This window comes from Acinetobacter guillouiae CIP 63.46, assembly GCF_000368145.1.
In the GTDB taxonomy this organism is placed as follows: domain Bacteria; phylum Pseudomonadota; class Gammaproteobacteria; order Pseudomonadales; family Moraxellaceae; genus Acinetobacter; species Acinetobacter guillouiae.
The window spans coordinates 519,043-634,385 of record NZ_KB849283.1; the positions used below are offsets into that span (position 1 = coordinate 519,043).

A 115,343-nucleotide genomic window follows, 5' to 3' on the forward strand; every position below is an offset into this window, starting at 1 on the left:
GGTGGCTATTATGCAACGCATAAGTAATTTAACCAAACAATCTGTCACTCAACAGATTTCCGTACTTAGCTTAGGTGTTGTGGTTGTTTTATATTTGGCCCATGCCTTGCCTTTGTATTTTTATAATGTGGCATTGCCTGCGATTTTAAGGCACCAAGGGGTAGATCTACGCTGGATTGGGCTATTGTCACTGCTTTATATTCCATGGGCATTCAAATTCTTTTGGGCACCGCTTATTGACCGTTTTTATATTAAAAGATTAGGTAAACGTAAAACGTGGCTACTGTTCACTCAAATTGCTTTGGTTTTAGGGATTATTGCACTTGCTTTGACTCAGTTTTCTTATGGGCTGCTGGTCTTTGTCATCATTGGTTTATGGATATCCAGTTTTGCAGCAACCCAAGATATTGCCATTGATGGATATACCGTTGAAGCATTTTCACAACAAGATTATCGCTTTGGTAGCATGGCGCAAAGCATTGGTGTTGCACTTGGCAGTATGCTCGGTGGTGCTGCAACACTTTGGCTATATCAATATTATGGATGGCAAACAGCACTTATCTGTTTAGCAAGCTTAACCGCTTTGACGATGTTTGCAGTTTTTCAAATACAAGAAAAAACCACAGAACACATGATGAAGAGCCCGCCGAGTTTAATTCGAGCATTTAAACGTCCTGAAATTCGTTGGGCATTACTTTTAATTGTTTGTTATCGCTTTGTAGAAGCCCCCGCAATGGCAATGCTCAATCCAATGCTGATTGATCAAAAATGGTCACTTTCACAAATTGGTGTGTTGATGTCTGTGGTGGGTGCAGCTGTTGGATTGCTTGCAGCCGTTTCTGCTGCATTGCTGCTTAAAAAGCGAAAGGCGACCCAATTACTGCTATGGGCTGGCTGGGTGAGAACTCTGATATATGGACTCTTGGGAATCTCTATTCTGTTCGGCTTGTTAAATCAGTGGCAGCTTTTGCTGGGTATTTTTGTGATTGCATTCCTTGCAATTCGTTATATCGCAATGACTTCTTTATATGCATATTTCATGCAGAGTAGCTCAAAAACGCAAGCAGGGACAGACTTTACAATTTTGGTGTGTTTTGAATTGCTGGTCTATTTTATTGGCGGGGCTGGGTCTGGTTTTCTGGCCAAATCATTAGGTTATGGAAATTTTTATATTGTTTTAGCTATTGCATCTGTAGTGAGTTTGATTCTCTCACAACTCATTATTTCCAAATCACAAAAAACTCTAAGATCAGAGATGTTGTAAGGGATAAATCATGAAAAGAACATCAATTCAAATACAACTGACGTGTTTAAGTTTGGCTATTGCGACACAGATCTATGCACAAGAGCCTACGACTCAAAAAGTTGAAAATACTGGGGCAGAGGTAAAAAGCCTAGCGCCTATCGTGGTCACGGCAACTCGTTCTGCAAAAAGTATTTCAGACATCGCAGGGACTGTCTATCGCATTGAGCGTAGCGAAATTGAAAAACAAGCCAATGCGGGTAAAAACATAGCAGATATTTTAGGGCTATTGGTTCCTTCACTCACGCCAAATACCGGTACAACCTCTAACTATGGTATGAGCATGCGCGGCCGTGTGGTGCAATATATGATTGACGGGATACCACAAACAGGTTCACGGGACGGATCGCGTCAGCTCAATAGCATTCTACCTTCAATGATTGACAGAATAGAAGTTGTGTCTGGGGCAACGAGTATTTATGGCTCAGGTGCAACTGGCGGTATTATCAATATCATTACCAAAAAAGGCGGTGACGAAGCTTTAAGTTTTGAAACTAAACTGGGACTAACGTCTGGGAATAATTTTAAAGGCGATGCACTGGCTTATGAAGCTTCACAAAATGTCTCGTTTAATCAAGATCGCATCAAAGGTAATTTGGGTGTTGGTTATGCCAAACGTGGTGAAATTCAAGACAGTCGTGGTGATCGTATTGGACCTGAAGTTGCGCAAACAGATCGTCAAGATACCCAAACCCTTGATGTCAATGGACAACTCACTTGGGACATTTCAGGTCAACAGCACTTAACTGTTGGCGCACAATATTATAATGATGAACAAGACAGTGATTATGGGCCTGATTATGGTCAGGGTTTAGCTGTTTTATTTAGAGGGGCTACACCCAGTTTAAAAGCATTAAAAGGCTTACAACTTGAAGACCAACCTAGAACAAAACGCTGGTCAACGCATGCTCAATATAACCATAATGATATATTGGGGCAAAGTTTAACCTTGGAAGCTTATTACCGTAAAGAGCAGGCAAGATGGTTTCCAACCGCAGTAAATTTACTACATCCGGAATTACCTAGCGGACGTATTCCTGTTGTGATGCAGTCCAATACCGATATTAATATTTGGGGATCACGTTTAGCTTTGCAGAAAGATTTTAAAGTTGCAGATCGGGCTTTAGGGCTAAGTTACGGTTTAGATTTTGAAAATGAGAAAAATGGTCAAGAAGGGCAAATGTATGATACCAATAGCTTTATTGCGAGTAATGGTTTAAATCATAAAGCGACAAAAATCTATGCAATGGGACCAGATGTTCAAGTGGCAAAACTTGGTGCATTTGTTCAAGCGAATTATGCAGTTACGGATCGTATAAATATACAGGCAGGCGTGCGTCACGAACGAATTAACAGTGATGTCAGTGATTCTACCCCGTACCCTGAAAGTATTGTCGTGGACTTAATTCCTAGCTATACGGCGAAGAGTTTAAAAGGTGGTGAAGTAAAACATAATGCAACTTTATTTAATTTGGGTGGGGTTTATCACTTAAGCGATACGCAACAAGTTTTTGCTAATTTTTCTCAAGGCTTTAGTATTCCAGACGTACAACGGATGCTGCGTGATGTTCCAGCAAGTTTTGTAGTCACCAGTAATAATATTGATCCAGTTAAAGTGAATAACTATGAACTCGGCTGGCGTTTACAAGAGCAAAATGGACTCAATCTAGGGCTGACTGCTTTTTATAATGATTCTGATAAATCTGTGAGGTTTAATGCTGCCCCAAATTTTAATATAGGAGTGATTGATACCGATGAACGCATTTATGGTTTGGAAGCCAATGTAAAATATACAATTTCAGATATGTGGAATATGGGAGGAACCATTGCTTATACACGAGGTCAATTTAAAAATATTTTAGGTGATTGGCAAGAGTTAGATGCTGTACGGGTTGCCCCACTGAAAGGCACACTATTTTCAGAATGGCAATTTGCAGATGATATCAATTTACGCGTACAGACTTTAGCGATTGGAGGTACAGATAAAGCCGCTAAAGACTATGTCAATCCATTAAATGACCGCAGTAGCCGAAAACCCGCAGAGATTAAGGGGTTTGCGATTATGGATGTGATCACCAGTGCAAAAGCAGGCCCAGGCAGATTAGGCTTTGGCGTTTATAATGTATGGAATACAGATTATAAATCAGTATTTAGCCAAGCAGTTGCGCCAACCTATGGTGCTATTTCAAGTTTGGCTGCACAAGGTCGTACCTATGGTTTAACTTATACACTGAAGTATTAATCAATGATAAGTCTCTTTTACATGATGAAAGAGGCTTTTTTATTTAGCAATATCTAGATGAGATATAAGGAGTAGCGCTTAATAAGATTCAATAAATTTTCGTGATCAGGCTAAGACTGATATTCTAAGAGATTAAAATGAATAAAAATAATTATATTTGGATGATGGCAACGCTGCTCAATGGGATCAGCTTATCCATGATTTTACCTTTACTTGCACCTCTTATTCGTCTATTAAAAATCTCAGAGCTTCAAGCTGGTTTGATGGTCTCTGCCAGCGCATTGCTAATGAGTCTGACTGCAATGTGGATTTCTAAAAAAACCAAATTTCAAAATCATTATTATTTATTGAGTATCGGTTTTATTGGAATGAGCATAACTTGGGGACTATTTTCAGGGGTAATAAGTTATGGGCTAATGTATAGCATGCCAATTGGGCTACTTTTCACTTTATTATTGCTTACACGAAGCAGTATTGGCTTTTTTATGGCAATGCCGCAAATCGCATTACAAAGTTATGTGATGACGCGATATTTAGATGAAACGATACGTAGTAAGAAGATGGCAACCTTTGGTGCCTTAAACAGTGGAGGATTAATTTTAGGGCCATTTTTAACCACATTACTTATTATTTGGGGAATATTGATTCCTTTGTGGCTCGCCGTATTGCTTTTGGCTGTCATGAGTATGCTGATTGTAGGTTTATATCAACACAAAGTGGAAAATGCTCAGCAGCAACAAACAACAAGTCATGATCCAAATCATAGGGATTTAATCCATCAGTTAGCTGTAGAAGAAAATATTCAACAAGCGCTTTTACAACAAGACTTTTCACAGCAAGATCCTAAAAATCTGCCATTAGACAATCTGAGGAATGGTGATTTAAAAAAATCAATGATTTGGTTGATCCTTGGATTTAGTTTGTATATCGCGATTATTACTCTGAATTTAACTGCTGGTTTTTATATTCAAGATAAATTTCAATTTAACATTCAGCAAAGCGCCCTCTATTTTTCCCAATGTTTGTTGATTGTGGGGATTGTATCGGTTTTGATGCAAATTGCGATTTCTAAATGGCTAAACTGGTCGTTAACACAGCTTTTAATGGTTGGATTAAGCTCAATGCTGATTGGGTTGATCTTGTCAATTTATACCCAGCAGATCGTGATTTTTCAGTTGGCTTATGTGTTTTATGGTATCGCTGTGGCATGTCTAATGCCTGCATTTACCACAGGTGCATCACAATCAGTTTCGATAAATTTGCAAACTAAAATTGCTGCTTTATGTACCATGGCACAAGCGCTCAGTTTAGTTGTTGCACCATTAATGAGCACAGGGCTGTACCAACTTAACATTATTTTCCCATATTATTTACTGCTTAGTATTTTCTTATTGCTGTCTTTTTATTTTGTTGTTTTTAAATGGAATAAATAGAGGATGGTCATACCAGTGTCATGTTCTTTGATTAGTTTGCCTGCATTAAATCAAATATGACATTTCAATGATGAAACCATTTAAAATTAAACATTCGCTAATCATTTGTTTTGCTTCAGGACTATTTTTAACAGCCTGCAATAATGATCAGGATGATAATTCAGCTGTTGTCGTCCCACCTAAAGCTGATGCATCCCTATATTTACAGACCAAACAACCCTATCAACCCCAGCAGAAACTAAGCAGTTATGAAGCAACGCCAGCAGGTTATCGTGTAGTTTTTACAGAGTTAGTCGCGCGTCATGGTTCGCGAGGTTTGTCGAGTATTAAATATGATTTAGCTCTATACAACATGTGGTTAAAAGCAAAACAGGAAAATGCCTTAACGCCATTGGGTGAACAATTGGGTGCTGATTTAGAAGCTATGATGAAAGCCAATATTCTATTGGGTTATGGAGTGGAAGGTATACGCCAGTATGGCTATGGCAACGAAACTTCTGTAGGTATTAAAGAACATCAGGGTATTGCAGATCGCTTATTACAACGCTTACCACAATTGTTTAATCAAGCCAGTCAACAAGGTAAATCTGTACAGATCGTCAGTTCGGGTGTGGATCGTGCGGTGGACAGTGCTAAATTTTTTACCAATGAATTGTTGAAACAGCAACCAAGTTTAAAGACTGCAATTACACCAGCAAGCTATCAAAGCCTCAACAGTACCTCTATACCAAGTATTGTCGATGGCGGGGTAAATCGCTTTCATCTGTATTTTCATAGTTTAAATGCACAAGACGATTTGGCCAATGTCAAAACGGATTTAGACAAAACAGTCTATGCGGCTAGTTTAAAATATCAAGATTTTGAAGAGAATGACGTTAACTTAAAACAAAAAATAAAAGAGTTAAGTGCAGATCCTAATGCGCAAAAAATCGCAACAGAAGTATTAAGCCCAATTTTTAAAACAGCGTTTATTCAAAAAATTGGTCAAACTGGCTATAGCTTTAGTAATTCAGGATCATTCACTGTAACAAGCCCTAAAGGTGAACAGATTACTGAAAAAGGAAAGGGGAAAAATACCATTGCCAGTGCAGTAGATGCTGCTGCTTATGTGTACGAGTTGTATTCAATCACTGGCGGAATGCAAGACGAGCTTGGAGCGACAAATTTTAAAAAATATATGCCAATTGAAGCGGCTAAGTTTTATGCGCAATATAACGATGCCAATGATTTTTATAGTAAGGGCCCAAGCTTTGATACAGGCAAAGCTGTAACAACAGATATTGCCAAATCACTCAAACAGGATTTATTTAAACAAGTTGATGATGTTATGAGCAATACACAAAAGAATGTTGCTGTATTAAGATTTGCTCATGCTGAAATCATAATCCCTTTAGCCACCAGCTTAGAGTTAAAGGGGATGATGCAATCTGTGCCCTTGACGCAGACGTTTAATTATTCAAATAGTGCGTGGCGTGGTGAAGATATCTCACCGATGGCAGCAAACTTACAGTGGGATATTTATCAGAATTCGCAAGGGCAGACTTTGTTAAAAATGCTCTATAACGAAAAAGAGATTGCTTTTAAAAAAGATTGTGATTATGCCCGCTATAAAGCAAACAGCTATTATTATGATTATTTAAAGTTGAAACAATGTTATAGTATTCAATAGATTGCTATAAAATTTGAGGGAGAACTGGTTTCTCCCTTTTAATCTGTTTATAAAAGGAACACTGTGAAATTCCAGCAACATACGATTCAAGCTGCTATTTTTGATATGGACGGTACGATGCTGGACACTGAACGGCTTAGATTTGATGTGTTAAAACAAGCGTCTTTGGAAATCACTGGTGTAGAATTTAGCTTAGATTATTTGATGCAATGTTTAGGGCTTAATGCGTTAAGCTCAGAACACTTAGCACAAAAGTTTTATGGTCAAGATATCCCTTACCAGCACATTCGGCAACGTGCTGAACAAATTGAACTTGAGATGATTTTGTCGCAAGGCGTACCAGTGAAAGCTGGGCTTTTAGAAATATTAGCTTATTTGCAATCTCAAAATATCCGATTGGCTGTCGCTACATCTAGTACCCGAAAAATTGCTGAAAAATATTTAAAACTTGCAAAAATTGATCATTATTTTACCTTGTTGGTCTGTGGCGATGAGGTGATACAAGGTAAACCACACCCAGAAATTTTTAACAAAGCCTGCACCTTATTAAATCTAAATCCGCAACACAGCTTGATGATTGAAGATTCTGAAAATGGGATTATTTCGGCAGATTTGGCTGGGGGAGTAACGATTTTGATTGAGGATATTAAAGAACCAAATCAGACCATGCTGGCGAGAGCAGATTACTACTTTGAATCTATGTTGGATTTTTATCAGGCAATCATAAAATCTGACTGAATAAAATTCATTTTCAATTGAACAACACTCAGTCAATTCAAGATTTAAACATGATGATTACGTGCTTTAATAGAAGCATTAAAATTAATGTGAATTTGATGTGTTTTTAGATTCTCAAAGTTTAACAACGCCAACTGAGACACATGATTATCCCGAGTGGCACAAAGGGAGAAAACACTACGCCTTATGGTATATCGAAATTCATCATCCTGAATTATTGGCTTATTTAAGCGATTTAACAGAAAAATTCTCAAACTATTTATTGCACCCCAATACACGCCAATTTCATATCACATTGTATATTTGTGGTTTTCTAACAGAAGATAAAAAGCAATTTGATGATGATTTTATCCAAAGTAAATTTCAACAACAGCTTAAAATTTTGAGCCAAAACCAGTTAAATAGTTTTAAATTAACAACAGGAAAAATAAATAGTTTTAGCAGTGCTTTATTTATAGAAATTCAAGATCATGAAAATAGCCTAAGCAATATTCGACAATTATTATCCCATTCGAGCCAAGAAATTGCTGCTTTAGAATATTGCCCGCATATCACCTTGGGTTTGTATTCAGCAGAATTTAAAGCCCAACAAATATTTAAAGCTATTGAAAAGATTGATCAAAAAAGTTTTGAAATTAGTATTGAGCAGCTTAATTTTGGTATATATCAGGCACAAGTCTTACAGGGGCCTTTAACCGCGTTACATCAGCTTATACTCAATCCGAAAAAAACAGATGGATCTTGGGAGTCAAATTTATGTTGCAATTAATCCTAGGTGGCGCGCGTTCAGGCAAAAGTAAATTAGCTGAACAAATCGCAAAAGACTCAAATCTAGAGGTCATTTATATTGCTACCGCCCAAGCGTGGGATGATGAAATGCGACAACGTATTTCACACCATCAGACACAACGACCTGATGGATGGCGGCTGATTGAAGAACCACTTTACCTAGCAGATTGTTTAAAACAAATAGATCAAGAAAAGCAGGTGATTTTGGTGGATTGCTTAACCTTATGGATAAGTAATTTATTGATGCATGAGAACTCAAATCTGCAGTGCATCGAATGTGAAAAATTGCTGAAAATTCTACCTACATTAAAGTCTAAAATTATTTTAGTCAGCAATGAAACAGGACTAGGTGTTATACCAATGGGTGAAATAACCCGAAAATTTGTTGATGAATCAGGACGTTTACATCAACTATTAGGTCAAATTGCTGATAAAGTAGTGTTTTGCGTCGCTGGTTTTCCGATGTTATTAAAAGGATAAATATTGTGATTTTTATCATATAAACTTGAGCATTTTAACGATTAACAATGAATTTTTAAAATACGAGATGGAGAGCAACAATGAATTGGTGGTTAGAAGCATGTAAAGTGCCAAACGCAGAAACAAAACAACAGGCTGAAGAACGTCAATTACAATTGACTAAGCCAACAGGCTCGCTGTCTGTTTTGGAAAATGTCGCCGTGCAATTGGCAGCTTTGCAAAGTAATTCAAAACCGAATGTAGATAAACCTTGGATCACGATTTTTGCAGGTGATCATGGGGTAATGGCTGAAAATATTTCAGCATATCCGCAAGCTGTAACGCGCCAAATGTTGCAAAACTTTGCAACGGGTGGGGCTTGTATCAGTGTGATTGCTAAAGAATATGCTGCGACTTTACAAGTCATTGATTGCGGCACAGTGGGTGAGGTTTACCAATATCAAGGCGTTGAACGTCATAGTATCGCTCAAGGGACTGCCAATTTTGCTCAACAAGTGGCAATGACTGAACAACAATGTCAGCAAGCCATGGCGCTAGGGCGTGAGAGTGTAGAAAGAGCCATTGCACAGGGTGCTTCAATTTACATTGCTGGAGAAATGGGAATTGGAAATACCTGTTCAGCTTCTGCGATTGCATGTTTCTTATTAAATGAACCTGCTGAGCAACTGACAGGTGTAGGAACAGGGATTCGTGCTGATCAGTTGATTCATAAAAAAAATATCATCCAGCATTCACTTGAGTTACATAAAAATTATGTTGAAAATGATGCGTTTAAAGCTTTGTGTGCTGTAGGTGGCTTAGAAATTGCTGCAATGACAGGAGCTTATATTCGCTGTGCTCAACTTGGGATGCCTGTAATTGTCGATGGCTTTATTAGTTCTGTGGCGGCATTAGTCGCGGTACGACTCAATCCTGAAGTTCGACAATGGATGTTGTTCGGTCATCAGTCTGCTGAATATGGGCATCAACGCCTATTACAAGAATTGAATGCTGATCCATTATTAAAGCTTAATTTACGTTTGGGGGAAGGCAGTGGTGCGGGTGCTGCCCTTGGTGTGATCAAGTTGGCATGCAGTTTACATAACAACATGGCCACTTTTGCAGAAGCTGCGGTAATTGGCGAGAAAGTTTAAACTTATTCATAATTTAAAAAGAGCATATGCATGAAACTGAGGATTGATCTATTACGTCATGGGGAAACTACGCTGAATCATACTTTGCGTGGTTCGACTGATGATGAATTGACAGAATTGGGCTGGCAACAAATGCACCAGACCATTTCCTATGATCAATCCTCTGTGCAAACGCAATGGGATTTTATGTTTAGCTCGCCTTTAAAGCGCTGTTTCTCATTTGCACAGAAACTTTCTGAACAAGTTCAAATACCACTGATGCAAGATCACAGACTACAAGAAATTCATTTTGGTGATTGGGAAGGTATTTCAACACAGCAGATCTATGCAAAAACGCCTGAGTTATTAGAAAATTTTTGGCAATCTCCGACACACTTTACCCCGCCAAATGCTGAAAGATATTTAGATTTTCAGTATCGAATTAAGCAAGCATTACAAGCGATCAAAGAGCAGATGCTGGTTACACAAAGCCAAACAGCTTTGATTGTGACGCATGGCGGTGTGATCAAACTTTTAAAATGTATGGCGCTACAACAATCTCTTGATGATATTTTAAAAATGTCAGCAGAACTTGGGCAATTAAACCGCTTTATGTTGGACAGTGAAACCATGCAGTTAGAGTTATTGGAGGACAATAGATGACTCCATTTTTTATTGCATTGCAATTTTTAACGATTTTCCCTGTTCATTTAAAAAATATGCCTTCGCCAAAACAAAATGGTCGATCACTGCTATTTTATCCAGTGATTGGGCTTTTGATTGGTTTGGTTCTGTTTGCTGTCGCCAGTTTTTTACATGTTCTCCCCGTTGTTTTACTCAGTACCATTATTCTGGTCATCTGGATTTTACTCACGGGTGGCTTACATTTAGATGGTTTAGCGGATACTGCGGATGCTTGGGTCGGTGGCTTTGGTGATAAAGAAAATACCTTAAGAATTATGAAAGACCCAGCATGTGGACCGTTTGGTGTGCTGAGTTTAATTGTTATCTGTTTGATTAAATGGTCTGCACTGTATGTGTTATTACAGGAGCAACACTATACTGCTTTGATTCTATTTCCTATTTTAGGGCGTTTAACACCATTATTTTTATTTCTGACCACTGAATATGTCCGTGAAAAGGGCTTAGGCTGGTCTATTGCTCAATATATCCCTAAAACTTGGGCAATGATCATTTTTGGTATCAGTTTATTGGGTGCAGGTTATTTTGTCTGGGTTGGTTTAGTGACCGCGACGATTTTTATTTTGACCTTAATTTATCTTCGCTATAAGTTTATTCAACGAATCGATGGCATTACGGGTGATACCATTGGTGCCAGTATAGAAATCGCGGAAACAGTTTGTTTACTCTGTTTTATCATTTGTGGTTTTTATATTTAGGACTGTTGATCATTTGACGATTTTGCAACGGTGAGTATTTTTGGGTCGATATAAAGTACGAAATAAGAGATTTAGTCATACTAAACAATAAGAAATACTTTTTCGCAAACTAATGACGTAGCAGTAAAAAATACTTCAGTTCTTTGCCTTGTACTGTGAATAAAGCGATGCTTTATTCTTACTCATATTGTGGTTGAAATTGCTTCAAGCTGCATTATGACGTTTAAAATAATCTTAATATTTTTATTGAATTTTATTCTGAGTTTTAATTACCAACAATTCATTGCATTTCACTTTTACCGAAGTTGATGTTCATTTAAGGACACACTGTTAATAATTTCTAAATTTAGTAGCTTCTGACTTTTGGCATTTTTTTTGCTAAGTAAAAAATCGATTATTTAAGTAAAAGATGAGAATGAGATGAAAAAAAGCTCCAAATTAATACTAATATCTATTTCAAGTTTTCTTCTATTTGGCTGCGGTTCAGATAAGGATAATTATACAGGTCCTGTAGAGGGTTCAGCACAAATAGTTTCTGAAAATAAAGAGAGTTCTTCACTAGGTACCTCAACTAAGTCGGATACACCATCTGAGGCTAAGGTTAATGGTATATTTGGAGACGATAAGCGCTTTATGGCACGAGTGCCTGATGTTATAGGAGAGGCAAAATATATTTCTTCTCCCGCTATTGAATACAATTTTGGCAACTTAATCGTTAATGGAAAAGGCGATTGGCGTGATAATGGCCAGCCTCTCCAGACCAAAGCAAGTGATGTACGAATTGTGCCTTTTCATGGATGGGTTCGATATCCGCAGATAAATATAAATAACAGTACAAAAAAGTTTCCGATTATTATTTTTTTGCATGGGCAGCATTCCACGCGTGATCCAAGCTATAAAGGATATGATTATCTGGCAAAAAATTTGGCAGAGCAGGGATATGTTGTACTATCTATCGATGCCAATGATATCAATGGAACAGGTGGTGACCCATCCTCTCAGAGTCGTGGTCAGCTTGTTTTAGGTACCTTAGATAAACTGGAACAACTGGATCGTTTTGGTGGTGCAGGCTTATTAACCGAACTCAAAGGAAAGTTGGATTTTAACAGTATTGGTATAATGGGGCATTCACGTGGAGGGCAAGGAATATATCTCGCCATTAAGTTTAATACAGCTCGTTTTGGCAATGATATCACTATATTTAAGCAAGCTTTATTGAACAATCCTAATAATTTTAAAAATTTTCCAGATTTAATTGAAGAGGCAAAATCGGGCAATGAAAATAAGTTGCTTGAATTAATGCTTGCTAAAAATATTAGTTTTTCAAAAACAACAGATTCAGTAAAACCCTATAACTTTAAAGCGGCTTTTGCTTTGGCACCTACGGATTTCGAAGAAATTAAAGGAATTACCAATGTGCCCGTTGCAACACTATTGCCATCTTGTGATGGAGATGTCTCTGACCTTCAAGGCGTAAATAATTATGATAATAATCGATTCAGTATGAAATATGATACTGCGCCTAAATTTCAGGTGCTGGTACGAGGAGCAAACCATAATTTCTACAATACGACATGGTTAAATGATGATTATTCCACCCAAGAAGCTGCGTATAGTGACTCATCATATTGTAATGCAAGCCGCCCAGATTCAGTGCGTTTAAATCCAATTGATCAACGTAATATGGGGCAATTTATTATTAATAGTTTCATGCGTTACTTTGTTGGCGATGAAAATCAATTTAAATCTTACTGGAATGCTGTAGGCCAATTGCCACAATCCGCTTGTCCGAAAGGTGATGAAACATGTGATGAAAGAGCAATTGTCACAATACAGCAAAATGGCAGTAAATTAATTCAACGCTTTGAGGATGATAATGTTTTAACAACAAATTTGTTGGGCGGCTTAAATAAATTCTCTGGTTTCTTACAGAATGGCATTATTTCATGTAAATCTTATCTTGGTGGAAAGGACACAGATAAAAATCTGAAATGTTCTAATCCTTCTATTCCAGAATTCTATAAGTCGGCTTCTGCCTACAATGGTGGATTGGTTTCATCTCCTGATCAACTACAATTGTCATGGGAGAAAGCCAATCCTGTATATAGTTTGCCATTAAATAATCTCTCAACTCAGGGCTATGACAGTTTGACCTTCCGGGTTGCGTTGCCTGTAGATGTAGGTCAGGATATTAATATCGAATTGACAGATTCAAATGGTAAAACATCTACAGTGACTGCAAGTGATTATAGTGATGCTCTTTATACTATTCCAAGAAAAAAAGTGAATGGAATTCCTCTTCTGAGTGCAGAAGGCGATGAGTTTTATAAAGGTAAAACTGCTGAAGCGTTAAATATGGTCAGTATCCCACTTAAAGCTTTTCAGGGAATTGATCCCTTGTTTTTAAATAAACTGACTTTCACTTTTCCTAAATCAAGTGGAACAGTGGTAATGAATGATATTCAACTACAGAAATTAAGAAATTGATGCATATCATTGGACAATGAAATAATAAAAAGCCAATGTTAATCATTGGCTTTTTATATTTTTGCTGTTGTCTTGTCCTAAATAAAGAGTACTAATTAATATTAGAATTTTTTCTCTACACTGAACAAGAAACTTGGAATAGCATCATTGACCCGAGCTTCATATAAAGCACCATCACTTTGATTATTTAAGCGCTCTTTATAATCTGTACTCAAAATATTACGAGCACTCAGTGTTGTTGTCCAGCCTTTAGGGAAGCGTTTTGTCGCACTAATATCAACATTTACACGTTTGTTGCTTGTGCGATCATAGGGAAGATTGTCTAAAGCGCGGGTAAATTCTGGCGTGTAGCTTAGATTAATACTGCTTGCCAATTGCCAAGGCTGGTAATTGTATGAAACCCCAGTACTTGCTGTATAAGGGGCAACATCGCTGGCTAAACGTGTATTGTGGTCTGAGTCTTCGATTTTGGCGCGTACTGTCGATAATTGTCCATTCAGCATAAATGAATGACCATTATCAGTTTGTTTTAAGGCATAGCGACCAGAAACTTCGACACCATAGGTTGTTGCTTGGTCTTGGTTATACGGACGTTCAACAAAACGTGAGCCTTCTTGACGAATCACTTTTTCGATATAGTCATCAATATCTCGATGAAAAGCCGTAATATTTAAGCCACCTGCAGTAGTGTTATAGCCCAAAGTCGTTTCCAGTGCGGTGATCTTTTCAGGTCGAAGATTGGGATTACCACCACGGTCTGGGTTATTGATAGAGCCTGCATCAGCATCTGTTGAAATGGAAACAGTCGGCATGAGATTGTTACTATTTGGACTTTTAAAGGCGCGGCTAATATTGGTTTGCAAAGACCATTGATCGTTAAAGTCAAAACGGTGTGCAAGTACAGGGCTTAGGTTTTGATCACTATATTCAACCAAGCCTGAACGTTCTAACCATTCCTGACGTGCACCCAAGGTAAGCGTTTGACGTTTTGAAAACTTCCAACTGCCTTCCAAATAAAGTGCATAACGTTGCTCGTCTAATGTGTCAGCAATATTGCTTTCTAGCGCATTGGCACGCGCATCAAGTCCAAATTTTACTTGTTTGCTTTCATCAAACTTGCGTACCCCATCATAAGCTAAGCCGTATTCATTCACAGTTTCATCAATATAAGAACTGTATTGATTGGAACGAGTGGATTCAGTTTCATTTTGTTTTTCAATAGATAAGCGGACTTTGTCTGAGTCTCCTTTATCTTTACGCTCATAACGGGTATTTAAACGAACACTGTCATTCTTATCATTTTGAACTTGATTACTGCTAGAGCCATCACTTTCATTCTTACGATAAAAAATTTCTGAAACCAGTTTTTGTTGATCATCAATTTGATATTCAATACGTGGTGCAAACATGGTATTTGTACGATTGGTAGTGCGTATTTGTTGGCGTGTACCATTTATATTTTCAATTTCTGTGCTTGATTTACTGTCATTCCACATTTGATTGGCTGAAACACTATAAATCCATGCACCATCACGCCCATCAGCTTGTACACTGATATTTTTACGTTGTTCTTCTTTTTGATCCGATTGGGTGATGCCATATCCTAATTTAACATTACCACTGATTCGAGCATCGTCTAAGGGTTCTTTTAAAATGATATTGATCACTGCAGAAGATGCAACTGAGGCTTGAGCTACACTAGGTTGTTTGGTGATTTCAATTCGTTCAATCATTTCAGGCGTAATCGAGTCAACAATAGACATACCACCACGTGGTCCACCTTGTACAGCTTCACCATTAATCAAAAATACTGGTGCGCCACCACCACGAAAACGCATGCTGCCAGAACCGCTTGATCCACGTGGTCCTTGTCCTGGTGTCGGCATTTGGAAGCCTGCTGCACGCCTTAAAGCATCATTGACCGATTGATCGCCGAATTGCAGCATTTCTTCACGTGTCACAATGGTTTTAGCGACCGCACTGATATCAGGATCTTTAGTAGGTGTTTGTTCAGCGGCAAAAACCAAGGTTTTTAATTGTTTTGGTGATTCATTTTCTTTAAGTTGAGTCGCTTCAGTGGTTTTATTTGTAGCTGTCGTTTCATCATTTGCAAGGCTTGCAGAGGTGATGGCGAATATAGCAAGGCTTAAAGTACTCAATGTACCCCAGTAAAGTTTTGTACGGTGCATGTTGCATCGTTCCATTTATGTAATTTCGCGTAAGATTAGCGCACAATTATGTAGAAATTTTGAGGAAAAGGGCATGGATAAAAAAAAATTAATGCTGAATTTATTTTATTTAAATTAAAAAAAAAGCCTAATGATTGAAGCATTAGGCTGATGAAATTTCTAAAAATATAATAGGGGATTACCACATCAAGTCATCTGGAATAACATAAGCAGCATAAGGATCTTCTTCATCTGTCACTTGTTCATTCTTCTCAGAATTATTGACAATAATAAATCCAGTCATTTTTTCATTGATACGTTCACCCAAAGCTTTAGGCAAAATTGCATAGGCATCATTATTGTCATGTGCGATCACCAAACTGCCTGAAACTAGGGCATTATAAACTTGCTGATTGATATAGATTTTCTTAACCGAACCATCAATAAACTGATAGACCGCATCGCCATCTGTATCTTTGATTTTATGTTGACCAATCATTTGGATAATTGAAGCTTTTAAGGCTTTTTCATCTAAAATGCGTTGTTTCTCTTGATTCAGCGCTTGGTCTTTACTGATTTTCTCTTGTTTGTCTTGTTCAATTTTAGCTTTAAGCTCAGCTTCATTACTCTGACCTGTACGTTGCTCATGCTGTGCCTGCTTTGACAATTTCTTTGCTTTTTTATTATCCACTAAGCCAGCTTTGAGTAACTGTGCTTGCAATGCGTTTTTGACCATAACAATAACCAACCATTAAATGTGTTTCGAACCATGCCGAAAATAAATAAACCAATACGTTAAGCTGAGTATTAAACTTAATCCAGCAGGGATAAGGAATGAATTTAATTGTAAATAAGGATACACGATACTGGCAATCAGCCCACCCAGAATAAATCCGCAAAGAATCAAAAAATGCAATGTGACACGGCGCTTTTCAATACCGAGTCCCCGAAAAAGATAGCCTAAAGCCAAACCAAGATCGGTTAAAACCCCTGAAAGATGTGTAGTGCGGATAATTGTGCCTTTATAGTGGCTGACCATGGCATTTTGCATTCCCATTGCGGTACTTGCCCAGAGTAAAGCATATTTTGGATAATAAGGAATAAATAACCAGCAAAGCAAAATAAACACACTCACAAGGCTGAGTGGAACACCATATCTACGACCCAGTTTAAAATTGCTATTGCCTAAAATAAAGCCACTATAACTTGATCCAATCACATAGCTGAGCATGACCAAGAAAAGGTAAAGTACATGATCATATTGTTGATGAATCAATGCTTGCGCAAATAAACTGGCATTGCCCGTCATATGAGAGATGGATTGATGAAGGACGGTAATCAAACCAAGCACATTAATTATGCCTGCATTGACTGCAAGCATAAACGCACCTAGTTGAATCCAAACGGGCAAATACTGTAGAGGCATAATTCCTTCTTTTTATTCATATACCTTGTATATTACTTTTTAGAAAGATCAACTGCTGCTGTAAATAAGACATCAGTCGAGGAATTCAATGCTGTTTCTGTTGAGTCTTGAAGCACACTAATCACCATACCAATTGCAATCACTTGCATTGAGATTTCTGAAGGAATACCAAATAAACCACAAGCCACAGGAATTAACAACAAAGAACCACCAGCAACACCAGACGCACCACAAGCTGTTACCACAGAAACCACAGATAAGATCACCATAGTGACGATATCAACTTGAATACCAAGTGTATGCACAGCAGCAAGGGTAAGCACGGTAATTGTTACCGCTGCACCTGCCATGTTAATTGTTGCACCTAATGGGATCGCAACGTTAGCAGTGGTATCATTTACCCCTAAGCGTTTTGCCAAGTCAAGGTTTACCGGAATATTTGCTGCAGAACTACGGGTAAAGAATGCAGTGATTCCACTTTCTCTTAAGCATTTTAAAACCAAAGGATATGGGTTTTTACGCATCACAAAACCAACAATCAATGGATTGATGACGAGAGCTACAAAAAGCATAGTACCAATAAGTACAGCAATTAACTGGGCGTAGTTTTTTAAGGTTTCTAAACCTGCTTGTGCAAATGTAGCAACAACTAAGCCAAAGATTCCTACAGGAGCAAATGCAATCACTACACGAATGATGGCATTAATTGCATCCGCAACATCTGTAATCACTTGTTGAGTGGTTTCTGAACCGTGACGAAGTGCTGCACCTAAGCCTACAGCCCAAGCTAAAATGCCAATGAAATTTGCTTCATGCAAAGCTGTTATTGGATTGCTAATAAAGCTGAGGAGTAGGTTTTTTAATACTTCTGCTACGCTACCCGGTGGCTGTAAAGTCACTTCGCTTGCATGTGCAAAAACCAAAGTACTTGGAAACATTGTGCTTATTGTAATGGCACTAATCGCAGCCAGTAACATTCCAATTGCATATAATCCAAGAATTGGTTTTAAGTTACTCGCACCTTCGCCGACTTTAAAGTTAGCGATAGAAGAGAGAACCAAGACAAATACAAGAATTGGTGCAATGGATTTTAATGCTTTAATAAAAAGCTCGCCTAAAATAATGAAATATTGGGCTGAATTGGGGAATAGATACGCAACTATAAAACCAAGAATAATGGCAATAAGAATACGAGTAACTAAACTTAAACGTGCTAGGACAGCAAACATGTTGAACCTTTATGCCTAAACTGGTCTAAAATCGATGAACAAGCCGCGTATTCTATACCTAAAAGCGAAAACTTAAATAATACAATTTCGCCATAAAAATTAAGATATTAAAAAATATATAGCTTTTTCAGCAATCATAATAAAAAATGTTGATAATTTAAACGATTATTTAACTAAAAGTTTGGGCATCCAATTGATGCATGGCTTGGTAATGCGTTAAATAAATATTTCCACTGAGCTGCCGAATTAAATTGGACTGTTTTAAACGATCCATGACTGGACCTTTGACTTCCGTGAGATGCATTTGAATTTTTAATTTATTTAAATCGCTGTTGATTTCTTCCAAAGTTTCTAAAGCACTTGCATCTATATTACTAATACTTGAGCAATTGATCACTACATGATGTAGCTCTGGATGTTTGCTGACTTCTAAAATGATAAATTCTTTTAAAGTATTGGCATTTAAAAAACTTAGATTTTCATCAATACGAATAGACACAATATTGGTACTGGTCAAAACATCATGTCTTGAAATATTACGAAAATGTTGAGTGCCTTCAACTAAGCCAATGACGGCAATATGCGGACGGCTAATACGCCATAACAGCAATAAAAATGTAGAAACAATACCAATAATCAAACCTGTTGAAATATCGATACACAACACCCCAAAGAATGTAACCCACATCGCAATCCCATCCGCTTTGGAATAACGCCATGTTTCGATGAAGGGTTTAAAATCAACCAATTTCCAAATTGAGACCATAATGGTGACAGCGAGAATCGCCAAAGGAAGCTCTTTAAATAAACCAGTAAAATATAAACTCACAATCACGATAAAAATTGAAGATAAAACACCAGCCATAGGCGTTTTTGCGCCTGCATCTGCATTAACCACTGTACGTGATAAACTGCCAGTCACAGGAAATGCTGACGTGACACCTGCGCTAAAGTTGGCTAAACCCAGTGCAATCAGCTCTTGATTACTATTAAGCTCACTACGTTGCTGAAACGCTGTGGTCTGTGCAATAGAAATAGATTCGACAAAACTCACCATGGTAATCATGGCTGCACCGGGTAAAAGTTGGATCACCAAATCCCAACGCCAGTAAGGCATGGCAATTGGTGGAAATCCCGAAGGAATCTCGCCTACGGTTTTGATACCAAATTGGTCTATATGCAGGAAATGTATTAACCCAATCGAAATAAACACAAGAACCAAGGGCAGTGCTTTCACCCAGAATTGAAGAGAATGTGCAAAAGATTGGCATAACTTAGATTTAAAAAAAACTGGGATGTAAATCAAAAACAGAATGGCACAGACACCAAAAATCAAAGTCTCAATACTGGTAAAGCTAATGTATAGCCATAGGCTTTGAATAAACTCGATAATATTGCCAGATTTTAAGGGTACATCGAGCATAAATTTAACTTGGCTGAGTGCAATCAATACTGCGGATGCGATGATAAAACTTTTAATCACAGGATGGCTGATTAAACGGATTAAAAAGCCAAATCTAAAAATTCCCAGTAAGCTTGAAAGTATGCCGACAAGAAGTGCCAATAAACATGCTGCTTGAATATATACAGGTGAACCCACCTCATAGAGAGGCTCAAGTGTAGCAAAGGTCATCATGGAAATCAGCGCAACAGGACCAATAGAAAGCGTTGGACTGCCACCAATAATGGCATAGATGATCATGGGTAAAATACTGGCATATAAGCCTGTCACTGGAGGTAACCCAGCAACCATGGCATAAGCCATACCTTGTGGTACAAGCATTGCAATGACGATTAAAGCAGCAAGTAGATCAGCCCTAAATTTAGGGACATTATAGTCTTGCAGCCATTGCCATGCAGGGAGTATTTTACTGAGTTGAACTTTAGGAGCAGCCATTGGAACTTCATTAGCATATTTTCATATATATTATGCAGAAAAAATGCTAAGAAAAATAGCGACAGCTAACTTATATAATGAATTGTTTGTTTTTATTTTAAATTTATCTAGATGCTAAGATGTGTATTAAACCTGCGGGCAATACAAATCATATAAGGTTGTTAATACCACCGTCAGTTTTTGATCTTTAATAGAATAATAAATTTGCTTCCCATCACGACGTGTTGAAACAACATCACTTTTACGTAACATCATCAATTGTTGAGAAAGCGTTGGTTGATTAATCTGAGTTTTTTCTTCTATTTGCGAAACATTTAACTCTTCTTGAGCAAGATGGCATAAAATTAGTAAGCGATCTGTATTGGCTAAAGATTTTAAAATAGTCACGACTGATGCAGCTGATTCACGCATTACATCAATTTCAAGATCACTAGACATCTGTAGATTCCATCCATTATTTAGCACAGTATAACTGTGTCAGGGCTTGTCGTATGGCTTTTAGCATATGTTTTTTGATGAATTTCTAAATCAATTTTGTGAATATATCTTCACATTCTATTTTAACTTTCTACAGAAATAGATTTCCTCTGCTTACAGTTGAATAAATAGACAAAAATAAGTGATATGTTAAGATGTAACTACAGCTAAAAATCAAGCTGAGGATATTTGACATGACGACATTTACAGCAATGAAGACGACATTACGTGAGGAAGCAACAATTCCAGTGCTTGCTATAAATGCGTTTAGTGCGGCATTTAATCATGCAAGTCAGTCAAACGCTACAATCACTTATGTAAAAGATCAACAGCTGGTACAACAACGCAATGGTGTGATCAAAGTTGTTGAAGATTTATCTTCTGCCTATGTGGTTCCCAAGCTTAAACACAGTGTGTTAAAACGTAAAAAGAAACAAGAGGTGATGGCATAACTTTATATGCGACAGCCGAGAATAAGAATGTTTGCTGGTCCAAATGGATCAGGTAAAAGCACAATTAAAGACTATTTAGCGCCCCATCAGATTGGGGCATATTTAAATGCAGATGAGCTTGAGAAACAATTATCTGCGACTCAAAGTTTGTGCTTAGATGATTATCATCATGATTTATCAAACGTTGCGCTACTCAAATTTTTAAAACAAAAAAAGCGTAAAAAGAATGAGCAAGTTGTTCCGCTATTATCGTTAAAACCACAAATTGTGGATGGACTCATTGTATTTGACCGGGATGAAATCGACTCCTACCTTTGCGCACGCATTATCGATTTTATTCGGATGGAATTTTTAAGGTTAAAAATAAGTTTCACTTTTGAAACTGTTATGTCGCATATCAGCAAAGTTAAGTTTCTACGTGAAGCACAGAAACAAGGCTTTAAAACGTATCTGTACTATGTGGCAACTGTTGACCCAAAAATTAATATTGGACGTGTGCAATATCGGGTCGCTACAGGTGGCCATGCTGTACCTGTGCAGAAAATCTGTGAGCGCTATTATCGCAGTTTAGATTTATTGATGTTGGCAATTGAAGCCTCAGATCGTGCATATATTTTTGATAATTCAAGTCACGGTGAAAAAGCAGCTTTTATTGCAGAGATCGAAAAGGCTGAAGTGCTAAAACTAAATCCTGTTGTAGAGTATTTCCCTAAATGGTTTGTAGACAAAGTATTGAGTGAATTTAATTAATCTGATGATTAGATCTGTTTTATAAAGCAAAAAAAGATCATGTTGAGTGAAACATATTGGTATTGAAAGTTCCTTCTTACTTTGGAATAAGGCTAGCATGAAGGGGATTTTATGTTGATTTATCGTTTTAAAAAGGACTGATGAAAGAAGTCTATTGGCAAAATATTAAAAATTAAAATAAATTATAAGTTTTTGATTATTATTCATAAATATGATTAAAGCCATTCAGTGATTTAAATCAAAACTAAAAAATAAGCTGTGCAATTCTCTAGCAAAGCATATAGGGATTATATTTGCAGTTATGCCTTTGATTTGCATATTTCTATATATCATTATCTGAAGATGAGGTTGATTAATTTAAATAAGTATATATTATAAAAACATATATTGTATGGATTTAAAGCAATGCATGATTTTATATTGGCCTTTTTGGGTGGAGTCCTACTTGGTCTGGCTGTAGTTGGCTACTTATTTGTAAATGGTCGTGTTGCTGGGATAAGTGGTCTAATTGCACAAGTCCTCAATCCACACAGAATTTTTAAAACACCTGCTTTGTGGTTTTTATTGGGGTTATTCAGCACACCATTTATCTATGGACAGATTTTTAATCCTGAAATTGTGATGCTAACGACAAGCCCAATTTTACTTGTCAGCGCAGGTCTATTGGTAGGCTTTGGCACACGATTAGGATCAGGCTGCACCAGTGGTCATGGAATTTGTGGGATAAGTCGTTTGTCTAAACGCTCAATTGTCGCAACCTGTACCTTTATGCTGGCTGGATTTATCACTGTGTATGTGATGCGCCATGTGATTGGAGCTTAATCATGAAAAATATCTTTGCATTTATCTTTGGCGGGCTATTTTCTGTAGGTTTAATGCTTTCAGGTATGTCGAATCCAGCAAAAGTCATCGGTTTCTTAGATATATTCGGCCGGTGGGATCCAAGTCTAGCTTTTGTGATGATTGGTGCAATAGTCGTTGCATTTATTCCTTTTCAAAAAGCGATACGCAATCCTGTGACTGTGTTTAATGAAGTGATCGAATTACCAAAAAATACCCAACTCGATACAAAGTTAGTTGCAGGCGCTTTCATTTTTGGTATAGGTTGGGGAATTGCTGGAATCTGTCCAGCACCAGCATTTACATTGATTGGTTTAGGTCATTATCAAGCCTTATATTTTATTGTTGCCATGCTGTTTGGCATATTGATTCATCGCAAAGTGACAGGAGCATAATTGTTTATGAATCCATTTGTACAAGATTTTTTTGATGAAGCCAGTAATAGCTTTAGTTATGTGGTGGTTGATCCTGCTACTCAATATTGTGCCATTATTGACAGTGTATTGGATTATGATGCGGCATCTGCAACAACATCGACAACACATGCAGACCATATTATTGAGTATATTCAAAAACATCATCTTACAGTGCAGTGGATTCTTGAAACACATGTACATGCTGATCATTTAACAGCATCGCAATATTTAAAAGCACAGTTAGGTGGTCAAATCGCCATGAGTGAAAAAATTGTGACTGTTCAAGATACTTTTAGTCAAATTTATAATATTGATTATGAGGCTTTAAAAGCACAGCATTCCTTTGATTATTTATTTAAAGATCATGAAATTTTTAAAATTGGCGAGTTAGAGGCATATAATCTCCCTACACCTGGTCATACTCCAGCTTGTTTGACCTATGTGATTGGTGATGCAGCCTTTGTTGGTGATACTTTGTTTATGCCTGATTATGGCACAGCGCGTTGTGATTTTCCAAAGGGTAGTGCGGCACAACTTTATGATTCTGTAATGAAAATTTTTAACTTACCCGAGCATACTCGGTTGTATTTATGCCATGATTACTTGTCAGAATCACGCCAAGATTTTCATTGTCAAACAGACATCAATACCCAACGTGAAGAAAACATCCACATCCATACAGGAGTGACTAAACAAGCCTTTATTGCTATGCGAGAACAACGTGATGCTACATTGTCTATGCCAAAACTAATCCTTCCAGCCATTCAAATCAATATGAATGCTGGTAAATTTCCTGAGCCTGAAATGAATGGTGTTCGTTATTTAAAATTACCTTTAAATTATTTTAGGTAAATTGCTTAAATTAAAATATATTTATTAAATGATAATGATTTGAATTTTTATTCAATAATTTTTAGATTTAATAATCTTGATTGTTTATTTAGTTTTTTAAAATAATTTTCTTTAATATGCTTGAAAATTACGCAATGATTGATTTTTTTATGAATATTGTTAAGATTATTATAAATAAGTGCAGAACTCGATGAGGGAATTGAGTTTCTCTAAAAAAACCAAAAGAGGGAGCAGGGTTGCTGATATTACAAAAGATAAAATTTATTTATCAAGTTGATATTTAAGGATAATTTAAACAAACATAGGTTTGTCATAAATTTGAAACATACTTGAGAACTTAAAAGAATAGATTTTATAAACGTTATTGTATACAATTTAAACTTACTGGTTAAAGTGTGACTTATATCACATAGTTTTTTTAAAAAAATAACGACTCGACACTTGGGTTAAACAAGAATCTGTGGTTATTTAAAATACATATAAGTTTGAACGATGGTTTATCTTAATTTTTGTGTTGATAGATAGGATTAATTTATGGCAGGCATTTATTTACCTTTGCATTCGAGTTTGAATCAGGTGGGTTCATTTCCAAAGCCTATAACTTCTCGATCTGCACAAATTTTGAATGAAGTCAAAGAAGCTTTAGATCTAATACCACACCTTATTTGGGTGACAAAATTGGGGATTGGCTATTGTAATACCCCATTAAAAGAATTTATTGGTGTAGATACACATAATATTTGCGATTCCGATTGGATTAAATGCTTACATCCTGATGATGCAGAACATATCTATAATATTTGGATAACCGCGCAAAAAACTGGTCAAAGTTTTGAAAAAGAATGTCGTATTCGCCATGTGAACGGCGATTATCAATGGTTTTTACTGATTGCTCAAAGTACGGTTTATAAACAACAGTTTTATGATTGGACCATAACCTGTACCAATATCCATGATCGTGCAACGTTATTACGCGAAACCAGCGAGTCGTTAAAAGCCAATACAGACATGCTTGATGTAAGTGTCGACTGTATCAAAATTATTACACCAGATGGTTATGTGTCACATATGAATAAATCTGGCTGTATTGCACTGCTTGGACAAGAAAAAGTAAAAACTTTTGGTATGGAATGGCTCGGACTATTGCCACCAGAAGTTCGTGAGCAGGGTAAAAAAGCCATTAAAGAAGCGGCAAAAGGGAAAAATGCTAGATTTGCAGGTAAAAGTGTCTTTGGCAATCTAACCATGTATTGGGACAATATCTTAACCCCAGTTGTCAATGAAAATGGTCAAACCACCAGTATTTTATGTGTTTCACGAGATATAACCAAACAACGTATTGCCGAAGAAAAACTCAGAGTGATCTGTGAATTTGATGAAATGACGAGTTTGATGAATCGTCGTGCATTTAAAAGAAGATTAAAGGCATCAATCTCTAAAGCCAGAGAGAACCGAAGCAAAATTGGATTATTACTGATTGACTTAGATCATTTTAAGCATATCAATGACACATTAGGTCATTCTGCTGGTGATCATTTGCTTAAGGTCTTGTCTAAACGTCTCGCGCATTGTTTAGATGAGAATGCCTATATCTCAAGACTTGGTGGTGATGAGTTTGCAGTGGTGATTGACCATGTTGAAAGTCATGAACAGATCGAGGCTGTTTCCAAAAAATTATTACAACAACTTGATGCGCCTATTACTTATAGCGGTAAATTGTTGAATGGTGGCATGAGTATCGGTGGTTCAATTTATCCGCATGATGCCAAAGATGGTTCAGGATTGTTGAAATGTGCAGATGCTGCTTTAAATGACCTTAAAGAACGGGGTCGTGGCGGTATTCGTATGTTTGGTGTAGACATGTTTGAAATTGCCCAAAGTAAAGCCAAACAATTAAATACAGCACGTCAAATTATCCGTAACAATCAAGTTGAACCATTTTACCAACCTAAAGTGAAACTGGATGATTGCTCAATTATTGGTTTTGAAGCATTACTCAGATGGCGTGATGTAGAGGGCAATGTTTATTTACCCGCAACAGTTGCTGAAGCATTTAATGATTTTGAGTTAGCGACCAAAATCAGCGAAACCATGCACGATAAAATATTTACAGATATTTCTCATTGGATCAAGCAAGGTTTTAACGTTGTACCGATTTCAATCAACGCTTCACCTGTAGAGTTTATGCGGGATAATTATGCGGAAATTTTATTAAAGCGCTTAACCCAGTATGCCATTCCACATCATCTTGTTGAAGTCGAGATTACTGAACATGTCTTGGCTGATCGTGGCTATGAATATGTTATCCGTGCATTGAAAAAACTTAAACAAGAAGGTGTCCGAATTGCCTTAGATGATTTTGGAACAGGGCATTCGTCGATGACGCATATTCGTGATTACCCTGTAGATAGTTTAAAAATTGACTATAACTTTGTAAATCGTATGCATGAAGAAAAGTCAATTAAAGCGATCGTGGAAGGTATTGCAAAATTAGGCCCAATTCTCTCTTTAGATATTATTGCAGAAGGGATTGAAACGATTCAGCAGCTGGAAAATTTAAGAGCCGTGGGCTGTAAATTTGGTCAAGGTTTCTTATTTAGCCAAGCAATTTGTGCAGAACAAGTACAAGAAATGTTGCAGTAAGGGGCTTTGGATTAACCACAATGATTGGCTTAAATTGTACCTTAACTCAATCATTTGTATTCCATACATAAAATATAGAAAAACTTTAAAAAAGGGCTTGAAAAGTCTACAGACTACAGGTATTGTAAATTCAATATAGATTTTTATGAACGACATAAAGATGAAAAAGCAACCTGTAATCGCTACTTCTTATTATTTCTGGCAATTCTTTAGATAGTTGCCTGAAGTCGTTCGGGCAATGAATTGGTTGCCCATCAAAGTTAATACCTGATCGGCAACACCGATCAGGTTTTTTTATATCTGAATGTTAAAAATATTTTGAATCAATTAAGTGTAAAGATTTTGGAGAATGTCATGATGAAATTTAACTACGTATACTTTAGCAACTTTTATTGGACTTACTTTGGTCAAGTGAAAAACCTGATCGCCCATTTGAATAGATCCCATACGCTCAAATAAAAGTTCGGACTTTAGATAGTCCAAAGGAATACATCATGAATGCACTAAATATTGCTTTACAACAAAATCAAATCATAGAAACTCAACTCAGTTTGCCTTATGAGTTAAAAGAAAAATTTGTATTAAAACATAAGCTCGCTTTACAGATCGCCGAGCAACGCCAAACAATTGAAAATATTCTCGATGGTACAGATGATCGTCTGTTGGTGATTACTGGCCCATGTTCTATTCATGATGAAAAATCCGCATTGGAATACGCAGATCGCTTAATACAATTACAAGAAAAAGTGTCAGATCAGATCTTTCTAGTGATGCGTGCATATATTGAAAAGCCACGTACAACAGTAGGCTGGAAAGGATTTTTATACGATCCAAATTTAGATGGGTCTGCCAATATGCAATTGGGCTTAGAAAAATCACGCCAATTGTATTTACAAATTATTGAAAAAGGCTTGCCAATCGCCAGCGAAATTCTAAGCCCTATGGCAACCGCATATTTTGATGATTTATTGGCTTGGGGGGCAATTGGTGCACGTACCAGCGAATCACAAATTCATCGTGAAATTTCAAGTCATATGCCTTTCAGTATTGGCTTTAAAAATGGTACAGATGGCTCGATTCAAATCGCTTTAGATGCAATTCAATCTGCAAGTCATCCTCATCAATTTCTAGCCATGGGTCAAAAGGGATTGCCTTGTATTGTACATAGTCATGGTAATCCTTTAGCACACATCATTTTACGTGGTTCAAATAAGGGCACAAATTATGATGCAGAATCGATCCAACAGATCCGCCAGCAGCATCAAGGGAAATTACCCGCTTTGCTGATTGATTGTAGTCACGGTAACAGCAGTAAAGATCCTTTAAAACAACCGTTGGTTTTACAGCAAATCATTGAAGAAAGGTATGTAACCCATGTACGTGGTGTAATGCTAGAAAGTCATTTGGTGGATGGTAACCAAAAAATCTCTTGTGATATGACTTATGGTCAATCTGTTACAGATGGTTGTTTGGGGTGGAATAAGACGGAGCAATTGTTGTTGGATGTTGCAGAGCAACTTTCAAAACAGGATTTGTTGCAGACAGCGTAAAACACAATATCAAATTGTGTCTTTATAATTTTGAAATAGTCCTTTATAAAAAATCCCATCATATTTTTATATGATGGGATAAAGGTTAAAGTTTGTTATTTTGGTTGTACTTGATTCACTCTACAGTATCCACTGCCAGAATATGGTTCAACATACACTTCTACAGCTCTCTTTTTTTGATACCACTGTGCCAAAGTTACAGTAAGAATAACCTTACTTGTTTGGGGAATAAGCATTCACCCATAAGGAGTGCCATTACAAACAGTTGGAAGGTTTCCTGATTCAAGCCGAATGAGTAATCCTTCCGAAATACTCGTGATAGATGTCATATTTCCTGATACATATGTCTCAGCTGCAAAAACTTGCTGAGTTAATAATACTGAAAGTAATAGAATTTTTTCATTTTCAGTACCTTATTTTAAAAACTAACTTTTGAATTTAGCAATTTATAGATAGTCAATTAATCATTTAAAATATAATGATAAAACCCTTGAGCTAAAGTCCATGGTTGGAAATCTGAACAACTTTGTGCACCAGAAAAATATAAAGTTACAGATTTCTTTGTAACCTGAGCAGTAAGTAATACAGAAAATAATTTACTGCAATTCGCTGGAGAGATTTCATTCCAAGTTGCTGATGTACTACATAGTAAAGGGCTGCTTAAACCACCAACACTGTTAGCAAATAACCCACCTGAACGTGGATTTATTGACACACCACTTACTTTTCCTGTACACATAATATCAGCAGCGAAAACAGATTGATTAATTAAAATGAGTAGCAATAAAATAAATTTTTTCATTAGCATCACCTCTGAATTAAATTCAATAAAATTAGTTTATAAGAAGAAACCCTTGGCGCTGTGACAAATGATGTCAAAGTATGAAAATTTCTTGAATTACCACATTCTTACCATCCATGGTACGGTTACATAATCAGTTTCATCACAATTATAATTGTCCTGCCAATAACGCAAAGTTATATTCTTTTTCATTGCATAAGCTTGCATTAAGATACCTAAGTATGGCTTTGTGGATGGTTTTGACCACGAACCAATTTGTTTCCAGGATACTCGGCCACTTGGAGACTTAAGCAGTGCTAACAAATCAGTTTCTTGTGCTTGAATTTGCATTACTTTATATGGTCCACAATCTACCTGAGCAAAAGAGATATCGCAGAAAAATAAACTAACTATTAAAACAATAATTTTTTTCATTATCAGCCTCTACTTTTCAATGGATATGAAAATATGCAAGAGTTGGCCATCCACCTGGGCCACAACCACTTATATAAATATCAACAGTTTTTTTTGCAAGAAAAGCAGAAAGTAAAGATGCATACGTCCTTTTTCCATTTGTAGTCGAGCTTGGAAATCTAAGTTCATTAATAGGTCTATCCGTGCAATTTTCATTAGATCCAAATGGAGGTCCAGATAAGGTGATAAAACAGGTGTCATCCCATGTATGGCAACCAATATCAATAATTTTTCTATTAGATACATTCTCACCAGCAAATAAAGGCGTACTTCCCAACATTAAGATAAGAGTCAGCATAATTTTCTTTATCATTTTAGTCTTCCTAATTAATTTATGGATTAATTGTGTTGAACTTGTATTTTTTCTTAAAAATATGTATTTTTTATATACAACTTATTAGAAAAAGTAAATAGGGTTAAAAATGAAAAAAGTAGTGTTCTTTGTTTTGTTGGTGTCTCAACTAGTGTTTGCTGGAAATGTTTTAGCCAGTACATACATTGGAAAAGTGAAGGCAATCAATGTTCGAGATGAGACTGGGTTGATATGGGTGTATATATCAGGAGAGCGTACAGGGAATCGTCCAAATTGCGCAACAAATTGGTATATGGTGATTAAAAATGAAAATAGTCCAACAGGGAAAAGGCAACTGGCAATGCTGATGATGGCAATAGCAACTAATAAAACAGTAGCTATCCCTGGAGCAGAGACTTGTACTCGTTGGGCAGATGGCGAAGATATAAGTATAGTAGGTGTGGAAAGATAAGCTTACGAATTATTAATTATAAAAATAAGGCCGCTACTGATGAAAATAATACTAAGTTTTGTTTTAAGTCTATTGAGTTCAATGCTTTATGCAGGTCCTATAGACTGGTCTGTTGCTATGACATCTTTTCCATCAGATCAAAGTGTCGGTGATACAGGACAAGAAAAAACACCCAATGGTTATGTCGATTTAATGAGTGGTAACCTTGTTTATGATGTACCTGAAGTCACATTAAAAGGAGAGCGGGGACTAAATTTCACGTTGTCTCGTTCTTATGGAAAAGTAAATAATGGTTTTCGCTCTATGGGGAACTGGGAGCTAGAGTCACCAAGATTAGTGATGATGACGGGACCGTCAACTAAACTTCAAGGTGATAGTGGCGCTGGCATATGTGAAGCAAATGGTGATGCAACTAATAATAGTTCAGGAAGGCCTGCTTTTACAGCTTCGCTTACCAATTCAAGTTTCAGAAGTAAAATTGAGCAAACATATGTAAATCAAGCGAATGCAACATTAGCTAACCAAACATTAAATACAATTATAAATTTAGTACAATATTTTGGAAGCTTAACGGGTGATGCAAATGCGCAATACAATAAACAACAAGCACAAAACGCTACATTTAATTTACAATTCCAGTTATTTAGTGCTTTTAAAAATAACGTGAATGCTATATCCGTTACTTCAAGCCAAGCAACCACTGAAAAAGCGAAATACAGACAAAGTATAACAAATGTATTGCAGACAGGACAGGTAACAATTTCTGTTAATGGCACTAGGCTAACTAATGGAAACTTAACCATAGTTTTAGATAGTTTGGCAGTAAATTCCTCATTTACTGTTCAAACAAATAATGTACTAATGGATGCCGCTATTAGACAAGTAATCATAGGCTATCTTTACTATCATAATATTGAAAAGATTAAATCTCCAATGTTGCTAAATGGAATTACTCAAACTTCAACACTTAATACCTCATCCAATGTTGATCCAAGACAAAGACCAATAAGCTTATATCTTCCTAGTCAAAAAAACATAACTTTTTATCCTATTAAAACAGGTGTTGCGGGATACCCTCAATCTGCAAAATATATTTCTCAAGACAACTGGTATATTAGCTGTACAAATTCAGGAAAAGATTTTGTAGTAAGATCAAATAATGGTGTTACTTATTATTTTCCTGGTGAAAATCGAGAAAACCAGACAGGTTTTACTTCATTCTTTGGAAGCGAATATATTCCTGGGCGTGTATCAATCTATGCTTCAAAAATAGAAAATCAATTTAATGAAGCTTATCAGCTTAATTATTTTAATAAAAAAACCAATACCCTGATTTATAATGGGTTTAATTATACAAATAAATTTTTTCTAAAGTCAGTACAACATCTGCTGGATGGAAAAATTGTTAATGAAAATACGCCTGAACTTGTACTCAATTATGTAAAGAGCCAAAGTGGAATTGAGAATACTGATGAAAGCCAATTTGATAATATTTCGGGGGATATAACCCTTAAGAAAATTCTTAGATATATCAATGGTTCATATAAAGAATGGACTTCTTATAATTACACGAGCCAAAAAAATCTTTCAAATTATAAATTGACAGACACAATACCAACAGGTGGGACGATAGGAGCTTTTCAAGACAACAGTTCTGCGTTTATTTATTTACAAGCAGCAGGTTATATTACAGGTGATGCTATAAATTATGGTTATGGTGGTCCTTATCGAATTGTTGGTAATGCCACACCAGCATCGACGAGTATGACTGCGCAAGACTTTCTCTGGTTCTACAGTGATTTAACAAATATTCATTACTATAAGAGTTCTTCAAATGGCTTAGTCAATACTAAATCTGTTTATTGGACATATTCACTCATCAATGAATCCCGCCCAGGATTTGCTGAAACTAAATCCTATAAAGTGACAAGTTCTTATTATACTGGTGCTGATGTCAATCCATTGCAAATTACCTATGCATATAGCCGTAATAAAGAAGCTAAAGAACAAACTACAACAGTAACAACCAAGGATGTAACTACAGGTCTGACAAAGGCATATGCTTATGTGATGAATGCTTTCGAAGGTGGGATTGCAGAAAGCTTCTTACATGGATTACTTAAAAAAGTAACGATTGATGCTCGTACAGAAGTTTATGAATGGGTGACATTAAATCTTATTGGTCAAAAACCAAAAACCACCAATGATAATTATACTGATAATGAAGATGTATTACTGGTTCGAATGTCTAAAAAAACAGTTAATCATCATGGTGCTTATGGCACAACTTATCGAGATTTTGACCAATATGGTAATGCTCAAACGATTGAATCTACAGGTCTAAAAGGTACAAGTTCAACATCATTGCCAAGTGTTAGTATTGCTTATTTTAATGCTGACCCTGCAAATGCTTCAGTGAATGATGGTAGCTTGCCTTGGATTACAGGTTTACCTCGCCAAAAGACATCAGCTGGGTATACAACACAATCTATTGAATATGATGTTCAAGGTGCGATCAAAACAGAAAGTAAAGAAGGACGTATCGCCAAGTTTAAATATGAAACCGTTTCATTTAGTTCATGTCTAGGTAACCTTACTGATTTTGCTTGGTCAAAATTTGCTAGTTGTTTTTCAAGCTATGTTGCAGGAGATAAACATACAGGCTTACCAATGGAAGTTGATGTGGGTAATGGTCAACAAATTACTCAATACTCTGCCTATAAAAAAGGTGTACCCGCCAATATCCGTTTAGCCAATGGTGGCCTAGAAACCAATGTGATCGATGACTTTGGTAATATTATTTTCCATACAGATGCAGATGGTGTTCGTTCACAAAACCAATATGACGATGCAGGTCGTTTAAAAATTGAAACACCAGTTATTGGTTTAAGCTATACAACTATTGATTACAATGGTTTAAACATTGTAAGAACAATGCAAAATGGCGCAAGTTATAACAAAACTGAAAAATATAATGGTGATGGTTTACTGATCTATTCTGCTGCAAATACATCAAATAAGACGGTGGTAAATTCAAGTAAATATGATGCTTTTGGAAATGTAATCTTTAGTTCAAATCCATCTACTGGAAGTACAAGTGAGGGGATCTCTACAAGTTATGATGTCTTTGACCGACCAAAAACTGTAATTGATAATGGCGTAACCGTAAACTACTGCTATCAATCATGTGGTGGGCGTAACGGTGCTATTGCATTAACAACAGATGCTTATGGTGTCACTGAAACTGATTATTTGGCTGCTGGCGATTTTAGTGCAAATCTAAAAACACTGGTCAGTCGTAAAGGCGGTGATGGTTCTGTATTTACAACCTCAACTGAATATAATTTAGGTTTATTAAAACCAACAATTGCAACTTCAGGTGCTTCAACACAAAGCTATAGTTATAACAGTAATGGCTCATTAGCAACTGAAAGAGACAATAGTATCAATGGTCAAAAGATTTATGGCTATGATGCGACTGGGCGAATTAAAACCATTAGCCATCAAGATGGTTCAGTCGAAACAATTGAATATTATGTGTATTAGTTCAGATCTGATCAGACATTGATCTTGAAAAAGAGAAAGTTACCCGTTTTGATAAAGGTGTCGAATCTTAATCAAACAAAGGTAACTTTCTTATGTTGCATACTAACAATCAAATCATCAAACACAAAGTAGGCTTACTCAATTTAGCTGAAGAACTTCAAAATGTATCCAGAGCTTGTAAAGTCATGGGTGTCTCTAGAGATACCTTTTACCGTTATCAGGAACTCGTTGAATCAGGTGATGTTGATTCACTCATCAATAAATCCCGAAGAGTACCGAATCTTAAGAATCGTGTAGACGATGCGACAGAACAAGCCGTTATTGATTTCGCAATCCAATATCCAGCTTATGGTCAACACCGCAGTAGTAATGAATTGCGTAAAAATGGTGTATTCATTTCAGGTAGCGGGGTTCGATCTATTTGGCTTCGCCACAATTTAGAGAATTTTAAAAAGCGATTGAAAGCCTTAGAAGCCAAAGTGGCACAAGATGGCTTTGAGTTAAATGATCATCAGATTGCTGCACTTGAGCGTAAACATGAAGATGATGTTGCTTGTGGCGAAATAGAAACACACCATCCAGGATATCTTGGAGCCCAAGATACATTTTACGTTGGCAATCTGAAAGGTGTCGGTCGAATCTATCAACAAACTTTCATCGATACCTACAGCAAAGTCGTTCATTGCAAGCTCTATACAACGAAAACACCGATTACAGCGGCAGATCTGTTAAATGATCGTGTACTACCATTTTATCAGTCGCAGGATCTACCAATGCTGCGTATCCTGACAGATAGAGGTACTGAATATTGCGGTAAGGTTGAACAACATGATTATGAGCTATATTTAGCCATCAATGATATTGATCACACCAAAACAAAAGCAGCATCCCCACAAACGAATGGAATATGCGAGCGTTTCCATAAGACGATCTTGCAGGAGTTTTATCAAATTACATTTAGGAAGAAGCTATATAGTACATTAGAGGAATTACAAGCTGATCTAGACGTTTGGCAAAAATTCTATAATACTGAACGAACTCATCAGGGAAAAATGTGCTGTGGTCGCACACCACTGGAAACATTACTTGATGGGAAGCGAATTTGGGCTGAGAAGAATTTAGCTCAAATTTAACCTGACAGGCACACTAAAAAATGGGTAACTGTCAGATCTGGTTTGAGCTAGTACATATTATGCAATTAATGATTTGATTCGTTCTCGTGCTTGGCGTGGTATAACCACCAATTATGGTTATAGCTTAGCAGGGCGTTTAAATTCAACCAATAATGCCAATACTTCACAAGGCTATGGTCGTGATGGTTTTGGTCGTGTTGTAACACTGACACAAAATATAAATTCCAATAATGCTAATTATGGTTATACCACTACATTTGGTTATAACAACTTGAACCAAGTGGTTTCAATTATTTATCCAAATGGCAAATCTGTTAATTTGTCAGATCAAAATGCTTTGGGTGAGGTTTATTCAATACCTAGTGTGATTCAAGGGCTTAACTACAATATATTGAGTCAACTTACATCTGTACAAGCAAATGCTGATGTAGCTTGGACGTATTCGTACTCAAACAATGGCTTGCCTACAGGTGTAAGTTCTACCAGTTTGAATAAATGTGTACTCAATATTGGATATGGTTATGATGCATTAAACCGTATCAATAGAATGAGTGATCATTGTGGTGCGACCTATAACGCCACAATTGACCGTTTTGGTACAGGCTTGATGAAACAGGTTGAACTTGATCAGGCACGTTATCAGTATTTATATAACAATGATGATATTAGTTCAGTCAATATTACCTCTAAGAGTCAAATCGTTGCACCTGCTTCCTACACTTATAACTATGTGAATGGCACATCACGTTTAGCGAATGTTAGTGGTTCAGCATATAACTTTAGCTATGATGCAATGGGGAATGTCACCAATGATGGTATTCGTGCCTTAGATTATGATGCTTACTATCGTATCAGTAAAAATGGTAATGAAAGCTATATCTATAATACAGATGGTTTGCGTGTTCGCGCAGTTCGTGATGATGGTATTACTGACTATGTTTATGATTCAGCAGGTAATCTGGTCTATGACATCAACCATCAATCAGGTTATAGCAAAGCCTATGTTTATGTTGCTGGAAAATTAGTTGCAACTTTAGAACGTTATCCAGATGCCAACAGTAAAGGCTTTGATTTGATGAATGATTTCGAAGGGGCCGAGTTTGGTATTAATAACTTGTTAGAGAGTTATGTGGATAGCGATGATGATGGTTTACCTGATTATATTGAACGCTTTATCGGTTCTGATCCAAATAATCCTGACTCAGATGGTGATGGTCATAAAGATGGTTATGAATATAAATTACTGGGTGCGAAAGGTGTTTTAGACCCGCTGATTCAACCAAGTGAGCCTGATCCTGATGAAGATATGGCAGCATGGTTGCCTGCAATCTTAGATATGATCTTGGAAGATGACTAAGGGGATAAATCATGAAAACAAAAATGAAAAACCTAATGAAAAATAACAATATGCAGTCAAATAAGATCTGGTTGATAACAATTCAATTGATTGTATTAAGTCTCCTCCTAGTCCTTAGCCAGCTCACGCTGGCTAAGGATCGGATTCAATATCATGTCCAGAACTTTGATGGTTCAACCTTAAAAGTGATCAATGAACAGGGCGTGGTCAGCCAGTCTTATCAATACGCACCTTTTGGTCAACAACTACAGTACAAGAAACCAAGCAACTTAAAGAACCCGAATGCTTTTGTTGGAGGGGTTCAAGATGCAGGTGATTTGGTTTACTTAAAGGCACGACACTATAACCCTGTGTTGGGGAGGTTTTATCAGCCTGATCCAGTGACTTATATTATGAAAGGTCATGGGCAGACTAATCGTTATCAGTATGGTTGGAATGATAGTTATAGTTTTAGAGATCCTGATGGAAAGTTGACAGTTTATTTTGGAGGGGCTGGATTGAATGGTAACTATATTAAGGACCAAGTAGAAGCCTTTATGCTGTCAAATATTAAGAACGTATTTGCTGGACCAATTGAATATTCTATTGGAGGGCTTGGTGAATGGATGATTGATGGACCAATGACTATAAGAATGCGTTATGGTTATAATAACAATTTAAATATGAATATTTCTTTGCCAGAATATATGGTAAAAAATTCACAAAATGAACAGTTTAATTTAATTGGCTATTCCTATGGTTCTATAGTAGCTGCTGATTTAGCTTCCTATTATTCTAAAATTAATACAAAAATTGATAATTTAGTGCTAATAGGCTCACCTATATCTAGTTCTTATTTGGAGCGTCTTTCTAATGATAGTAACATTAAAAATATTATTATTGTTAATTTAACTAAACATGGAGATCCAATCTATGCTGGAATGGGAGTCATAGAACTTATAGCGAATGTTGGTAAATTGGCGGAGCAAAAAAATTGGTGGTATAGGGCACTTTTATTATGAGCCTAATACCCCAGAAGTTGCACAACGTAGAAGAGATTTAGCAAATTACTTATATCAACAAGGGTTAAGATAATATGATCTTTTTCTTAACTGAAAATTTCAGATTTATTTTTTAGTTCTATGGTTATCTAACAGAGTACTTTAATAGGAAAAATTTAGATGAAGAAGAAGATAGTATTTGCTAGTGTAGATTTTTTTAAATCTACACTAGCTTTTATCTTAATAACATATCCTTTATATTGCTACATTAAAAGTCAGCTTATTTTAAAACTTGAAAATGATTGGTTTTTAGGAGTGATTATTTGGATTTTCTTAATTTTAACTGGTTTTGTTTATTTATTTTCATTTATTATAAAAATAATATTTTTTAGAAATGAAATATTTATTTCAAAGAGGTATGTTAAATTTGTTAATTATTATGTTTTTTTGTTTTTATTTTTTTTACCAATTATAAATGTAATCTTGAAGAAGATAAAGTAAATGGTATTCGATATGTATCACATATTAATACTTTTATCTATTATATTAAGTGGATGTGGATTAATGAAAAATAATAATAATTTTTATATGGCAGCCTGGAGTATAAGAATGTAAAAGATATATTATTAATTTTAAATGATGGAAAAGTTTATTTTATTGGTGAACCACCATGTACATTGTCAAAAATAAGAATATTATCTGAGAAGAAAATGGTGTTGGTTAGTTTGAGAATTAGTGAATTACCAATTGATTTGAGGGAAAGGTTGGAAACATGTAACTGGGAAATTGAAGAGTTTTATAATTAAATACCTACTGAAATAAAAATTGACAAGATAGACCAAGAATATATAAGAAGGAGTAAAATACATCCATGATTTAAATTTTAATTATTTAATAAGGAATATATAGATAAAGTAACTTTATATTTTATTCTAAACTATGTAGGTGGAATGAGGTTCCTTTAAAATTGATTAATTATTAATTTACACTTATTGATAGGGTGGTATATGATTAATTTAAAAAATTCAAGAAAATTTCATTAGTGATTATAGAGGATTATTACAGTATTTTTCTGATATATACATAGCCTTTATTAGTATGGAGTATGCGAATATAAAAGCATATTGTAAATTAATTAATAAATTGTTACCATGTATAGATTTTTTATCTATTCTATACAAAAATAATGGTTTACCTTCATTGAGGACAGTACTACCACAAATGAAATAATGCATACTGCTTTTGTTATGAATCTAAGAATCAAAGAGGGTCATCAACAGAGGCTAAAATTAGTCGGATACCTTTACAAACAAGGTTTAAGATAAAAATGAATCGAATTTTAAGTATATTAAATATGCTAATATCAATAACCATTTTTTTAATATTATTATTTCCAGCTTCTATCTATGTATATAGTCAATATCTTATAAAGGTTGAGAATGATTGGGTAACAGGAATTTTAATTTGGACTAGCATATTTTTTTCTATTTTTTAAAAATATTATGGGTGGTTGTGTGTGATTATTTTTCTTACGTTGAAGACAGGGTGGTAGTTAAAAAAATTAATTATTCTTCTGTTTTTATTTTATTTTTTTTAGTGCTTTTACCGTTTATTGAGTCAATATTAAAAAAATAATTTAAGAAGACTAAATAAAAGTGGCTAGAAACTGAATTCCTGTATTTGTTAATTCGTGGGTTAAGTAATAATATGGATTACAATCAATTAATTGATAAAATTGAAAAGTTTGTTAACAAAGATGATATCTCACTTAAAAACACTCAAGAGATTGAAGTTCTTTTGGAAAATTTAATTATTAAAGATGAATTAATTACTGAAACAATTTTATTTTTAGCATCATATAGACCTGGAGGTGGTGAATATATGAATGATGAAAGCCAAATTACTCAACAATTAAACAAAGTTTTAGTAATTTTAAAAAAGTGAATATGGAACACGTGGTTAATATAATTTTTAAGAATAGGATTAGGGTGATTATTATGGAATATAATGTTTTTTCTTACACAAACAATTCCAAGAGTAATGTTGTCTTGGTAATTGAGCCATGGATATTGATTTACGATATACCTTCTAAATCTACGATAAAATTTTATTATTCCAGTTCAAGTAAGTTGGTTGAGATATCAGGTTTTAAAGACAATTATCTCAATGTATATTTTGATTTTTATAGAATAAAAGTCGAATTAGATGAAGTTGATATTACAAATTTGTACCCCTTGGATAAATTATAAAAACATCAATATTTAATACTTGATTTATAAGTATAAATTAATTTAACTAAGTATTTGTAGATTCATTTTATCAAAATATTATAAGATTCAGAGAAGTTCCAAGATAATTTTAGGAGTTGTGTTATGAGTTTAAGTGTAGAGCAAAAAACTGCGATCGAAAATTATGCTTTTGGGAGAATTAGTGAATATAGGTTTAAAAAAATACTTGATTTAGATATTGAGAATAATCAAACATTTGGGGCTGATTTATTCAAATTAGCTAATGACAATAAAGAAGAGTTTGCATTGGCGATAGGAATGGGCTATTTATTTAGAGATGGTAGAAAACTGGAATCAGAATTATTTTCTTTTATTAAAAAAATATACTTTAGTGAATGGCACCATGAGCATGAAAACATTATTGATACATTTTCTAGGCAAGAGAGTTGTGAATATATTGATTTTTTATATGAAGCTATAATATTTGTACCCCAATATTTAGTAGGTTTTGAGGAGAGATCAATTGCAAGAAGGGCTTTCTTTGGATTCGGAAGAAATATTTCTTGTCCCAAAGCTTTGGAATATCTGAATCAATTTCTTAATGATCCAGACCCAACACTAAGAGGATTTGCCGATGAACAATTTAAGATCTTAGGAATTAAAGTTTAGCCACATCAATAGTTTGATCTGGAATATAAATACTTTCATTAGGAAGTAATAAGCTTGCTTCCTTAAATTTATGCTCTACTACTAAATTAGAGATTTCTTTTGCTTCTTCTGTTATATCAATGATATCAGTTACCCATTTATTGATGTAATGTTCAACTGCAATTCCACTTAGACCGATCTGAATAGCTCTGTATTTTAAAGGTTCTAATAATAAATTTCGTTCAGGATCCCATTGTATTCTTACAGGAGTTTTGGATTTAACTATATTCCATTCATCTTCTTTAATTGCTATAGGCTTATGGCTTGAACAACTATGACTTAATGCCCAGTCGAAGCCATCTTTTGATATATCTATTGCTAAAATTTTTTGTTGCTTATTATCTTTATGTCCCCAACCAGCGCGATACATCATCCAAAGAAATGAAGGCTTTATCCATGTCATTCTAGTCATTTTGAAATGAGGATTATCCTTAAGTGATTTATTTCTAATTGCTAATGAGGCTAATTTATTAGAAAAAGCTTGATATACTCTAATGGTAGATTCTGTTTGAAAAGCCCGAATAACTTTTTCATCATATTTATTCATTTTTTAACTCAGATAAAAATATGATTATATTTTATAGTATAAATTGATAATTGGATCATTCTTGTTATAATAATTTAAAATATAAAAATTGGTCAACACATGAAAAATATACTTATAGCATTATGCTTTAATCTACTATTTTGCAATTCTGTATTTGCAAATAGCCCATTCTCACCCACAAAAATAAGTGGATTAGTCGTACATGATTACGGAACAGATATAATTATTGAATTGAAAGCTAATGTAGCGACAGGTGAGGGATGTCAAATAGCAAATCAAGTAGTATTAAGAAAAACTCATCCATTATTCAAAGAAGTGTATGCTGCACTTTTATCTGCTTTTCATAGCCAAACTGTAATTCAAGGTTGGATTAATGGTTGCCATACTATAGGAGAAAGTAGACCTATTCTTACTCGCCTTGATTTAAAAAAATAATTTTAATCAAATTTTAAAAACAAAAAAGATCAGACTCATCTGATCTTTTTGTGTTTAAGCATTAGGATTTTAAAAATTAAAGCCCAGCTTCATATTCGCTATTGCTGAGTAACTTTTCAACATCTGCAATATTGTCTGGTTTAATTTTATAAATCCAGCCTTTGCCATACGGGTCGTCATTCACAAAATCTGGATCATCTTCGAGTGCAGTATTCACTTCTACAACTTCACCCGAAACAGGCGCATGAATATCAGATGCTGTTTTAACGGATTCAACTACACCTGCCTGAGCGCCAGCAACCACATGGCTACCTACTTCAGGCGCTTCAACGTAGACTAAGTCGCCTAAAGCATCTTGAGCATGGTCAGAAATACCAGTAATCACAAGATCACCTTCAATTTTTACCCATTCATGTGTAGCTGCATATTTCAAATCTGAAGGATGATTCATAATGACTCCATTAATCAATTTATTTTTGGCACGAGTTATACAGGTTTTTTAATCAAAACAGAAAGCAGAGATACTGATAAACTTATTCATCGAAACAAATAATTGTGATAAATCACATTATAAGTATGGGTCTTTGCGCCAACTACTTGGGCTACGACCACTCCAGCGTTTAAATGCACGACTAAAGTTTGCAACATCACTATATCCGAGTTCATCTGCAATTTGTTCCAGTGTATAGTCAGTACGTGACAGTAACGATGTGGCATGGCGATAACGTACTTCATCTACCAGTGTAGAGAAAGAAGTACCTTCTGCAGCCAACTGACGCTTTAATGTACGGTCTGACATATGCAGACGATCTGCGACATTTTCAATACTTAAATAATGCTGTTCCGAATGAGTCAAGATATCACGTACACGCATCGCCAAGCGGCGTCTTTCACCCAAAGCTGAAAGTTCTGCTTCACATTGATTAATCGCAATTTGACTGGCAATCGGGTCAGCATTGACCATTTTTAAGCCCAAGTAGGATTTGTCAAAACTTGCAATGAGATGTGGCTGTTCAAAACGCATATTGTATTGCTTTGCCAGTTTCTCGATGTATTTGTCAAAACCATCAGGCTTGGGAAAATCAAAGTCGATATCGCCATGCAAATAATCAATACCAGTCAAAGCTTTTGCCATGGTCATAATACCAAAGGTTAGCCCCATCACAATTTCTGTGCGCAAAGGTTCGATTTCGATATCACATTGCAATTGAAGTGTGGCTTTTTCACCAAAAGTAGAAAAATACAATTGTAGAAAGGGCATACGCAACTGGATAAAGCGGTTGGCTAAGACAAGCGCATCGGTAATATCGTGTGCTGTCATGATGGCATAACCAATAAAGCCATGGATTGAAATACGCATTTGTGTACCGAGATGAAAGCCTAAGGTGCTTTCACCTGTAAGTTTTAATGCGTGTTTAATCAATTCATTGGCAAGTGGTGTCGGAATCCGACACTCAGGATCTGCTAACTGTTCGCTGGTAAAATTAAAGGGTGCGAACAGTGTTTCAGCGCTATATCCCCAACGAGAAACAATATCTAATAATAATAGTCCATAAACACCAGGAATTCCCTGATCTTGGCGAGCTGAGACTGTTTTCATGTGCTTTCCATTGCTCTGAACATTGTTTTTACTTGTTTAATCATATTGTCATGATATGGAAAAACCCTTAAATATTGTAAGACAAATTTAGGATTAATGTGCATCAAAATTGCGTTTAAATACCACAATTTTAGTGGTTGAAATCAGCAATACATCATCATCTTGATTTTTTGCTTGTGTTACATAGGTCACAATTGCACGATCATTTTTGGTTTTAGAGGGCTGGATAGATACAATTTCGACATCAACATGTATTTTATCGCCCACACGCGTGGGTTTTGGCCATCTTAAACTTGATTCTGAACCAATTAAGCCATAAGCAACAGGGAAGCATTCTGTCCAAAGACGCATGGTGACTGCAGAGGTATGCCATCCACTTGCAGCAAGTCCTTTAAAAATCGGGTGATCTTTGGCTTTTTCAGCATCAGTATGGAAAACTTGCGGATCATACTTATGTGCAAACTCTAAAACCTCATCCAAAGTCATTTCGTACTCACGACTTTTAAAATGATCACCAATATTTAAATCTTCCAAATACAACATTGTTTATACATTCCCTTAATTTCACACAATACTCATAAATGATGATGTTCTACGCATAAAAATTAAATTATCTAAACTTTTTCATTGTAAATCACCATTAAGCAATTTCAATGACTGTTTTGCCAATCATCCATTTTTTTAATTCGCATTGAAATATCACTCAAAATTTCGAGTGATTTAGACCATAATAACATTGTGTTATGTCCTGAAAGTAATGAAAATACGACCAAAGTGAATTGAACAAACTTATGACGCATTAAAGCAATGTTTTAAGCATCCAAACTTCACAAACATGACTATGACCAGTATTACCTTTAGGTTGTGATAAATGCTCAAAGCCTAACTTTTCATAGAGTTTAATGGCTTGCCATAAATCTTGAGTGGTTTCTAAATAACAAGACTGAAAGCCTTGTTGTTGAGCAAATTCAAAACACTTTTCCAAAATTTTCTTAGCAAATCCTAAACCACGAAGTTCAGGCAAAAAATACATCTTTTGAATCTCTAAAACAGTTGCATCACCTTGTAATGGTGAAAGACCTCCGCCACCAACAACGTGACCATTTGCATCCTCAATAACCCAATATTGGGCATTGGGTTGAGCATATACCTGATATAAATCATCCAGGATCGGGTCGGCTACAGCAAAGCCTGATTCAGGTGCTAAGCCAAATTCTTTAGATACTTCACGAATGACTTGTGCGATCGACGGATTATCTTGTATTTGTATCGTTCTAATTTGGTACATAAGTAAATGAAATAAAAAAGGTAGAATTTTTATAACAAAAATTCTACCTTTTGTGATCAGTTAAAAATTCAACTGATCAAAACTTTAGCAATTGAATAGTGATAAATAAGTAAATTTACAAGTTTTACTGCAACACTATTTTAATTCACTCGAAGATTTACCCAATTCTCGACGGGCAATAATCAGCTGTTGAATCTGTTGCGTTCCCTCAAAAATATCTAGTATTTTTGAATCACGGGCCCATTTTTCTAACAATTCATCTTCGTTATAACCCACACTGGCAGCCAGCTCTACACATTTTAACGTGATTTCATTACAAATACGCCCAGCTTTAGCTTTAGCGATAGAAGCTTCGCGAGAGTTTGGTTTTTTGTTATCTGCCATCCATGTGGCTTTTATGGTGAGTAAGCGTGCAGCTTCCCATTCTGCTTCCATCCGATAGATTTGTGCAGCCAAATTGGATGTTTGCAAATATGGAGTTGCATAGTCGGGATCTAGTTCATCTTTAAAGATGTCTTTAATACGTTCTAAAGATGCTTTGGCACAGCCCACTGCCATGGCAGCAACAAGTGGGCGGGTATTATCAAAGGTTTCCATCACGCCCGCAAAACCTTTGGCTACATCAATTTCTGCATTACCCAGTAAATTTGCTCCTGGGACACGGCAGTCAATAAAACTGATTGCCGCTGTATCCGATGCCTTAATACCAAGTTTATGTTCAAGGCGTTCAACTTTCATTCCAGGTGTACCTTTAGGCACAACAAAAGATTTAATTGCAGCACGGCCCAATTTCTTATCTAAAGTTGCCCAAACCACAACTGAGTCAGCACGTTCCCCAGAGGTGACAAATATTTTTTCACCGTTCAGAATGTAGTCATCACCATCTTTGGTTGCGGTTGTGCGAATCGCAGCAGAGTCAGAACCACAACCAGGTTCAGTAATGGCCATCGCAGCCCATGTCCCCTTAAAACGCTCAAGCTGTTCATCATTGGCGACTGCCGCAATCGCAGAATTGCCCAGCCCTTGACGAGGCATGGTCAGCAATAGGCCGGTATCGCCATAACACATTTCGATTACACCCAAGGCAGTCGACATATTGGTGCCATTTTTATTATTACTGTCGATATCGCCACGTTTATTAATTGCAGCGCCAGCATTGAGCCCATCACCACCGTCATTCATACCATCCAGTAAAGAAGCCAGCATATCGAGTTCTTTAGGATAGGCATGTTCCGCTTTGTCGTATTTACGAGAAATTGGGCGTAAAACATTTAATGCAGTTTCGTGTGCTTGATCTAAAAGCATTTGGAATTTTTTTGGATTTTGTAAATTCATGATTTTTATCCTTTATCTTCTAAGTTAAGCGTGTAAGCCAGAATGTAGAACAGCTGTTGCACGTAAGTCGCGGTACCAACGCTCAGCGGGATGTTCCTTAGTAAAACCATGTCCACCTAAAATTTGCACACCATCTGTACCAATTTTCATGGATTTTTCTGCACAAAGTAGACGGGCTAAATACGCTTCTCTATGGAAGGGTTGTCCTGCTTCTGCAAGACTGGCAGCATTTAAAATCAACATACGCATTGCATCAATTTCAATCGCCATATCTGCGATCATAAATGCCACACTTTGACGGTGTGAGATAGGTTCACCAAATGCAGTACGTTCATTGGCATATTTGATACTGTAATCTTTAACCGCTTCACAGCTACCAACAGCCATTGCACACCACATTAGATTGCCTAAATCTAAAAATGCAGGGTAATTAAAATCGTCGTCACCTAGACGTTGGGCAGGGGTATTGTCAAACTTCAAAGTTACCGTTTCAGTTGCTTTTAAACCCATTGCCGGTGATTTTTTCACTGTAATACTTGGATCTCGCTTTACAACGAAAACGTCCGCTTGACCCTTAAAGTCAGCACTAACAAGGAATAAATCCGCTGTTGCACCCAATAGCACTAAAGTTTTTTCTCCAGTAATGCTGAATTGTTCATTGTTGGCAGTTGCTTTAGTTTTTAAACGTAATGGATTAAATGCAGGGGTTGCTTCTTGTACTGCAAAAGTGGCTTGAATATCAGTATCATTGGCAAAATTTGCTAAATAAACAGATTGAACTTTTTCAGAACCCCATTGCGTGATTGCATTGATGACACTAAAAGTAGAGAGCAGACCTGCAGCAAGTGAGAAATCACCTTTAGCCAAGCGTTCAGCAATTAAAATATTACTCACAATATTTTTTTCAGATGCGACACCACCTAAAGCTTCAGGTAGTGCATAGTAATTTAGACCTAAATCGGTACTGTGTTGCCAAAGCTCAGCTGGAAACTTTTCGTCGTGATCCGCTTGATGAGCCAATTGATAAAGTACTTCGGAAGCAAATTGATCCATGGCATCCACCGTCATTTGCTGCTCTTCAGTCAAACTCAGATCAAATAGGGACTTTTGCTGATTGGGTAGACGTTGTTTAGTTACATTTGAATCTGATTTAAATGCTTTTTGAGTTGCGCTTAAGGTTTTAAAACCTGCTTTAGAACCTTGATAAAGAGATCTTTCAATAAATTTACGCAACTTAAACTGATCAAGTAAGTCACTACCTGCAATTTTAGTAATTAGATTTAAACCCAAACCTTGAGCTTTATTTACCATATTGGTCATGCCGAAGTCCCTGTATTTTAGTGTCGGTATACAATAATCCTGACATGCATAAAAATAAAAAACTATGTCAAAGCTGACAAAGTGATTGACCTTAGATGAATGGTTGAGTAGATGATATATTTGTTATTAATATTCTGATTTTTATTGTTTATTTTTAAATAAAAAAACCCAACATTTGTTGGGTATTGGTAAAAGTGACATTTTTAAAACTTTTACAATCTCGTTTAGTCAGTATGAAAACTAAAAAGATTAAACAAAAGGTACAATCATTTTACGAACATTGGTCTTTGCTTCAATCACCGTCATAAATGTATAAGCACCAATAAATTTACGACTGATAAACATAAATTCTTTTGGTGGAATACTGAAATAACGTGAAGCCATTGATTTTGAAGCACGTTGCATCACACGGCTATGTAGCTGGCTTTTTTTCCAGTCATAACGGTTATGTTGATCCATCACCCCAGCAGGTAAATCTGGATTATTTAAAGGTGTACTAAATGCTTCTGTTGCCAATAAAAATACTTTTGCCATATCGGGTTTAATGCTTAAAGGCATTGCATCAAAGAACTCATAGCCCGACATCGCATTGACCATTGCTTCAGCATCGTGGTTATAACCCGCTTTGATTAAATTACAAGCTACGCGAAGTAATTGGTCATCGAACTGACGTATAGCGCCAAAATCTAACAAAATAATTTTATCTTTTATCTCTTCACCATTGCCCAAGCGAACAAGGTAATTGCCAAAGTTCGGGTCGGTTTGCATTTCGCCCCACTCAAACAATTCACGAACTGCGATTTCAAGTGATGCTTCACCTAAAAGATTACGTCGCTCTTGTGGTAAAGACAGCATGACAGGGCTGTTGATGGGTACACCACGTTCAAAGGTCATACAAAGGACTTGATTGGTACAATAGTCATCAATAATTTGTGGCACACCATAACGTGGATCTTCTTTAAGTCGCTGGCCAAAACGACGGGTTGTTGCCGCTTCAACTTTATAATCAACTTCACGATGCATCATTTCACGCACTTCATCAAACCACTGATCGAACTCACGGGTTTGTGGCACCATACGTGTCAATTTAAGCATATTTCGAAATAGGCTCATATCTGAGTCTATGGCATCAGCTACACCTGGATATTGGATTTTAAGAACCAGCTCTAATCCATCTGACTTACGTGTTGCGCGGTGAACCTGAGCCAGCGAAGCCGTACCAATCGGTTCATGATCAATGGTGAGATCGTTAAGTTTTGAACCCAATTGGCTGACCAATTGCTCTTTAATCGCAGGCCATGCAAGGGCAACTGTTTGATTATTGAGGGTGTTTAATGCTTGAGTAATTTCTTCAGGTAAAAAATGCTCGCCATAAAGCGCCATCATTTGACCGATTTTAACAATTGAGCCTTTTAGCTTGCCAATTTCTTGAACAAGGTAATTGGCTTGTTCTTTCATAGCTTGTTTACGTTTTTTTTCTTTTTCTTCTTCACTTGAAAAGATTGAACTCGCACTTGAAGCTGCCCAGCGTGTACCTGCCAATAATGATGCTTTTGCAATTGATAAGCGACGATCCATTGATGAGGTTTTTAACTGTTTGAGCTTTTCGTTCTGATCTGACATGAAGATAAAATCCTTTATAAGAGATTCGAAAAGATAAAAAGATGACTAATTGTAAGGAATATTACATGGAATGACTGTATTTAAACAGTTCAATTCGCTGAATGGGAGAATTAAAATTAATTCCATCAAAATAGCCTAAGCAATATTAAAATTTACATTCTAAATTGGATTTTAAGCTCTTTCCGGAGTATTAAACCTTGCTTATTTGAAGCAATGTAATTGATGATCAGATCTTTAACACTTTGATTGGTAAAGCCAAGCGCATAGCCCTTAACAATGATAATGCTGGGCAAGCTAAAGAAAAAATATTTTACATCGTCTAGAGAAGGCGCTTCGTAAACACCTTGTTCAGTGAGTGTTTGTTGAAAAAATTGCTTTTCAATTTTAACATTTGGAGTGGATTCATCATCCCACCATGACTGACGCATTGCCATGAGGTTATTATGTTTGTAGCTCATAAATTGACTAAATTCATAAATATTTAAAAACTTGTTGTATATATAAAGGTGAAATGACCCAATTTCAAGTTAAGCGCTCAATCTCAGCAATTTTGCCACAAATAAGTTTATATTTTATAACCAAGCGCATTGATTTGTTTTAAAAATATACAATAATAGGCTTGAAAATAAATCTAAAAAATTAGGTGCATTGTGAAACAAATTTTAGGACTTTGGCTGTTATTTTATATCCCTACAACTTTAGCTGAAGTTTATACCTGTGTATATAAAGGAAATACCGTATATCAAAGTAAACCTTGTGCTGGTACAGTGGCTAAAAATAATATCAATTACTCTCAAAAATCGTTAACTGATCGTCAAAAATATGAACAATGGAAATCCACACGTGAGCCGAAAGTCGGAATGTCTGGAGATCAAGTGATTAAAACGACCGTTGGGGAGCTCCTGAAAAGAAACGTTCGTTTAGCTCAAATAGAGGTAAAGACGAGCTTTTGTATTATCCAGAACTAGGCTTAATTTCATTAAAAAATGGTGTAGTCACATCAATCAGTCAATAGCCGGCGAGATTTTTCACAGTGGTGATTGTTTTAAATCAAGTTTTAACAATAATTTATCTGCAATGATTGTATTTAGTTTCAAATCTTTTACACTCTTTTGCATAGGCGATTGTTGACAATCAGTGCCTGAGTTCTTTGGATTAAAATAATGATTTTGGGATAGGGGAATTGGATGTATTTAAAGTATTGGGGTATCAGTTTAGTTGTATTATTGCCGATGCACACGCAGGCGATCGGTTATAGCTCAGACTATTTAAGCTGTATGAATTCGGCAGGTTCAAGCTCGGCAACACTTGCCAGCTGTATGAAAACTGAGTTGAGTAAGCAAGATGATCGTTTGAAATCATTATTTAAACAGACGCTGGATCTGTATACAGACAAGCAACAGAAAGCTCAAAAGAAATATCAGAAACAATGGTTTAAACTTCGAGATCAGCAGTGTGATGAGTCAAATAAATCAGTTTCTGATGATTATAAAATGAAGTATTACAATTGTGCCCTCAAACAAACAGTCAATAGAGCCAATATGTTAGAGAAACAAAGCTATCGTTTATAATGCTTTATTGCGCCATAAAATAATTGCTAAGTAAATTGTCGTAAAGCATTATAAATGTCATGCAAAACAAGGTATCATAAGGCGTTTAAAAATATGACCTTGGAGAAACCTTAAGTGGATCGACCGACTATTAGCCCTGAACATTTACAGGAAGCTGCTGAAAACCTATCAACAATTCGTGATTTTATTCGTTTTGGGGTTACAGCTTTACGTCAATACGATGCACATTTGGGTCAAGGTACAGAAGATTATTTCGCAGAAAGTTCTGCCTTGGTTTTACAAACGCTTTCTTTAGAATGGAAGGCGGATGCTGAAATTTTAGATTCAAAATTATTGCCAAGTGAAAAAGCTGAGTTTTTAAATTTACTCGAACGTCGTGTAAATGAAAGAATTCCAACCTCTTATTTACTTAACCTCTCTTATTTCTTTGGTAAGCCATTCTATGTTGATGAGCGTGTGTTAATTCCTCGTTCACCGATTGCTGAATTGATCGAAAACCGTTTTGCACCTTATTGTTTAGATGAAAATGGGCAAACTCGTGCAGGCGTGAATAATTTACCTGAAAACCCAAATCCAAAAACACCACAGCGTATCTTAGATATGTGTACGGGTTCAGGTTGTATTGCGATCGCGTTGGCATATGCATTCCCTGATTCAGAAGTAGATGCAACTGATATTTCTAAAGAAGCATTAGAAGTGGCTTCTATTAATGCGGAGCATCACAATAAGCAATATCAGGTGGCTTTGCTTGAGTCTGATTTGTTTGCCAAAATTCCAGCTGAAAATCAATATGATTTGATCGTTTCAAATCCACCCTATGTGGATGCCGAAGATATGGCTGATCTTCCAGATGAATTCCATCATGAACCTGAACTTGCTTTAGCAGCAGGCCAAGATGGTTTGGATTTAGTTCGAAAAATGTTGGCTCAAGCTGCTGATTATTTAACTGAAGACGGTTTAATCGTAATTGAAGTGGGTAACTCAGAATGGGCAATGAAACAGAATTTTAATACGATTGATTTTTACTGGTTACAGTTCCAAAAAGGCGGTACAGGTATTTTTGCTTTGACTGCTGAACAATGTCGTACATTCCGTGATTTATTTATTCAATCTATTCAAGCTTAAGGAGTCGTAAGCATGGCAGGTAACAGTATTGGACAACTCTTCCGTGTAACGACTTGTGGTGAATCTCACGGCGTAGGCTTGATGGCAATTGTTGACGGTGTGCCACCGGGTCTTGAATTATCTGCTGAAGATTTACAAATTGATTTAGATCGTCGTAAACCGGGAACGTCTAAGTTTGCCACTCAACGTAAAGAGCCAGATGAGGTTGAAATCATTTCTGGAGTTTTTGAAGGTAAAACGACAGGAACTTCAATTGGTTTATTGATCCGTAATACAGATCAAAAATCTAAAGATTATGGCAATATTGCGCAAACTTTCCGGCCAGGCCATGCGGATTATACTTATACGCAAAAGTATGGTTTCCGTGATTATCGTGGTGGCGGTCGTTCAAGTGCACGTGAAACGGCGATGCGTGTGGCAGCGGGTGCGATTGCAAAGAAATTTCTTTTTGAAAAATTTGCGATAGTGATTCGTGGTCATGTGACGCAAATTGGTACAGAAAAAGCACAAGCTTTAGATTGGAATGAAGTCCCGAATAATCCGTTTTTCTGTGGTGATGTCAATGCAGTTCCACGTTTTGAAGCGCTGGTGACATCATTACGTGAACAGGGTACCAGTTGTGGTGCAAAGCTTGAGATTCTTGCAGAAAAAGTACCTGTAGGTTGGGGTGAACCCGTATTTGATCGTTTAGATGCTGATATTGCTCATGCCATGATGTCAATCAATGCGGTGAAAGGTGTTGAAATTGGAGATGGTTTTGCAGTTGCAGAACAATTTGGTCATGAAACCCGTGATGAACTTAGCACAGATGGGTTTTTAGCCAATCATGCAGGTGGTATTCTCGGTGGTATTTCTTCAGGCCAAACCATCCGTGTAGCGATTGCGTTAAAACCAACCGCAAGTATTACTACACCAGGAAAAACCATCAATCTTGATCGTGAAGATACAGATGTACTCACCAAAGGTCGTCATGATCCTTGTGTAGGCGTGCGTGCGACACCTATTGCTGAAGCCATGCTTGCCATTGTATTGATGGATCATTTTATGCGTCACCGTGCACAAAATGCTGATGTGGTTGCACCATTTGCACCAATTGAACCTAAATAGCAAATATATTTCAGATAAGAGAAGGTATTTTAGTTTTGAAATACCTTTAATTATTAGAGTAAATTTCATAAGTTAAAGATTTTGAGTTAAAAAAACCAGACATTTTGTCTGGTTTTTTATATCTATGCTGCTCAGTCTTATTGAGTAACAATTTGGCCTGTATAACCTTTTAAGAACGTCAGATACGCAGAAGACTGTTGACCATCTGCCTTTAAGATTGAACGTTCAACATCACCCTGATTGGTTACCAATTTAAGTGAAATTTCTTTACCATTACGGAATGAGTTAAGAAAGCTGACAGGAACATTAATCGAGTTTGATGAAACTGTACCCGCATATTGTGTCGTGTTAATGGTTGAATATGTATATGGCTGACCATCCACTAAGAAGACAAATTGGGTAATATCATATTTTGTTGGATTGTTAATTTCTGCTGTGATTTTAAAGCCATCACGGATTTCATCTTTCCAACGCATAGAAAGTTCAGGGCAAACTTCATTTGCTTCACAGATTAAAGGGCCTTTTGTAACAACTCTTTCTGGATAAGAGCCAGCACAACCTGCCAAAGTTAAACATGCTAAAGAAGAAATTACCGCAAATTGAAGTTTCATACCGCTTCCTAATAAGTTCATTTGTGTTATTGATATGTTGATAATCTATGTAAAATTTACCGCTTTTTAGTTAAAAAGTGAATTAAATATTTCAGTAATTTGTATTTCAGTTAAGGCATAGCATAAATCTTAAACAAAATTTAAGATTTTTAATATTTCTTTTGCTACATTTTCAGTTAATTGATTTAAACGAGTCAACGGCTCACCTTCAATAAAATATTTAAAATTCGACAATGTGTTTTGATAATGGATTGAGATAAAAAAAGTACCTTCTGGTTTTTCAATACTAGCACTACCACCAGGTTTAAGTAAGCCTGTACAACTGACAACGATATCTGCAGCGCTAAAGAGCTTTTTCCCTTGAATTGCCATCACTTTAGTGACTTCAACTGATTCAGCGCTATATTTTTCGATGAGGGATGGATCTATCTGTAAAATTGAAATTTTAATAGAAGGGTCGTAACTGACTAAGCCACCTAATAAAATATCTGCACCACTATTTTTATAGATCGAAAATTGGCTGGATAAATAACCAGAACTTGCACTTTCAATAAATGCGACTGTTAAATTCTTTCTTTCAAGCAGATCACAACATTGTTTTAAAAGCATTGGTATGACTCTAAATTAATTATTTATATTCAATAATTTAACTATAAGTGAATTGAGAAAATTTGCAAGAAAACCAAATAAAAAATAAGCATATCGAGTCGTGAAGTTAATTATTATTTTAATATTTTTAAATATAAATCATGATGTTAGCTCTACATAGTTTATCAGAGACAAAATTAATCAAAAGAACGCTGAGTTGAAATAAGCTTGTCATATTTATTTGCCATAATGACGGCACAAACAACAAAAACCAAGAATAAGCATCAAATAACAACCACAGAAAGTTAAAAGAATAATCAGCGTAAAGTCTGTAAATATGCAGTCAACCCACTTCTCAACAGGTGGGTTTTCCTTTTTTAGGCCAATTGTAGAATTACTATGCAATATGATGAATTTTTATATTTCAAATGCGTCAAAAAGTGATATAAATAAAAATAAAGTGCATATGAAAATGGAGTGCGAATGATGAAAACGACTGTTAAGTATGTTGTCTTAAAAAGTAGAGAATATCAGCTTGGCACAGCCTTATTTGAAGAAAGTATTGAAGCCGAAGGAAATTATTTTGATCAAATACCTGAGATCATTCACTATCAAAATCATAATTTTAAAGTAAAGTCCAAAGAACTTAGCCGTAAGCAAATTTTTGATGATTTTGAAGAATCTCAAACCATTTTAGTCAAAGTTATCGCAGTTTAATAGTTTCCCAAGTTATCTCTGATATGGACATTGCATAAATAAAACCCAGCTAAACTGGGTTTTATTTATTTGGTAATTTAATCAATCACTGTTTGACAATCAATACAGGGAGTTTGGTTTGACCCAGTACATCTTGCGCAAAGCTGCCTAAGAAAAACTTTTGGAAGCCTTTACGCCCATGTGATCCCATGATAATTAAATCTGTATGTAATGATTCAGCAGTTTTAATGATGGTTTCAGCTGCAACCGAGTCTCTCACGACTTGTGTATCAATTTGAACACCTTGCTGTTCAGCCAATTGTTTGGCTTTGCTCAAACCTTCTTCCGCATTTTTAATTGCTTCTTGAATGTAATCTTTTAACATATCTGGCGAATAGTAAAAATCAGCAGCAGCAAAAGGGTCTTCAGCAACGACACTGATCGCAGTGACTTTACTTCCAAAGGCTTTTGCAATCGCAGCAGCATGTTTTAATGCAGAAAAAGAAATGTCAGAACCGTCAACTGGGACAAGAATATTTTGATAAGTCATAATCACACCTTTTTAATTAACATTTCAAATAAAAATTAAGCTTCTTCTTGGGTAGATTTAATAATCAACACAGGCAGTGGAGAAATAGACAACACTTCTTGTGCAACACTCCCTAAGAAGAATTTCTTCAGACCAGTACGTCCATGGGAACCCATCACAATAAGGTCCACATTGAGTTCATCTGCAACATCTAAAATTCCAGTAGCAGGAGGAACTTCACGCACCACTTTGGTATCTACTGTCGTTACACCATGGTGAACTAAAGTTTCTTGAATATCTTTTAAACGTGCTAAAGCATTTTTTTCAGCTTCAAATAAATATTGAGTTACAGCAGGCGCTATTTTATAAAAATCGACGCCTTTAAAAGGATCAACTGCGATCACACTCATCACAGTAATTTTACAGTTAAAAGCAAGTGCAAGTTTTTCTGCATGTTCAAGTGCAGCATAAGAAATAGGAGAGTCATCTACAGCAAGAAGGATGTGTTGATAAGCCATTATAAGTTTCTCCCTTTTTTGTCTGATTATTTATTCATTGATAACACATTGCGCTGTTAGTCGCAAATTGTCAATGAGAATTTTAGTTGATCAAAAGTGTGTTATTTCAAGCTTTTGTGAAATACACATAATTTTATTATGGTTTTATTTTGTAACGTTTAATTGTCCTGATTTTTTATTGAAATCTCGCTCATGTAAATTTGAACTCCGGTTTTAGGTTAGCGTTCTAAATATGATGCATTTTGAATTCTTACGATTCTAAAAACTGGCATGATAAATGCTTTAATTTAATGCAAACCGATATTTATGAATAAAATTTTGGCATCAATTTGGAACATTTTAAATCAAGTGCCATAGATAAGTGGATCAGTATGAAAATTTATACGCAACGTCTAGACCATATAGAGTCAAACATTGAGGCTGAAAGTATTGAATTGACTTTTGATACTCGGCAAAAGAGCCGTTTTCGTGCAACTTTAAATAATGGGCGCGATATTGGTGCGGATTTACCACGTACAGGCATTTTGCGTAGTGGTTCTTATATTGCAACTGAACAAGGTGAAGTGTTACGTGTAGATGCCAAAGCTGAAAAATTAATGCAAGTTTCGGCGCTGCATAGTTTTGACTTACTTAAAGCTGCATATCATCTGGGAAATCGCCATGTTCCGTTAATGCTTACCCCAACTGCACTTTATTTTGAACCTGATCATGTCCTTGCAGAAATGATCCAAGGTTTAGGGCTGACAGTAGATGAAGTTGAACATCCATTTGAACCTGAAAGTGGGGCATATGCACAACATCAGCATGATCATCGTTTAAGCCCGATTAAGGCTTTACATCATGTCCATCACTAACGCATCGCAACTATTAAGTCTATTGACCCTGTCATCGACAGCTTTACCGATAGGTGCATATTGTTATTCGCAAGGGGTGGAAAGTGCGATTGATCAAGGCTTGATTCATGATGAAGCAAGCAGTATTGCTTATTTTGAAGAAGTACTGGAAATGTTGCTGGTTAGGTTTGAACTACCCGTTTTAAAACGTCTGATGCAACATTATTTAGACGAAGCAGAATTTTTAAATTGGGCTAACTTTTATAAAGCAAGCCGCGAGTCAAAAGAATTACGTGCTGAATCTCAGCAGTTGGCATTTTCTATGAATGCTTGGATTCGTGATGTTTTAAAACAGCAACCTGAGATTAAAAAGCAGTTTGGTTTTGTACCAGTTTACGCACATTTATGTGGGACATTAAAACTTAATCTGGTGGATGTACTGACGGCATATAGCTTTACTGTTTTAGAGAACCAAGTGCTAGGTGCGGTTAAAACTGTCCCTTTAGGGCAAATGAGCGGTCAAAGAATTTTGTGGCACTTACATGGCTTAATTCCTCAAGCCGTAGTGCGTGCCTTGGCCTTAGAAGATGATGAGTTAAGTAGTGCTTTGCCCAATTATGCGATGTTAAGTATGTCGCATGAAACTTTATATTCACGATTATTCAGATCATAAATGACACCTTTCATTCGCTATTTTTTATTGAGAATGAAGCATAGAAAAGGAAAAAATGATGACAGAACGTAGCCCTTTACGTGTTGGAATAGGTGGTCCTGTTGGTTCAGGTAAAACAGCATTAACCTTGAATTTATGCCTTGCTTTACGCAACAAATATAATATGGCGGTTGTGACCAACGATATCTATACCAAAGAAGATTCTAATTTTTTAACTCGTCATGAAGCGATGTCACCAGAACGTATAGTTGGTGTTGAGACAGGTGGTTGTCCACATACTGCAATTCGTGAAGATGCTTCAATTAACTTGGCTGCAATCGATGATCTTTGTGAAAAATTTGATGGTTTAGAGCTGATTATTATCGAAAGTGGTGGAGATAATCTAGCCGCTACCTTTAGTCCCGAATTATCTGATTTAACCCTTTATGTGATTGATGTTGCGGGTGGTGAAAAGATCCCACGTAAAGGTGGTCCCGGCATTACCAAGTCGGATTTATTGATTATAAACAAAACAGATTTAGCCCCAATGGTCGGTGCAAATCTCGATGTGATGGATCAAGATGCAAAACGCATGCGTGGTGACAAACCTTTTCTATTTTCAAATATGAAAACTCAAGATGGTTTAAAGCAAATTATTGAGTTTATTGAGAAACAAGGCTTATTTAAAGCTTAGCACAGAGATTAAAGCCTAGTCGCGATATTAAAAATAATTGTAACTATTTGAATTGAAAAATAATCAAAGGAGAATTTGAATGCGTTTTTTAAAACACAGTCTGATGGCATGTGCTGCATATTTACCTGTATTGGCTTTAGCTCACCCTGGACATGATCACCATAGCGGTTTTTGGGCAGGCTTTATTCATCCATTTACAGGTTTAGATCATTTGATGATGGCAATCGCATTTGGTGTATTGATGTGGACGGCAAATCAACGCTGGAAGCTTTTCGGCTTGATTGGATTAGCTGTAGCGATGGTGATTGGCTTTATGATCGGTAGCCAAGGATTTATTCCAGCAGCAGTTGCTGAGTACGGCATTATTGCGTCATTGGTTTTATTGGCTATAGCGCTTTGGACAAAATCAAATCAAATTTTACCTATTGCAGCGGTTTTATTGGCAAGTTTTCACGGTGTTGCACACGGAACTGAATTAGGCCAATCAGGTCATGCTAGCTTACTGATTTTAGGTATGGTGACAGCAATGGCATTGATCTATGTAGGTGGATTAGGTATTGGTGCTTTTATCAAAAAGTACGTTCCATATGGCAAGAAAATTATTGGTACTTTGGCTGCAATCGTTGCGGTTATTGGTTTGGCTTAATGTTTAAGTGCTTAATTGCGGATATCAATTTATAAAGGCGGTCATGATAAGTTTAGTGGAACATCTTCCTGATCAGCGCCTTTGGTATGCCAAACTCGAATTGGGTTTTCAGGTTCAAACTGAGCGAACGGTATTGGCGCATCGTAGACATTTTGGACCTGTACGTGTGCAAAAGATGCTGTGGCCAGAAAAAACTGGAATTTGTCATGCGATTATTGTCCATCCGCCTGCGGGTATTGCAGGTGGTGATCATTTAACATTTGAGATCAATGTAGATGCTGCTGCCCATGCCTTAGTCACAACCCCTGGTGCTGGTAAATGGTATCGGACCAATGGCAAACAAGCTTATCAACATATCCATATCTCAGTTAAACACAATGCTGTATTTGAATGGCTTCCTCAAGAAACCATGTTATTTGATGGTGCCAATGCTCACTCAGAAACCTTGATTCAGCTTGATCAGACAGCAAGCTTTATCGGTTGGGATATGTTGGTGATTGGTCGACAAGCTCGAGATGAAAAATTCCAATCTGGTGCTTATCACAGTCATTTTAAATTATGGCGAAATCAGCAATTACTGGTGGCAGACACACTGAGTTTTAAAGGCAATGATCGTTGGCTAAGTTCTTGTCTAGGCATGAATAATCATGCCGTTATGGGGAGTTTATGGGCAGTTCCTCCCGAAAAATTTCGAGCAAACATTTATTTAGAGGCACATATCGATTTAATTCGTGAGTTGATGATGCGAATGGATATGCCTGTAAGGTTAACCTTATTGGGTGATGTTATCAGTGCACGTTTTTTAGGCGATGATGTTCGACATTGCCATGACGCCTTTGCAGCAATTCGCGCCAGATTAAGGCAATATTGGTTTGATTTGGATGAAGCATTTCCACGCATTTGGCGAACTTGATTCATTAAAAGATCACCTTTTAGAAATAAAATCTGCGTGTTTAATTTAAAACTGAGCACATATTTTGCATAAAAAATGTGAGAACTTTAGGAAATACATATGGAACTCAATCCTACTGAAAAAGATAAACTGCTGATTTTTACAGCGGGTTTGGTTGCAGAACGTCGCAAAGCACGTGGATTAAAACTCAATTATCCTGAATCTATTGCATTTATTTCCGCAGCACTGCTTGAAGGTGCGCGAGATGGAATGACTGTCAGTGAGTTGATGCATTTTGGCACTACCTTACTCAGTCGTGATGATGTGATGGAGGGTGTGCCTGAGATGATTGCCGAAGTGCAAGTAGAGGCTACTTTTCCAGATGGCTCGAAGCTCGTCACAGTCCATCAACCGATTGTATAGAACACTTCTTCAAAATTAGGATAAGCATATGATCCCTGGTGAAATTATTACACCTGATTGTGATATTGAAATGAATGTCGGTCGTGACGTACTGAAAATTTCAGTGTCAAATATAGGTGATCGACCGATTCAAGTGGGTTCACATTTTCATTTTTATGAAGCCAACGATGCTTTGCAATTTGATCGTGAACGTGCCAAAGGTTTTCGTTTAAATATTGCGGCTGGTACAGCGGTTCGGTTTGAACCGGGGCAGCGACGTGATGTAGAAATCGTTGCACTGGTCGGAAAACGTGAAGTCTATGGTTTCGCAGGGCGTGTGATGGGTAAGTTGGACTAAAAGGATAATCAAAATGAAAATGTCACGTCGAGCTTATGCTGAAATGTTTGGTCCTACCGTTGAGGATCGAGTACGTTTAGCAGATACCGAACTTTTTATAGAAGTTGAACAAGACCTCACGACCTATGGTGAAGAAGTTAAATTTGGTGGTGGCAAAGTTATTCGCGATGGGATGGGACAATCTCAATTACTTGCAGCAGATGTTGCCGATACGGTGATTACCAACGCATTGATTGTCGATTGGTGGGGAATTATTAAAGCCGATGTGGGATTAAAAAATGGGCGAATTTGGAAAATAGGTAAAGCCGGCAATCCAGATATTCAACCCGATATTACCATTCCACTGGGTGCTGCAACTGAGGTGATTGCAGGTGAAGGGCAAATACTTACAGCAGGTGGTATTGATACTCATATTCACTGGATTTGCCCCCAACAAGTTGAAACAGCGTTAATGTCGGGGACAACGACCATGATTGGTGGCGGTACTGGTCCTGCTGCAGGAACATCGGCAACAACGGTAACACCGGGGCCATGGCATATTTCAACCATGCTGCAAGCCATTGATGATTTACCTATGAATATTGGCTTATTGGGCAAAGGTAATTTGAGTCAACCTGAACCGATTGCGGAGCAGATTAAAGCGGGTGTGGTGGGGTTGAAATTGCATGAAGATTGGGGTTCTACCCCTGCTGCAATTGATAATTGTCTAACTGTGGCAGATGAATATGATGTACAAGTGGCGATTCATACCGATACTTTAAATGAAAGTGGTTTTCTTGAAGAAACACTGGGGGCATTTAAAAATCGTACTATTCACACTTATCATACTGAGGGTGCGGGTGGTGGTCATGCACCTGATATTTTAAAAGCCATTGGTCAGACAAATGTTTTGCCATCTTCAACCAATCCAACCCGTCCATATACCATCAATACCATTGATGAACACTTAGACATGCTCATGGTCTGCCACCATTTAGATCCAGCGATAGCTGAAGATGTTGCATTTGCTGAGAGCCGTATTCGTCGTGAAACGATTGCCGCAGAAGATATTTTGCAAGATCTCGGCGCAATTTCAATGATGTCTTCTGACTCTCAAGCCATGGGGCGTGTGGGTGAGGTGATTTTACGCACTTGGCAAACGGCGCATAAAATGAAAGTGCAACGTGGGCCATTGGAAGGTGATAATCAGTACCATGATAATAATCGGGTGAAGCGTTATATTGCAAAATATACAATAAATCCCGCCATTACTCATGGTTTAAGCCACGAAATTGGTTCTATAGAAGAAGGGAAACTTGCTGATTTGGTGTTGTGGAAACCTGCATTTTTTGGGGTAAAACCATCGATGATCATTAAAGGTGGAATGATTGCGGCAGCGCCAATGGGGGATATTAATGCCTCAATTCCAACACCACAGCCGGTACATTACCGTCCAATGTTTGGGGCGTATCCAAGAGGCGTGCATAATACCTGTATTACTTTCTTGTCACAGGCCGCAATTGAACTTGGTGTTGCTGAAAAATTACAATTAAAGAAGTTAATTTCACCTTGTAAAAATACCAGAAACATCACTAAACAAGACATGAAGCATAATAGCTATTGTCCTGTTATGGATGTGCATCCTGAAACCTATGAAGTTCGTGCCGATGGTGTACATCTAACTTGTGAAGCTGCTGAAGTATTACCAATGGCACAGCGTTATTTCTTGTTTTAATTCTAAGTATATCAACAACAAGAAGATAAAACTCCTTTCTTATGATAAGAGCGGAGTTTTTCTATTTAAAATCAATAGATCTATACCCAATGCAACCAAAGACAACTTTATTAATTTAAAAAGCTATGTTTAATATTGGGTGGTATAGGTACAGCGATACAACCCTTTTCTTTTTTTGAGTTTTATTGATGACGCAATTTTGGTCTAAATTTTTTTCCAAGTTATTTTCTACGTTGTTTTCAAAACCATTGAATAAACATCATCAAGCTTATTCTGGTTCAGACATTGCAGTGGCCGTGGATACAGATGCTGAGATTGGCTTTGCACAAGATCAAATTACTCATGTAAGTCCTCAAGGTGTGGATTTGATTTGTGGTTTTGAGGGATTAGAGCTTAAAGCCTATGATGATGGTGTTGGTGTGTGTACCATCGGTTATGGAACGACGATTTACCCGCATGGAAAAGCTGTTCAGTATGGTGATACTTGTACCATTGAACAAGCAAAAAACTATATGCAATATGACCTTAGGCGTTTTGAACAAGCAGTAAGTGCTGCTGTAAATGTGCCGTTAAATCAAAATCAGTTTGATGCGTTGGTTTCATTGAGCTATAACATTGGTATCGGTGCTTTTAAAAACTCAACTTTATTAAAATTATTGAATGCCTCTGATTATCACGCTGCCAGTCATCAATTTGATGTTTGGATCAAAGCAGGTGGCAAAACAGTACAAGGTTTAGTAAACCGAAGAGCAGTAGAGAAACTCTTATTTAACTCATAATTTTAAAGCTCTTTGCTAAATTAAAAAATGATCATCTGGAGTGAATCATAGCTATAGAAGGTTCTTTCTCCCTTGGGGGAGAAGGCTAGGATGAGGGGGTTTTTATGTTGATTTATGATTTAAAAAAGAGCTGATGAAAGAAGCCTTTTGAAAATAAAGATGATTTTAAAATATCAAAAAAGAGAAAAAATAAGGGCCAATTTGATGATTAGAGTATTAAAAATAGCAATTTTTATTGCTTTTATAGGAATGAATAAATTTGCGTATGCGGATGTACGGTCTGAATTAAATTTAATAAGCCAAGATTTATTAATAGCATGTAAAAATGAAGATGATTATAGACCAATAAAAAATTTGAATAACTTCTTAAATGACTCAAAAGGAAGTGATATTCATGTATATGATCTTAAGTTTATATTTAATTCAGATTTTTTACTTTTTATAAAAGATAAAAATTGTGCTTTGGCAGCAAGTAAATTTTCAGCTAATGGTATTTCAATTAAAGAAAAATATTTTAAAGATAAATATGATATAGAGAGAATGTTGGATAATGAAGTTTATAGGCAAGCAGGTTATGCTAATTTAATTGAGTATTCTTGGACGATGGATAACCAAAAATTACAACAAGCTCAAGAAAATTTTAATATTTATTTAAATAGAAATATTATTTCAAAAAATGAGAAAAGCCGATGTGGAGAGTTATGTAAAGATTATGTATATCTAAAAGAAGATCATGGATTTTATCTTCCTCTTCATTATGTGGGTATTTTAATGGCATATCATGATCTATTTCAACATCATTATAAAAATTTTAAAAAAACAGAGCAGCAGATCACACAACTTCAAGAAATATTTGATTTAACTAATGATTTTGAAATCAAATATATAAAAATAACAGGTTTAAATTCTTTCCCCTTCGAAGTTGCATCAATTGAAAACTTTAAATTCATTTTTAAAATTGATGACCGAAACATTAAAAATATTTTCTATGCAAAACTAGATGCTTATATAAAATATCGTATTGAAAACAATCTTCTTGATGATCGCATGATAGAAAATATATATGAGATTTTAAGCAAAGAAAGCAGATACTTGTACACAAAGGTTGAATATCTAGGTACACATGAGACTAAAAGCAAAAGTGTAACAAGTTATCAATTAGGTCAGCACATTTATAGTTTTATAGTTTCAGACAATAAGTTAAAACTAATTATGGAGCCGATAAATTTTTCTAACCAAAATTCTGGATGATTAATCTTCAAAAATGATGATTGAAATATGAGTTGTAAATTGATTGACTAAAAATTATTGATTATTTTCAAAATAAAGGTGAGGTAAGAGAATTTTATGAGTATTTATTTAATTCGTCATGCGCAAAGTTTAGGTAATGTAAACGGTAAAACTGAGTCACATGCAAGTATTCCCTTAACCGAATATGGACATAAACAGGCGCAAAAACTTGTTGATGTTCTACCACCAGCAAAGCAGATTTTTATCTCTCCATTCCTCCGTACACGTCTAACAGCTGAACCAATTTTATTACGAGATCAGATTACACCTCAAGTTTTGGATATTCAGGAGTTTTCTTACTTATCCGATACGCGATGTAAAAATACCACTTTAGAGGAACGAAAACCTTGGGTAGATGATTATTGGAATCAAGCAGATGTGAACCTAGTGACAAGTGAAGGCGCTGAATCTTTTGCCAATTTTTATCAACGCGTTACGGACTTTATTTCGCACTTGGATTCATTAAAAGCACATTATCAACATGATCATTTACTGGTATTTAGTCATGGTCAGTTTTTACAGTTATTGAAAATGCTGGTAGAGCAAAAGCGAGAATTATCATCACAATTAATGCGTGATTTTCGTTATGCATTGTTAAATCATCAATTAGACAATACAGAGTTTTTTATTTTTAAATAAAATGAGATTAACAGCATGAATTTTATAATAAGAAAAATTGCTCTATTGACATTTTTTACTTGTGTTGCAATTTTCTTATTTAATTTGTATACAATAAATCAAATATAAAATTAAAACCCTTCTATATTAGACTTCTTTCATAAGTCCTTTTTAAAACCATAAATCAACATAAAAGCGCCCTCATCCTAACCTTCTCCCTCTGGGCATTGGTATCTACACATCTTTTTGTAGAGACTCTAATGCAATTTCAGCAATCAGCTTAAGGTCATCAACCGAATGTTTAGATAATAATTGTAGTGTATTCAGTAATATTGACAGTCCAGCCAAAATTGCAGGAGCACTTTCCCTTGTTCCTCTTTTTTGTTGCCTTCCTGATAAACGTGTTAGAAAGACTCTAACTCTTGAATTTTTCTCATCATTTTCTCGCTGTATTCGCCAAGTTAATACACATGCCATACTTGCAATTAAGAGTCGTCTTAATATCGCTTGCGGAGTTGTTTGTAGCCATGACTCAATGTCATGGCCCGCCTGTTTTAACAACTTAAAATAGTTTTCTATTTTCCAACGCCAGTAATACCAAGTTGCCAATTCTATACTTGGTATTTCTGATGATACATTACTTAATAAGCTCCAACGAGAAAGTGATTTTCCTTGCTTATTTTTAACTTCAACTACAATCAGTCGAACGGTTAATGACTTTCCCTTTTGTGGTGGAATTCTTTTTCCCGTTTCGTCTTTTTGCATTGGTCTTGCATTACGCGTAATACTGATTTGAGTTTCACCAATATAAAGTTGTTCGCAATTCCCTTTATATTGAATTGTATGGGTTTGTGTAGTTGGTATTTGGTCTGATACGTCTCTTAACTTAACATCTTCTCCTTGATATTCAACACGATTTCCTTCTTTACCTCGAATAAGAAATAAATGTTCTTGTTGATTCAATAACCTAAGATGAGCAATTGAATCTCCTTCACGATCAATAATATGTACGAGTTTCTTTTCTATTGGTAAAGACTCAATATGTTCGATTTGTTCACATAGTGCGTTTAAATGGGTTTCTTTTATTTTATGCCCATCAGTAAATGTTGAATAACGTCCAGTAGCATCACATAAAGTTTGATCTAATGGTGCAATGGGTAAACCGGTTTCAGCATCAATTAATAAACTGCTTTGTAATTCATAGCCTTTGTCACTTGCATGTGTTCTTTTGAATCTACTTAACTTGTTGTTATGTTTTAAATATTGTAGTTGAGACCAATCATGAGCAACTAAGGCATAGTGGTGATTCGATAGAGCGATTTGTTCAAGCGCAAGTTTTTGAATAGGCTGATTGAGTTGCTGAAATGAAACGTTTTCGTTATTTAAGAAACGCCAGACTGCTTGGGTGGTAGCAAAGCTAGTCTTTTGGGTAGAGGCAATATCTTTAAGCGCTGGGGCTAATGAAGCAAGTGGATTCATATTAAGTTTTACAAGACGTCCGTAGCGTTTAACTAATCGGTTATCTAAGTGTGGAATGTTAAATTGGAGAGCATGCTCTCCAATTTAACTTAAATAGATTTAATTGTGTAGATACCTATGCCCAGCGGGAGAAGGAACTTTCTATACCAATATGATTCACTCTATATGATCATTTTTTGATTTATGAAAGATCTTTATTAAGTAAAGGGTTTAATAATTAATGGATTTTAATAATTATTTTTTATGGAATTTATGTTAATAGAGCAAGATTCTTCTGTTGTATTAATCGGATGTTCTAAAATGGGACTACCACTCCATTTTATAAATGTAGCTAATATATTTAAAGATAAGATATTCCAGTCAGAGCGTAAATCACTTTGCATAACTGAATATAAAGCTTCTTCTTTTTTTAGTTCATTTTTGTTTAAAATATTGTATGAATTTGGGTCATTTTTTCTACTGCTATCAATTTTACTATACGATGCAATTTGTAATAAAAGATCATTTTCAAATATTTTTAATGCTGATAATTGTTTCTTAGTACAACTGGATTGAATTGTTTCAGATGCTTTTAATAATAATAATTCAAGTTTTTTTAATTCAAAATTAGCTTGGTCGTAAGCATTAAAAACATCTTTACGTAATGGTAGTGAAGCTTCATTAACTATATGGTTGCCTAACCTTTGATAGGTTTTAATTTTTGTATCAGATTCCTTAAGTTGGTCAATAACTTGTTCTATTATTTTTTCCTTATTATTAAGATAATGTTGATCCTTCCAATTTCCAAAAGAGATAAAAGTTGCAATGACAGTTAAAAAAGCTAATAAGAACATCCCTAAGTTAATTGTGTTTGATAAATCGATATTAGGATATTTTTTTTTAGAAAAGTATATAATCCCCAAAAAGATAGTGTAAATAATGCTAAAAAAATGAAACCTAATAAATAATATGACATATGGATGAAAACCTTATTTTAGTTAAAACATAAATCTATTTAAAATATTTGAATTTAATATCACGTTTGATAAAGAGCTTCAACCAGTTTGTTTCATGTTGGCACAAAAACTGCTTGATCATTCACACTAAAAAATGGTGATTGAAAAGTTTAAAGGCGGTTTGAGTGAGTAAAACTTATTTACGTGGGCAAGACTTAATAGACCAAATCCAAAATACTCCCTATTCACGAGATCTCATTGGCTATCACGGTCAAGTACCTAAAGTAGCATGGCCAAATCAAGCCCAAATAGCAGTACAGTTTGTCCTTAACTATGAAGAAGGTGCTGAAAACCATATCGAACATGGTGATGCCGGTTCTGAACAGTTTTTATCTGATATTGTGGGAGCAGCAAGTTTTCCCGACAAACACATGTCGATGGATTCGATGTATGAATATGGTGCTCGTGCAGGATTCTGGCGTATTCATCAAGAGTTTAAAAAGCGTAACTTACCCATGACCATATTTGGAGTGGGCATGGCACTGGCACGTAATCCATATATTGTGGAAGCCATTCAACAAGCCCATTACGATGTGATTTCACACGGACAGCGTTGGCTAAATTACCAAACTATAGATATTGAAACGGAACGTCAGCATATTGATCAAGCGATCAGCATTCTAGAAACCTTATTTGGCACTACACCAATGGGTTGGTATACAGGGCGAGATAGCCCAAATACGCGTAAATTATTGGCTGAATTTCCACAGATCAAATATGACTGCGATTACTATGGTGATGATTTGCCATTTTGGACAAGCTTAACCAATTTACAAGGCCAAAGCCGCCCGCACCTGATCATTCCATATACTTTAGAAAGTAATGATATGAAGTTCTGCGCGCCTGCTGGTTTTAACAGTGGCGAGCAATTTTACCAATATTTAAAAGATGCCTTTGATGTGCTTTATGCAGAAGGTGAAAATGAGCCGAAAATGCTATCGATTGGAATGCATTGTCGTATTCTGGGACGTCCCGGTCGTTTTAAAGCATTACAGCGTTTTTTAGATTATATACAGGCACATGAAAAAGTCTGGATCTGTCGTCGCGGTGATATCGCTGAACATTGGTTTAAACACCATCCAGCCGCATAATTGTCGCTATGAGGATGTGGCTTTTAAGGTAAGCACTTTATTTTTAATTGAATGCAGTAAAGCGCGCAGCAAAGTTTATATAAAAGTGTTTGAAAATTTTAGCGAACTCAAGCATAGGTATTATTCGTGAAAATAGAAGAATTTAATCAAGCATCATCAGAAGAGCTTACAACCTTGCTTAAGCATTGTGTGCACATTCAACGTTGGTCAGATGAAATTTTGTCACAACGTCCATTTGTCAACACTCAAGCGTTAATGGATTTTGCAAAAGCACAAGCCTCAACTTGGACATGGTTAGAAATTGCAAATGCATTAGCGACACACCCACGGATCGGTGAAAAAAAGGCTCAGGCAGTGCTGAGTGAAAAAGAGCAAGCATTTTCTCATCAAGAGCAATCAGCAATAAAACAGAGCACTGAAACACAACATGCTTTATTGCAAGGCAATATTGCTTATGAAAAGAAATTTGGTCATATTTTTTTAATTCGTGCCATGGGTTTAGATCAGGCTGAAATTCTACAAGCACTGAAATATCGTTTATTAAATGATCCTGAAACAGAACAGCGTATTGTTAAACAACAACTTGGTGAAATTGCAATGTTAAGACTCAGTCAAGAACTGAGTGATGGTGAAAGCTTAAATGATTGATTGCATTAAAATAATGTTTAGAAAGGAAATAACATGATCAGTACCCATATCTTAGACACGCATCTTGGCAAGCCTGCCGTAAATGTTCTGATAAAATTATTGGATAGCCAAGACAATATTGTTGCAGAATCAAGGACCAATGAAGATGGACGGGTAGCAGATTTTAATTTAAGTGGAATTAAAACAGGGGATTATAGTTTGGTTTTTTATACTGCTGACTATTTTAACCGTTTAGCCTTAGCAACGTTTTTCCCAAAAGTTGTGATTCATTTTTCAGTTCTTGATATTGCACAACATTATCATATTCCTTTATTAATCAGCCCTTTTGCTTATTCCACATATCGTGGAAGCTAACTTTTATAGAACTAGATTTATAGAACTAGTTTTTTCATGATTTTAAAGCCCATTGATTTGGGATTTTTTTATGAAATTTTGACCAAATGTAAAAAATTGGCTTTGTTTTTGCTTATTCACGCAGGTGTTTACCGCTATTTCTGATGGGGAATTTATACAATGAAATTAACACAATTTGCTGCGCTTTCAACTTTCGTTTGCACCGCTTTTAGCACCCATGCTGCGCCTATTTGGCAAGACTTTAGCATTACTGGATTATATGGAAAAAATTATGAATTAATTGCTCGGGAAGATGATCAATCGACCATTACTTTTGAATATGCAGCCAAATTAAAATATGGGGACTTCTTTGCATTTGCGGATCGTACCAATAATGATGTTTCAGGCAATGAGACCTATTTTGAAGTTTCACCACGATTGAGCTTAGGCGCGATTTCAGGGCATAAGTTGGAAGCAGGGCCAATTAAAGACGTTCTCATTGCCATAACATGGGAAGGCGGTGAAGGGTTTAACAATTATTTGTATGGGATCGGGGTAGATTTGGCGATTCCATATTTCCAATATGCACAATTAAACTTTTATAAAGCAGACAATTACAAGAACACAAATGATGATTATCAGCTGACTTTTGTTTTTGGTGTGCCTTTTAAAATCGCATCAGAAGATTTTCTTGTTGATGGTTTTCTGGATTGGTCAACCGCTGAAGATGATCATGCCAGTGAGTTAAACTGGACCACCCAATGGAAATGGAATGCGGGTAAACATATTTCACCAGATACGAAATTGTATTTAGGCGTTGAATATTCCGTTTGGAATAATAAATACGGCATCTCAGGCAAAGATGAAAATAATGTCAGTGCTTTAATTAAATATCATTTTTAAAATGATCTTTATCTGATCATGTTTTTAAATGCATGAATAGGATTGAGATAAGCTTAAGATCATTTTTCCAAACCAGCGCAACACTGAATAATGCTGCACTGGTTTTTTAACAACATAGGGTAAAATCTTATCTCAGTACTTCTCAGCATTTTTAGAGGAATGTTTTGATCCATGCATTTTTTATTTACTGTTTTGAAAGGATAATTATAAGGTTAAGACAATGTTTTCATTAAAGTGAAAAATATCACAATTGTGACCCTCACCAATCCGATCGATTACAGCAAAGTCGCTGGGTGCTTCAAGCGTTAATAACGGATGATGCCAAGTGCCTGCACGATAGTTTACAGCCTGTTGGCCATTGCTTATAAAGGCATAAATATGATCAAGATCAGGTTGATCCTGATCTAAAGCCGCTGCAACAACAACCAAGAAGGATTGACCTTGCATCGGGATAAATGCCTGTGAACCGATTGGATGGCGTTCAAGCATTTGAATTTCGCAAGGCACTTGAGTTTTTTGAATATTACGAAAAATACTTAATCCGACTTCAGCATTAGCCGCTTGAGCCAAGGATAAAGCATGATAGCGTTCCGTATGCGCGCCATTGATATGGAAAAAGTCATTGCCAGCACAGGCAATGACCTCACCAAATGCGGCAAAAGCTTCAGCAGTTAATGGCTGAATTTGGATATATTTCATAAAATCACTCTGCAATTTTACCCCATAATCGGATACGGCTAATGCCACCGTCTGGAATCATATTGACACGAATATGTGAAATTTTTTTATGTTTTAAAATGTCTGCTACATAATCATGAATATGATCCATTTGCATATCCTGAGCATTGAGTAGAAATGGCCAAAACATACTTTGCGGAATCAATTGTGGATCAGTCGCATTTTCAATATATATCGCCTGAATCGATACTTGAGCGGGGAAATTGCCTTTGAAATGTGCAGTATCAATTTCAATTTTTTCAATTACACCACTTTGACCTAGGGCCAAAATACACCAGTCAAATCCAGGTGCACGGCGGCGTTTGGTTTCCCAACCATCACCCATATTGATCCCACGATTCGGATTGATCAAATTACGAGGATGACCAAAGTGGGCATCACTATAGGCAATCACGCGTCCACCATTTTCAAGTGCCAGTAAATCTAATGTACGTTGGCGATCTTGGATCTGTATTTGTACTTCACCATAGACGCGAAAACGTGCAATACCACCATCAGGAAAAATATTTAAGCGTACATGGGTAAAGACTGCTGAGTTTTTAATGTCAAAAATATGATGTTGGCTGGGGCCAAGAACAGAATTATCTAGAATGGGCTGCCATAGTGCATTGCTTAAGTCCCCATTTGGTGCATAACAGGCTTCAATTGAAGCGGAAGCAGGATAATTCCCAGTAAAAAAAGTGGTATCAATATCAAATGCAGTAATTTTTCCAGCAACACCTAATTTAACAATTGCCCAGTCATAGCCTGCATGGCGTTTACGGCGGGTTTCCCATCCATCCATCCATTTGCCGTGATCATCAAATCTATCTTCTACAAAAATGGGTGGATTAAATTGCAACATTCGTTGTGCTTCTGCAAAAAAATCATCTGAACATTCAAGTACTTTTGTACCAATTCGGGGATCTGCCAAATTGCTGTATTGTTGCAAATGTGCAGGAAGCTCAAAACTTGGTGCAAGTAAAGTTGCCATATTTATTTACCATTCATATTACGATTTATATCATTTTATTGATTGATATCAGTGTTTAAAGTTCAATAAGCACTCATAAAAACAATATCTTACCGTCCTCATCATGCATAGCCTATGCCAACTTTGCTTAAGGAATGTTGTGCTTTTTAAATAAATGGCACGTTTTTAGCATTTTAGTCATAAGTGTTAAAGAAACAGACAGAGGAGAAATAGATGGAGATTACTATTATCGGTGCCGGTATGGGGGGATTAACCGCAGGTATTGCACTAAAAAAATTCGGACATTCGGTCACCATCTATGAACAAACTGAACAAATTCTAGCTGTAGGTGCTGCTATTTCTTTATGGTCAAATGGTGTTAAGTGTTTAAATTATTTAGGCTTAACGGATCAAGTTGCCAAACTTGGTGGTCAAATGGATCATTTAGCCTATATCGATGGCTTAACTGGTGAGCACATGACCCAGTTTAGTTTAATGCCTTTGATTGAAGAGGTTGGGCAACGGCCTTATCCAGTTTCCCGCGCAGATTTACAAAACATGTTGATGGATGAATTTGGCCGTGACGATATTCATCTTGGGAAAAAAATGGTTGCACTAGAACAAGTAGATCAACACATAAAAGTTCAGTTTGCAGATGGCAGTGAAGTCACCACAGCATTGTTAATTGGTGCTGATGGAACACATTCACTGACCCGCCAATATGTACTGGGTGAACAGGTTGAACGTCGTTATGCAGGTTATGTCAATTGGAATGGCTTAGTCGAAATTTCAGATAAGTTTGCCCAAGCCGATCAATGGACAACCTTTGTTGGAGAGGGAAAACGTGTTTCGCTTATGCCAGTGGCAGAGCAACGTTTTTACTTCTTCTTTGATGTGCCATTACCTGTAGGTTTAGAAAACAGTAAGGCCCAATATAAAACACTCTTTAAACAATATTTTAAGGACTGGTGCCAGCCCGTTCAAAACTTAATTGAAGCGATTGATGAGCAAAAAACCAATCGAGTAGAAATTCATGATATTGAACCTTTTACCCAGTTTTATAAAGGGCGGGTGGTGATTATGGGGGATGCAGCTCACAGTACTACGCCTGATATTGGTCAGGGCGGTTGCCAAGCCATGGAAGATGCAATTTACTTAGCACGCGCTTTGCAAATCAATACATTAGGCTTAGAGGATGCGTTAAAACGTTATCAAAATAAACGTAATGAGCGTGCCAATGAGCTGGTATTACGTGCACGTAAGCGCTGTGATGTGACCCATATGAAAGATGAGGCTGTGACCGAAGCGTGGTATCAAGACTTACGTCAAGAACAAGGCCCACATATTATGCGTGGCATTATCAGTAATATTATTGGTAATCCTTTAGATTAAATGTTGCTAGGTCGATGCTGAATTTAAATTACTGAATCTAAATTCAGCATTGGAAATCTAACGCTTTTGATTCATATATGTTTAGGGAGTTATTGCTAGTCATCACTCAGCCACACGTCATTGCTTTGTTGCTTAAGGGCTATTGTTCATGTATTACAACACATAGCTAAAGCTGATTATTGATAAGGGATCAGCTTGAGCTTAAATGCTTCGATTTGTTCAATAAGATGCTTAATCATAATTTGCGATACGCGTGAAAGTTGTCGTTTTGGCGCAACACATAAAGCCAGTGTTAACGGATATAAACCCTTTTCTCGAATCGGCTTAAAAACAAGCTCGTCACGTTCTAAATATGGATATGCATCAATAAATGACAATAAACCAATACCTAAATTCTTTTGAATTAATGACATAATCATTCGAATGTCATTACAATCTAAGTGCTGCTGTGGGCTAAATTTATGGTGCTTATACAAGGTCTGCACATAATCATGAATAATTAAAGGAGCACCAGGAATCAAGTGTTTATCGTTGACACTATCTGACAAATAAACTTTCTCATTTTTTGTTAAAGGGTGATCTTTAGGTAAAACAAAACCGATTGGGATTTCGACAAAAGATAAAACCTCTAATTGATGATGGCCTTTCGGGTTTAATAAAATTCCAAAGTCAATTTCAGCGTCCATAATCATATTTGACACAGTTTCACTGTCTTGGATATGAAAATTAAAATTGATCCAAGGGTAGTTGTCATACATATATTGAATTGAATCTAAAACGAAGCCATCACTGAGTGCAGAAATCAATCCGCAATCAATTGTTCCCCGAGAAAGTCCTTGGATTTCATCAAACCGATTACGGGTTAATTGAAATTCTTTTTGCCACTTAATCAAATCCGCATAGAGTAACTCTCCAGCAAGTGTCAGTTTTAAACCACTGGGTAAACGTTCAAACAGATCAATGCCAAACTCTTCCTCAGCAAGTGCGATTTGACGATGTACCGCTGATACTGAAATATAAAGTTGATCTGCTGCTTTTCTTAAGCTGCCTGTCTTGGCAACGGCAATAAAATAATCTGAAAATCGTGAAAAAGTTGTATTCACAGGCATATGGGCTGTCCATTATTTACATTTCACGGACTTATTCCTAAGCAATGAAAATCAAGGAAATTTAAAACTCGCTAAAATCACAGATCATTAAGCGATTTTTATGCCAAGGATGATTTTTTTCTAAAAATAATTTTCAGATAGGTGTTCTATTTTTTAGAACGAGATAAGCAAAACATTCTAATAGACAGAATTAGACAAAATTCGTAATTTAAAACTCAGCCATGATTTTAGCTGAGCAACATGCTGAAATCACAGCATAAGATCATGACATTAAATATATATTCTGTGAGTTTTGTATGAATGCAATTCCAGTTCTCAACTTGTTTAGTCAACCACAATGTAGTGGTTTTGAACCTAAAGACTGGGAAATACTTGCTCAGCATTGGTATCCTGTTGCACGTGTGCAAGATGTCACTACAGCCCCACAACAAGTACAACTCCTCGATGTGAAAATGGCGCTTTATCAAACGGCAAGTGGTGCGATTCAGTTGGTGCGTGATATTTGCCCGCACCGTGGTGTACCACTCAGCAAAGGTTGGGTGCAAGGTGAAGAGATCGTTTGTCCCTACCACGGATTGCATTACAACACAGCAGGTCAATGTACAAGAATTCCAGCACAGCCAGACCTGACAAATATCTCAGAGCGCTTTAGTCTCACCAAATTTCCTGTAGTTTTAAAATATGGTTTGGTTTGGACAAGTTTATTTAGTCGTGATGCAAGCCATGCAAACTTTCCAATATTGGACACTTGGGATGATCCTGAGCATCAGCCCATACTGCCGCCATTTGTTGACATTGCGGGTTCAAGCGGGCGGCAATTGGAAGGCTTTATTGATGTCGCACATTTTGCTTGGGTACATCAGCAGTCTTTTGCTGATGCTGAAAATCCTGTCGTACCCAAATACATTACTGAGCGTACAGACTATGGTTTACATACTGAATATGTCAGTAATGTGAGCAACTACCCGCATGGCTTACAGCATCTAGCACCAGAGGGTTTTTTATGGAAACGAATTTTTGATGTTTACCCACCATTTTCAGCGGTGTTAAAGGTTGAATTTCCACGCGAGGGTATATTGAAAATTTTAAATGCCTGTTGTCCTGTATCACATAACAAAACTCGATTATTCGTACCGCTGACCCGTAATTTTGATACCACAGGCGATTTGCAGGCAGTTTACGATTTTAATGCACAAATTTTTGCAGAGGATCAGGACATGGTAGAGAGTCAAAAACCAGAAGAGCTTCCATTAGATATTACAATGGAAGCACATTTTGAAGCAGATCGTTCATCTACAACTTACCGTCGAATATTGGCAGAATGGGGGTTAAGCAAACGCTATATTGTGTAAATTTTCTTTATAGCATCAGAAGCATTCAATCTTTCTTTTTGACTGATTGAGTGCGCCTTCGGATTTACAATTGAATCCATGTGGTTTTTAACTGTGTAAATTTATCAATCGCATGTAAAGATAAATCACGCCCATAACCAGACTGTTTATATCCTCCAAATGGAGTACTGACATCTAAAGCATCTACTGTATTAATAGAGACTGTGCCGACTAAAAGCTGTTTAGACAGAAGAATTGCTTTCTGAATATCTTTGGTCCAAATTGAGGCAGCTAATCCATAAATGGAGTGATTTGCAAGTTCAATCGCTTCATCTTGGGTTTCAAAAGTTGTGATTGAAACTACAGGGCCAAAAACTTCGTCATGGAAGATTTTAAAATCAGGATTGACACCGATTAGAATGGTTGGTGCTACATAGGTTGCTGGATCTAAAGCAGCATCTAAATTTAACGGAATAATATGAGACTGCGCACCTTGAGCCTTGGCTTGATCAATAGCAGCTCTGACATTATCCGCATGTTGATGATCAATTAAACAGCCCATCGTGGTATTGGGATCTAGAGGATCTCCAATCTTAAGTGTTTTGGCTTTGGCGATAAATTTATCTATAAATTGTTGTGAAATGCTTTTTTCTAATAAAATCCGTGAATTTGCCGAACACACTTCACCTTGATTATAAAAAGCACCAAAAATCGCTTTATCGACCGCTTTATCTAAATCAGCATCAGCAAAAATTATATTGGCACTTTTCCCACCTGTTTCTGGCCAAACAGGTTTCATATTTGATTCAGCAGAATAAGCCAAAAACTTTTTTGCAGTTTCGGTCGATCCAGTAAAGACTAAACAATCGACATCTGGATGGCGTCCAAGTGCTTGACCTGTGATATGTCCTAAGCCAGTAAGCACTTGCAATACACCATCTGGAATACCAGCTTGTTTTGCGAGTTCAGCAAGTTTTAATGCAGTAAAGGGCGATTGCTCTGCAGGTTTTAATACAACACAATTTCCAGTTGCTAAGGCAGGTGCAAGTTTCCAACTTGCCAAATCAAGCGGAAAGTTCCACGGGACCACAGCTGCCACAACGCCTATAGGTTCACGACAGACCATCGCCAGTTGGTCTATACTTGTGGGGGCAATTTCATCATAAATTTTATCAATACTTTCTGCATACCATTCAAAACAAGATGCTGCACCTGGAATATCAACATGCAGTGAATCCTGAATCGGTTTACCTACATTGAGGGTTTCGAGTAAGGCAAGCTCTTCAGCATTTTCACGAATAAGTTCAGCAAGTTTTTTGAGTATTTGCTTACGTTCACGCGGCGCTAGCCGAGACCAGACACCACTGTTAAAGGTCTTTCTCGCATGTTGAACAGCTTGTTCAACTTCATTGGCATCACATGCTGACATATCGACTAAAAACTCAGCTGTGGCTGGATTTGATACTTTATAGGTCTGCGTGGTATTTACAAATTGTCCAGCGATAAAGGCACAACTTGGCAGTGTTATCTGCGCGCGTTGTTCTAGCCAATCCTGTTTTAGTTTCATTCATCTTCCTTAAAATTTTAGCGATATAGTAGGTTTAACCGTATTATTTTTCGCCAATTTTGTGAATTTGTTTTATACAAGCCTTGGGTTTAGAAAAAACAAATTAAAAGCGTTACTTATTTTTTTTAACTAACTTTTTAAATCCACAGTCACGTCTTAACGCTTAATATGATTGAGCAGGCGTTCAAAAAATGCATCACATTGTTGCATCTGTGAGATTTCAATATATTCGTCTGGTTTATGCGCAACTTGAATAGAACCAGGGCCACAAACGAGTACTGCAGAATTTAATTGTTGATGAAATAATCCACCCTCCGTACCAAATGAAATCTTCTGTAATGCAGTTGCTGGATCAAGGAGGTTTTGTAAAAATTTGACCGCTTGAATAGTGGTTGAGGTATTTAGTCCGGGGTATTGATTAATTTCCTGAAAACTGACAAATTTTGCAAAAGGGCTTTGCTCGATATATTCAAAAATTTTCGCTTGAACTGACTCCGTATTCTGTTCTGCAACATTACGAATCTCATAATCTAGAACACATTCATTGGGAACGATATTTAAAGCTTTACCGCCTTGTATTTTCCCAACATGTACAGTGGTATAAGGCACATCGTAGTCCATATCCACAATTGGACCTTCTGCAATCTGTTTTTGTGTCGTGGTAATGGCCTCAACAACATTTTGAGCACAATAAATCGCATTGACATATAACGGGGCTAAAGCGGAGTGACCTTCTTGTCCACGACAAATTGCTTTAAATACTGCTTTGCCTTTATGGCCTGTGGCAATATTCATACTGGTAGGTTCACCAATCACACAAAGCTCTGGTTGAATAATTAATTCAGAGAGTAGGCCAAGAATTCCGCGTACACCAATACAGCCAATTTCCTCATCATAGGAAAGGCAAAGGTGCAGTGGTTTAGCCAATTCTGGCATTTGTGCTGCCTTTAACATGGCATGTATCGCGCAGGCGATAAAACCTTTCATATCAGCAGTACCACGACCAAAAATTTTATCGTCTTTGATTAGGGCTTGGAAAGGTTCGCTACTCCACGCTTGTCCTTCAACTGGAACCACATCGGTATGTCCAGAGAGCAATATTCCAGCTTGGTCTTTAGGACCAATACTTGCCAATAAGTTGGCTTTGGTCTGCTCTGGATTAAAATTTAAAGTGATACTGATTCCCGCAGGTTCAAGTAAGTTTTTGACGAACATGATCAGTTCTAAATTACTTTTGTAGGACGTTGTATCAAATGCAACAAGTTTTTTAAGTAGTTGAATACTCGACAGATTAGACATCTGAGGAATCCTTTTGTGTTTGGGCTTTTATATAGGGATCGTAGAAATGCGGCGAACTCATACCCGAAATAAAATGATCGGAGATAAAGCTTTTACAACGACTAATGAACGCTTCTACAACAATATTTTTGGGTACATTTTTCGGTATCGCAATGCCGATATACATCGGGCGATGTTCATGCGCAATACGAATACGGACCAGACGTTTACCATCAAGGCTATAGGTGTTTTTCGGGCGAACATTCAAAATCGTATAGCCAATATTATTGGCAACCATTGAACGAACGACATCGATATTTTTTGAAGAACGCACAACATTGGGCGTAAGATTTTGAGCTCTAAATAATGATAAGAAATATTCATTGCTAAAGGGCATGTCTAAAAGAATCATCGGGTACTGTGAAAGTTCTTCTAAGCTTACAACAGGCAATATTGCTAAAGGGTGCTCCTCACTGACCAATACATGAGGCGGCAATTTCGTTAAAGCTTCAAAATGAATAATATTTTCATCAATATTGAGATCGTAAGTTAAAGCTAGATCAATATCATTACGTATAAGCGCATTTAGAAGTGCTTGTTGATCATCTTCGTAAAGGTCTAAAGAAACTTGCTTATATAAGTTGGAAAATCCATTGATGATATCGGCATAGATCATCGGGGTAAAAGCAGGGAAGCAGCCTACTTTTAACGGCCCACGTATGGAACCAGAAAATTCTGCCGCAAGGGAATATAAACTTGAAGCTTGGTTTAAGATCTTCTTACATTCCAACATCACACTTTTACCAACAGTGTTGAGGATTAAGCCTTTCGCATGTTGGCGAATAAATAATTGGGTTTGTAATTCTGATTCAATATGTGCGATTGCGGCAGAAATAGACGGAGAGGATACATGTATCTTCTCCGAAGCAATAATGATACTGCCACATTCAGCTGTTGCAACAAAGTATTCCATTTGTCTTAAAGAAATTCGATTTAACACTTTGGATACACCTCCATTGTATACCCTCGAAAAATTTATTCATTTCCTGGAACACCATAGCTGCGAGCATTGATCGGGTTTAAAGCTCTTAAAACATAATCATCAATTTGCGGTTCATATATCTGCCATAGTGCGATAAGGTCGGAAATGGGGTGATCTGACCAGTCCACGCGTAAGTCAACAATCGGCCATTCCAATTTGTCAACAACCAAAAGACCAGCAGAATGTACTGCTCCTGCTTCTCCACCAGCCTGTTTTCCTGCGTCTAATGCATAAAGTAAACGCTCAGCAAATGTGCCTTTACTTTGTTCGAAGTGTTTGAGCATAACATGAGTAACATTCTCATTTGCAAGTAAATTACCCGCACATACGGCATGTTTCCCTATATGTTGTGTATAAATTCCTAAGCTATTTTCTCCACTAAAGGCAAAAGGCTCATTCACCGCGTCAAGTAAAGTTAATTGGCGGTATTCAATAAAATCGGTATTTTTAGTTAATTCTGTAATCGCATTTTTAGGCGATATATTATATTTGGTCATTTCAAGTAAAATGCTGGCCAATTGAGGATCGGTTATATTCTGGCTTGCTGCAACACCAATCCCAGCTTTGGCACGTATACATCTTGATGCAACGGCTGGAGAGGATGAACTAATCGCGGCACCGAATTGTCCTGTTTCACTGCATCTCGCAATAATTGAAAATGTCATATTTCCCTCACATCTTGATGGTTTTTAGTCTGGAATAACGGCAATTGCATCAACTTCGACAAGCCATTCTGGACGTGCCAAAGCGGAAACAACAATACCCGTTGAGACCGGGTAAACCCCTTTAAGCCATTTACCGACAACACCATAGACATCTTCACGGAAGCGTGGATCAACGATATATATGGTAATTTTACATATATCTGCCAATTCTCCCCCAGCTTCTTTGAGTAGCATGTCAATGTTATACATCGCCTGTTCGGTCTGACCCTTGACATCACCTATCGCAACACTTTGCGATGTATCCAGATTTTGTCCAATTTGACCACGAAGAAAAACGGTTCGCCCACGTGCAACCACAGCTTGGCATAGATCATTGTCTAAATTCTGCTCTGGATAAGTTTTCTTGGTATTAAATGTTCGAATGCGGGTATGTTTCACAGCTCAATCCTCAGTTAATTATGATGTTCCTCTAGTATGCTTACTTCGTGGGCGCTCACAATTTGTGTTTTCCTTTCTAGTAATTTACTTTTTCCGTAGTAATAAAAAAACTTAAAAAAGAATGATAGCGTGGCATATATTTTTTATTTATTTCATGTGCTTAGTGTATAGCTTCAGATTTTTTGATGCACTTGTTTTGGATATTCTATTTTCGCTTTGCTGCTGGGCTCCCTATATTTTTCTTAAATCATGTTTTGTGCAGCTTTGATATTTCATTTTTTGAACAAGAAATCTGCAGCAAACACATGTGATTGGCTGTAGTTGGTAAATGTCTATTCAGCAAAAGAGTTGTTGTTGCAAGGACGTTCCTCGATCTGACAAGGGAAAAAAGATGAGTTTAGATAAATTAGAAATAGATACCGTTGTGGTTGGTGCTGGTCAAGCTGGAGTCGCGATGAGTGAGCACCTGACAGAGCTTAAAATTCCACATGTAGTACTAGAAAAAAACCGTATTGCAGAAGCTTGGCGTACACGCCGTTGGGATTCTTTGGTAGCGAATGGACCTTGTTGGCACGATCGCTTTCCCAATATGGAATTTGATCTTGATCCAGATAGTTTTGTACATCATGACCAAGTTGCTGAATACTTTGAAAAATATGCCAAGCGCTTTAATGCACCGATTTATAGCAATGTTGAAGTTAAAAAGGTCCAAGCAAATGCGCAAGCTGCGGGTTTTGTTGTTGAAACCTCTAAAGGCACTTTAATAGCACAACGTGTCGTTGTAGCAACAGGGCCTTTTCAAAAAGCCATTATTCCTTCGATTGCGCCTCAGCAAACGGGTTTATACCAAATCCATTCAGACCAATATAAAAATCCACAACAAATCCCTGAGGGTGCTGTTTTAGTAGTGGGTGCTGGTTCTTCTGGAATTCAAATCGCAGATGAGTTAAATCGTGCTGGTAAAAAAGTCTATTTGTCTGTGGGAGCGCATGAACGTCCACCACGTGTTTATCGTCAACGCGATAATGTTTGGTGGCTCGGGGTGTTGGGTGGATGGGATAGTGTTAAAACCGATACAGGACCGTTGAAAGGTTTGGCTGTGAGCGGTGCACATGGTGGGCATTCCATTGATTTTAGACGTCTCGCACAACAAGGCATCACTTTACTGGGCATGACGATGCAATTTGAAGCTGAGCGGGTTCGTTTTCAAAATGATTTGCAACAGTCATTAGCCGACGGTGATAAAGCATATTTTGAGTTTTTAGATGCTGCGGATGCCTATGTTCAGCGTACCGGTATAGATTTACCTGAGGAGCCAGAAGCTCGGATTATTTTAGATGATGCTGAATGCATTCAACAGCCTATTTTAGAGCTTAATTTAGCCCAAGCAGGGATCACTTCAATTATTTGGGCCTCTGGCTTTGGTTTTGATCATAGTTGGTTAGAAGTCAATGCTTTTGATGCAAATGGGCGGCCCAACCATAAGCTTGGTGTCTCAACAGAACCCGGTATTTATTTTATTGGTCTACCTTATTTATCTGGGCGTGGTTCAAGCTTTATTTGGGGCGTTTGGCATGATGCAAAACGCGTGGCAGGCCACATTGATATTCAACGTCAGTATTTAAAGTATCAAGATAAAACTCAAAGAAATTTAATCAATAAAGAAGAAAAAACTGCATGAAATAAGTTTTAAATTTCAAGGTTTAATGCCCACTCTAGGAGGGAGGAGCACATGACAGGAAAAAACAATAAGCAAGGAAGTCGTTTAATCGATCAGGCAAAACAGGTGAATGCAAAAAAGTTAACTTTGTTTAACTTGATCGCCATTGCAGTAGGTTTAGTGCTATCACAAGGTGTGATGGTGATTATTTTGCAAGGATTTGGCTTAAGCGGAATAAGTTTCTTTATTCCGCTGATTATCGGATTCTTTTTAGCGCTGAGCTATGCATCCTCTTTTGCAGAGTTGGCATTATTAATCCCTAAAAGTGGCAGTATCAGTGATTATAGTCTAGTCGCAACAGGGCATTTACCCGCGATGCTTTCGGTATTTTGTGGTTATATTTTGGTGGCAATGTTTGCTGTTTCAGCAGAACTGATTTTAATCGATGATGTGATCAAAAAAATATTTAAGCTGGATGTTCCCTATTTTGGTATAGGTTTTCTGATTTTATTTATTTCAGTCGGTTTAAATCTGCTGAAAATTGATATCTTCTCCAAAGTTCAAAATACCGTGGCTTTTGTCATGGTGGTGTTATTACTTTTACTCGGTATATTTGCGATCAGCGGTTGGGTTTATCCGCATACTCAAGTAGTTGATTATACAATTACTTTTGATACAAATACTGTGGCTCTGGTTGCGTTGGCTTTTTGGGGATTTGTTGGCGTCGAGTTTGTTGTTCCGATGATCGAAGAATCCAGAAATCCCAGTAAAAATATTCCAAGATCGATGTATATCGGTTTAACCACGATTTTTATCACCATTTCTTTATATGGCGTGGGTGCACTGTATTTCTTACCCCAAGAGCACTTGGTTAATTCTTTGACCCCACATATTGAATATGCAACGGCGGTATTTGGCCCCACAGGCTTACTCTTTATTGCGATTGGTGCTCTATTTGCCACCTTAAGTACCTTAAATGCGACTTTAGCTGCCTTACCGCGTATGTTGCAGGGCATGGCGAGTAATAAGCAAGTGTTATCAATTTTTGCCCGAGTCAATCAGAAGAATAATGTGCCTTGGGTGGGCGTTGTATTTGTTGCTGTCATCATCATGATACCAATGCTGTTCTCACAGAGTGAAACCGAAGTGATAAAGGTTCTGTTAACAGCAGCCTGTATCTCTTGGTTGATCGCTTATGTGATTGCACATATCAACGTGATTGTGTTGCGTAAACGCTACCCACAGATGACAAGACCTTATAAAGCACCATTTTATCCATTCTTACAAATCATTGGCATTATCGGGATGGTACTTACGATTTTCTATGCTGTGCCTACCCCAGATTTGAGAGTCAAAATATTTACCTGGGTCGGAGTTGTGATTGGTTTTACCACAATCATCAGTATTCTTTGGATCAAATTGGTGATGAAAAGACAACTCTTTCAACCAGAATCCATCGAAAGTTTGACCAAATAAAAGCAGAATTTTAACAAGGAGTTATCTTATGAAGCAGTTATCAACAACAGAAATTACAGAAGTTTGGAAAAAAGATAAAGATCACCATATTCATCCATGGACTGACTTTGCAACCTTTAAAGATGAAGGCGCCATGATTCTTGCACACGGTGAAGGGTGTTATGTTTTTGATGCTGAAGGTAATAAATATTTGGATGGTATTGGTGGTTTATGGTGCGTCAATGTCGGTTATGGGCGGCAAGAAATTGCTGATGCTATTTCAGAACAAATTATGCAAATTCCTTATTATTCTGCATTTGGTCACCATACTTCGATCCCCGCTGCAAAATTATCTGCAAAACTGGCTGAATTAGCGCCTGGAAATTTGAATCATGTACTGTTTGGTTGCGGAGGTTCAGTTGCCAATGATACTGCGGTACGACTCATTCACTTTTATTTCAATCAACTTGGTCAACCAAGCAAGAAAAAATTAATCTCGCGCAAAGATGGTTACCATGGCAGTACCTATATCAGTATGTCATTAACAGGGGTTGAGTTTGACCATATCGGTTTTGATATTGATCGCGAATTGGTCCACCAGATTTCATGTCCAAATCCATATCGTAGAGCGGAAGGTCAAAGCTTAGAAGCGTTCTGCAATGAAAAGGTACAAGAGTTAGAAAATAAAATTTTGGAACTGGGCCCAGAAAATGTCGCTGCATTTTTTGCAGAACCGATCATGGGTGCTGGTGGTGTTATCGTACCTCCACCGGGATATCATAAAAAAGCCCTTGAAGTATGTCATAAATATGGGGTTTTATATGTGTCCGATGAAGTTGTGACTGCGTTTGGGCGCTTAGGGCACTTTTTTGCTTCAGAATCAGAGTTTGATATCGTTCCAGATATTATTACTTGTGCCAAAGGCTTATCTTCAGGTTACTTACCCTTAGGTGCAACGATTATATCTGATGATATCGCAAAAGTGATTGGTAAGCCTCAGGCGGATGGTGCGTTATTTACCCATGGATTTACCTATTCAGGTCATCCTGTTTCTTGTGCAGCGGCACTAAAAAATATTGAAATTATCGAGCGTGAAAATTTACTGCAACATGTCAATGATGTAGGTCAATATTTTGAAGATCAATTACACACATTGGTTGACTTAGACATTGTCGGGGAGGTTCGTGGTAAGAAATTTATGATGTGTATTGAAAACTTAGCCAATAAGAAAACCAAGGAACTTTTCCCAAGTTCAGTCAATGTAGGTTCTCGAATTGCAGATTATTGCCAGAAAGATGGGTTAATCATTCGTCCAGTTGGCCATATGAATATCATGTCGCCACCCTTAATTTTAAATAAACAACATGTAGACTTTATCGTGACAACATTACGTAAAGCGATTCTGAGTACCACGGAGGATCTTAAACGTGAAGGTTATTTGTCTGGTTAAACTTACAGATAAATCTAAGTAAACAAATTAAGTAATTTATGGCCCCTTAACTGAATCAAAAGTAGCGGGGCCATTTACTGAGTTGATCCTTCAATATGGATTAAATGCAGCTTAAGCTGTTGAATGATTGCTTGGATGGTATTTATTTAAAATGCTTGCTGATCGGCAAGCATTTAATTTAACACACTGAATAGTTTATCTTTTAATTGTTGCCAATTTGTCGAAATCCAACACACCAAAGAGCCTGAAGTCACCAAGATCACGCCATACCAAAACTCTATTGGTAGATTGGTTTGTAAGATAAACATTGAAATCAAAGTAGAGATGACTGGACTAAAATAAGATAAAGTCACCAAAATCGTAATATTGCCTTTGATAATGCCAATATTCCAAGCGGCATAACCCAAAGCCATCACCACTGAAACAATGCCTAATAATCCTATTGTTGTAAGTTCAACTTCTGGAATTGCATTTAGACTCAATCCATGTGACCACAGGTATTTAGTCCACAGTACTATACTGATCGCCACAAAGAAAAATGAAATTGGATTATGCCCATCACTATATTTTTTGGTAATGACACAATATAAGGACCACAGCGTTGCCCCAACAAATGCCAAAATATAACTGATTGGATTTTCAAGAATATTGGATAAAATATTAGACCAAGTTAAAGCACCTTGCCCGGTTTGAATCAAAATAATCCCACTTAAGCTGATGGCTAAACCGACAATAACAAAGACATTAAATTTAATTTCTTTAAAGAGGATCAGCATCGCAACAGTTAAGCCCGGCCAGAGGTAATTGACCAGACTGACTTCTATGGCTTGTTGGGCGGTTTGTGCCAGTGCAATGGCATAAGAAAAACATAATTCATAAATAACAAACAATAAGGTAGAAAAAATCAGATATTTTTTTGAAATTAATTTTAAATTTGGGATTTTAAAAAATATTAATAAAATACATGTGCTCAGTGTATACATCAGCAGCACAGCCAACTCAGCGCCCAAACTAAAACTAATTTTTTTCAATAAACCGACAATGGAAGACCATTGTAAAATGGCACTTAAACCAATCAGGGTTGCGAGATTCTTTGACATATTGGGCTTTAAAATCTGAGGATTCAGATTAAGGTAAGTAATGAAACAATTATAGCTTAGAATTCTGCGATTATTTTTAAAATATCACTCAGCATAAAACAAATAATATGTCAGGGATGAGCTCAATAAAAAAAAGCGGATTTAAGAAAATTTGATATTTGGATAAAAAATTAGGTATTAAAAATGATAAAAAAGCTTTGTTTTTAGTTCAATTTTTTATATAAACATATGCATAAAGATTAAAAATTAACGAGACATTAAACAGAGATAAACAAATGAGAAGATTACCCGTATATTTATTATTAGATACCTCAGGTTCGATGCATGGTGAACCGATTGAAGCCGTTAAAAATGGTGTTGAAATACTGGTTTCTTCACTCAGACAAGATCCTTATGCGCTTGAAACAGCCTATTTATCTATTATTACTTTTGATACTCAAGCCAAACAACTGATTCCCTTAACTGAAATTGCGATGTTTCAACCCCCTCAATTACAGGCAACGGGGACTACACAGTTGGGCGAAGCACTTGGATTACTGGCAGATAAAATTGATCAGGAAGTGCAAAAAACCACACCTGATACCCGTGGTGACTGGAAACCCTTAGTTTTTATTATGACAGATGGTGCACCAACGGATGATTGGACTAAAGGTTTTGCAAAACTAAAACAAGCCAAGACAGGGATGATTATTGCTTGTGCAGCGGGACATAATGCAGATAGCAGTATTCTCAAACAAATTACAGAAGTTGTGGTAGAACTTGCAACTGCAGATTCAAATACCATTAAAGCCTTCTATAAATGGGTTTCTGCAAGTATTTCTACAGGAAGCCAAAAAGTAGATGCAGGTCAAAAAGAAGTCACAGGCTTAAATGATCTTCCACCACCACCACCTGAAGTGAATGTGGTTCTATAAAAATAAAGGAAAATAGCATGGCAATTACATTGGCGAAAGGTCAAGGACTCAGCCTTGAAAAATCTAAACATGATTTAGAACGAGTGACGATTGGACTCGGTTGGGATATCACTGAGCAAAAGAAAGGCTTTTTAGGCGGATTATTTTCAGGCGCAAAGAGTGAAGAACACGATCTAGATGTGGTGGCATTTTTATGTGATGCTAGTGGAAAAGTAAAAGATCTGGGCTGGAATGCCGCAGGTCAAGCCACACTCGAAAACAGTGATGTTATCTTTTTTAATAATTTAAAACATCGTTCAGGGCAAATCTGGCTGACTGGAGATAACCGTACTGGTGCTGGTGACGGCGATGATGAACAAATTATTGTCAAATTAAATAGCTTGTCAGCTGAATATCACAAGATTGTCTTTATTGTGCAAATTTACAATGGTGCAAAAAACAATCAGCATTTTGGTCAGGTGAAAAATGCCTTTATTCGTGCCGTCGATGGTACTGGCAAAGAAATGGTGCGTTTTGATTTATCAGGTATCGGTCAATATGATCAACAACGTTCATTGTTATTTGCTGAACTGGTCAGAGAAAATAGTGGTTGGAAATTTAATGCGGTCGGTAATGCATCACCCGCGGATAATTTCGTGGAATGGTTAAAAAAATATAGTTAAAAAATGAGAATATAATGCGCCGTTTACCTGTATATATTTTGTTAGATACATCTGGCTCTATGCGTGGTGAGCCAATTCACTCGGTGAATGTTGGCTTGCAGTCGATGCTCAGTGCATTAAGGCAAGATCCTTATGCGCTTGAAAGCGTGTATTTAAGTGTGATCACCTTTGATATTGAAGCAAAAGTTTATTTACCGCTTACCCCTTTAGATCAAGTTCAAATTCCAGATCTAGATGTACCCAATGTGGGAGCAACATTTATGGGTGCAGCATTGGAATTACTGGCACAGGAAGTACAACAGAATGTACAGAAAAGTAGCAATGATGTTAAAGGCGATTGGCGCCCGTTATTGTTCTTGATGACAGATGGTTCACCCTCAGATGTCTATGCTTATCAGCAAATCGTTCCCACAATTAAACAGCTTAACTTTGCCACGATTGTCGCTTGTGCTGCAGGGCCAAAAGCGAAAACTGAATCCTTGCTGCAACTGACGGATCAAGTGGTTGTGTTAGACACCATGGACTCAAATATTTTTGCTAGCTTCTTTAAGTGGGTTTCTGCAAGTGTGGTCGCTGGTAGCAGTAGTGCAGGGGTATCCGATTCAATTTCTTTACCACCACCACCCGCCGAAATTCAGCTGGTTTTATAACTGAATATTACGTGACGATAAAAATGTTAAATCAAACAGATCAGTACTTGTCTGTTTGATTTAGGTATTTGAATAATATGATAAAAATAATGTAGGTGAAGTTATGCGCCGTTTACCGGTATTTTTTGTTCTTGATTGTTCTGAATCAATGGTCGGGCAACCGCTTGAATCAGTTCAAGAGGGTGTGGAATTTATTTTAAGCAGTTTAAGAAAAGATCCTTATGCACTTGAAACTGTATATGTTTCAGTGATTGCATATGCAGGTATTGTCAGAACATTGGTCCCTTTAACTGAGTTATTTGCCTTTAATCATTTTAATTTGCCCTTGGGTGGTGGGACACATTTGGGTAAAGCTTTAGATCATTTGGGTCAGGAAATTGATCGTTATGTGATGAAAACCACCAGTGAAGTCAAAGGCGACTGGAAGCCAATGGTCTATATATTTACCGATGGACGCCCAACCGATGAATATGATCAGGCAATTCAACGCTGGAATGCCAAATATGCGCATAAAGCAACAGTCGTCGCCATCGGTCTAGGTGCAGATGTTGATTTTTCTGTGCTAAGTAAGATCACTGAAAATACCATTTCAATTGATCAGATCAATCAAGAATATGTCAAAGGTTTATGTAAGTGGATCACAGCCTCTGTGGTCTTACAAAGTGTCAGTATTGGTAGCCATCAACAAAAAGATGACCTGTTGCCGATTGATGAGCGTTATATGCGCTTGGCAAAAGATGCATTATCCCTGCAAAAAAATAAAGCCGATGATCATTGTGCGATATTTGTGGGTCGCTGCCAAAAGATGAATAAACCTTATATCATCAAATATATACGTAACTTACAGTACAAAGGTCCAGCTGATTTAAATATCAATATCTATAATTTTAAGTTAGATACCTGTAGTGCGATATCTGAGGAGTATTTTACTTGGTCAGATCATAATGCATCAAATAAGCAGATCAATACGGCTGAACTCGATGGTTTCCCTGAATGTCCACATTGTTTTTCTGAGACCGCTTTTGCAGTATGTGGATGCGGTAATTTGATGTGTTATGACGGCTATCGGGAATCTGTGGTTTGCCCGTGGTGTCGTCGACAAATCAGTTTCTCGTCTGGTGATGGAGATTTTGATTTAACCCGTGGGCAAGGTTAGGCTTTATCGGTTGATGTGTTGATACATTATTAAAGCATTGCTGCATTGAACAATATTAAAAATCTATATCGTTTAACGCTTAAGTGCATCGTGATTGGTGAGTGACCAAGCGAATAGAATAGAAAAATGGGTAGAGGGTAAAATGGACAATGATGTATGCAAATTAAAGCAGATTTTGGAACAAAATCCCGCTGATTTCAGTGAGACATTTTCACAATTTCTATTAAGTGATCCGCAAAATCTCAAACAACTTTCAAAACTCATCAATGAATTGGAAAAAGTGAAGATAGCTGCACCGCGTTTGAACAATATCGATGAAGCTGATTTATTGGATAACGCATCTGCTGCACAGTCTCAGCATGAAACTATATGCTCGGATACAACTCAAGCTACTGTACAAAAGAATGTTCAAGAGCAAGTCGGTCTTAATCAGCAAACAGAAACCAATCAACACGCTAGAGTTGATGACCAAGTCATGCTAGATGAAAATATTCAACAAAATTGTGATGATCCTTTAGTCAATGTGGATCAACTCCATACATCATCTGAAAACACCAACTCAGTTGGAGCAATTTCTGATGCGCAAAATATCGCTTTAGATCTTCACACAACATTGCAACTGGCACCGATCCTACAAGTTGAACAGCAAGTTGTTGCAGATCAAGTTGAGGAAACATCAGCCCCTACAATTGAACCCAATTTAGAAAACAAGCCGACAATTGATTCTGAAAATATAAGCTCAACCCCTGAAATAATATCTTCTGAAACTGAGAAGAATAGATTAGAGATCGAATCTGTGTTTAGACGAAGTAAATATGAAGACATTAAATTTCAGGTTGAAAATGCCCGAGTTGGACAACACTATCAATCTCAAATTTCAGTGATTTCTCAACATGATGTCAATCAATTAACATTCAAATCTGAAAGCTTTAAATTTCCAGATACAAGTTTTTATTTCGATGAAGCCACACAACGTATTCATGGTGAACCACTACAAGCAGATTCAATCGAATTTTCTTTTCAGTTTATTGCTGATGGAGAAACACGCTCTGCCCAATGTCGGTTGAATGTCATTGCAGACCCACGCAGTTTATGGAAAGTCATTGAACCTAAGTCTGGGCAGAAATTTAACAAGTCGCATCTGGATCAAGCCTTGATTGATGCCGTGGACTATAAAATTATCGCTGCAAGTCGTCGTGGTCGTTCACATGAACACGCAGGCTTATTTAGAGATGACGATTTTTCCATTACTTTAATCGACAATACACCTTGGTCGGTCTTGACTGTGGCAGATGGTGCAGGCAGTGCGCAATACTCCAGAGAAGGCTCTCGAATTGCGGTAGAGATTGTTGAAAATGAGTTTAAAAACTATTTAAATCCACACACGGTTGAAAGCCTGATTGCTGACTTAGAAAAATGGCAAGTGGGAAGTCAGGATGCTGAAACTGTTGCAGTTGCCAAAAAGTTAAATGAGCAGTTTCATCATGTATATTATGAAATTTATAAATCAATTATTAACCAAATCAAATTACAAGCAGAGCAGATTGGGGCAAATACTAAAGATTTTTCAACCACATTGCTGGTTGCGGTCGTATGTAAATTAGCTGACAAAACCTTTATCAGTACATTTTCAGTGGGAGACGGTGCAATCGCAGTATATAGCGAGGACAATGTGCGCCTGATGAATGTTCCAGATGGTGGTGAATATGCAGGACAGACCAAGTTTCTAGATCTGAGTATTGCAACAGAATTTCCAAACCGTTTAAAAATAGGCTGCTTTAAAGATACCCATGCGATTATGTTGATGACAGATGGTATTTCAGATCCAAAATTTGAAACAGATTCTGGCTTATCCAATTTTGACAAATGGCAAAGTTTATACCGTGAACTGGATCCGTTGCTACAGAATGAAGCAGCTGGTACTGCATTGTTGGAATGGATGCATTTCTTTACAGCTGGGCATCATGATGATCGTACCATGGCCGTATTATGGAATAAGCATTCAACAATATCTGTATAAATAATATCTAAGTATTTGAAGAATATAGTGTAAGGTGGCAAGTATGTCAGCAAAAATTATTAAATGTACCACCGTTGATGGACGTGAAATAGAATTTGTAGATGAAATTATCGGTTCAGGTGCCATGAAAGATGTATATTTTTCACCTGATCGTAGCTATGTGGTGTGCTTTTTCAGTAAAGAAAAGAATAAATTTTATGAATCTAAAGCCACCTTTGAGCAGCAAAAAGATCGTTTAAAAGAAATTGTAGGCAATAAATGGCAAAGTATTTTTAATGGGATTGGTGGGGATTATTGGAAAAATATTTTCTGTTGGCCCGACGGTTTAGTTGAATATAATAATTTGCTTGGGATTACCGCCCCAACCTATAGAAAACAATTTTTCTTTGAATATGGTTCAAAAAATAATGATTTTCTGCAAATCAAAGGCAAAGAAAAAGAAGGGAAATGGTTTGCAAGTGCAAATAACCAAAACAGATTTCTCGACGACAAAGAAAAAGGCACTTGGCTAAATTACCTTAAAATAGGAATTCTAATTTCTCGCGCAGTACGCCGTATGCATGCTGCGGGTTTAGCCCATTCAGATTTATCTTATAAAAATATTTTGGTCGATCCTGTTTCTGGGAGTGCCAGCGTTATCGATGTTGATGGTTTGGTGGTACCTGGTAAATACCCACCTGATGTTGTCGGTACTCCTGATTTTATTGCGCCAGAAGTGGTACGCACCAGTCATTTATCCAAAGACAATCCTGATCGTTATTTACCCAGTATTGCGACAGATAAACATGCTTTGGCGGTATTGATTTATATGTATTTGCTCTATCGACATCCGTTACGTGGTGGAAAAATTCATGATATGAATGATCCGCAAAAGGATGAAACGCTGGGAATGGGTGAAAAAGCGCTGTTTATTGAACACCCAACAGATCATAGTAATCAGGTGAAACCAACTCAACTTAAAGTCAGTCAGCAGCCGTGGGGTGATCCTGCAAAAGTACCATTTACAGTGACTGGACCGTATTTGTCTGAATTATTTATGAAAAGCTTTGTCGAGGGGTTACATGATCCTGCCAAGCGTCCCTCAGCTAACGATTGGGAAACAGCTTTGGTTAAAACAGTGGATTTGATTCAGCCTTGTCATAATCACCGTTGTGGTCAAAAGTGGTATGTCTTTGATAATTCCACTAAACCTGAGTGTCCATTTTGTCATACGCCGTTTAAAGGTAAATTACCTATTCTCAATTTATACTCAGCACGGCAGCAAGGTAATTTTAGACCCGATAATCATCGTTTAATGGTGTGGACAGGCCAATCTATTTACGCATGGCATACCAATAATATGATTGCACCGAATGAACGCTTAACCGCAGAACAGACCAAGCGAAAAGGGTATTTTGTTTTACATAATGATGTGTGGTGGTTGGTCAATGAAGATATGCCTGATCTTACCGATGTTGCCAATAAAACGCAGATCCCGATTGGTGGTAAAATTGAGTTAAAAGATGGGGTTCAAATTTTATTTTCTAAACAAGATGGCGGTCGTTTAGCTGTGGTACAAATGGTTGAAGCATAATGCGATGCTTCAACCTCTAATTAAGGCTTATACCACCAATATTTTGTCGTGTGTTGAACAAGATGATTTGACCAAACCAAAAGTTTTATATCTGAGTAAAATCATTTCAGCCCAATTTTTATGGGTGGCAGGTTCAATCATTGAACCATGACTTTTAAATACACTTTTAGCATCGTGTGCTAAGATTAATTGAGCTTCATGGAAATCTTCAGGCTGAACTTGTAAGGCATGATGAATATGACCAATTTGAGCAGGATGAATTGCTGTTTTGGTATAAATTCCATTATTCATGTCTTGTTCCAGCTCTTGCATCAATAGCTGTGTATTTTCAAAATGTTCACACACGGGTGAACTTAGCTGAAAGCCATTAGGAATAAATAATCCCGCCAATTGTGAAATCAGAATACCCACAGGTGTTTGATAAATCGTAGTATTTTTGGGTCTACGCAAATTTAAACAGGACAAGAGGTCATTGCCACCAATTCTTAAACATAAAGTTTTATGAAAGTCATATTTAAGAGCTTGGTAAAGTTCAATATTGTGCGCAACATCAAAGATTTCTTTGGTTTCAAGTGTCGGCATATATTGCAAATTGGCAGGTAATACATTCATCCAATTTTTTAAATTAAATACATTAAACTTAGGCAAAATCATACCATTAAATGTTTGATTTAGATCCCAGTCGACAATGTGCTTCGCCATTTCCATATTTCTTGGACGGATAAAAATGGCAGGGGCTTTTAAACTGGGTTCATACAGTCGTCTTTGCAATAAAAGTTTTAAATTCACCATCGCCGTTTGAACATCTGATTCAAGTACAGCATCTTCAAGGCATACCGCAATTGATTTAATCTGAGGAAATTTAATTCCTTGGGTAACTTCCCACAATTGTTCATGTGTTGCAGGAATATACATGGTCGCGCCAAGTTCAATGGCGTGTAAAAGTGGCTTCATTTTTTCTTCTCTACTTTTTTTATCAATGTTGCTGCATGATAAGGACCTAATTTTTTTCCCAGAATATCGACTGGAATATTTCGCTCACGTGCAAAGTGCAATAATAATTGTACATGAGGGTTAGATTCATCTTTCAATAAGATTCGCTCAGGTACGCGTCTTAAAACTGCTCGCGTTGCTTCAGCAATACTGGGTTTTATATGGTTAATATTTTGAATCGCATATTGTGCTGCAATCCATTCAATCGTTTCTGCACATTGCTGCTGTTGTGCTAAACGAATTTGATTGTTCCAGCTCACCTGTTTATCAGTTGGATTTTGTTCAATCAACAGTCGTATTTGCTCAACAAAATTGACAGAAAGGTCATAAGGTTTTAGCTGATCATAGATTAAACAACTGTGCCATTTTTGTGTCTGATAGCAATTTTTACGGGCATCTTGCTGTTCAATCGTTTCTTTTAGAATCGTCCGAGAAGTCAATCCAGAGATCACTGAACCCAATATACCAAATGGAATCAACCAATCATCTGTACTGGCACTTAACCAAGAATAACCACCCAAATCAGATAGGGTAACTAAACGCGGGATCTGCCAATTTTCATCAAAGAGCTCAGGAATGTCTTGTAGATTTTTTGTGAGTTCTTTGCATATCGCGCCTTTACCTGTCCAACCATCTACAAAAACGATATTCTCAGCACTATGTTGTTCAATAATTGCTTGCAGTGCAGCAAAGTCAACACCTCGATCACGAATGATACTAATACCATAGTGATAACAAGACTGATGCTTTTCAAGGTAATGCTTGAGTAATACACCTAAAGGAACACCAGCGCGAACCAAACTCACCAAAACAATCTCTTGCTTGGAAAAACGTTGCATCAAACTGTTGCCAATTTTTTGAACTTCTTCGGCAAGGCGCTGTGCACCTTGTTCAAAGGCATGCTGATAATGTTGCATTTGTTCATCCGTTGGCGGATGTTCAGCACTGATCATTTGTGAATAGTGCATTTTTCCTGACTGGATCAGATATTCTTTTTCTTCAACTGCAGTGGGTTGAATATCATCAATCTGCATCAAAAAAGTGACATCTTCGGGACGATATGAACCGTGAAAGCCAAGTTCGTTCAATATTGGATTGAGTGGTGTGATCAATGAATTAGACATGACCTAAATATCCTTTAGTGTCAAAATCATGGCTTAAATGCGTATTGAGAAACTTATCCAACTGACTGCTTTTCGGCATTCCAAACCAGTCGCAACAGCTGAGGAATCCAGCATCTGATAGACTATCGCCCCAACCTAAAATAATACGTTCCCGTTGCGGATCATGTTTCTGAATATAAAACTCAACCGCGCTTTGTTTGCTGACATGATGTGGAATAATCGCCAGATTATTGCCATTGATATGGATATAGCACTGTTCCAGTAGAGGTTTAGGTAATTTCTCAACAAGCCGATCTAAAAATAACGCACCAGCTTGTTTTTGCTTTGCAACAGAATAAATACTCAGTTCATTTTCAACTAAAGTCCAAGTTCTTACTGCACCCAAATCTTTGGCATAGTCATGCAAAGCTTCTGGCAAGTCAGTCAGTATGCCATTGAGTTGAATTTCATGTTGTTTTTGAAGATCAAACCAGTCAGTATCCACAGCTAAATTTTGATCCAGAATCGTGCCACCATGGGAACAAATCGCACCATATTTAAAAGGGATTTGTACACGTTTAAAGCCTTCAACTGAGCGAGCAGTTACAGGTACAACCTCAGCAGATTCAAGCAACCAATTCAAAAAAGACTGCTGTTTTGGACTCATATATGAAAGCGGTTGTCCTGAAACATCTGTAGTCACCATTTGATGCTGTGGAGTCGGTTGCTGTTTTCGATAAGTTTGAAATAAAGTGTCATCCAAGTCGACAAAGACTAAAGGTTTAGGGTTCATAACTGATCACTTCCAAATTTTTAATTTGTTCAAACAAGCTTGGGTCTACGCTATCTTGGTGTGTTTCAATCACCAAAAGCACCCGATCAAATTCTTGATGTTTTACGTTATAAGCAAAGTTTTGGATATTTAACCCATAATTATCATGAAACTGGCAAATACTTTTTATCGCATGTCCTTGCATGATCGGTGAACGGGTTGTTGAACTAAAGTAAGTTTCAGCACCTTGTTGTTCCAACTGTTCTGCAATAAGAAAAGGGATCCAACTAAACTCACCTGAACCCAGTACAAGTATTTTTTCGCCTGGATGATTAATGTGAATATGTTCCCATTGCGTACATTCTAAATAACCTGGCTCACGTCCCCAATTATTTGGTGCAATAATTTTCTGTGCCTGTTGCTCAGTGGAGCTGACATTGGGCATATTAATCTGAATATTGTGCTGATTCGCTTGCCACTGCCAATTCCCTTGCAATAATGAAACCACTTCCACAGGGATATCAAGTTCATCCGTTGCAAGACTGTGCTCAGCCCAGTTCACCAACGTGACCAAGATCACGCGTTCAACTTGCTGCAAACCTGAATTGGTTAAACTATTGATCAGGTTTTTAAAGGTTTTTCCAGTCGAAATTTCATCGTCGACTAAAATCAAAGTCTTTGAATCAATCACTTGCTGATGTTTAACTGGATCATGGCTGCTTAGAATAAACTGATCCTGAGCATGGCTATGTTCTTCTAGAAAAAGCCCCAACGTGGGTAAAGTCGATACAGGGTGTCGTGTTGTCGTTAAGAAAATCGCATTTTTGCCATGTTGTTTTTTTAATTCACGATAAACCCCAGCACCCAAACCGACTGCTGTTTCGGCCATACCAATGACACAGATTGGCCAAGCCAAATCTGTAGGCACTAAACTGGCTAAATCACTATAACTGCGCTGCATGACAGAGGGTGCAACAGGGATATGTTTCCCCAATACTTTGGAAACAAATAAAAATGCTCTTTTAGGATTAATTCTTTCTGCAAAATCTAATAAATCATCTAAAGCCCAATGGCTATGTTGTTGGTTAACTTGAACACTGATTCGCCCACGACTTAAATCTATATGCTTCATCTATCTTACAAATCCAATTTTATACTATGGGCAATCGGTAAAGCTTTTACAGGCGATTGGTGTGGTGCTCGAACTAAATTCAAATTTAATTTTTCAGCAATCAGTTCAGCAATCAAATTGACTCCAGTATGTTGTGTATAAGCAAAACCACCAGCAGGGCGTGGATTGATCTCAAGAATATGCCATTGCAAGCTTTCATCTTGTTTAAATTGGATATTAATTAGTCCATCACATTGAAAATAATCGACTAAATCTATACAAATTTGATGACAAGGATGTTGCAAAAAACACTCTTGAAAATAAACATGTTTAATTCTGGTAACTTGAGCAATGATCTTTCCTTGACTACAAGCAATATCAACTGAGCATTCTTGCCCAGCCAAATAAGGCATAATCAGATATTCAACAGGCTCTTCCTGCTGACTATATGCCTCTATAAATTGCTGAGTATTACATTTGGTCGGTGAGCTAAAGTTTTTAAAGTACGACACATGATTCTGTAAGCGGACAAAGCCGGCACCATAAACCCCATAAACAGGCTTAGCGCAGATCTCACTATGTTGTAGCTGTAATGTTTCAATGGATGTCTTCAGCGTTTCTGTGGAATTGGCTAATAACGCTGGAATGACAGATAAATTTTGCGCTTCACAATGTAAGGTAAATTGGTATTTATTGTTCATCAACTCATGCTGTTCTGAGCTGAGTGTACCAGTAATCAACTGAATAGCATGTTGTTCAAATTGGGTTCTAAACGGCTCAATATGCTGACTGTGTTTTCCACAGAAGAGCAGTTGAATATTATGTTCAATACATTGTTCTAATAACCATTCAGCGCTCTTTGAAATAGCAGGTTGCTGAAGATAAACATCAGCACTTAAGGCAAGTTCGGGACGGTTACGGCTGTGAGAACAAAATATAGTCAGTTGTTTTGATATACTCGAACTTTTCAGTAATTGAATCATATCATTTTGACAGGAATAACACTCGGCGATCCAAATTTTATATTGCTGTAGCACGGGTAATTTAATCTCAAATTTTTATAAAGAATAACGAAGTTTTTAAAGCGACTATCTGATGCGCTGGAAAATATAACAATTCCCCATAGTGATACAATATTTAATTTTAATATTTTGTAAAAGTAATCAAATACCAAGAAAAAAACACTGAAACACTTGAGATTAGGAATTTTTATGGTAAAACATAGCATATCTATTTTTATTTGTTTTTTATAAAGAAAGTTAATTTAAAAACTTCATTTGAATAACGCATGATTTTAAATTCATTTTATCAAAAAGCGATAATATACCTATAAAGTGGAGGATTTATGCAGCTGGTTGCTGGTGGAAATATTCAAATACCTGCTCAGGATATTGAAATTTGTATAAAAACAGGTTTTTCATCTGACATAGAATTAGATGTTACAGCATATTTACTGGCCCAAGGCACGCTTAAAGTGCGTGGTGATCAGGACATGATTTTTTATGGACAACGTCAAACCCCCAATCAAAGTGTGGTTTTGCTAGAATCATCATCTAAGAACCCAAATTTCACCAAATTAAAAATCAATACTGCACTTTTAGATGCACAAATTCAAAAAATCGCTATTTGTGTCACGATCAATGAACCAAACACCATTGGAAATATTGTTCCGATTGATATTGAGCTTTATGCAGCGCAACAGCGTATTGCGACTGCACATTTGGATACTCGGAATAGAACTGAAAAAGCCTTAATCCTTGCAGAGATTTATTTACATAACAGCCAATGGAAATTTCGCTTTGTTGGTCAAGGATTTAATGGTGGATTAAAGCCATTGGCAGAAAACTTTGGTGTTGTGATTGCCGATGAAGTGAAAAATACTACACCTACACCTACACCTACACCTACACCTACACCTACAAATTCAAATATTAATCTTTCTAAAATTCGATTGGATAAAAACAATTCAACCATCAATTTAACCAAGAAAGGCAATGGTTTTGGAAAAATTTCAGTCAATTTAAACTGGAATAAAAGCCAGCCCAAATCCCAATCATTTTTTCAGAAACTATCGGGTTCAAGTGCAATAGATCTAGACCTTGGCGCGATGGTGCAACTTAAAAATGGTGAAATTGATTTAGTACAACCGCTGGGTAATCGTTTTGGCCGTTTTGAGGTCAAACCATTTATTCAGCTTGATGGAGATGATCGTACAGGTTCATCTGTACAAGGTGAAAATCTACATATCAATGGTAATCAATGGGATCAAATTGAACGCATTGTGATTTATGCTTATATTTATCAGGGTGCTGCGCAATGGGCTGCAACAGATGGTGTGGTCACCATTAAGATCCCAGACCAACCTGAAATTGAAGTTCATTTGACGGATGGTAATCAATTGACAACATGTTCTATTGTAGAATTAAAGAATAACAATGGCACTATACAAGCCAACCGAGAAGTTCGTTATTTTAAAGATCAAAAATATTTAGATGAACATTATGGTTTTGGGTTCCGATGGACACAGGGTTCTAAAAATTAATTGACTGCATGTATTTAAACAATGAATGCACACTGCAATAAAGTAGAGGAAATATAAATGGCAATTTCATTAAACAAAGGTGGCAACTTATCTTTAAGCAAAACTGACCCAAGTTTAAACCAAGTTTTGGTCGGCTTAGGTTGGGATGCGCGTGCAACCGACGGAACAGATTTTGACTTAGATGCTTCGGCATTTTTATTGAGCGAAAATGGTAAAGTTCGTGGTGAACACGATTTCATTTTCTATAACCAAACACGTTCACCTGAAGGTTCTGTTGAACATACAGGTGATAACCGTACAGGTGCGGGTGATGGTGATGATGAAGCAGTTCGCATTAATCTCGCACAAGTACCTGCAGATGTTCAAAAAATTGCAATTACAGTCACCATTCATGAAGGTGAAAGTCGCGGTCAAAATTTTGGTCAAGTTCAAAATGCGTTTATTCGCGTGGTAAATGATCAAAGCAATACTGAAATTGTTCGTTTCGATTTGAATGAAGATTATTCAACAGAAACTGCCATGATTTTTGGTGAATTATATCGCCACAATGGTGAGTGGAAGTTTAGAGCTGTAGGACAAGGTTATGCTGGCGGTTTAAGCGCAATGTGCCAACAGTTCGGTATAAGCATCTAATATAAGAGTTCAATGGATGAAACATTTTCGCTTTTCGATTCTTTTTACCATCATTTGTCTAGCAATTTCTGCGTATTGGGGTTTTACACATGGTCCCCAAGCCGGCCTAATGACCATGTTCAAGGCATTGGCAATTACTGCAATTCTTGCAGTGATGGAAGTTTCTTTATCGTTTGATAATGCTGTAGTAAATGCTTCGGTACTTAAACACTGGAATCATTTCTGGCGAACCTTATTTTTAACAGTCGGTATTGTTATCGCTGTATTTGGTATGCGTTTAATCTTTCCATTACTCATTGTTGGCGTCACTGCAGACATGGGCATGATAGAGGTTGCAAAACTTGCGCTGAACGATCCAAAAACCTACTCTGAAAAGCTCATGGCACACCATGCTGAAATTGCAGCGTTCGGTGGTATGTTCTTGCTCTTAGTTTTTCTTAACTTTTTATTTGATGATGAAAAAGATGAGCATTGGTTCCATTGGTTGGAGTCAAAACTCGCTGATCTAGGCAATATTCAAGCGATTTCAGTGTTTATTTCATTATGTGCATTATTGGTTATGGCTAATTTTGTACCTGAAACTTCTCGTCTTGTTGTAACTATGGCAGGGATCTGGGGAATTGTGGTTTATGTCGGTGTTCAGGTGATCGGACACTTGCTTGAAGGCGGTTCACATGATGATGAACAAGAAGCAACTGAACAAACAACTTCAAATAATGGTGCACCAGTCACAGGTACAATCATCAAAGGCGGTATCGGTGGCTTCTTGTATCTTGAAGTACTTGATGCGTCTTTTAGTTTCGATGGTGTAATCGGTGCTTTTGCAATTACCAGTGATGTGGTAATTATTATGCTGGGCTTGGCAATCGGTGCAATCTTCGTGCGTTCTATGACGGTTTACCTTGTAGAAAAAGGTACGCTTGATGCTTATGTTTACTTAGAACATGGCGCGCATTATGCGATTGGTGCACTTGCATTCATCATGCTTGCAAGTGGAACAGGCTTACATATACCTGAAGTCGTAACAGGCTTGATTGGTGTCGCATTTATTGTTTGGGCAGTAATCTCATCAATTTCATATAGTAAAAAACAATCTCTTGAAACAACTGAAAAAGGAAATTAAAAATGGCTATTAATTTATCAAAAGGCGGTAACATCAACCTGTCTAAAACAGCGCCTACAATGAATAAAGTAGACTTAGGTTTAGGCTGGAATCCTCGTGTGACAGATGGTAAAGCATTTGACTTGGATGCGGTTGCTTTTCTGACTGGTGAAAATGGCAAAGTTCGTTTAGATGGCGACTTCATCTTCTTTAACCAAAAAACTTCTCCTTGTGGTTCTGTTAATCATAACGGTGATAACCGTACAGGTGACGGTGATGGTGATGACGAAACAATTTCAGTTGATCTAGCTAAAGTACCTGCTGATGTCGCAAAAATTGTTTTTGCTGTAACCATTCATGAAGGCCAACAAAATGGTCAAAACTTCGGTATGGTGGACAAAGCCTATATCCGTGTAATCAATCAGGATAACAATGCAGAAGAACTTGCACGTTTTGACTTATCTGAAGACGGTAGTACAGAAGTTGCCATGATTTTTGGTGAGTTATACCGTCATAGCGGTGAGTGGAAATTTAAAGCAGTCGGCCAAGGCTTTAACGGCGGCTTAGGTGCTTTGGCTGCAAGTTATGGTGTTGCAGTTTAATTTTTAAAATCTGTACTAAAAGATTTATCTTTTAGTACTTGAAAGTGATTCGGTTTAAATCGGTTCATTTATGAACACAGTAAAAATTATTTTCAAGTACTAAATAGAGAACAACAATGCAATTCATCACTGGACAAAAACTGGCACTTCACCAATTGTTGCAGACAGAGACACAGTTTAAACTACGTGTACAGGTTCAAGCACCTTTTGAAATCGATATTTCTAGTTTTGGTATTGCGCCAAACGATAAACTTTTCCATGATGATTATATGACTTTCTATAATCAGCCACAGACTCCGAAAGGCGAAGTTCAATATCAGCTTCAAGGCAACATGCATAGTTTTGCCTTTGATTTAAACAAGATAGATACAGCGCGAACATCACGTTTTGTGATCTGTGCCACTTTATCCAATGAGCAGTCTCAAATCCAAAATATACAATCGATTCTGGTCGAGTTATGTAATCAACAAGGGCAGGTGCTTGCGAGTTATCTTTTAAATGGTTCTAATTTTAGCCAAGAAAAAGCTGTGATGCTGACTGAGATTTACTTTAAAAGTGATGCTTGGCGTATCGCTGCAATTGGTCAAGGTTTTAATGGTGGCTTAAAGGCTTTGGTTGAGCACTTTGGGGGAGAAGTTGAAGAAAGTACAGCAGCTGCTCCATCAACAGTAAACCCATCGACAAGCAATACACCATCAACAATCGATCTGAAAAAGAAAGTGGTACTGGATAAAATCCAAAATGCAGCTCCACATTTGGTAGATATTACTAAAAAGTCTTTAATCAGTTTAGAAAAAAACAATTTACTCGATGTAAAAGCTCGTGTCGCTTTAGTGCTAGATTATTCAGGTTCAATGCACCAACAGTATATAAAAGGTGATGTGCAAAAAGTACTTGACCGAATTATGCCCTTGGCAGTCAATTTTGATGATGATGGCAGTTTTGAGTGCTGGGCATTTGCAGAAAAATCATTGCGTTTAAGCGATGTAACCTTGAACAACTTAGAAAATTTTGTCAATACAGATCAAGGCGGTCATCCAAAGTGGAAAGCTGGTGCACGTTACAATAATGAACCTGCTGTACTTGAAGCCGTGATCCAATATTTTACCCAAGAAAATCCATCTCATTTACCCGTTTATGTGGTATTTGTTTCAGATGGCGGGGTCAGTGAAAGTAAAAAGATTAAAAATATTCTTAAAAATGCATCCAGTTTTCCTATTTTTTGGCAGTTCGTGGGTATCGGCGGCCGTAACTATGGTGTGTTGGAACAACTCGATACGATGGATGGGCGAGTAGTAGATAATTGCAATTTTTTTGAAATGAGCAATATTCAAAGTATGCCTGAAGCACAACTGTATGATGCACTGCTTCAGGAATTTCCACTGTGGTTAAAAGAAGCGAAAAATAAAAACATTATTCGATAAAGTGAGGGCAATCGATGGCTAAATTTGAACTTGTAGGCAGTCCAGAACCATTTCTATTGGTCGATTTGGTACAGGGAGAAAAAATATTTTGTGAATCTGATGCAATGGTCATGATTGAGCAAAATTTAGAATTGGCAGGAAATTTACGCGGCGGATTATTTCAATCATTTATGCGTAGATTTACCACAGGTGAATCACTGTTTCAGCAAGAAATCAAAGCATCATTTGGTCATGGACAGTGTTTGCTTTCTCCAAACATAGATGGTGATATGCAAATTCTTAACATAGGACCTCAGCAATACACTTTATCTGATGGGGCTTTTGTTGCAGCAACAGAACATGTCAATGTCAAAGCCAAGATTCAAGCAAATTTAGGTGGTGGATTCTTTGGTGATACAGGTGGTTTTGTGGTGATGGAATCATCTGGACAAGGACAACTGTGTATTTCAGGCTGTGGTACCTTGATGGAAGTCGATGTCAGTACCCAGAACGGAGAAACCACCATTGATAATGGTCATGTTGTGGCATGGGATTCGTCTTTAAGTTACAACATTGGTATGCCAAGTTCACAAAACCGCGGAATTGTTGGAAATCTTTTAAACAGTTTTACCAGTGGTGAAGGTATGGTGCTTAAGTTTAGGGGCAATGGCAAAGTCATTATTTGTTCCCGAAATCGCAAGAGCTACCTCACCTGGTTATCTTCAGCTTTAAATTTAAATAGAAACAATTAAATCTATGAGGGAAACACATGAGTATTAGTTTAGTAAAAGGTCAAAAAATCTCTTTAGAAAAAGGTGATGGTTCATCTTTGACCAAAATTTATCTTGGTGCAGGCTGGGATGTGGCGAAGAGTGGCGGATTTTTAGGTGGTCTTTTTGGTGGCGGTGGTGGTGATTCAATCGACCTTGATGCTTCAGTCATTATTTTTGATGAAAACAACCAACCGCTTGATGCAGTATGGTTCGGTCAATTAAAAAGTAAGGATGGCAGTATTTGGCATTCAGGGGATAATCGTACAGGTGCTGGTGATGGCGATGATGAAGTGATCCATGTTGATCTAACCAAAATCCCACCGCAAGTCAAAGCACTGGTTTTTACAATTAGTAGTTTCCGCGGTCAAACTTTTGAAAAAGTTGAAAATGCTTTTTGTCGTTTAGTTGACTCAAATACCAATACTGAAATTGCAAAATATAACCTTTCAGCAAAAGGCAATTATACTGCCTTGATTATCGCTAAAGTTTATCGCCACAATGGCGCATGGAAAATGTCTGCGATTGGCGATACCTGTAATGGTAAGACCATTCATGACATGCTTCCTTCGATCATTCCAGTGCTTTAAGGGCGGCTGTAAAAATTTTAATCAACAAAGCCATTTCTAGAAATGGCTTTTGTTTAAAGTATTTTCAATCTTTCCATTCTAAAGTTATCAATTGTGTAAAATAATTCTATAATAGCGTCCATTATTACTGACCTCAGTTGCGGTTAGTTCGTTTTTAAGTCAATTTCTTCTCCGTGATTCGGCTTATTTTTCAATATTTAAATTTTATGTGTCCATGCCAACACATAAGAATATTTAGGTGCCCACATGGAAATCAAAGTCAATTACCTCGACAATCTTCGACAAGAAGCCAAGTTCGATGACTTTACAGTAATTGCTGATCAACCCATTCGCTATAAAGGTGATGGCTCTGCGCCGGGTCCTTTCGATTATTTTCTTGCATCATCTGCTTTGTGTGCTGCTTACTTTGTCAAAGTATATTGTGCAGCTCGTGATATCCCGACAGATAATATTCGTTTATCTCAAAACAATATTGTCGATCCTGAAAACCGCTATAAACAAATTTTTAAAATTCAGGTTGAACTACCTGCGGATATTTCGGATAAAGATCGTCAAGGTATTTTGCGTTCGATCGACCGTTGTACCGTTAAAAAAGTCATCCAAACAGGTCCTGAATTTGTTATTGAAGAAGTTGAAAGTATTGATGCAGATGCACAAGCATTGCTCATGCCAAACTTAGCACAAGAAAGCTCAACTTATATTGAAGGTAAAGATCTACCTTTAGAGCAAACTATTGCCAATATGTCAGAGATTCTGGCAGGTTTGGGAATGAAAATTGAAATTGCCTCATGGCGAAATATTGTTCCAAATGTATGGTCATTACATATTCGTGATGCGCAATCTCCAATGTGTTTCACCAATGGTAAAGGTTCAACCAAAGAAAGTGCTTTGGCTTCGGCATTAGGCGAGTTCATTGAGCGTTTAAATTGTAATTTCTTCTATAACGACCAATTTTGGGGTCAAGACATTGCCAATGCTGAGTTTGTACATTATCCAGATGAAAAATGGTTTAAACCAGGACCAAATGGAGCGCTACCTAAAGAAATATTGGATGAATACACATTAGAGATATATAACCCAGACAATGAATTGTTAGGTACGCATTTATATGACACCAACTCAGGTAATACTGAGCGTGGGATTTGTTCATTACCGTTTGTACGCCAATCAGATCAAGAAGTTGTATATTTCCCATCAAATTTGATTGAAAACTTATATCTAAGCAATGGTATGAGTGCAGGAAACACCTTAGCCGAAGCTCAAGTACAGTGTTTATCTGAAATTTTTGAACGTGCGGTTAAACGTGAAATTTTAGAGGGAGAAATTACACTTCCAGATGTGCCAAAAGACGTTTTAGCAAAATACCCGCGTATTGTTGAGGGCATTAAAGGCCTAGAAGAACAAGGCTTTCCAGTCTTGGTTAAAGATGCATCGTTGGGTGGTGAATTTCCAGTGATGTGTGTCACGTTGATGAACCCACGTACAGGCGGCGTTTTTGCATCGTTTGGTGCACATCCTAAGCTTGAAGTTGCTTTAGAGCGTAGCTTAACCGAGTTATTACAAGGTCGTAGTTTTGAAGGTTTAAATGATTTACCTAAACCAACCTTTAGCAGTAATGCGGTGACTGAACCGAATAATTTTGTTGAACATTTTATCGATTCAAGTGGTGTGGTGTCTTGGCGTTTCTTTAGTGCAAAATCAGACCATGACTTTGTTGAGTGGGATTTTAGCAGTGCAGGTGAAAATGCCAATGCTGAAGAAGTAAAGACCATGCTAAACATTCTTGAAGAAATGGGCAAAGAAGTCTATATGGCAGTCTATGAACACTTAGGCGCGACAGCTTGCCGTATCATTGTGCCTGATTATTCTGAAATTTATTTGGTTGAAGATTTAATTTGGGACAATACTAACAAAGCATTGTTATTCCGTGAAGATATTTTAAATCTTCATCGTTTAGATGATGAACAACTTGAAGCTTTAGTTGAACGTCTTGAAGAAGTTGAAGTAGATGATTACACCGATATCGTAACTTTAATTGGGATTGAATTTGATGATAATACTGTGTGGGGACAACTGACCATCCTTGAGTTAAAACTGTTGATTTATCTTGCTTTACAACAGTTTGAAGAAGCCAAAGATTTAGTTGAACAATTCCTGCAATACAATACCAATACTGTAGAACGCGGCTTGTTCTACCAGTGTATGAATGTAATGCTTGAAGTTGAACTAGATGACGACATGGATTTAGATGACTATGAAGCGAATTTCCGTCGTATGTTTGGTGATGAACGAATGGATGCAGTTATTGGTTCTCTAGACGGCAGTATGCGTTTTTATGGTTTGACTGAAACCAGTATGCAGCTTGAAGGGCTTGATCGTCATTTAAGACTTATTGACAGCTATAAGAAGTTACATAAGGCACGTGCTAAAGCTGTTGGCTTAGCAAGTTAAACGCATTTTACTTTAGAACATAAGTGAAATACCCAAGATTCGTCTTGGGTTTTTTATTTTTAAAAATAATACAATATTTAAAAAATCACTCAATCAAAGGATTAAGTTTATACTGATGATGAAATGGGCTATCCCTAATATCTCTTATGAATAAGTGAATGACTAATCCATCAATAAATTTTGATATTTATCAGCTTGTGTTCTTAAAAAATCCCAAACCAATTTAATACGCGGTTCATGCTGTAAATCGACTAAAGTTAGCATCCAGAAGGTATGAATAAAACGAACTTCGTCTTGTAACACCTGTTTAAGTTCTGGCTTATTTTCTGCCAAAAACTTCGGCAAAATTGCCAATCCAGCACCTGCACTCACAGCAACTTGTTGGGCCAAAATACTGCTACTTCTAAAATTTGCATTGAGCTGTAAGGGCAGACGTTCTAAACAATACAGTTCAGGGCTATAAATTAAATCGTCAATATAGTTTACAAACTGATGGTTTTTTAAATCTTCAAGTTTTTTAATCGCTTGGGTACTTTCTAAATAGCTTTTACTGCCATAAATTTTAAGACAATAATCGGTTAAACGGGTAATGATATAAGGTCCTGACTTAGGACGATCGATGGAAATCACAATATCAGCTTCACGATGCGACAGCTTAATCATTTTTGGAACGGGGATAAGATCAATCGTGAGTAAAGGGTATTGTTTAGACAGTTCTGCCAATAGCTGGGCTAAAAATGCTGTTCCAAAACCCTCAGGTGTGCCAATTCGCACATGTCCTTGTAACGGTAAGTTGGGCTTTTCAATTTGCAAGAATGCTTGTTCCATTTGCTCAACACGGGGCACCAGTGCCAAGCCTTCCATAGTCAGTTCATAGCCTGTGGCTTCGCGTCTAAACAACGGCGTTCCTAAAGCTAATTCTAGCGCCTGTATCCGTCTAGACACGGTACTGTGTTCGACCCCAATAATACGAGCTGCATTGGTTAACGTCTTGGCACGCGCTAAAACTAAAAAAAACTGTAGGTGATCCCAATCGACTTTCATTGTGTATGACATCCTTGTGCATATTTGCACATTCATTGTGCGTTAATTTCTATTGGTCATCTATATTTTCTTTGTTAGTTTGATTTGAAACAGTACTGATGAAAATACTGCTTTTGGCTATTTTCTAAAAATGTAACAACAAAAAATATTGCCTATGGAGAGGTTATGAACACAATGTCAAATATTCATTCGACGACGGCTAAATTGTTAATTAATGGAAAATTTACCGAATCAAATACTACTGAGTGGCAAGACATTCTAAATCCAGCGACCCAAGAGGTACTTGGTCGTGTCCCAATGGCAACTTTAGACGAAGTTGATGCTGCAATTGCTGCTGCACAAGAAGCATTTAAAACTTGGCGTTTTACACCAATTCAAGCCCGTATGCGTATCATGCTGAAACTGCAAGATTTGATTCGTGACAATATGAAAGATATTGCCCGTGTTTTGACCGCAGAACAAGGTAAAACCTTGGCTGATGCAGAAGGTGATATTCAACGTGGCTTAGAGGTGGTTGAACATGCTTGCTCAATTGGAACCTTGCAAATGGGTGAATATACTGAAGGTGTAGCCCGTGGTGTAGATACTTATACCTTGCAGCAACCATTGGGTGTATGTGCTGGAATTACCCCGTTTAACTTTCCTGCCATGATTCCACTATGGATGTTTCCAATGGCGATTGTTTGCGGCAATACCTTTGTACTTAAACCGTCTGAGCAAGATCCATTATCGACTATGATGCTGGTTGAATTGGCATTACAAGCGGGCGTACCTGCTGGTGTACTCAATGTGGTACATGGTGGCAAACAAGTGGTAGATCGTCTATGTACGCATCCAGACATTAAAGCCATTTCATTTGTAGGTTCAACAGCGGTAGGGACGCATGTCTATAACTTAGCAGGTCAGCATGGTAAACGTGTGCAATCGATGATGGGTGCAAAAAACCATGTCGTGGTCATGCCAGATGCCAATAAAGAACAAACCTTAAATGCTTTAGTCGGTGCTGCATTTGGTGCGGCTGGACAACGTTGTATGGCATTGTCTGTTGCTGTCATGGTCGGTGAAACTAAAAACTGGGTGGATGAATTGGTTGAAAAAGCCAAAACACTCAAAGTCAATGCTGGGCATGAACCGCAAACAGATATTGGTCCTGTGATCTCACCACGTGCCAAAGCTCGCGTTATAGATTTGATTAATAGCGGTATTGAACAAGGTGCACAACTCTTACTTGATGGTCGAGGCGTACAAGTCCAAGGCTACGAAAATGGCAATTTTGTTGGTGCAACTATATTCAATCAAGTCAGCACCGATATGCGTATCTATACTGAAGAAATTTTTGGTCCTGTATTAGCCATTATTCATGTTGATACACTTGAACAAGCCATTGAATTGGTCAATGCCAATCCGTTCGGGAATGGTGTGGGTTTATTTACTCAAAGTGGTGCAACAGCGCGTACTTTCCAAAGCACCATTGATATTGGTCAAGTTGGTATCAATATTCCAATTCCTGTGCCGGTTCCATTCTTTAGCTTTACCGGGTCAAGAGGTTCAAAATTAGGGGACTTAGGGCCTTATGGTAAACAAGCAGTACAGTTCTATACTCAAACCAAAACCATTACCAGTCGTTGGTTCGAAGACACACAAGAAAAAGGTGAAGTGAATACCACCATCAGCTTGCGTTAATATAGGAGTTCAAGGATGAATATTGCATTTATTGGTTTAGGCAATATGGGCGGTAAAATGGCCCATAATTTACTCAAAGCAGGCTTGACGGTTTATGGCTTTGATTTAAGTGATGTTGCAATCGCACATTTCACCGAAGCAGGCGGAATTGCCTGTAATAGTCCACAGAAAGCAGCAGAAAATGCAGATGTCGTGATCACCATGCTGCCAGCCGCAAAGCATGTTAAAGAGGTGTATTTGGGTGAAAATGGGGTACTTGCTGTGCTTAAACAAGGCAGCTTATGTATCGACAGCAGTACCATTGATCCACAAACCATTAAAGACATTGCTGCAATTGGTGCAGAGCAAGGAATTCAAATTTGTGATGCACCTGTTTCAGGTGGCACGATCGGGGCCCAAGCAGGTACGCTAACCTTTATGGTAGGAACTGATGATAAAGCCTTTGAACAAGTCAAATCTGTGCTTGCACCAATGGGTAAGAACATCGTGCACTGTGGTGAAGTGGGTGCAGGACAAATTGCTAAAATTTGCAATAATCTCATTTTAGGCATTTCAATGGCCGCAGTGGCTGAAGGCATGGCGCTAGGGGCAAAACTCGGTATCGATGCACAAGCATTAGCAGGCGTAATCAATAGTTCAAGTGGTCGTTGCTGGAGCTCGGAAGTGTGTAACCCATGGCCGGGTATTTCTGCAAATGCACCTGCTGGACGTGGTTATAGTGATGGCTTTGCCTCTCAACTGATGCTTAAAGATTTGGGTTTGGCTGTTGAAGCCGCAGGCCAAGTCAAACAACCTTTGCTTTTAGGTGGTTTGGTACAGCAGCTTTATCAGCAACTGTGTATGCAAGGTAATGCTCAACTCGATTTTTCCAGCATCATTCAGCAATATTTGCCTAAAGAAACTTAATCATCAATCGAAGCATAGTCAATTTCACCACCAATGGGTGGTGAAAAACCAATAGATTCACTCGTGTCATGAATAACAATAAATCCAGGCCGGAGTATATAATATGATGAATTATCAGGATGTTGCTAAAACATTTAATTTAGATGGTGCGGTTCAAGAAATGCTCTCAGGTTCAGTCGATCAACTGAATGCCTGTTATGAATGCTGTGACCGACATGCGGAAGCAGATCGCGAAAAAGTTGCCCTATATTGGCAAGGTAAAGATGGCCGTAAAGAGCAATATACCTTTGCTCAACTGAAAAAATGGTCGAGTCAGTTTGCCAATTTTTTAAAGTCACAGGGTATTCAAGCTGGTGATCGTATTTCGGGTTTATTACCAAGAACTCCCGAATTATTGGTGGTGATTCTTGCTGCTTGGCGAATTGGTGCAGTTTATCAACCGCTATTTACTGCATTTGGCCCAAAGGCGATTGAACATCGAGTTCAGCTGGCAAAAAGCAAATTGGTTGTGACCGATATCGGCAATCGTAGCAAACTGGATGAAGTTGCACAGTGTCCACAAATTATGACTGTCGCTGATCAACAGGGTCATGCTGTACAACAAGGCGATTTAGATTTTTGGAAAGAACTCAATCAACATGCTGAGCAATGTGATTTGGTCATGCAAAGCATTCAAGATCCATTTTTACTGATGTTTACCTCAGGCACCACGGGGCCTGCAAAACCTTTGGAAGTTCCACTCAAAGCCTTAATTGCTTTTGGCAACTATATGAAAGATGCGATCGGCTTACGCGCAGATGATGCATTTTGGAATATTGCTGATCCAGGTTGGGCGTACGGTTTATATTACGGTATCACAGGACCATTATTGTTAGGCCATGCCACTTTGTTTTATGAAGGTGGTTTTAGCATAGACAGTTTGTGTCAAATTATTGATGATTATAAAATTAATAATTTGGCAGGTGCACCTACAGCATATCGGATGATGATGGCCGCGGATCCCACTCAAATGGCACAACTAAAAGGTAAATTCCGGGTTGTGAGTAGTGCTGGTGAACCTTTAAATCCTGAAGTTTTTCGTTGGTTTAAACAAGTGCTTGATGCGCCTATTTTTGATCATTATGGACAGACAGAGGTGGGCATGGTGGTTTGCAATCATCATGGTTTAAGCCACGACGTCCGTGCAGGCGCTGCTGGTTTTGCCAGCCCAGGTTATCGTGTTGCTGTGGTAGATGATCAAGGCAATGAGTTGCCTGCCGATACCGCTGGAATTTTAGCGGTAGATATCAGTCAATCACCAATGATGTGGTTTGGTGGTTATAAAGAAAGTCGTAAATCACCATTTATCAAAAATTATTATTTGACCGGTGATACTGCTGAATTACATACAGATGGGAGTATGAGCTTTGTTGGACGTAGTGATGATGTGATTACCACCTCTGGATATCGTATTGGACCTTTTGATGTAGAAAGTGCATTACTTGAACATGAGGCAGTGATTGAAGCTGCTGTTGTTGGAGTCCCCGATCCAGAGCGAACAGAAATCGTTAAAGCTTTTGTGATTTTGGCAGAAAATAAAACACCATCTGAGGAATTGGCTGAACAACTTGGGCAATTTGTCAAAAAACGTCTGTCTGCCCATGCTTATCCAAGACAAGTTGAATTTGTTACTGAACTACCCAAGACCCCAAGTGGCAAGATTCAACGCTTTTTACTACGAAATCAAGAAATTGCTAAACAACAATTAAGTGTATAAAGCCAGTAAGGATCATCCTACACAAGCTAAACTTGCCGAATGTAGGATGTTAAATGATGCTAAGGAATATGAAATGCAATTTACTGAAGAACAATTATTGATTCAGGACATGGCGAAAAGTTTCGCCCAAGAACAAATTAAACCAAATGCAGCGGAATGGGATAAACACAGCATTTTCCCCAAAGAGACCTTGTCACAAATGGGGCAATTGGGATTTATGGGGATGCTGATTTCAGAGCAATGGGGTGGTTCAGATACTGGAAACTTAGCCTATGTCCTTGCACTTGAAGAAATTGCGGTGGCCGATGGCGCAACCTCTACCATTATGAGTGTGCATAATTCAGTTGGTTGTGTTCCGATTGCTAAATTTGGTAGTGAAGAGCAAAAACAAAAATATTTAATGCCTTTGGCACAAGGTGAAATGATAGGTGCTTTCGCATTGACCGAACCGCATACTGGTTCTGATGCAGCAGCACTGAAAACCCGAGCTGTCAAAGATGGTGAGGATTGGATTATTAACGGTGCAAAACAATTTATTACTTCAGGAAATAATGCGGGTGTAATTATTGTATTTGCAGTGACCGATCCAAGTGCTGGTAAAAAAGGTATCAGTGCCTTTATTGTGCCACGCGAAACTGCGGGCTATGAAGTGATTCGGACTGAAGAAAAACTGGGATTGCATGCTTCAGATACCTGTCAAATTGCATTGACTGATGTGCGTGTACACAAAAGCTTAATGTTAGGTCAAGAAGGTGAAGGGCTTAAAATAGCACTGTCTAATCTGGAAGGCGGTCGTATTGGTATTGCTGCGCAAGCGGTGGGTTTGGCACGTGCTGCCTTAGAAGAAGCCAGCAAATATGCCAAAGAACGGATTACTTTTGGAAAACCGATTTTTGAACATCAGGCAATCGCTTTTCGTTTGGCCAATATGGCAACAGAAATCGAAGCAGCTCGTCAATTGGTCCATCATGCCGCACGATTGAAAGAAGCAGGCAAGCCCTGTCTCAATGAAGCCTCAATGGCAAAATTATTTTCCTCAGAGATGGCAGAGCGTGTCTGTTCTGCTGCACTACAAATCTTTGGTGGTTATGGTTATTTAAAAGATTTTCCAATTGAACGGATTTATCGTGATGCACGTATTTGTCAAATCTATGAAGGTACCAGTGACATCCAGCGTTTAGTGATTGCGCGAAGTTTATAAATAGAGTTAATCGCTGTGTATCAGATGATGGGATAAAACAGATAAGGAAATGAATATGCAATTTGAAACGATTTTACTGGAAAAACATAAAGGTGTAGGTTTAATTACACTCAATCGCCCAAAGGCTTTAAACGCATTAAATTCAAAATTAATCCAAGAAGTAAATTTAGCTTTAGATGACTTAGAAAAGGATCAGGATATTGGTTGTATGGTGCTGACTGGTTCAGAAAAAGCCTTTGCCGCTGGTGCTGATATTAAAGAAATGGCGAGATTAAACTTTCCCAATATTTATTTTGATGATTTTTTTAATCTTGCCGATCGAATTGCGCAACGCCGTAAACCTTTAATCGCAGCTGTCAGTGGTTATGCCTTGGGTGGTGGTTGTGAGTTGGCACTGATGTGTGATTTTATTTACTGTGCGGATAATGCCAAATTTGGCTTACCTGAAGTCACTTTAGGCGTGATTCCAGGCATTGGGGGGACGCAGCGTTTAACCCTTGCCATAGGTAAAGCCAAAGCGATGGAAATGTGTTTAACCGCTCGACAAATGGGGGCAATTGAGGCAGAACTGAGTGGTTTAGTTGCCCGTGTGTTTAGCCCTGAAGAGCTTTTAACCCAGACTTTAAGTGCTGCTGAAAAAATTGCTGAAAAATCATTGGTGGCGACAATGATGATCAAAGAATCAATTAATCGTGCCTTTGAAGTGAGTTTGGCGGAAGGTTTACGTTTTGAACGACGAACCTTTCATTCAATTTTTGCTACTTTGGATCAAAAAGAAGGCATGCAAGCCTTTGTTGATAAACGCCAAGCCAACTTTAAAAATCAATAACAGGATGAAGATGGGATGAATACTGAAAATCATTTAATCATCGAACAGAACGCAGCTCTGGGTGTGATTAGCTTAGATCGAGTGTCCAGCCTGAATGCACTGACTCTGGATATGATCAATGGTATCCGTACACAAGTTGAAACTTGGCAAAATGATGCTGGCATTCAAGCGATACTGATCAAATCTAATAGCCCAAAAGCATTTTGTGCAGGTGGTGATATTCGTTATCTTTACGATTGTTATCAAAATGGTACAGATGGACATAAAGGCTATTTTATTGCTGAATATGACATGTTGAATAGCATTCGCGCGTCTAAAAAACCGGTTGTGGTATTGTTAGATGGCTATGTCTTAGGTGGCGGTTTTGGTCTGGCACAGGCCTGTCATATTATTGTCAGTAGTGAAAAATCACGTTTTGCCATGCCTGAAACGGCGATTGGTTTCTTTCCTGATGTTGCAGCAACGCACTTCTTGTCACGTTTAGATGATATTGGGGTCTATCTGGCAACCACAGGTAACCAAATCAGTAGCAGTGATGCCTTATATTTAGATTTGATTGATTATCATGTTCCTAGCCAACAGTTAAATGCCTTACTTGATGCGCTGAGCCAATCAAGCAATTTAAGCAAAGACCATATTGAACAGATAATTTCTAAATTTATTACCCGCCCTGTAGAAAGTGAACTGAGTGCATCGGTTGAGAACATTCGTAAGCATTTTGGCTTTGAAAATTTGCAAGATATTGAAAAAAGTCTTGAAAATGAAAAAGACCAACAGCATCAAGCCTGGGCAAGCAAAGTCTTAAACACCTTGCAACAACGTTCTTGGGTGGCAAAAAAGACCAGTTTAAGACTGCAATACTTGGGACGGGGATTGTCATTACAACAATGTATGCAGCTGGAACGAAATTTACAGGATATCTGGTTTGAACATGGTGATATTCTTGAAGGTGTTCGCGCTTTAATAGTCGACAAAGATAAACAGCCAAAATGGCAGCAACAGAATGCAACACTAGATAAAATATTGGCTGAATTAGGTTAGTATTTTTAATGCGTATATCAGTTCTGTTTTTATAAACATTCAGATACTTTTAAAGGCAACAAAAAAGGAAATCATTCGATTTCCTTTTTTCACGATGATCAAAAGCACCTATAAA

At 37.2% G+C, this 115,343-nt stretch carries 111 protein-coding genes and 1 pseudogene (2 of these 112 only partly in view); 72 read left to right on the forward strand and 40 right to left on the reverse strand.

Annotated elements, in window-relative coordinates; genetic code table 11:
- The 12 genes from F981_RS07580 to F981_RS07635 all read left to right on the forward strand — a co-directional run.
- Nucleotides 1–23: the 3' end of a hypothetical protein gene (locus F981_RS07580; RefSeq protein ID WP_004720184.1), read on the forward strand. Its footprint begins 361 nt before the window's first position; only the last 23 of its 384 coding nucleotides appear in the window; the start codon falls outside the window, past its left edge; its stop codon occupies nt 21–23.
- Nucleotides 11–1,264, forward strand: a complete 1,254-nt coding sequence (locus tag F981_RS07585) for an MFS transporter (protein ID WP_004720185.1) — start codon at nt 11–13, stop codon at nt 1,262–1,264. The genes F981_RS07580 and F981_RS07585 overlap by 13 nt, the downstream gene beginning before the upstream one ends.
- Nucleotides 1,265–1,274: 10 nt before the next feature.
- Nucleotides 1,275–3,545 (forward strand): TonB-dependent receptor, encoded by a 2,271-nt coding sequence (locus F981_RS07590; protein ID WP_004720188.1) that lies wholly within the window; start codon nt 1,275–1,277, stop codon nt 3,543–3,545.
- A 137-nt stretch (nt 3,546–3,682) separates the two neighbouring features.
- Entirely contained in the window at nt 3,683–4,978 is a 1,296-nt protein-coding gene (locus F981_RS07595) for an MFS transporter (RefSeq protein WP_004720190.1), read from the forward strand.
- 70 nt (nt 4,979–5,048) lie between these two features.
- Entirely contained in the window at nt 5,049–6,647 is a 1,599-nt protein-coding gene (locus F981_RS07600) for a histidine-type phosphatase (protein ID WP_171066941.1), read from the forward strand.
- Nucleotides 6,648–6,710: 63 nt separating this feature from the next.
- The gene (locus F981_RS07605) at nt 6,711–7,385 is read left to right on the forward strand and encodes an HAD family hydrolase (protein WP_004720195.1); all 675 of its coding nucleotides are present in this window, start codon (nt 6,711–6,713) and stop codon (nt 7,383–7,385) included.
- Nucleotides 7,386–7,485: 100 nt separating this feature from the next.
- The gene (locus tag F981_RS07610; protein ID WP_004720197.1) at nt 7,486–8,154 is read left to right on the forward strand and encodes a 2'-5' RNA ligase family protein; all 669 of its coding nucleotides are present in this window, start codon (nt 7,486–7,488) and stop codon (nt 8,152–8,154) included.
- Nucleotides 8,142–8,654: a bifunctional adenosylcobinamide kinase/adenosylcobinamide-phosphate guanylyltransferase gene (gene cobU, locus F981_RS07615; protein WP_004720198.1), complete on the forward strand. Its 513-nt coding sequence runs from the start codon at nt 8,142–8,144 to the stop codon at nt 8,652–8,654. Before F981_RS07610 ends, cobU begins: the two co-directional genes overlap by 13 nt.
- Before the next feature lie 80 nt (nt 8,655–8,734).
- Nucleotides 8,735–9,787 (forward strand): nicotinate-nucleotide--dimethylbenzimidazole phosphoribosyltransferase, encoded by a 1,053-nt coding sequence (gene cobT / locus F981_RS07620; RefSeq protein WP_004720200.1) that lies wholly within the window; start codon nt 8,735–8,737, stop codon nt 9,785–9,787.
- Nucleotides 9,788–9,817: 30 nt separating this feature from the next.
- On the forward strand, nt 9,818–10,429 hold the full coding sequence (locus F981_RS07625; RefSeq protein ID WP_004720201.1) for a histidine phosphatase family protein: 612 nt from the start codon (nt 9,818–9,820) through the stop codon (nt 10,427–10,429).
- The gene (locus F981_RS07630) at nt 10,426–11,166 is read left to right on the forward strand and encodes an adenosylcobinamide-GDP ribazoletransferase (protein WP_004720203.1); all 741 of its coding nucleotides are present in this window, start codon (nt 10,426–10,428) and stop codon (nt 11,164–11,166) included. The genes F981_RS07625 and F981_RS07630 overlap by 4 nt, the downstream gene beginning before the upstream one ends.
- A 420-nt stretch (nt 11,167–11,586) precedes the next feature.
- Entirely contained in the window at nt 11,587–13,653 is a 2,067-nt protein-coding gene (locus F981_RS07635) for an alpha/beta hydrolase (protein WP_004720205.1), read from the forward strand.
- 101 nt (nt 13,654–13,754) lie between these two features.
- Here F981_RS07635 and F981_RS07640 read toward each other — a convergent pair whose 3' ends face one another.
- The 6 genes from F981_RS07640 to F981_RS07665 form a co-directional block, all read right to left on the reverse strand.
- On the reverse strand, nt 13,755–15,842 hold the full coding sequence (locus tag F981_RS07640) for a TonB-dependent receptor plug domain-containing protein (protein ID WP_004720208.1): 2,088 nt from the start codon (nt 15,840–15,842) through the stop codon (nt 13,755–13,757).
- Nucleotides 15,843–16,020: 178 nt separating this feature from the next.
- On the reverse strand, nt 16,021–16,557 hold the full coding sequence (locus tag F981_RS07645; RefSeq protein WP_004720210.1) for a DUF2058 domain-containing protein: 537 nt from the start codon (nt 16,555–16,557) through the stop codon (nt 16,021–16,023).
- Nucleotides 16,558–16,572: 15 nt separating this feature from the next.
- Nucleotides 16,573–17,247 carry a YoaK family protein gene (locus F981_RS07650; RefSeq protein ID WP_004720212.1) on the reverse strand — a complete coding sequence of 225 codons (675 nt, stop codon included), beginning with the start codon at nt 17,245–17,247 and terminating at the stop codon, nt 16,573–16,575.
- Nucleotides 17,248–17,279: 32 nt separating this feature from the next.
- Nucleotides 17,280–18,476 carry a serine/threonine transporter SstT gene (gene sstT, locus F981_RS07655; RefSeq protein WP_004720214.1) on the reverse strand — a complete coding sequence of 399 codons (1,197 nt, stop codon included), beginning with the start codon at nt 18,474–18,476 and terminating at the stop codon, nt 17,280–17,282.
- A 169-nt stretch (nt 18,477–18,645) separates the two neighbouring features.
- Nucleotides 18,646–20,373 carry a SulP family inorganic anion transporter gene (locus F981_RS07660; RefSeq protein ID WP_004720217.1) on the reverse strand — a complete coding sequence of 576 codons (1,728 nt, stop codon included), beginning with the start codon at nt 20,371–20,373 and terminating at the stop codon, nt 18,646–18,648.
- 126 nt (nt 20,374–20,499) lie between these two features.
- A complete protein-coding gene (locus F981_RS07665) occupies nt 20,500–20,811 on the reverse strand; it encodes an ArsR/SmtB family transcription factor (RefSeq protein WP_004720219.1) in 312 nt (103 codons plus the stop codon).
- A gap of 233 nt (nt 20,812–21,044) precedes the next feature.
- On the opposite strand from F981_RS07665, the gene F981_RS07670 reads away from it, so the two are divergent.
- The 7 genes from F981_RS07670 to F981_RS07700 all read left to right on the forward strand — a co-directional run bounded on the left by F981_RS07670 (nt 21,045) and on the right by F981_RS07700 (nt 28,353).
- Entirely contained in the window at nt 21,045–21,302 is a 258-nt protein-coding gene (locus tag F981_RS07670; RefSeq protein WP_004720220.1) for a hypothetical protein, read from the forward strand.
- Nucleotides 21,303–21,308: 6 nt separating this feature from the next.
- Nucleotides 21,309–22,052: an ATPase gene (locus F981_RS07675; protein ID WP_035372284.1), complete on the forward strand. Its 744-nt coding sequence runs from the start codon at nt 21,309–21,311 to the stop codon at nt 22,050–22,052.
- 405 nt (nt 22,053–22,457) lie between these two features.
- Nucleotides 22,458–22,874: a YeeE/YedE family protein gene (locus F981_RS07680; RefSeq protein WP_004720222.1), complete on the forward strand. Its 417-nt coding sequence runs from the start codon at nt 22,458–22,460 to the stop codon at nt 22,872–22,874.
- Between the two features lie 2 nt (nt 22,875–22,876).
- Nucleotides 22,877–23,287, forward strand: coding sequence for a DUF6691 family protein (locus F981_RS07685; RefSeq protein WP_004720223.1), 411 nt, complete (start codon nt 22,877–22,879; stop codon nt 23,285–23,287).
- Nucleotides 23,288–23,293: 6 nt separating this feature from the next.
- Nucleotides 23,294–24,160, forward strand: coding sequence for an MBL fold metallo-hydrolase (locus F981_RS07690; protein ID WP_004720224.1), 867 nt, complete (start codon nt 23,294–23,296; stop codon nt 24,158–24,160).
- A gap of 534 nt (nt 24,161–24,694) precedes the next feature.
- On the forward strand, nt 24,695–26,803 hold the full coding sequence (locus F981_RS07695) for a sensor domain-containing protein (RefSeq protein ID WP_004720225.1): 2,109 nt from the start codon (nt 24,695–24,697) through the stop codon (nt 26,801–26,803).
- A 494-nt stretch (nt 26,804–27,297) separates the two neighbouring features.
- A complete protein-coding gene (locus tag F981_RS07700; protein WP_004720226.1) occupies nt 27,298–28,353 on the forward strand; it encodes a 3-deoxy-7-phosphoheptulonate synthase in 1,056 nt (351 codons plus the stop codon).
- 460 nt (nt 28,354–28,813) lie between these two features.
- On the opposite strand, the gene F981_RS07705 is transcribed toward F981_RS07700, so the two are convergent.
- From F981_RS07705 to F981_RS07715, 3 genes are all read right to left on the reverse strand, one after another.
- Nucleotides 28,814–29,155: a hypothetical protein gene (locus F981_RS07705; RefSeq protein WP_004720227.1), complete on the reverse strand. Its 342-nt coding sequence runs from the start codon at nt 29,153–29,155 to the stop codon at nt 28,814–28,816.
- 96 nt (nt 29,156–29,251) lie between these two features.
- Nucleotides 29,252–29,569: a hypothetical protein gene (locus F981_RS07710; protein ID WP_004720228.1), complete on the reverse strand. Its 318-nt coding sequence runs from the start codon at nt 29,567–29,569 to the stop codon at nt 29,252–29,254.
- Nucleotides 29,570–29,585: 16 nt separating this feature from the next.
- Nucleotides 29,586–29,921, reverse strand: coding sequence for a hypothetical protein (locus tag F981_RS07715; RefSeq protein ID WP_004720229.1), 336 nt, complete (start codon nt 29,919–29,921; stop codon nt 29,586–29,588).
- Nucleotides 29,922–30,030: 109 nt separating this feature from the next.
- On the opposite strand from F981_RS07715, the gene F981_RS07720 reads away from it, so the two are divergent.
- From F981_RS07720 to F981_RS07760, 7 genes and pseudogenes are all read left to right on the forward strand, one after another.
- On the forward strand, nt 30,031–30,372 hold the full coding sequence (locus F981_RS07720; RefSeq protein WP_004720232.1) for a hypothetical protein: 342 nt from the start codon (nt 30,031–30,033) through the stop codon (nt 30,370–30,372).
- 39 nt (nt 30,373–30,411) lie between these two features.
- Nucleotides 30,412–33,918, forward strand: coding sequence for an RHS repeat domain-containing protein (locus F981_RS07725; RefSeq protein WP_004720233.1), 3,507 nt, complete (start codon nt 30,412–30,414; stop codon nt 33,916–33,918).
- 92 nt (nt 33,919–34,010) lie between these two features.
- The gene (locus F981_RS07730; RefSeq protein WP_004717791.1) at nt 34,011–35,051 is read left to right on the forward strand and encodes an IS481 family transposase; all 1,041 of its coding nucleotides are present in this window, start codon (nt 34,011–34,013) and stop codon (nt 35,049–35,051) included.
- Between the two features lie 55 nt (nt 35,052–35,106).
- Nucleotides 35,107–36,408, forward strand: a pseudogene (locus tag F981_RS07735) (thrombospondin type 3 repeat-containing protein); the annotation flags it as partial.
- Between the two features lie 11 nt (nt 36,409–36,419).
- Nucleotides 36,420–37,409 (forward strand): RHS repeat domain-containing protein, encoded by a 990-nt coding sequence (locus tag F981_RS07740; protein WP_004720237.1) that lies wholly within the window; start codon nt 36,420–36,422, stop codon nt 37,407–37,409.
- A gap of 1,686 nt (nt 37,410–39,095) precedes the next feature.
- Nucleotides 39,096–39,332, forward strand: coding sequence for a hypothetical protein (locus tag F981_RS07750; RefSeq protein ID WP_016539584.1), 237 nt, complete (start codon nt 39,096–39,098; stop codon nt 39,330–39,332).
- Between the two features lie 428 nt (nt 39,333–39,760).
- The gene (locus F981_RS07760) at nt 39,761–40,285 is read left to right on the forward strand and encodes a hypothetical protein (RefSeq protein ID WP_004720244.1); all 525 of its coding nucleotides are present in this window, start codon (nt 39,761–39,763) and stop codon (nt 40,283–40,285) included.
- Here F981_RS07760 and F981_RS07765 read toward each other — a convergent pair.
- Complete coding sequence (locus F981_RS07765) at nt 40,275–40,871, reverse strand: DUF4291 domain-containing protein (protein ID WP_004720246.1); 597 nt, start codon at nt 40,869–40,871, stop codon at nt 40,275–40,277. The two genes, F981_RS07760 and F981_RS07765, sit on opposite strands and share 11 nt — an antisense overlap.
- Before the next feature lie 99 nt (nt 40,872–40,970).
- Here F981_RS07765 and F981_RS07770 point away from each other — a divergent pair, with 99 nt between their 5' ends.
- Nucleotides 40,971–41,306 carry a hypothetical protein gene (locus tag F981_RS07770; RefSeq protein WP_004720251.1) on the forward strand — a complete coding sequence of 112 codons (336 nt, stop codon included), beginning with the start codon at nt 40,971–40,973 and terminating at the stop codon, nt 41,304–41,306.
- A 76-nt stretch (nt 41,307–41,382) separates the two neighbouring features.
- On the opposite strand, the gene gcvH is transcribed toward F981_RS07770, so the two are convergent.
- The 8 genes from gcvH to F981_RS07810 all read right to left on the reverse strand — a co-directional run bounded on the left by gcvH (nt 41,383) and on the right by F981_RS07810 (nt 48,930).
- Nucleotides 41,383–41,757 (reverse strand): glycine cleavage system protein GcvH, encoded by a 375-nt coding sequence (gene gcvH, locus F981_RS07775; protein WP_004720254.1) that lies wholly within the window; start codon nt 41,755–41,757, stop codon nt 41,383–41,385.
- Nucleotides 41,758–41,874: 117 nt separating this feature from the next.
- Nucleotides 41,875–42,906 (reverse strand): AraC family transcriptional regulator, encoded by a 1,032-nt coding sequence (locus F981_RS07780; RefSeq protein ID WP_004720255.1) that lies wholly within the window; start codon nt 42,904–42,906, stop codon nt 41,875–41,877.
- Nucleotides 42,907–42,999: 93 nt separating this feature from the next.
- Complete coding sequence (locus F981_RS07785) at nt 43,000–43,449, reverse strand: MaoC family dehydratase (protein WP_004720258.1); 450 nt, start codon at nt 43,447–43,449, stop codon at nt 43,000–43,002.
- 256 nt (nt 43,450–43,705) lie between these two features.
- Nucleotides 43,706–44,194 carry a GNAT family N-acetyltransferase gene (locus tag F981_RS07790; RefSeq protein ID WP_004720262.1) on the reverse strand — a complete coding sequence of 163 codons (489 nt, stop codon included), beginning with the start codon at nt 44,192–44,194 and terminating at the stop codon, nt 43,706–43,708.
- Nucleotides 44,195–44,329: 135 nt separating this feature from the next.
- A complete protein-coding gene (locus tag F981_RS07795; protein ID WP_004720264.1) occupies nt 44,330–45,529 on the reverse strand; it encodes an acyl-CoA dehydrogenase family protein in 1,200 nt (399 codons plus the stop codon).
- Nucleotides 45,530–45,553: 24 nt separating this feature from the next.
- A complete protein-coding gene (locus F981_RS07800; RefSeq protein ID WP_171066942.1) occupies nt 45,554–46,840 on the reverse strand; it encodes an acyl-CoA dehydrogenase family protein in 1,287 nt (428 codons plus the stop codon).
- A gap of 258 nt (nt 46,841–47,098) precedes the next feature.
- Nucleotides 47,099–48,472, reverse strand: a complete 1,374-nt coding sequence (locus F981_RS07805) for an ABC1 kinase family protein (RefSeq protein ID WP_004720267.1) — start codon at nt 48,470–48,472, stop codon at nt 47,099–47,101.
- Between the two features lie 152 nt (nt 48,473–48,624).
- Complete coding sequence (locus tag F981_RS07810; protein WP_004720270.1) at nt 48,625–48,930, reverse strand: hypothetical protein; 306 nt, start codon at nt 48,928–48,930, stop codon at nt 48,625–48,627.
- Nucleotides 48,931–49,122: 192 nt separating this feature from the next.
- Here F981_RS07810 and F981_RS07815 point away from each other — a divergent pair, with 192 nt between their 5' ends.
- The 4 genes from F981_RS07815 (at nt 49,123) to aroC (ending at nt 52,275) form a co-directional block, all read left to right on the forward strand.
- Entirely contained in the window at nt 49,123–49,440 is a 318-nt protein-coding gene (locus F981_RS07815; protein WP_004720271.1) for a DUF4124 domain-containing protein, read from the forward strand.
- Between the two features lie 219 nt (nt 49,441–49,659).
- A complete protein-coding gene (locus tag F981_RS07820; protein WP_004720273.1) occupies nt 49,660–50,043 on the forward strand; it encodes a lysozyme inhibitor LprI family protein in 384 nt (127 codons plus the stop codon).
- 114 nt (nt 50,044–50,157) lie between these two features.
- Nucleotides 50,158–51,168, forward strand: a complete 1,011-nt coding sequence (prmB, locus tag F981_RS07825) for a 50S ribosomal protein L3 N(5)-glutamine methyltransferase (protein WP_004720275.1) — start codon at nt 50,158–50,160, stop codon at nt 51,166–51,168.
- A gap of 12 nt (nt 51,169–51,180) precedes the next feature.
- The gene (gene aroC / locus F981_RS07830; RefSeq protein ID WP_004720277.1) at nt 51,181–52,275 is read left to right on the forward strand and encodes a chorismate synthase; all 1,095 of its coding nucleotides are present in this window, start codon (nt 51,181–51,183) and stop codon (nt 52,273–52,275) included.
- A 137-nt stretch (nt 52,276–52,412) separates the two neighbouring features.
- Here the strand turns inward: aroC and F981_RS07835 are convergent, their stop codons facing one another.
- Nucleotides 52,413–52,886 (reverse strand): hypothetical protein, encoded by a 474-nt coding sequence (locus F981_RS07835; protein ID WP_004720279.1) that lies wholly within the window; start codon nt 52,884–52,886, stop codon nt 52,413–52,415.
- 129 nt (nt 52,887–53,015) lie between these two features.
- On the reverse strand, nt 53,016–53,495 hold the full coding sequence (locus F981_RS07840; RefSeq protein ID WP_004720280.1) for a CinA family protein: 480 nt from the start codon (nt 53,493–53,495) through the stop codon (nt 53,016–53,018).
- 465 nt (nt 53,496–53,960) lie between these two features.
- On the opposite strand from F981_RS07840, the gene F981_RS07845 reads away from it, so the two are divergent.
- The gene (locus F981_RS07845; RefSeq protein ID WP_035372252.1) at nt 53,961–54,191 is read left to right on the forward strand and encodes a hypothetical protein; all 231 of its coding nucleotides are present in this window, start codon (nt 53,961–53,963) and stop codon (nt 54,189–54,191) included.
- An 85-nt stretch (nt 54,192–54,276) separates the two neighbouring features.
- Here the strand turns inward: F981_RS07845 and F981_RS07850 are convergent, their stop codons facing one another.
- Together F981_RS07850 and F981_RS07855 are read right to left on the reverse strand one after the other, a co-directional pair.
- Entirely contained in the window at nt 54,277–54,720 is a 444-nt protein-coding gene (locus tag F981_RS07850; protein ID WP_004720284.1) for a universal stress protein, read from the reverse strand.
- 35 nt (nt 54,721–54,755) lie between these two features.
- The gene (locus tag F981_RS07855; RefSeq protein WP_004720286.1) at nt 54,756–55,217 is read right to left on the reverse strand and encodes a universal stress protein; all 462 of its coding nucleotides are present in this window, start codon (nt 55,215–55,217) and stop codon (nt 54,756–54,758) included.
- Between the two features lie 371 nt (nt 55,218–55,588).
- Here F981_RS07855 and ureE point away from each other — a divergent pair, with 371 nt between their 5' ends.
- The 11 genes from ureE to F981_RS07910 all read left to right on the forward strand — a co-directional run bounded on the left by ureE (nt 55,589) and on the right by F981_RS07910 (nt 64,116).
- Nucleotides 55,589–56,071, forward strand: a complete 483-nt coding sequence (gene ureE / locus F981_RS07860) for an urease accessory protein UreE (RefSeq protein WP_004720288.1) — start codon at nt 55,589–55,591, stop codon at nt 56,069–56,071.
- Nucleotides 56,058–56,723: an urease accessory protein UreF gene (locus F981_RS07865; RefSeq protein ID WP_004720290.1), complete on the forward strand. Its 666-nt coding sequence runs from the start codon at nt 56,058–56,060 to the stop codon at nt 56,721–56,723. The genes ureE and F981_RS07865 overlap by 14 nt, the downstream gene beginning before the upstream one ends.
- A 58-nt stretch (nt 56,724–56,781) precedes the next feature.
- Nucleotides 56,782–57,396: an urease accessory protein UreG gene (gene ureG, locus F981_RS07870; protein ID WP_004720292.1), complete on the forward strand. Its 615-nt coding sequence runs from the start codon at nt 56,782–56,784 to the stop codon at nt 57,394–57,396.
- Between the two features lie 79 nt (nt 57,397–57,475).
- Complete coding sequence (locus F981_RS07875) at nt 57,476–58,042, forward strand: HupE/UreJ family protein (RefSeq protein WP_004720294.1); 567 nt, start codon at nt 57,476–57,478, stop codon at nt 58,040–58,042.
- Nucleotides 58,043–58,085: 43 nt separating this feature from the next.
- Entirely contained in the window at nt 58,086–58,955 is an 870-nt protein-coding gene (locus tag F981_RS07880) for an urease accessory protein UreD (RefSeq protein ID WP_004720296.1), read from the forward strand.
- Nucleotides 58,956–59,054: 99 nt separating this feature from the next.
- Nucleotides 59,055–59,357 (forward strand): urease subunit gamma, encoded by a 303-nt coding sequence (gene ureA / locus F981_RS07885; protein ID WP_004720298.1) that lies wholly within the window; start codon nt 59,055–59,057, stop codon nt 59,355–59,357.
- A gap of 28 nt (nt 59,358–59,385) precedes the next feature.
- On the forward strand, nt 59,386–59,694 hold the full coding sequence (locus F981_RS07890; RefSeq protein ID WP_004720299.1) for an urease subunit beta: 309 nt from the start codon (nt 59,386–59,388) through the stop codon (nt 59,692–59,694).
- 13 nt (nt 59,695–59,707) lie between these two features.
- Nucleotides 59,708–61,408, forward strand: coding sequence for an urease subunit alpha (ureC, locus tag F981_RS07895; protein WP_004720302.1), 1,701 nt, complete (start codon nt 59,708–59,710; stop codon nt 61,406–61,408).
- A 188-nt stretch (nt 61,409–61,596) separates the two neighbouring features.
- The gene (locus tag F981_RS07900; RefSeq protein WP_004720303.1) at nt 61,597–62,187 is read left to right on the forward strand and encodes a lysozyme; all 591 of its coding nucleotides are present in this window, start codon (nt 61,597–61,599) and stop codon (nt 62,185–62,187) included.
- Between the two features lie 159 nt (nt 62,188–62,346).
- Nucleotides 62,347–63,438, forward strand: a complete 1,092-nt coding sequence (locus tag F981_RS07905) for a hypothetical protein (RefSeq protein WP_016539582.1) — start codon at nt 62,347–62,349, stop codon at nt 63,436–63,438.
- A 96-nt stretch (nt 63,439–63,534) separates the two neighbouring features.
- Nucleotides 63,535–64,116, forward strand: a complete 582-nt coding sequence (locus tag F981_RS07910) for a histidine phosphatase family protein (RefSeq protein WP_004720306.1) — start codon at nt 63,535–63,537, stop codon at nt 64,114–64,116.
- 213 nt (nt 64,117–64,329) lie between these two features.
- Here F981_RS07910 and F981_RS07915 read toward each other — a convergent pair whose 3' ends face one another.
- Entirely contained in the window at nt 64,330–65,574 is a 1,245-nt protein-coding gene (locus tag F981_RS07915) for a transposase (RefSeq protein ID WP_004720308.1), read from the reverse strand.
- A 227-nt stretch (nt 65,575–65,801) separates the two neighbouring features.
- A complete protein-coding gene (locus tag F981_RS07920) occupies nt 65,802–66,407 on the reverse strand; it encodes a hypothetical protein (RefSeq protein ID WP_004720311.1) in 606 nt (201 codons plus the stop codon).
- A 287-nt stretch (nt 66,408–66,694) separates the two neighbouring features.
- On the opposite strand from F981_RS07920, the gene puuE reads away from it, so the two are divergent.
- The 4 genes from puuE to F981_RS07940 all read left to right on the forward strand — a co-directional run bounded on the left by puuE (nt 66,695) and on the right by F981_RS07940 (nt 69,544).
- On the forward strand, nt 66,695–67,660 hold the full coding sequence (puuE, locus tag F981_RS07925) for an allantoinase PuuE (RefSeq protein WP_004720315.1): 966 nt from the start codon (nt 66,695–66,697) through the stop codon (nt 67,658–67,660).
- Nucleotides 67,661–67,786: 126 nt separating this feature from the next.
- A complete protein-coding gene (gene uraD, locus F981_RS07930; protein ID WP_004720316.1) occupies nt 67,787–68,308 on the forward strand; it encodes a 2-oxo-4-hydroxy-4-carboxy-5-ureidoimidazoline decarboxylase in 522 nt (173 codons plus the stop codon).
- A 33-nt stretch (nt 68,309–68,341) separates the two neighbouring features.
- A complete protein-coding gene (gene uraH, locus F981_RS07935; RefSeq protein ID WP_004720319.1) occupies nt 68,342–68,662 on the forward strand; it encodes a hydroxyisourate hydrolase in 321 nt (106 codons plus the stop codon).
- 159 nt (nt 68,663–68,821) lie between these two features.
- A complete protein-coding gene (locus F981_RS07940; RefSeq protein WP_004720320.1) occupies nt 68,822–69,544 on the forward strand; it encodes an outer membrane protein OmpK in 723 nt (240 codons plus the stop codon).
- A gap of 204 nt (nt 69,545–69,748) precedes the next feature.
- On the opposite strand, the gene F981_RS07945 is transcribed toward F981_RS07940, so the two are convergent.
- Nucleotides 69,749–70,243, reverse strand: coding sequence for an ureidoglycolate lyase (locus F981_RS07945; protein WP_004720324.1), 495 nt, complete (start codon nt 70,241–70,243; stop codon nt 69,749–69,751).
- A 4-nt stretch (nt 70,244–70,247) separates the two neighbouring features.
- The gene (gene alc, locus F981_RS07950) at nt 70,248–71,255 is read right to left on the reverse strand and encodes an allantoicase (RefSeq protein ID WP_004720325.1); all 1,008 of its coding nucleotides are present in this window, start codon (nt 71,253–71,255) and stop codon (nt 70,248–70,250) included.
- Nucleotides 71,256–71,468: 213 nt separating this feature from the next.
- Between alc and hpxO the strand changes: the two genes are divergently transcribed.
- A complete protein-coding gene (hpxO, locus tag F981_RS07955) occupies nt 71,469–72,626 on the forward strand; it encodes an FAD-dependent urate hydroxylase HpxO (protein ID WP_004720327.1) in 1,158 nt (385 codons plus the stop codon).
- Between the two features lie 176 nt (nt 72,627–72,802).
- Here the strand turns inward: hpxO and F981_RS07960 are convergent, their stop codons facing one another.
- On the reverse strand, nt 72,803–73,735 hold the full coding sequence (locus F981_RS07960; RefSeq protein WP_004720328.1) for a LysR family transcriptional regulator: 933 nt from the start codon (nt 73,733–73,735) through the stop codon (nt 72,803–72,805).
- A 296-nt stretch (nt 73,736–74,031) separates the two neighbouring features.
- Between F981_RS07960 and F981_RS07965 the strand changes: the two genes are divergently transcribed.
- Nucleotides 74,032–75,087 carry an aromatic ring-hydroxylating oxygenase subunit alpha gene (locus tag F981_RS07965; RefSeq protein WP_004720330.1) on the forward strand — a complete coding sequence of 352 codons (1,056 nt, stop codon included), beginning with the start codon at nt 74,032–74,034 and terminating at the stop codon, nt 75,085–75,087.
- Nucleotides 75,088–75,151: 64 nt separating this feature from the next.
- Here F981_RS07965 and F981_RS07970 read toward each other — a convergent pair whose 3' ends face one another.
- From F981_RS07970 to F981_RS07990, 5 genes are all read right to left on the reverse strand, one after another.
- Nucleotides 75,152–76,633 carry an aldehyde dehydrogenase gene (locus F981_RS07970; RefSeq protein WP_004720332.1) on the reverse strand — a complete coding sequence of 494 codons (1,482 nt, stop codon included), beginning with the start codon at nt 76,631–76,633 and terminating at the stop codon, nt 75,152–75,154.
- A 156-nt stretch (nt 76,634–76,789) separates the two neighbouring features.
- A complete protein-coding gene (argE, locus tag F981_RS07975; RefSeq protein ID WP_004720334.1) occupies nt 76,790–77,932 on the reverse strand; it encodes an acetylornithine deacetylase in 1,143 nt (380 codons plus the stop codon).
- Nucleotides 77,925–78,911 (reverse strand): LysR family transcriptional regulator, encoded by a 987-nt coding sequence (locus tag F981_RS07980; RefSeq protein WP_004720336.1) that lies wholly within the window; start codon nt 78,909–78,911, stop codon nt 77,925–77,927. The genes argE and F981_RS07980 overlap by 8 nt, the downstream gene beginning before the upstream one ends.
- A 35-nt stretch (nt 78,912–78,946) precedes the next feature.
- Complete coding sequence (locus F981_RS07985; protein ID WP_004720337.1) at nt 78,947–79,618, reverse strand: DUF1028 domain-containing protein; 672 nt, start codon at nt 79,616–79,618, stop codon at nt 78,947–78,949.
- A 24-nt stretch (nt 79,619–79,642) separates the two neighbouring features.
- On the reverse strand, nt 79,643–80,056 hold the full coding sequence (locus F981_RS07990) for a RidA family protein (protein ID WP_004720340.1): 414 nt from the start codon (nt 80,054–80,056) through the stop codon (nt 79,643–79,645).
- Nucleotides 80,057–80,447: 391 nt separating this feature from the next.
- Between F981_RS07990 and F981_RS07995 the strand changes: the two genes are divergently transcribed.
- The 3 genes from F981_RS07995 to F981_RS08005 are packed head-to-tail and all read left to right on the forward strand — an operon-like array spanning nt 80,448 to nt 84,621.
- Complete coding sequence (locus F981_RS07995) at nt 80,448–81,737, forward strand: flavin-containing monooxygenase (RefSeq protein WP_004720341.1); 1,290 nt, start codon at nt 80,448–80,450, stop codon at nt 81,735–81,737.
- A gap of 51 nt (nt 81,738–81,788) precedes the next feature.
- Nucleotides 81,789–83,192, forward strand: a complete 1,404-nt coding sequence (locus F981_RS08000) for an APC family permease (RefSeq protein WP_004720344.1) — start codon at nt 81,789–81,791, stop codon at nt 83,190–83,192.
- A 28-nt stretch (nt 83,193–83,220) separates the two neighbouring features.
- On the forward strand, nt 83,221–84,621 hold the full coding sequence (locus tag F981_RS08005; RefSeq protein WP_004720346.1) for an aminotransferase: 1,401 nt from the start codon (nt 83,221–83,223) through the stop codon (nt 84,619–84,621).
- 173 nt (nt 84,622–84,794) lie between these two features.
- On the opposite strand, the gene yddG is transcribed toward F981_RS08005, so the two are convergent.
- Entirely contained in the window at nt 84,795–85,721 is a 927-nt protein-coding gene (yddG, locus tag F981_RS08010; RefSeq protein WP_004720347.1) for an aromatic amino acid DMT transporter YddG, read from the reverse strand.
- 275 nt (nt 85,722–85,996) lie between these two features.
- Between yddG and F981_RS08015 the strand changes: the two genes are divergently transcribed.
- The 6 genes from F981_RS08015 (at nt 85,997) to F981_RS08040 (ending at nt 92,696) form a co-directional block, all read left to right on the forward strand.
- Nucleotides 85,997–86,635 (forward strand): vWA domain-containing protein, encoded by a 639-nt coding sequence (locus F981_RS08015; protein ID WP_004720350.1) that lies wholly within the window; start codon nt 85,997–85,999, stop codon nt 86,633–86,635.
- A gap of 17 nt (nt 86,636–86,652) precedes the next feature.
- The gene (locus F981_RS08020; protein WP_004720351.1) at nt 86,653–87,297 is read left to right on the forward strand and encodes a TerD family protein; all 645 of its coding nucleotides are present in this window, start codon (nt 86,653–86,655) and stop codon (nt 87,295–87,297) included.
- A gap of 14 nt (nt 87,298–87,311) precedes the next feature.
- Entirely contained in the window at nt 87,312–87,947 is a 636-nt protein-coding gene (locus F981_RS08025) for a vWA domain-containing protein (RefSeq protein ID WP_004720353.1), read from the forward strand.
- 103 nt (nt 87,948–88,050) lie between these two features.
- Entirely contained in the window at nt 88,051–89,103 is a 1,053-nt protein-coding gene (locus tag F981_RS08030) for a TerY-C metal binding domain-containing protein (RefSeq protein ID WP_004720355.1), read from the forward strand.
- A gap of 142 nt (nt 89,104–89,245) precedes the next feature.
- On the forward strand, nt 89,246–91,123 hold the full coding sequence (locus F981_RS08035) for a PP2C family serine/threonine-protein phosphatase (RefSeq protein WP_004720357.1): 1,878 nt from the start codon (nt 89,246–89,248) through the stop codon (nt 91,121–91,123).
- Between the two features lie 43 nt (nt 91,124–91,166).
- Nucleotides 91,167–92,696, forward strand: coding sequence for a helix-hairpin-helix domain-containing protein (locus F981_RS08040; protein ID WP_004720359.1), 1,530 nt, complete (start codon nt 91,167–91,169; stop codon nt 92,694–92,696).
- 27 nt (nt 92,697–92,723) lie between these two features.
- Here F981_RS08040 and F981_RS08045 read toward each other — a convergent pair whose 3' ends face one another.
- The 5 genes from F981_RS08045 to F981_RS08065 are packed head-to-tail and all read right to left on the reverse strand — an operon-like array spanning nt 92,724 to nt 97,658.
- On the reverse strand, nt 92,724–93,650 hold the full coding sequence (locus tag F981_RS08045) for an HpcH/HpaI aldolase/citrate lyase family protein (RefSeq protein ID WP_004720360.1): 927 nt from the start codon (nt 93,648–93,650) through the stop codon (nt 92,724–92,726).
- Complete coding sequence (locus tag F981_RS08050) at nt 93,647–94,813, reverse strand: cysteine protease StiP family protein (protein ID WP_004720361.1); 1,167 nt, start codon at nt 94,811–94,813, stop codon at nt 93,647–93,649. The genes F981_RS08045 and F981_RS08050 overlap by 4 nt, the downstream gene beginning before the upstream one ends.
- Complete coding sequence (locus F981_RS08055; protein WP_004720362.1) at nt 94,806–95,585, reverse strand: HAD family hydrolase; 780 nt, start codon at nt 95,583–95,585, stop codon at nt 94,806–94,808. Before F981_RS08055 ends, F981_RS08050 begins: the two co-directional genes overlap by 8 nt.
- Nucleotides 95,575–96,696, reverse strand: a complete 1,122-nt coding sequence (locus F981_RS08060) for a phosphoribosyltransferase domain-containing protein (RefSeq protein ID WP_004720363.1) — start codon at nt 96,694–96,696, stop codon at nt 95,575–95,577. Before F981_RS08060 ends, F981_RS08055 begins: the two co-directional genes overlap by 11 nt.
- A gap of 5 nt (nt 96,697–96,701) precedes the next feature.
- Complete coding sequence (locus F981_RS08065; RefSeq protein ID WP_016539365.1) at nt 96,702–97,658, reverse strand: ATP-grasp domain-containing protein; 957 nt, start codon at nt 97,656–97,658, stop codon at nt 96,702–96,704.
- Nucleotides 97,659–98,020: 362 nt separating this feature from the next.
- Here F981_RS08065 and F981_RS08070 point away from each other — a divergent pair, with 362 nt between their 5' ends.
- From F981_RS08070 to F981_RS08105, 8 genes are all read left to right on the forward strand, one after another.
- The gene (locus F981_RS08070; protein WP_004720365.1) at nt 98,021–99,217 is read left to right on the forward strand and encodes a TerD family protein; all 1,197 of its coding nucleotides are present in this window, start codon (nt 98,021–98,023) and stop codon (nt 99,215–99,217) included.
- A 57-nt stretch (nt 99,218–99,274) separates the two neighbouring features.
- Nucleotides 99,275–99,850, forward strand: a complete 576-nt coding sequence (locus tag F981_RS08075) for a TerD family protein (RefSeq protein ID WP_004720366.1) — start codon at nt 99,275–99,277, stop codon at nt 99,848–99,850.
- A gap of 16 nt (nt 99,851–99,866) precedes the next feature.
- Nucleotides 99,867–100,973 carry a DUF475 domain-containing protein gene (locus F981_RS08080; protein ID WP_004720367.1) on the forward strand — a complete coding sequence of 369 codons (1,107 nt, stop codon included), beginning with the start codon at nt 99,867–99,869 and terminating at the stop codon, nt 100,971–100,973.
- A 2-nt stretch (nt 100,974–100,975) separates the two neighbouring features.
- Entirely contained in the window at nt 100,976–101,554 is a 579-nt protein-coding gene (locus F981_RS08085; RefSeq protein WP_004720368.1) for a TerD family protein, read from the forward strand.
- A gap of 116 nt (nt 101,555–101,670) precedes the next feature.
- Complete coding sequence (locus tag F981_RS08090; protein ID WP_004720369.1) at nt 101,671–102,978, forward strand: vWA domain-containing protein; 1,308 nt, start codon at nt 101,671–101,673, stop codon at nt 102,976–102,978.
- A 14-nt stretch (nt 102,979–102,992) separates the two neighbouring features.
- Nucleotides 102,993–103,709 (forward strand): TIGR00266 family protein, encoded by a 717-nt coding sequence (locus tag F981_RS08095; protein WP_004720370.1) that lies wholly within the window; start codon nt 102,993–102,995, stop codon nt 103,707–103,709.
- 17 nt (nt 103,710–103,726) lie between these two features.
- Complete coding sequence (locus tag F981_RS08100; protein ID WP_004720371.1) at nt 103,727–104,317, forward strand: TerD family protein; 591 nt, start codon at nt 103,727–103,729, stop codon at nt 104,315–104,317.
- Between the two features lie 246 nt (nt 104,318–104,563).
- A complete protein-coding gene (locus F981_RS08105) occupies nt 104,564–106,768 on the forward strand; it encodes an OsmC domain/YcaO domain-containing protein (protein ID WP_004720372.1) in 2,205 nt (734 codons plus the stop codon).
- Nucleotides 106,769–106,930: 162 nt separating this feature from the next.
- Here the strand turns inward: F981_RS08105 and F981_RS08110 are convergent, their stop codons facing one another.
- Complete coding sequence (locus F981_RS08110) at nt 106,931–107,812, reverse strand: LysR family transcriptional regulator (protein WP_004720374.1); 882 nt, start codon at nt 107,810–107,812, stop codon at nt 106,931–106,933.
- A 165-nt stretch (nt 107,813–107,977) separates the two neighbouring features.
- On the opposite strand from F981_RS08110, the gene F981_RS08115 reads away from it, so the two are divergent.
- The 6 genes from F981_RS08115 to F981_RS08140 all read left to right on the forward strand — a co-directional run bounded on the left by F981_RS08115 (nt 107,978) and on the right by F981_RS08140 (nt 115,228).
- Nucleotides 107,978–109,495 carry a CoA-acylating methylmalonate-semialdehyde dehydrogenase gene (locus F981_RS08115; protein ID WP_004720376.1) on the forward strand — a complete coding sequence of 506 codons (1,518 nt, stop codon included), beginning with the start codon at nt 107,978–107,980 and terminating at the stop codon, nt 109,493–109,495.
- A 15-nt stretch (nt 109,496–109,510) separates the two neighbouring features.
- Complete coding sequence (gene mmsB / locus F981_RS08120) at nt 109,511–110,401, forward strand: 3-hydroxyisobutyrate dehydrogenase (RefSeq protein ID WP_004720378.1); 891 nt, start codon at nt 109,511–109,513, stop codon at nt 110,399–110,401.
- A gap of 103 nt (nt 110,402–110,504) precedes the next feature.
- Nucleotides 110,505–112,157, forward strand: coding sequence for an AMP-binding protein (locus tag F981_RS08125; RefSeq protein WP_004720380.1), 1,653 nt, complete (start codon nt 110,505–110,507; stop codon nt 112,155–112,157).
- A 73-nt stretch (nt 112,158–112,230) separates the two neighbouring features.
- Nucleotides 112,231–113,358: an acyl-CoA dehydrogenase family protein gene (locus tag F981_RS08130; RefSeq protein ID WP_004720381.1), complete on the forward strand. Its 1,128-nt coding sequence runs from the start codon at nt 112,231–112,233 to the stop codon at nt 113,356–113,358.
- 55 nt (nt 113,359–113,413) lie between these two features.
- Nucleotides 113,414–114,187: an enoyl-CoA hydratase gene (locus F981_RS08135; protein ID WP_004720384.1), complete on the forward strand. Its 774-nt coding sequence runs from the start codon at nt 113,414–113,416 to the stop codon at nt 114,185–114,187.
- Between the two features lie 15 nt (nt 114,188–114,202).
- Nucleotides 114,203–115,228 carry an enoyl-CoA hydratase/isomerase family protein gene (locus F981_RS08140; protein WP_004720386.1) on the forward strand — a complete coding sequence of 342 codons (1,026 nt, stop codon included), beginning with the start codon at nt 114,203–114,205 and terminating at the stop codon, nt 115,226–115,228.
- 108 nt (nt 115,229–115,336) lie between these two features.
- Here F981_RS08140 and F981_RS08145 read toward each other — a convergent pair whose 3' ends face one another.
- Nucleotides 115,337–115,343: the final stretch of an alpha/beta hydrolase gene (locus F981_RS08145; protein ID WP_004720388.1), read on the reverse strand. 905 nt of this gene lie beyond the right edge of the window; only the last 7 of its 912 coding nucleotides appear in the window; its start codon lies off the right edge, out of view; it ends in the stop codon at nt 115,337–115,339.

Bases quoted from the DNA above. Each gene is read 5' to 3' on its own strand.
- F981_RS07585 (WP_004720185.1), top strand. From the start codon at position 11: ATGCAACGCATAAGTAATTTAACCAAACAATCTGTCACTCAACAGATT.
- F981_RS07590 (WP_004720188.1), top strand. From the start codon at position 1,275: ATGAAAAGAACATCAATTCAAATACAACTGACGTGTTTAAGTTTGGCT.
- F981_RS07595 (WP_004720190.1), top strand. From the start codon at position 3,683: ATGAATAAAAATAATTATATTTGGATGATGGCAACGCTGCTCAATGGG.
- F981_RS07600 (WP_171066941.1), top strand. From the start codon at position 5,049: ATGAAACCATTTAAAATTAAACATTCGCTAATCATTTGTTTTGCTTCA.
- cobU (WP_004720198.1), top strand. From the start codon at position 8,142: ATGTTGCAATTAATCCTAGGTGGCGCGCGTTCAGGCAAAAGTAAATTA.
- cobT (WP_004720200.1), top strand. From the start codon at position 8,735: ATGAATTGGTGGTTAGAAGCATGTAAAGTGCCAAACGCAGAAACAAAA.
- F981_RS07625 (WP_004720201.1), top strand. From the start codon at position 9,818: ATGAAACTGAGGATTGATCTATTACGTCATGGGGAAACTACGCTGAAT.
- F981_RS07630 (WP_004720203.1), top strand. From the start codon at position 10,426: ATGACTCCATTTTTTATTGCATTGCAATTTTTAACGATTTTCCCTGTT.
- F981_RS07635 (WP_004720205.1), top strand. From the start codon at position 11,587: ATGAAAAAAAGCTCCAAATTAATACTAATATCTATTTCAAGTTTTCTT.
- F981_RS07640 (WP_004720208.1), bottom strand. From the start codon at position 15,842: ATGCACCGTACAAAACTTTACTGGGGTACATTGAGTACTTTAAGCCTT.
- F981_RS07645 (WP_004720210.1), bottom strand. From the start codon at position 16,557: ATGGTCAAAAACGCATTGCAAGCACAGTTACTCAAAGCTGGCTTAGTG.
- F981_RS07650 (WP_004720212.1), bottom strand. From the start codon at position 17,247: ATGCCTCTACAGTATTTGCCCGTTTGGATTCAACTAGGTGCGTTTATG.
- sstT (WP_004720214.1), bottom strand. From the start codon at position 18,476: ATGTTTGCTGTCCTAGCACGTTTAAGTTTAGTTACTCGTATTCTTATT.
- F981_RS07660 (WP_004720217.1), bottom strand. From the start codon at position 20,373: ATGGCTGCTCCTAAAGTTCAACTCAGTAAAATACTCCCTGCATGGCAA.
- F981_RS07665 (WP_004720219.1), bottom strand. From the start codon at position 20,811: ATGTCTAGTGATCTTGAAATTGATGTAATGCGTGAATCAGCTGCATCA.
- F981_RS07670 (WP_004720220.1), top strand. From the start codon at position 21,045: ATGACGACATTTACAGCAATGAAGACGACATTACGTGAGGAAGCAACA.
- F981_RS07675 (WP_035372284.1), top strand. From the start codon at position 21,309: ATGCGACAGCCGAGAATAAGAATGTTTGCTGGTCCAAATGGATCAGGT.
- F981_RS07680 (WP_004720222.1), top strand. From the start codon at position 22,458: ATGCATGATTTTATATTGGCCTTTTTGGGTGGAGTCCTACTTGGTCTG.
- F981_RS07685 (WP_004720223.1), top strand. From the start codon at position 22,877: ATGAAAAATATCTTTGCATTTATCTTTGGCGGGCTATTTTCTGTAGGT.
- F981_RS07690 (WP_004720224.1), top strand. From the start codon at position 23,294: ATGAATCCATTTGTACAAGATTTTTTTGATGAAGCCAGTAATAGCTTT.
- F981_RS07695 (WP_004720225.1), top strand. From the start codon at position 24,695: ATGGCAGGCATTTATTTACCTTTGCATTCGAGTTTGAATCAGGTGGGT.
- F981_RS07700 (WP_004720226.1), top strand. From the start codon at position 27,298: ATGAATGCACTAAATATTGCTTTACAACAAAATCAAATCATAGAAACT.
- F981_RS07705 (WP_004720227.1), bottom strand. From the start codon at position 29,155: ATGAAAAAATTTATTTTATTGCTACTCATTTTAATTAATCAATCTGTT.
- F981_RS07710 (WP_004720228.1), bottom strand. From the start codon at position 29,569: ATGAAAAAAATTATTGTTTTAATAGTTAGTTTATTTTTCTGCGATATC.
- F981_RS07715 (WP_004720229.1), bottom strand. From the start codon at position 29,921: ATGATAAAGAAAATTATGCTGACTCTTATCTTAATGTTGGGAAGTACG.
- F981_RS07720 (WP_004720232.1), top strand. From the start codon at position 30,031: ATGAAAAAAGTAGTGTTCTTTGTTTTGTTGGTGTCTCAACTAGTGTTT.
- F981_RS07725 (WP_004720233.1), top strand. From the start codon at position 30,412: ATGAAAATAATACTAAGTTTTGTTTTAAGTCTATTGAGTTCAATGCTT.
- F981_RS07730 (WP_004717791.1), top strand. From the start codon at position 34,011: ATGTTGCATACTAACAATCAAATCATCAAACACAAAGTAGGCTTACTC.
- F981_RS07740 (WP_004720237.1), top strand. From the start codon at position 36,420: ATGAAAACAAAAATGAAAAACCTAATGAAAAATAACAATATGCAGTCA.
- F981_RS07750 (WP_016539584.1), top strand. From the start codon at position 39,096: ATGGATTACAATCAATTAATTGATAAAATTGAAAAGTTTGTTAACAAA.
- F981_RS07760 (WP_004720244.1), top strand. From the start codon at position 39,761: ATGAGTTTAAGTGTAGAGCAAAAAACTGCGATCGAAAATTATGCTTTT.
- F981_RS07765 (WP_004720246.1), bottom strand. From the start codon at position 40,871: ATGAATAAATATGATGAAAAAGTTATTCGGGCTTTTCAAACAGAATCT.
- F981_RS07770 (WP_004720251.1), top strand. From the start codon at position 40,971: ATGAAAAATATACTTATAGCATTATGCTTTAATCTACTATTTTGCAAT.
- gcvH (WP_004720254.1), bottom strand. From the start codon at position 41,757: ATGAATCATCCTTCAGATTTGAAATATGCAGCTACACATGAATGGGTA.
- F981_RS07780 (WP_004720255.1), bottom strand. From the start codon at position 42,906: ATGAAAACAGTCTCAGCTCGCCAAGATCAGGGAATTCCTGGTGTTTAT.
- F981_RS07785 (WP_004720258.1), bottom strand. From the start codon at position 43,449: ATGTTGTATTTGGAAGATTTAAATATTGGTGATCATTTTAAAAGTCGT.
- F981_RS07790 (WP_004720262.1), bottom strand. From the start codon at position 44,194: ATGTACCAAATTAGAACGATACAAATACAAGATAATCCGTCGATCGCA.
- F981_RS07795 (WP_004720264.1), bottom strand. From the start codon at position 45,529: ATGAATTTACAAAATCCAAAAAAATTCCAAATGCTTTTAGATCAAGCA.
- F981_RS07800 (WP_171066942.1), bottom strand. From the start codon at position 46,840: ATGGTAAATAAAGCTCAAGGTTTGGGTTTAAATCTAATTACTAAAATT.
- F981_RS07805 (WP_004720267.1), bottom strand. From the start codon at position 48,472: ATGTCAGATCAGAACGAAAAGCTCAAACAGTTAAAAACCTCATCAATG.
- F981_RS07810 (WP_004720270.1), bottom strand. From the start codon at position 48,930: ATGAGCTACAAACATAATAACCTCATGGCAATGCGTCAGTCATGGTGG.
- F981_RS07820 (WP_004720273.1), top strand. From the start codon at position 49,660: ATGTATTTAAAGTATTGGGGTATCAGTTTAGTTGTATTATTGCCGATG.
- aroC (WP_004720277.1), top strand. From the start codon at position 51,181: ATGGCAGGTAACAGTATTGGACAACTCTTCCGTGTAACGACTTGTGGT.
- F981_RS07835 (WP_004720279.1), bottom strand. From the start codon at position 52,886: ATGAAACTTCAATTTGCGGTAATTTCTTCTTTAGCATGTTTAACTTTG.
- F981_RS07840 (WP_004720280.1), bottom strand. From the start codon at position 53,495: ATGCTTTTAAAACAATGTTGTGATCTGCTTGAAAGAAAGAATTTAACA.
- F981_RS07845 (WP_035372252.1), top strand. From the start codon at position 53,961: ATGAAAACGACTGTTAAGTATGTTGTCTTAAAAAGTAGAGAATATCAG.
- F981_RS07850 (WP_004720284.1), bottom strand. From the start codon at position 54,720: ATGACTTATCAAAATATTCTTGTCCCAGTTGACGGTTCTGACATTTCT.
- F981_RS07855 (WP_004720286.1), bottom strand. From the start codon at position 55,217: ATGGCTTATCAACACATCCTTCTTGCTGTAGATGACTCTCCTATTTCT.
- ureE (WP_004720288.1), top strand. From the start codon at position 55,589: ATGAAAATTTATACGCAACGTCTAGACCATATAGAGTCAAACATTGAG.
- F981_RS07865 (WP_004720290.1), top strand. From the start codon at position 56,058: ATGTCCATCACTAACGCATCGCAACTATTAAGTCTATTGACCCTGTCA.
- ureG (WP_004720292.1), top strand. From the start codon at position 56,782: ATGACAGAACGTAGCCCTTTACGTGTTGGAATAGGTGGTCCTGTTGGT.
- F981_RS07875 (WP_004720294.1), top strand. From the start codon at position 57,476: ATGCGTTTTTTAAAACACAGTCTGATGGCATGTGCTGCATATTTACCT.
- F981_RS07880 (WP_004720296.1), top strand. From the start codon at position 58,086: ATGATAAGTTTAGTGGAACATCTTCCTGATCAGCGCCTTTGGTATGCC.
- ureA (WP_004720298.1), top strand. From the start codon at position 59,055: ATGGAACTCAATCCTACTGAAAAAGATAAACTGCTGATTTTTACAGCG.
- F981_RS07890 (WP_004720299.1), top strand. From the start codon at position 59,386: ATGATCCCTGGTGAAATTATTACACCTGATTGTGATATTGAAATGAAT.
- ureC (WP_004720302.1), top strand. From the start codon at position 59,708: ATGAAAATGTCACGTCGAGCTTATGCTGAAATGTTTGGTCCTACCGTT.
- F981_RS07900 (WP_004720303.1), top strand. From the start codon at position 61,597: ATGACGCAATTTTGGTCTAAATTTTTTTCCAAGTTATTTTCTACGTTG.
- F981_RS07905 (WP_016539582.1), top strand. From the start codon at position 62,347: ATGATTTTAAAATATCAAAAAAGAGAAAAAATAAGGGCCAATTTGATG.
- F981_RS07910 (WP_004720306.1), top strand. From the start codon at position 63,535: ATGAGTATTTATTTAATTCGTCATGCGCAAAGTTTAGGTAATGTAAAC.
- F981_RS07915 (WP_004720308.1), bottom strand. From the start codon at position 65,574: ATGAATCCACTTGCTTCATTAGCCCCAGCGCTTAAAGATATTGCCTCT.
- F981_RS07920 (WP_004720311.1), bottom strand. From the start codon at position 66,407: ATGTTCTTATTAGCTTTTTTAACTGTCATTGCAACTTTTATCTCTTTT.
- uraH (WP_004720319.1), top strand. From the start codon at position 68,342: ATGATCAGTACCCATATCTTAGACACGCATCTTGGCAAGCCTGCCGTA.
- F981_RS07940 (WP_004720320.1), top strand. From the start codon at position 68,822: ATGAAATTAACACAATTTGCTGCGCTTTCAACTTTCGTTTGCACCGCT.
- F981_RS07945 (WP_004720324.1), bottom strand. From the start codon at position 70,243: ATGAAATATATCCAAATTCAGCCATTAACTGCTGAAGCTTTTGCCGCA.
- alc (WP_004720325.1), bottom strand. From the start codon at position 71,255: ATGGCAACTTTACTTGCACCAAGTTTTGAGCTTCCTGCACATTTGCAA.
- hpxO (WP_004720327.1), top strand. From the start codon at position 71,469: ATGGAGATTACTATTATCGGTGCCGGTATGGGGGGATTAACCGCAGGT.
- F981_RS07960 (WP_004720328.1), bottom strand. From the start codon at position 73,735: ATGCCTGTGAATACAACTTTTTCACGATTTTCAGATTATTTTATTGCC.
- F981_RS07965 (WP_004720330.1), top strand. From the start codon at position 74,032: ATGAATGCAATTCCAGTTCTCAACTTGTTTAGTCAACCACAATGTAGT.
- F981_RS07970 (WP_004720332.1), bottom strand. From the start codon at position 76,633: ATGAAACTAAAACAGGATTGGCTAGAACAACGCGCGCAGATAACACTG.
- argE (WP_004720334.1), bottom strand. From the start codon at position 77,932: ATGTCTAATCTGTCGAGTATTCAACTACTTAAAAAACTTGTTGCATTT.
- F981_RS07985 (WP_004720337.1), bottom strand. From the start codon at position 79,618: ATGACATTTTCAATTATTGCGAGATGCAGTGAAACAGGACAATTCGGT.
- F981_RS07995 (WP_004720341.1), top strand. From the start codon at position 80,448: ATGAGTTTAGATAAATTAGAAATAGATACCGTTGTGGTTGGTGCTGGT.
- F981_RS08000 (WP_004720344.1), top strand. From the start codon at position 81,789: ATGACAGGAAAAAACAATAAGCAAGGAAGTCGTTTAATCGATCAGGCA.
- F981_RS08005 (WP_004720346.1), top strand. From the start codon at position 83,221: ATGAAGCAGTTATCAACAACAGAAATTACAGAAGTTTGGAAAAAAGAT.
- yddG (WP_004720347.1), bottom strand. From the start codon at position 85,721: ATGTCAAAGAATCTCGCAACCCTGATTGGTTTAAGTGCCATTTTACAA.
- F981_RS08015 (WP_004720350.1), top strand. From the start codon at position 85,997: ATGAGAAGATTACCCGTATATTTATTATTAGATACCTCAGGTTCGATG.
- F981_RS08020 (WP_004720351.1), top strand. From the start codon at position 86,653: ATGGCAATTACATTGGCGAAAGGTCAAGGACTCAGCCTTGAAAAATCT.
- F981_RS08025 (WP_004720353.1), top strand. From the start codon at position 87,312: ATGCGCCGTTTACCTGTATATATTTTGTTAGATACATCTGGCTCTATG.
- F981_RS08030 (WP_004720355.1), top strand. From the start codon at position 88,051: ATGCGCCGTTTACCGGTATTTTTTGTTCTTGATTGTTCTGAATCAATG.
- F981_RS08035 (WP_004720357.1), top strand. From the start codon at position 89,246: ATGGACAATGATGTATGCAAATTAAAGCAGATTTTGGAACAAAATCCC.
- F981_RS08040 (WP_004720359.1), top strand. From the start codon at position 91,167: ATGTCAGCAAAAATTATTAAATGTACCACCGTTGATGGACGTGAAATA.
- F981_RS08045 (WP_004720360.1), bottom strand. From the start codon at position 93,650: ATGAAGCCACTTTTACACGCCATTGAACTTGGCGCGACCATGTATATT.
- F981_RS08050 (WP_004720361.1), bottom strand. From the start codon at position 94,813: ATGTCTAATTCATTGATCACACCACTCAATCCAATATTGAACGAACTT.
- F981_RS08055 (WP_004720362.1), bottom strand. From the start codon at position 95,585: ATGAACCCTAAACCTTTAGTCTTTGTCGACTTGGATGACACTTTATTT.
- F981_RS08060 (WP_004720363.1), bottom strand. From the start codon at position 96,696: ATGAAGCATATAGATTTAAGTCGTGGGCGAATCAGTGTTCAAGTTAAC.
- F981_RS08065 (WP_016539365.1), bottom strand. From the start codon at position 97,658: ATGATTCAATTACTGAAAAGTTCGAGTATATCAAAACAACTGACTATA.
- F981_RS08070 (WP_004720365.1), top strand. From the start codon at position 98,021: ATGCAGCTGGTTGCTGGTGGAAATATTCAAATACCTGCTCAGGATATT.
- F981_RS08075 (WP_004720366.1), top strand. From the start codon at position 99,275: ATGGCAATTTCATTAAACAAAGGTGGCAACTTATCTTTAAGCAAAACT.
- F981_RS08080 (WP_004720367.1), top strand. From the start codon at position 99,867: ATGAAACATTTTCGCTTTTCGATTCTTTTTACCATCATTTGTCTAGCA.
- F981_RS08085 (WP_004720368.1), top strand. From the start codon at position 100,976: ATGGCTATTAATTTATCAAAAGGCGGTAACATCAACCTGTCTAAAACA.
- F981_RS08090 (WP_004720369.1), top strand. From the start codon at position 101,671: ATGCAATTCATCACTGGACAAAAACTGGCACTTCACCAATTGTTGCAG.
- F981_RS08095 (WP_004720370.1), top strand. From the start codon at position 102,993: ATGGCTAAATTTGAACTTGTAGGCAGTCCAGAACCATTTCTATTGGTC.
- F981_RS08100 (WP_004720371.1), top strand. From the start codon at position 103,727: ATGAGTATTAGTTTAGTAAAAGGTCAAAAAATCTCTTTAGAAAAAGGT.
- F981_RS08105 (WP_004720372.1), top strand. From the start codon at position 104,564: ATGGAAATCAAAGTCAATTACCTCGACAATCTTCGACAAGAAGCCAAG.
- F981_RS08110 (WP_004720374.1), bottom strand. From the start codon at position 107,812: ATGAAAGTCGATTGGGATCACCTACAGTTTTTTTTAGTTTTAGCGCGT.
- F981_RS08115 (WP_004720376.1), top strand. From the start codon at position 107,978: ATGAACACAATGTCAAATATTCATTCGACGACGGCTAAATTGTTAATT.
- mmsB (WP_004720378.1), top strand. From the start codon at position 109,511: ATGAATATTGCATTTATTGGTTTAGGCAATATGGGCGGTAAAATGGCC.
- F981_RS08125 (WP_004720380.1), top strand. From the start codon at position 110,505: ATGATGAATTATCAGGATGTTGCTAAAACATTTAATTTAGATGGTGCG.
- F981_RS08130 (WP_004720381.1), top strand. From the start codon at position 112,231: ATGCAATTTACTGAAGAACAATTATTGATTCAGGACATGGCGAAAAGT.
- F981_RS08135 (WP_004720384.1), top strand. From the start codon at position 113,414: ATGCAATTTGAAACGATTTTACTGGAAAAACATAAAGGTGTAGGTTTA.
- F981_RS08140 (WP_004720386.1), top strand. From the start codon at position 114,203: ATGAATACTGAAAATCATTTAATCATCGAACAGAACGCAGCTCTGGGT.